Origin of the sequence: Pseudomaricurvus hydrocarbonicus, from assembly GCF_011602365.1 — a bacterium.
GTDB lineage: Bacteria > Pseudomonadota > Gammaproteobacteria > Pseudomonadales > Cellvibrionaceae > Pseudomaricurvus > Pseudomaricurvus hydrocarbonicus.
The window spans coordinates 57,672-140,617 of sequence record NZ_JAAONZ010000018.1; the positions used below are offsets into that span (position 1 = coordinate 57,672).

An 82,946-nucleotide genomic window follows, 5' to 3' on the forward strand; every position below is an offset into this window, starting at 1 on the left:
AGCCCCCTCCCCCTCACTTCTGCTACGCTTTGCACCCGGCAAGGTTCTCGACGCCAATCAGCCCCATACGCCTAAATCCATCAAAGTTCAATATTTAGACCCGCGCGCAACTGCGCTATAATGGACCCAACCCTGAAGTGTTGGCCAGTGGACGAGTCCTCGAGCCGATAATGTATACCCCGGGGGTAACTCGCCAGTGCCAGTGTGCATGTCCGCTTGACGGAAAGCCTGAGGCATTGCAGGGACCCCCACCTTGAACCTTACGGTTCAAGGCCAAGTCGACAGCCGCACATTCGGGGCTTCATTTTTTCGCCAGCGGAACGTTATGGAAAACCGCCAAACTCTGCGCAAAACCCTCAGAGCCCGCCGCCGGGCCTTATCCCCACGACAACAACAGCAAGCCGCCCAGCAACTGCTCCGAAAACTTAAGCAACAACCGCTATTTTTACGCAGTCAGCGCGTAGCCTTTTACTTGCCCAATGACGGAGAGATTGACCCGCGCCCATTGATCCGGGAAGCCTGGCGTCGCGGCAAGCACTGTTATCTGCCGGTACTCGCCCCGGGCTCAGACAACCACCTCTGGTTTGTGCGCCACACCCCCACCACGCCCTTGCAGAAAAACCGTTTTGGCATTCCCGAGCCCAAGGCTCTCCACCAACACCGTTTTCTGGCGCAACAATTGGATGTGGTGTTTTTGCCGCTGGTGGGGTTTGATCGCCAGGGCGGGCGCATGGGCATGGGGGGCGGATTTTACGATCGCAGCTTTGCTTTCAAACTAGCCTCCCCGAGCCACAAACCGTACCTCGTTGGGCTGGCACACCACTGTCAGCAGGTGGACCAGTTGCAGCTGGCACACTGGGACATTCCTCTCAGCGCCATTGCCACAGATCGGGAAATTATTGTCCCTGCTGCCCGCGCAATCCAACGCGACTTTTTCACCTGACCAGCAGGAACCTTAAACACCGCCGTTCACCCTACCACTGACGGAGCGCAGGCACTGATGACCTTTGAACAAGCCAGAGCTTACCTATTGAACAAGCCGCAAGCGCTGGAAGACTTTCCCTTCTACCCGGACATTCCGGTGTTTAAAGTCAAAGGCAAAATGTTCGCATCACTCAGCCGAGACCAGAGCACGGCTCGCATGAATGTAAAATGTGACCCCGAGCAGGCACTGGCACTGCGTTTCTTTTTTGACGGGGTCAAGCCCGGCTACCACATGAACAAAAAACATTGGAACACCGTGACGCTGAACAGCGACGTGCCGGATGAGGAGATCAAGCGGATGATTGACCATTCCTATGGGCTGGTGGTGAAAGGCTTAAAGAAGTGCGAGCGCACTGCGCTGGAGTTGAGCTACGGCACCGCCGTCATCTACACCGATGTCATCGGCAAGGCACCGTAACGGCTCACTGCTGCAAGCTGAACACACCTATCACCGGCAAGTGGTCCGACACATCCAGCGTATCGTGTTGACGGATGTATGCCTGGTGTAACCGCCACTGGTGACTGTAAAACAAATAATCGATGGTCCGATCAGGCGCTGAGACTCTGGGATCATTAGGGAAATGGGTGTACCAACGAGCAGCACCTTCAGCCAACAAATGTTCACTTGAGGGTATGGCCCGATAGCGCTGGTACAAGGCCGTGACAGCAGAGTCTTCGTCGTAAATATGACCGAAGTCCCGGCTGATCCTCTGCCACTGTGCCTTACCGTCGTCAGGCAATAAATTGAAATCCCCGCCAAACACCCAGGGGATATTTTTCTCGTCCAGCGACGTCAGCAGCGCCAGGCTGGTGCCCACCTGTCGGGACATCAACTCGGACCCTTCCCCCCAGGCATCAAAGTGGGTATTCAGCAAAGCCACCGGCTGGCCGGAATCTGTCGCGATCCAGGACTCCAGGATGGCACGCTGGAAATAAAAGCGCCGGGTTAACGGATCATTGTCCATCAACGGTAATTGATGCCGGCGCGCCTGCGTCATCGGATAGCGCGACAAGGTGGTCAGTTTCATGCTGACAGCCCCCATCACTTTAGGGTGTAACACCAGACCTGCCTGCCAATAATGGGCATTCGCCTGGCAAGGGTAAGCGTGATCCCCCAAGCGCTGCTGTAATGCCGCCAACTGATCCTCAAAGCCGGTTCGACGATCGTGCTCGTCGTTGATTTCCTGCAGCATGACCACATCTGGATTTTCATCACGCAGGATTTGCGCGACCCGATCCAGGGTCCACTCGGTATCCTCGCGACGGGGTCTGGTGTCCGGACCGCCTTCGACATCGTAGAAAAAAACGTAGTTTTTGCCCGCCATGTACTGCACGTTAAAGCTCAACACTTTTAACGGTTGCGAAGCGTCTGGCCAGGGGTTGACCTGGCGATCACAGGACGGCGTGACCTCGACGACCGGCGGATACCAAACCACCGACTGCCAGGCCCAGCCAATGACCAGCAGCACCGCCAACCCTATCACGGCCAGACCGTAAAACACTTTTTTCATACTGCCAGAAATCCTGCGCTTACAGACTGAACGATTGGCGATGTCATGGTTGTCGATTCAATGCCGCGATCTGAGGGCTGGAGCCCCGAAGGTGTTACAGTGCCGCCAGAATGGTTTCTGCACTGCTCTTGTCGATCTCACCGGAATCCACATTCAGCAGTTCGACCACACCGTCATTGACGATCATGGCGTAGCGCTGGCTGCGCACCGACCCCAATCCAAAACCGCTGGCATCCATGGTCAGACCCAGTGCCGTCGCCAGCTCACCGTTACCATCGGCCAGCATGGTGATGTGCTCGGCATTCTGATCTTTGCCCCAGGCTGCCATGACAAACGCATCGTTCACCGCGGTACAAATCACTTCATCAACGCCCTTGGCTTTGATCTCATCAACCTTTACCACATAACCTGGCAGGTGAGTCATGGAGCAGCCGGGTGTAAACGCGCCCGGTACCGCCATCATCACCACTTTCTTGCCGGCAAACAACTCGTCGGTGGTTACTGTTTCCGGACCTTTTTCGCCCATCACCTTCAATTCAACCGAAGGAATTTTGTCACCTACTTGAATAGTCATTATCACTCTCCTAAAAAACTGTGAATGCCGCTGCTTCAGGCATGATCGGTAAACGGCTCTTCTGATGGCGTTAAAAGCCTTGGCGTTGACACCGCCAAGACCCTTTTGGTCAGCAGGCAACGACGTTAATCCAAACCCTGCTATAGCGCAAGCTCACAGCTGCTTTGCGTTTAAAAGCACAATTTTCACGGATTGTGCAAATAACCGCTGCATAAGCCAAACGGGATAACTATACTCGCGCCATTGTCCCCGCGGGTTAATAAGGATACACCATGCGCACTTCACTGCTTCTTATCTTCATCACAACGGCACTCCCTGCCTTTGCAGATGCACCGCAGGATTGCCGTACCCTCGGCGAAGACACCGCCCGCCTGGCCTGCTATGACGAGCTGTTCGGCACTCCCGAGAGCCTGATCACAGAAACCGGAGTGGCGCCCACTGCAGAGCCAGAAACCGCCACTGCGGCGCCGGACACCCAACAGGTTTCCGAAATGAAGATTCGCCTGAACAGCGAAGAGCAGCTGGCCGACAACCGCTTCGTCATCACTCCCCATCGCCAAACCTACATTTTGCCGTACACCTATCTGCAGGACCCAAACACCAAGCCTTATCAAAACATTGCCGCCGCGCTGGAAGATCAGGGGTTGGATAACGAAGAAATCAAATTTCAAATCAGCTTCAAAATTCCGTTGTACGATGACTTTCTGGTGAAGGGCTCCACCCTGTGGGCGGGCTATACCCAGGTCTCTTTGTGGCAGGCCTACAATGACGATGCCTCCGCTCCGTTTCGGGAGACCAATTACGAACCGGAAATTTTCTGGTCCCTTCCCGTAGAAGCCAACGTCTTTGGCGCCACACTGGAAGAGGTCTCTCTCGGGGTTGGCCACCAGTCCAATGGCCGCTCCAGCGACTTGTCCCGCAGCTGGAACCGCGCGTTCGCCAGCTTTGTGCTGGCCAGACACCGCTGGGCTTTCGGCCTTAAAACCTGGTATCGAATTCCTGAAGACGAAACGCAGGACGACAATCCGGACATCGAGAAGTATCTGGGTTACGCGGACTTTATCGGCACCTACAAATGGGGTGACAATGTGTTCTCTGCGCAAATCCGCAACAACTTTCGCAGCAAGGACAATCACACCTCCACCACGCTCAGCCTGAGCATCCCCTTTCCCGGCCGGATTAACGGTTACATCGAATACGTGGATGGGTATGGCGAAACGCTGATTGATTACAACCATCGCAACCAGCGCATCGGCATTGGGTTTATTTTGAACGATTGGTTTTAAGGGCGAGTAGCGAGTAGCCACCCCAGGGTGCCCTCTCTTGCTGCGCAATTCACCTTGGAGTAGCGAGTATATGACCAAGACCGAGGCGTTGATTCAACAACTGCAGCTTGAAGCCCACGTGGAGGGCGGCTTTTTTCGCCGCACCTATGAGTCCGGCGAGCGGCCGTTACTGGACACCGCCTACGGGCCGCGCTTGCGCCTGACATCGATTCTCTACCTGCTCACCCGCACTGCGCCTATCGGTCGCTGGCACCTCAACCGCTCCGACATCCTGCACTTTTACCATTTGGGCGAGCCCATCCGTTATTACCTGATTGATGACTGTGGCCAGCTCAGCACTCACACCCTGGGGCCTGACCCGTCACAGGGGCATCAGCTGCAACTGGTCGTCCCCGGCGGGGTCTGGAAGGCGTCGCACCTGCCGCACGGTGATTACGGCCTGATCAGCGAAGCCGTTTGCCCGGGGTTTGAATTTGACGACATGAGCCTCGGAGCGCGCGCGCAATTACTGCACCGGTTTCCTCAGCACGCCGCCCTGATTGAGCAGTTCACGCCCTAATCTCTGCTCATGCCATAGCCCCCGCTGCTGCCCTAAGCTCTGTTCACTCACGTCTGATTACCTCTGCATTTAAGCGCTTGGCAAAACTTCCCCTGTCGCTATATACTGTTTTTTTATACAGTAACCGTATTTTGAACGATCGGTTTTCACTGCCGTTTAAACCCGTCACTACTTCAGAGGCTTGCGCCATGAACATTGCTGAACTTGCCCCCGCGGTCATTCATTCACAAATCACCCTGCCCCTGTATTTGCACAGCAGCAGTGCCGGTTTTGAAAGCCCGGTTGAAGATGACGATCCCGGCATTGACCTCAATCAACACCTGATTCGCCGTCCGGCCAGTACGTTTTATGCCCGGGCCCGGGGTGAGTCGATGCGCGATAAAGGCATTTTCGACGGAGACCTGTTGATTGTGGACCGCAGCCTGCACCCCGCCCACGGCGACCTGGTGGTCGCGGCCCTGGATGGTGAGCTGCTGTGCCGGGTACTGGATCTGCGCAACAGCCAGTTGCTGTCCGCGGACGAAGAATCACCGGCGCTGTCGCTCTCCGACAGTGCCGACCTGCGCATCGAAGGGGTGGTCGTGAGTGCGATTAAGGAGTTTCGGTAAGTATGCTATGTTATGTTATTGACATGACACACTCAGCTCAACGTGAGCAGGCTACCGCAGGGATTCGGCCATGCAGGAAGACAAACAAAAGATCGCTCTCTTTATCGACGCTGACAATGCCCCGGCCAGCAAATTTGAAGACGTGCTCAGTGAGCTGGCCACCTACGGTGTCGTTACCATCCGCAAGGCCTATGGCAACTGGACCTCGTCCCACCTGAAATCCTGGATGGAGCTGCTGCACGAATACGCCATCCAGCCGATTCAACAATTTGACCTCACCAAAGGCAAGAACGCCTCCGACATTGCCCTGGTCATCGATGCCATGGACGTGATGTACACCAAAAACATTGATGTCATGTGCTTTGTCTCTTCCGATTGCGATTTTACGCCCATGGTGACCCGGGCTCTGGCGGAAGGCAAAGTGGTGATTGGGTTTGGCGAGCGCAAAACGCCCTCACCGTTCGTCAACGCCTGCTCCAAGTTTTTGTATCTGGACAAAGAGACCAAAAGCAGCGGCGACACAGACCTCAAACCGAAGAACATCAAATCCGACACCAAATTGATCAACTTGTTACGGCAGGCCATTGAAGCCACCGAGGACGACGATGGCTGGGCCTCGCTGGGGCCGGTGGGTTCCTACATTTCCAACAAAACCTCGTTCGACAGCCGCAACTACGGCTACCGGAATTTAAGCAGCCTGTTCAAAGCGATTGATTTATTTGACGTCAAAAAAGGCTCGGACAAGTCTTACCTGGTCAAAAACAAACGCCGAAAATAAATAAGGCATTGTCGCGCCCAAATCTAAACTGCAATGCCCAAACCTAAAGTACAGCGCCCAAACCTAAAGTACAGCGCCTGAGTGGCAGAGCCGTTTATCCACGGGCTCCACGGGTGCTATCTTTGCGGTGCCTCTGCCCGTAGTCTCTGGGCGAAAGGCCGTATTGCTGATGAAAACGCCGGGTAAAGTGGCTGGGGTTTACATAGCCCACCTCATAACACACCGAGGTAATGCTTTGACCGCTGGCGATCAGCTCGCGGGCGCGCTCGAGCCGGCGCTGATGAATATATTCCTTTGGCCCGACGTCCATGACCTGGCGGAACTGCTGATATAACTTGCTGCGGGACATACAGGCAATCCGGCACAACTGATCAATATCAATGCCTTCGGACAGGTGGGTATCGATGTAATGCACCGCATGCGTCAGCCCGGTCAGGGTGGGGTCCTGGCGGGCGCAACGTTGCAAAAACTCCCGCCCCTGCTGTCGCAGCATGCGGGTCAGCAACTCCGTCACGCCCAGATCCAGCACCAGATCGCGGTCGTCGTCATTGCCCAGGAAGCTGCCCACAATCCGTACCAGCAATTGCTGGGTGGCTTCCGTGTGCAGTAAATGCAGCGCCTGCTGCGCCTGAGGCCGCCACTCGCCCAACTCCCTGGGACGGGGTCGCTGGTCGTTGAGGCGGTCACAGACTTCCCGCAGCCGACTGCGGCTGATCCCCAACGCCAGGCAGCTGGTGGGGGCCTCAAAACTTGCCTCCGGAAAGTCGATCTCAATGGTTTCGCCCGGGGCCATGACAAAAGACTCATGCGGCAGAAACGGCGCGTTAAAGTGATTGCGGCCATGCAGCACTTTCTTGCCGCTGATCATGCCGCAATACAGCAGCTCCTCGGCATCCAGCCGCACCCGCTCAGCCACCGCAAAGGTGTCATAAATGGACAATTCCGCACTGTGGCTTTCGTACACGGTGCGGTTCTCCACCAATTGCCGGGGACCGGAGGCACTGGCGTGGCGGCGGCGATTAAACGCGGCCTGGTGATGCAATCCTTCAGACACCATAAGCACTCCGTAACCTCTTGTTTTAATTATATTTCGACGGTTTTCATTATTTTTCGGCCGTTTTCACTTTCCAGATTACCGAACCTCAGGCTCTCAGTGCAGGCGGGTTGACGTCCCTCGAGGCGCCTCGCCCTCACGGGCTAATCTTACCGACTAAACTTAACTACGCAACGGACAAACAGCACAGTGTTGCGGACGCTCGAGCAAGGGCCCCACCCCAATACTGTATATGCTGACACTGAATCACCTCGTCACGACTGACGAACCGGTTGTAAACGCTGTATTCAGAACATCGCTTTGGCCCAGAGTAAACCAATAATAGGAGACGCCAAATGATCTACGCAAACCCCGGACAGGCAGGCTCAGTCCTCACCTTTAAACAACAGTATCAAAACTACATCGGCGGCGACTGGGTCGCCCCGGCCAATGGCCGCTACCTGGACAACATCAGCCCGATTAATGGCAGTGTTTTCTGCCAGGTGCCCCGCTCCGACAGTGCCGATATCGAGCTGGCGCTGGATGCGGCTCATGCCGCCAAAGACGCCTGGGGGAAAACCCCGGTCGCCGAGCGCTCCAATGTATTACTGCGCATCGCCGATCGCATCGAACAAAACCTGGAAATGCTGGCCGTCGCCGAAACCTGGGACAACGGCAAGGCGGTGCGTGAAACCCTGGCGGCCGACATTCCGCTGGCGGTAGACCACTTCCGTTACTTTGCCGGCTGTCTGCGGGCGCAGGAAGGCACCATGGCCGAAATTGATGAAACCACCGTGGCCTATCACATTCACGAACCGCTGGGCGTGGTCGGGCAGATCATTCCCTGGAACTTCCCCATTCTGATGGCCGCCTGGAAACTGGGGCCGGCTTTGGCCGCCGGTAACTGCGTCATCCTCAAACCCGCCGAACAGACACCCGCCTCCATTTTGGTGCTGATGGAACTGATCCACGACCTGCTGCCGCCGGGTGTCATCAATATTGTCAACGGCCTCGGCGAAGAAGCCGGCCAGGCGCTGGCCAGCAGCAAACGGATTGCCAAAATTGCCTTTACCGGTTCCACCCCGGTGGGCCAGCACATCCTCAAGTGTGCCGCGGATTCGCTGATCCCCAGCACCGTCGAACTGGGCGGCAAGTCCCCGAACATCTATTTCTCCGATGTGATGCAGCACGAGGACGATTATCTGAGTAAATGCGTGGAAGGCATGACGCTGGCGTTTTTCAACCAGGGTGAAGTCTGTACCTGTCCCTCCCGCGCTCTGGTGCAGGAAGACATCTTCGACGACCTGATGGCGATGGTACTTGAGCGCTCGCAAGCCATTGTGCGCGGCAATCCGCTCGATACCGACACTCAGGTGGGCGCCCAGGCGTCGGCCGAACAATTTGAGCGCATTATGGATTACATCGCCATCGGTAAACAGGAAGGCGCGAAGGTGCTGCTCGGCGGCGAAGCGGAACATCTCGCAAATGACCTGGCCAATGGCTATTACGTCCAGCCCACGGTGTTGCAAGGCACCAACGACATGCGGGTGTTTCAGGAGGAGATTTTTGGCCCGGTCATCGGTGTGACCACCTTCAAAGACGAAGCCCAAGCCCTGGCCATTGCCAACGATACCGAATTTGGTCTCGGCGCCGGCTTGTGGACCCGCGACATGAACCGCGCCTACCGCATGGGCCGCAGCATTCAGGCGGGCCGGGTGTGGACCAACTGCTATCACGCCTACCCCGCCCACGCGGCCTTCGGCGGCTACAAGAAATCCGGAATCGGCCGCGAAACGCACCATAAGGCGCTGGAGCACTATCAACAGACCAAGAATTTACTGGTCAGTTACAGCACCAGTCCTCTGGGGTTCTTTTAAAACCGCAACACAGCAGCTCGCCACAGCGCGAGCCCTTGCCAACACACGGCCATTGGGCGGGGCAGTTCGAAGCGATCTGCCCCGCCCAATGGCCTTCTGCCTTCAAACCCGTCTCCGCCAATGGCACACAAATCATTGACAAATATCAATCTATATCAAAATATTTTGATATAGATTGGATCCCCTGCTAGACTGCTGCGCATGTCTCAGCTGTTATCCACGGTACACGATGCCGAAGCCCCCATCACCAGCGATCTGGCCGCCACTTTCAAGGCCGCCGGCGATCCGTTGCGACTGGAGATATTGCGTTTATTGGCACGAGATTCTTTTGGAGTCATGGAGCTGAGCCGCATTTTTGGCATCAAGCAATCTGGCATGAGCCACCACCTGAAGGTGCTGGCCAATGCGGGTCTGGTAGCCACGCGCCGCGAGGGCAACTCCATTTTCTACCGGCGCGCCCTACCCGGCGCAGAATCGCCCTACCGCCAGTTGCTGGCCAGCCTGTTTCAGACCCTGGACCAGACCCCGCTGGCGACGGAATATCACCACCAACTGCGGGACATCCAGCGCGAGCGGGCCGCTGCGTCGCAGGCATTTTTCAGTGACAACGCCAGCAAATTTCGGGCTCAACAAGACCTGATAGCGGCCCACCCGGTCTACGCCGAAGCCGTCACCGAGATGCTCAGCAACACCCACTTATCCCGCCATCAGGTCGCCCTGGAAGTGGGCCCGGGGGAAGGCGAATTTCTGTCGGTACTGGCGCCGCGCTTCGAACAGGTCATTGCGCTGGACAATTCGGCGTCCATGCTCGAGAAAGCCCGCGCTTTCGCCGACCAGCAACAGCTGAGCAATGTGACGTTTATCCACGGCGATACGGAAGCGGCCGTGCAGCAACGGCTAAAGGCGGATTGTGTGGTCATCAATATGGTACTGCACCACGTACCCTCGCCGGCGCACCTGTTTGACGACATCAGTCAGCTGCTCAATGAAAACGGCTGCCTGTTGGTCGCCGACCTGTGCCATCACGATCAGCAGTGGGCGCGTGAAGCCTGTGGGGATGTCTGGCTGGGATTTGAGCCAGACGATTTTTCCAGCTGGGCCCATCACGCCGGCCTGACGGAAGGACAAAGCCAATACATCGCCTTGCGCAATGGATTTCAAATTCAAGTACGACAATTTTTCAGACCGCAGGCGCGGTCACTTAATAAGTAGGAGCACGACAACTTATGTCTGAGTATTCCGTTTTTACCTCCGAATCCGTTTCGGAAGGTCACCCCGATAAAATGGCGGATCAGATTTCTGATGCCGTTCTGGATGCCATCATTGCCCGCGACAAGTACGCTCGTGTCGCGGTCGAAACCCTGGTAAAAACCGGTATGGCCATTGTCGCCGGCGAGTTAACCACCTCCTGCTATGTGGATCTGGAAGACATCATCCGCGATGTCATCACCGGCATTGGCTACAACAGCTCGGAGGTCGGTTACGACGGCGCTACCTGTGCCGTGCTGAACGCCATCGGCAAACAGTCGGTGGACATCAACCAGGGCGTCGACCGCGCACGCCCGGAAGATCAGGGCGCCGGTGACCAGGGACTGATGTTTGGCTACGCCACCAACGAAACCGAATCCTTGATGCCAGCGCCTGTGTTTTACGCTCACCGTCTGGTGGAGCGGCAGGCGGAACTGCGTAAAGACGGTATCTTGCCGTGGTTGCGCCCGGACGCGAAAAGCCAGGTCACCATGCGCTACGAAGATGGCAAGCCCGTGGCGATCGATGCCGTGGTTCTGTCCACGCAGCACAACCCCGACGTGTCCCAGGAAGACATCCGCATCGCGGTGCTGGAAAACATCATCAAGCATGTTCTGCCGGCCGAGTTACTGCACGAAGAAACCCAATACCACATCAACCCCACCGGCAAGTTTGTCATCGGTGGTCCGGTGGGTGATGCGGGCCTGACCGGTCGCAAAATCATCGTCGACACCTACGGCGGCATGGCCCGTCACGGTGGCGGCGCTTTCTCCGGCAAGGATCCCTCCAAGGTTGACCGCTCGGCCGCCTACGCCGGTCGCTATGTGGCGAAAAACGTGGTGGCCGCCGGTTTGGCCGATCGCTGTGAAGTGCAGGTGTCCTACGCCATTGGCGTGGCCGAGCCCACGTCGATCTCCATCAACACCTTTGGAACCGGTAAAGTCAGTGACGCAAAGTTGATCGAAGCCATCCGCAACACCTTCGACCTGCGCCCCTACGCCATTACCACCATGCTCGACCTGCTGCACCCGATGTACCAGCTGACGGCCGCCTATGGCCACTTCGGTCGCGAGCCGTTTGAGCACACCTACACCTGGACCGAGAACGGCGAGCAGAAATCTGAAACCTTCACCGCCTTTACCTGGGAAAAAACCGACAAAATAGAAGCCCTGCAGGCCGCGCTGGCTTAGTGCGCTGCTTTTTAGCCCACGGGCGTCACGTCCAGTGAACACCGGGGATTGCTAAGCACACACAGTGACGCGGTGCCGGGCACAGCGCTTTTTGGCCACGCCACGTGACTGACTGCATGAATTTTGAAGTACACCGTTTGACTTGCTCCGTTGCAACGACATGGTTTCAACGACATGTTTGCAACGACGCAATTTGAACGACACAGCTACTGACTAACACAGTACTGACTAACACTGTCAGCCGGTCTCGTACATCACAACAGTAACGGACCGGCACCAAGAGGATTGAATATGACCAGCTTTACCGATTCCAGTTTTTCCGACTACAAAGTTGCCGACATTACCCTGGCCGATTGGGGCCGCAAAGAAATTGACATTGCCGAAGGCGAAATGCCGGCACTGATGGCCCTGCGCCGCAAATACAAAGAAGCCCAACCACTGGCCGGTGCCAAAATCATGGGCTGTATTCACATGACCATTCAAACCGCTGTGTTGATCGAAACGCTGGTGGATTTGGGGGCTGATGTTCGCTGGTCATCCTGTAATATCTTCTCCACCCAGGATCACGCCGCTGCGGCCATCGCTGCGGCTGGCATTCCCGTGTTCGCCTGGAAAGGTGAAACCGAAGAAGAATTCCTGTGGTGTATTGAGCAAACCATTTTGTCGAGCAAAGACGGCAGCGCAGTCTGGGATGCCAACATGATCCTGGACGACGGTGGCGACCTGACCGAAATGGTTCACTCCAAATACCCGGGATTGCTGAAAGACATCCACGGCATTTCTGAAGAAACCACCACCGGCGTGCACCGTCTGCAGGAAATGCTCGACAAGAATGAATTGAAAGTGCCGGCCATCAACGTCAACGATGCCGTCACCAAATCCAAAAACGACAACAAGTATGGCTGCCGCCACTCCCTCAACGATGCCATTAAACGCGGCACCGATCACCTGATGGCCGGTAAGAAAGCCCTGGTTATTGGCTACGGCGATGTCGGCAAGGGCTCAGCCGCCTCTCTGCGTCAGGAAGGCATGATCGTTAAAGTCACCGAGATTGATCCGATCTGTGCCATGCAGGCGTGTATGGACGGCTTTGAAGTGGTCTCTCCCTACAACAACGGCATCAACACCGGCGAAGTGGCGGACATCAATACCGCCGTACTCGGCACCACCGATTTGGTGGTCACCACCACCGGCAACATCAATGTGTGTGACGCGGCGATGCTGCAAACGCTGAAGAATGGTGCCGTGGTGTGTAACATCGGTCACTTCGATAATGAAATTGATACAGCGTTCATGCGCGCCAACTACGAGTGGGATGAAGTCAAACCCCAGGTGCACAAAATCTACCGCGATAAAGCCAGCAACGATCACCTGATCCTGTTGTCCGAAGGTCGCCTGGTCAATCTGGGTAACGCCACCGGCCACCCATCGCGCATCATGGACGGCTCTTTTGCCAATCAGGTACTGGCGCAAATCTATCTGTACGAGCGTAAATTTGCCAATCTGATGGAAGAAGAAAAATCCGCTGAGGTGTACGTAAAAGTGCTGCCGAAAAAGCTGGATGAAGAAGTGGCCAAAGACATGGTGGAAGGTTTTGGCGGTGTGATTACCCGCATGACCGAAGACCAAGCCAATTACATCCACGTCGATGTCAATGGCCCCTACAAGCCCGAGAGCTACAAGTACTGATTCAAGGGTGACAAACTCACTAGCGGTTAGCCATGATCCACAATAGCGACTAACCGCTATCACCCCTGACGATTGACCCTAGGTTAGACGTGCCAAACGCTATGCGCGTGGTACAGACACAGAGCAAAAATCATGAGCAATAATGACAACCTGCGTCTCAGCTTTGAGTTCTTCCCGCCGAAAAGCGACGAAGGCCGCAGCAAACTGCTGAAGGTACGCGACCAGTTGAACACACTGAATCCGGAATTTTTTTCGGTGACCTACGGTGCTGGCGGATCAACCCGCGACAACACCAAGGGGATTATTAAAACCTTTAAGCAAGATGGTGTTTCGGTTGCCCCCCATTTGTCTTTTGGTGGCGATGACGAAACCACGATGAAAGCCCTGCTGCAGGAATACAAGGACGCCGGGGTTGATCGTATTGTGGCCCTGCGGGGCGACATGCCTTCCGGTATGGGCGGTGCCTTTCAAATGGTATACGCCAACCAGCTGGTGGCCTTTATCCGCAAACACTTTGGCGATGACTTCCACCTGGAAGTGGCGGCTTACCCGGAGATTCACCCGGAAGCCACCAGCTACGACGACGACATCCGCTATCTGAAAGGTAAGTTTGATGCCGGAGCTGACAGCGCCTTAACGCAATATTTCTACAGCCCCGACGCCTACTTTTACTTTCTGGATCAGTGCGAAAAAGCCGGCATCAGTAATCCGATTTACCCCGGCATTATGCCGATCCTAAACTACAAAAACCTGATTCGTTTCAGCGACGGCTGTGGCGCAGACATTCCCCGCTGGTTGCGCAAACGTCTGGAGAGTTTCGGTGACGATACCGCCAGCGTACAGGCTTTCGGCCTGGATCTGGTGACAGAATTGTGTGAAACCCTGCTGGAAAACGGCGCACCGGGCTTGCATTTTTATACCATGAACCAGGTGGAACCCACCGCGGCGATTGTGAAAAATCTGGGTCTCAACGACTAGACACTCGGCCGACAAGAACCACACCGACCAGAATACGAAAGCCAGGCACTATGCGCATACCCCGGATCTACACTGAGCAACCGCTGCAGGCGAATACCGACATTGAGCTGGAGGAAAGCGCTTCCCGCCATGTGGGTAAAGTCCTGCGCATGCAAGCGGGCCGCGAGCTGGTGCTGTTCAACGGACAAGGCGGCGAGTATGCCGCCACCATCAGTGACGTCGGGAAAAAAGCGGTGCGCGTTACCATCACCCGCTTTGACCCGGTCGAACGTGAATCACCGCTCAACATCCACCTGGCCATCGGCGTGTCCCGCGGTGAGCGCATGGACTGGGTACTGCAAAAAGCCACCGAGCTCGGGGTCACGACAATCACCCCGCTGTTTACCGAACGCACGGAAGTCAAATTGACCGGTCCGCGGCTGGAGAAAAAACAGCAGCACTGGCAGCAGATTCTGATCTCGGCCTGCGAGCAATGTCAGCGCAATACGCTGCCGGCACTGAACAGCGCCCAGCGCTTTGACGATTGGTTACCGAGCGTCCAGGAAAGCCGGCGTTTTGTCCTCCACCATCGCACCGACGTGTCGCTGGCAGACAGCGCAGCACCGTCCTCCGTGGCCCTGGTGATCGGGCCGGAAGGCGGACTGTCCAGCGCTGAAATCAACCGCGCCCTGCAGCATGAGTTTCACCCCCTGACGCTTGGTCCCCGCGTCTTTCGCACCGAAACCGCACCGCTCGCGGCCATCAGTGTGCTGCAATACCTGTGGGGCGATTTAAGTTAACGTTGTTCTGGATTGACCTATTCGGTCAGTCTTCTGGCACATTTCATCAATGTGCTTCCCCCCTCAACTTGTTACATTGACGGGCACGTTGAAAGCCATCGTCCAGCGATCATTCACACCCCGTGACCACAGCCGATAGCCAATCGATCCGGAACACCAAATCAGAAGGGACACGTCATGTCGGTCATGCAAACGTATCAGCATAAAGATTTAACCGGCCTGCGAGTGGGGCGCTTCAATCTCGGCATCAACACGTCGTTTATTGTTTACCGTTTACAAGACACTGTCATCGATACCGGGCCAACCAATCAATGGCAATACGTAAAACCGTTCATCGAAGCAGAGCCCTTCGAGCAATTGCTGCTAACCCATCACCACGAAGATCACAGCGGTAATGCCGGAGCTATCCACCGCTTGACCGATGTGCAACCCATGGCACCGACACTCACCATTGAGATTCTCAAGCGCGGCTACAAGATCCCCCCGATGCAAAAAGTCATCTGGGGTAACTGCGGTCTGGCCGACGCTCAACCGCTGCCTGACGACATCCGCATAGGGGGTGAAGCCACCAGTGCGCTGTTTACGCCCGGGCACGCCAAGGACATGACCTGCTATCTGATGCGCGATCGTGGCTGGCTGTTCAGCGCCGACCTGTACATCGCCAGCCGCCTGAAACTGTTGCGCAGCGATGAAGACGTCGGCACGCTGCTCGACAGCATTCGCTTTACCCTCGGCCACGATTTTGACACCATCGTCTGTCCACACCGGGGGGTGGTGGAAAACGGTCAGTCCAAATTACGGGAGAAATACGACAACCTGATGCTCCTGTCCACCGAGGCACAGAGCCTGCGAGACCAGGGCCTGCCGCTGACCGAAATCAGCCGCCGACTGCTCGGCAAAGAAGGCGCGATCGGTATTCTCACCCGCTACAATTTCAGCAAACGCAATTTGATTGCCTCGTGCTTGCAGGTCGATCTGTCCAGCCACCGCCAGTAACCCACCTCGGCGCTCGTTGCGCTGGGGAAGTTTCCTGTTCGTCTTCAGAAATACGTTATTAAAAAGACTCTTTATAGTACTGTTTTTAATAATGCAGTATTCGCCAGCACGATATTCCCCCCCCCCCTCACTCGAGCAACACCCGGCTCGCATTGCGTTCGGCGCTTTAATGCCAGTGGTATGTTTTCGGAAACCCGTCACCGCTTTTTTACTGCCCGACCCCGTCTCTTGAAATAACTGCTATGGTTTCTAGAACCCTGTCATCATCCTGTGACCCACCAGCGCCACAGTGTTCAAGCGTGTCACTTCAATGGGATGACTTCATTCACGCCAACCCAGGGACTGAAATGCAAAACACTGTATCGCGAGCACTTGACGTTTGTGACCTGCCTGCAGAGTATCGCCGTACTCGTCAACACACTGAGGCTATTGTGCAGCCACTGGAAGTTGAGGATACGGTGGTGCAGCCCGCAGCCTTCGTCAGCCCGCCTAAATGGCATTTAGCTCACACCACCTGGTTTTTTGTCAATTTCTTGCTTCAGCCACACAACGTCCACTGTCCCTGGCCCAGCGCTGACTACCCGCTGTTGTTCAACTCCTACTACAAGTCCCAGGGCAACCATTGGCAGCAGGCACAGCGCGGTGCGTTATCCCGCCCCACTCTGCGAGAAATTCTGCAGTTCCGCCATCAGGTCGACGCCATCATGATCGACTGGCTCAACCGCTTTGACGGAGATATCCCGCCACAGATAACCGAAGTTTTGCGCCTCGGGCTGGCCCATGAGCAACAGCATCAGGAATTGCTGTTAATGGACATCAAATACATTCTCTGGAGCAATCCCGGACTGCCCACTTACGCCACGTCCGATTATTTATCGTCGGCACTGCGCCTCCCGGCCGTTACCACTGCGCTCCGTTCAGAGCCTTCATCAAGCTGGCAATCGACCTGTGGCATTTACGACTTTGGCGTTAACCGCGACGAGCTGGCTTTTTGTTTTGACAACGAAACGCCCCGACACAAACAGTGGCTGTCGGCTTTTCGCATAACCACCGACCTGGTCACTAATGGCGACTACCTGGATTTTATCAGCGATGGTGGCTATGTTCGCCCCGAGTACTGGTTAAGCGAAGGTTGGGACTGGGTTCAGGCTGAAGCCATGCGCAGCGAAGCACACACTCGTGATACGCACACCCCACTGTATTGGCTACAGCGCGACGCGCAGTGGTTCGAATTTGGCTTGGACGGGCTGCAACCGTTGTCACTCAATGCACCGGTGATGCACATCAACTTTCATGAAGCCTACGCTTATGCACGTTGGTCAGGCAAACGCTTACCCACAGAATATGAATGGGAGCTGTTTGCGCAACACACCCATTTACTGACATCGAGAGCCTGCCAGCCAGTGTGGCAATGGACTGCGTCGCCCTACAGTGCCTACCCCGGCTACCGGGCAGCGCAGGATGCGTTTGGTGAATACAACGGTAAATTCATGATCAACCAGATGGTGTTGCGTGGTGGCTGCAGTGTCACACCAGCAGGACATGCCCGCATCAGCTACCGCAACTTTTATTACCCCCACCAACGCTGGCCCTTCACGGGGCTGAGGCTGGCCGAGGACGCTGACTAAATAAAACAACAGGCGCACGCCGCCCGCTTAAACATAAGGCCAGGGTTAATGACCAACAGTTTAACGACTGATGTTAACTGCTCACTTTAGCTATCCGTTTCAGACATGAGGACACGCTCAGTATGACAACCTCCATTCGAACTGCCACGACCAGACAGCCCAACCCGCCTCCCGCCGATCAGTTTTCCCTGGATGTGATTGAGGGCTTAAGTCGGCCGCAAAAAAAATTGTCGAGTATGTATTTGTACGACGACGCAGGCAGTCAATTATTTGACCAAATAACCGAGCAACCTGAATATTATTTAACCCGCACCGAACTGGAAATTATTCGTTCATACGGTGCCCGCTTCTTTGCACATCTGGGTAACGAAGCATTCAATCTGTTTGAACTTGGCTGTGGCAATGGCGACAAAACGATTGCCCTGTTCAAACAGCTACAAAAAGCCCAGCAGCACTGCCTGTTTTACCCCATCGATATTTCACAATACGCCATTGACGGATTAATGCGGAGGATTCATCAGGCGTTTCCCTTACAGCGTATTGACGGGCAGCAGGGTGATTATCAACAGCTGCTCCCGCGACTGAAATCAGTGGGCCTGCACAGCAAAAATGTGGTGCTGTTTCTCGGTTCAAATATCGGTAATTACAGCAGCCAGGACGCGGACAGTTTGCTGCAGGACATCTATCAGGGACTGAACCCCGGCGACCTGTTATTGATGGGTCTGGATTTAACAAAGGATTATCAAACCATGCTCGCCGCTTACAACGATGAACAAGGCATGACCCGACAATTCAATTTGAATTTACTGCAACGCATGAACCAAGAACTGGGCGCTGACTTTGACTTAGGCAAGTTTCAACATTACGAGATTTACAACCCGCTTGAACAGGCCATGCAGAGTTTTCTGGTGGCCACCGAACACCAAACAGTGACCTTCAAGCAATTAAACTTCCAGGTTAACTTTGATGCCCATGAAGCTCTGTGGGTGGAAAGCTCACACAAATATGGACTTAAAGAGATTGATTCCATGGCCCGGCGAAATGGCTTTGAAGTCGTCCGACATTACACCGATTCCCGGCAACAGTTTGTCGACTCACTTTGGCAAAGGCTTTAATCGGTCAAGGTGGTGGACAGCCGCCAACCAGGTTGAGGGCCTGGAGCCCAGATATTATTGATTCTTTTGCCAGTCGATGAAGACCTGTTCCAAAGCGCTGACATCGGGAATCAAAAGCTTCTCACCGCTGAGCATCACATACATGCGCTCCAACGCGCGACAGCTTAAGCCCTCGGCCTCTGAAATATCTTCTTCCGTGACACGCACCAGCTTCGGGATCCCCTGGGTTGGCAAGGCGATAAAAGGCAGATCGTCACTGACCCCGGTATTGTTGAAAACCGCCATGCGGCTTTTAGGCTGAATTTCCGGCACCCCTTCACCACTTAACACCTCAAAGGACAACAGAGGCACCTTCAGGTCCCGCCACTCGACAAAACCCAACAACCAGTCCGGCGCTCCGGGCACCGGTTCAGGTTCACTATAGGCAACCATTTCTGCCACCGTCACCGTAGGCGCCAACAAGGTGCGCCCGGCGAGGGGAATCATCAAACTTGGCACTGCTTCCAACGCCTGTTGCTCAATGGTTTTGATTGCACTTTCCATGACCCTACCTATTTCGCTGTTAACTCAATGAAGTCGTTTATTCGCTTAAGACTGAAGATGTTGGGGCTGCATATACTCACCCAGTCGCTCTGCCAGCTCTGCCGGTGTCGCCACCACGGAAACCACTTCCGAGGCAATGACCATGTCCGGCATGGACGCCACGGTACAGCTGGAAGGGTCCTGAGCCCAAACCTGGCCGCCTTGCTGATAAATCAGTCTGGCCCCGTTCGCACCGTCATTCCCCATACCGCTGAAGACGATGACATTACAGCGCGCGCCAAAGCAACGAGCCATATTGGCAAAAACCTGATCAATCGACGGACTGTAACAACCCGGCCAGGATTCGGAGCGAGCCGTCACGGTACCGTTGCTGAAAAAGTCCATCCACTGATCGTTTGCAATGATTGCGGTGGCTCCGGCTTTTAATACGTCGCCGTCGGCGAGTGGGTAAGCGGGATAGGCACTATTGCGATTCAACATGTCCACCAACGACTGCTCAAAGCCCACATTCATGTGCTGGACATAGACAAAACCGATGTCCAGCTTGTCGGGCAGAGCCTTAAAAAAATCTCTGACGGCTTCTGGCCCACCCGTGGAGGCGGCCAACACCCAGATATTCTCTGCCACCGCAGCAGGGTGCTGAGCCAAATTAATGGCACCCTGTAATTGTTGCAGCTTTTTCAGTACTCGCCGGCGCCAGGCATCATAGCCCTCGTCACCAGGGTGAGAATGCTTGCCATCGTCAATCATCACCGGCTGTGTCAGCTGCTCCAGCCAGCCGTCAACCGCAGCTCCGCAATCGCCTTCCTGCGGCAGAATAATCAGCCAGGCGTCCACCAATAAACCCGCCAAACGTTCCCTTTGCTGCCCGAAATCATCCAGCAACAAAGTCACGGCAACTTTATGCCCACTCTCATGCACCAAGTGCCGGAGCACATTGAGCTGAGCGGCAGACTCCACCAGCAAACCGACTTGCAGCACCCGGGTCGTCATGAAGCGGCCCTCGCGGGGGCCGTCTTAACTCTATCCTTCAAGCGGCAGGCCGGCGCTCACAGGACTGGAGTCTTGATTAGCAACACCCTCAGCGTCGCCACGCTCACTGGCAAAATCATCATTACCGCTGTCATCAATCTCACCGGTGACCGCCAGAATATTCTGCAGCAGGGTGTCTTCCTGATACGGTTTACCCAAATAGCGATTAACACCCAATGACAACGCTCGCTCGCGGTGTTTTTGACCGGTACGAGAGGTAATCATAATGATTGGAATGTCTTTCAGGCGGCTGCTGGAGCGCATGTTTTTCGCCACCTCAAAACCGTCCATCCGCGGCATTTCAATATCCAGCAACATCACGTCGGGCAGTTGATCCTGCAACATCACCAGGGCATCAGCCCCATCTTTAGCGGTGATGACTTCGTAGCCTTCGCGCTCCAGGAACCGGGTGGTCACCTTCCTTACGGTAACGGAATCATCCACCACCATCACCAGTTTGACCTGTTCTTTCACTTCCGCGACCTGCGGTTTCTGCAACACGTTGGCACCGGAACTGAGCAGTGCAGCGTCCTTGCGAACCATTGCATGCGGATCCAGAATCACCACCACACTACCATCACCCATCACCGTTGCACCGGAGACACCCTGGACCAAACCAAATTGTGGTCCTAAACTTTTCACCACCACTTCGCGACTGCCCATCAGCATGTCGACCTGCATCGCGACAGCGTGTGGACCGGTACGCACCAGAACCACCGGCAGAGGCATCGCCTGACCTTCGAGCTTGGGCCTGGCATCACTGTGCAGTAAATTACCCATGTAATTTACTTTGTATTTTTCACCCGCGTACTCAAAGCGCGCCTGCTCGTCCTGATAATAATGTTCCAGCTCAAACGGACTGACGCGGACAATACCCTCGATGGCATTCAGTGGAACGGCGTAACGATCGTCACCGATACGAACCATCAGAGCGCGGTTGACCGATACCGTAAATGGTAAGCGGACGGTAAATTCCGTGCCCTCACCCCACCGGGAATTAATGCTGACCGCACCGCCAAGCTGCTTGATTTCGGAGTGCACGACGTCCATACCCACACCACGTCCCGAAATCTGGGTAACCGATTCTGCGGTACTGAAACCGGCGTGGAGGATAAACTGCATGATTTCACGGTCAGTCAGCTTCGCCTCTGCGCTCATCAAACCGCGCTCAATGGCCTTGGCGCGTACTCGCTCCAGGTTAATCCCGCGACCATCATCAATCAGCCGCAGAATAACATCGCCACCTTCACGACCGAGAGTCAGGACGATACGACCGGACTCCGGCTTGCCGGCAGCCATGCGCTGCTGAGGGGATTCGATACCGTGATCGACCGCGTTTCGCAACATGTGCTCCAGAGGCGCCACCATGCGCTCCAACACCGTGCGGTCCATTTCACCTTCGACGTTGTCCAGCTCAAAATTAACCCGTTTATCCAGTTCACTGGAGATCTGACGAACAATTCGGCGCAGACGTGGCACCATCCGGGAAAACGGCACCATGCGCGAGCGCATCAGGCCTTCCTGCAGATCGGTGTTAATGCGTGACTGCTGTAACAACAAAGTTTCCGTGTCACGGGTTTTGTCCTGCAGCGTCACTTTTAAGTCCATCAAATCCGATGCGGATTCGATCAGCGAGCGTGACAACTGCTGCAATTGGGAATAGCGGTCCATCTCCAGCGGATCAAAGTCATCCTGTTCCGCCATCTGTTCCTGACGGAACAGGATCTGGGCTTCCGTTTCAATGTCCAGGCGACGCAGCTGCTCTTGCAAACGCGCAATGGTCGCGTCCATTTCATCAATGGCATAGCCCAGCTCACTGACCTGCTCTTCCATTCGGCCACGGCTGATCGAGGTTTCACCCGCGAGGTTGACCAGCTCTTCGAGCAATTCGGCAGATACCTTGACCACTTCCTGGGGTGCGTTGCGCTTAACCTGGAAAGGTGTCGCCAGCGCGCCACCTGCCGCAGCCACCTCTTTGGAGGTACCTGGTGGTAGCTGGAAGGTGTTGTCAGCCGGCGCCGTCGACACCTTGTTCATGGCGGCAACAACCTGCTCTGCGGCGCTGGAGACCAGGTGATTTGAGTCCAACCCCGAGTCCACAGTCTTGGACGGAGTTTCTGCGATAGTCCACTCAGTATTAGCGACCTGGGCTTCAGCAGGCGCTGCCGGTACGGACGGCTGCGCCACAGTCTCAGGCTGGAAGGTCAAAGCTTCTGACAAATCCCCCTGCCCTGCCATACCGGCTTTAACCGCTTCAATGCTTTTCAGCAGTTGATCCTGATAGGCGTTCACCCGGACAAAAAAGTCTTGCGTAATGACAGCGTTTTCGGACAGATGGATCACGTCCGTTTCAAAATCGTGAGCGATGTTGCCCACCGCCGTCATTCCCGACAATCGCGCGCCGCCTTTCAGCGTATGCAAAGCGCGCTGCAGTTCTTCCGAGCAATCCATGCGGGACCAGTCTTCAGACCAATCGTGTACCGCCTGCTCAATGTCCTCCATCAGCTCATCGGCTTCTTCAAGGAAGATTTCAATAATTTCGGGATCAATGTCATCTTCGTCCGCGACATCATCCGCAGCCACGGTTCCTGTGGTTGGAAAAACGATTTCCGGTGCAACGGCTTCCGGCACGGCGTCGATAGCCCCGTCGCCATTGTCAGCAGGCATTGACGCCCCGGCTAACTCACCGGCAGTGCCGCCCGCATCGTTTACCTCAACGTTTGCCACATCAAGGGGCTCGCCCCAATCCAGGTCTGGCTCGGGGTATTCTTCAGACTGAGAGTCGTCAGCGACAACAGCCTCATTGCCCTCAAACGTCTCCCCAACTGCATAAGGTTCTGCAACCACCAGCGGCGCTGCTGCCAGATCTTCACTGACCAGCTCGTCAAGACCGCTCGCCAATTCACCATCCAGGGCGGCATCGTCAACATCAGCACGGTACAAGCCGCTTGTCTCTGCACCCACAGGCAATGCTGATTCAGCTTCCAGGTGCTGTTGCAGCTGCTGCAATTGCAGGCCCAGAAGGTCATCCATCGGCTGCAGGTTTTGACCCGCAGCCACAGCATCCACCATATCCAGCAGTTTTTCGTGGGCGGTCAACAACGTCTGAAATTCTTCCGCGCTGACGGCACTGAGGTCGTCACCTGCCACTTGATAGACGGCGGCCAGCTGACGACTGATGAAGGACATCGGCAGCAGGTTGGCGTGCTCTGCACCTTTCGCCAAGGTATTCAGTTCACGGGAAATCAGATCGATTTTATCGGGTTGAGACGGTAACAGTTGCCACTGCGCAATGATGACATCGGCATCCAGCAGCAAATTCATCTCTTCTGCCATGAAGATGGACAGCAGCTTGGGATCAACGACTTTCTCTTCCCGTTGCTCATGCTGGCGAATCAGCGGCACCACAAACAGGTCGCGCAATTCCGCCACCCGCGCCAAAAACTGCGGCAGCTTGACGATGGTGGCCATCCCCTCTGAGCGAATCTGCGCCAGGGCTTGATGCGTATAAGTCACGCCATCTTTGATCAGCTGTAAGATGTCGTCATTGATATTAACCTGATAGGTGCGCAGCTCTTTGGCAAAACGCTCCAGCGGCGTCGCCAGTTCAGCAATGTCATAGACATCTGCCATGTGCGAACTGCCTTTAAGGGTATGCAGGGCACGCTGCATCGCCTCGCTGGGCGGCGTATAAAGAGGTGCCGCCGCTTCCATCTCGGCAATGAAATCTTCTACAACACTTAAATGGCCAATGGCTTCTGAACCAAAAATTTCCCACAGGATCGCATTGGATTCGCCACTGTCATCATCTTCGTCGCTGCCGGCACCAAAACCGGCGCCATCATCCAGGCCAACGCTGTCGGAGTCAGCTACAGTGGCTGCGTTAAACGCAGACGGGCTCGGCTGCGCATAAAATGCAGCCTGATCGCGGTCCGCGTCGGCAAGGTCATTCGAGCTCGTGTCCGACGGAGCCAGTAAAGATTCTGTCGCCAGCTCTTCCAGTACGGGAATATCGTCAACCGTCAGCGCGATACTCTCTGACGCCCTTTCAGGCTCAGTCACGGCGAGGTTAACACCCTCAACCTGAGCATTAAGCGGCTCAAACTGCTCTTCTGGCAAGTCGGCAACGGTATCCGAACGATCGACGCTTTCCTCTTCAAGGATTGGCGCTGTATTGACAGGGGCGTCGAAGACCGGCGTGTCATCAGCCGTTGTCGGCGCCGCCGAGCTTGCCGAGTACCCCTGAAGGTCGGCCAGCAAGGCCTCGGGGTCATGGCCCAGGCCAATGCTCTCCGCCCAGGCCGACAGTTGTTCTGAGTACTGTGGATTGGGGTTTGGCTGTTTGTGTTCAAAGGCGTGAATAAACTCAGGCAACACCGCCCGCACACAGGTGATCAAGGTCACCTGCACGGCGTGAGGGGCAATCACCCCATCGCGAATCCGGTTCAGCATGTTCTCAACCGACCAGGCCAGCTCACCAATGTCATTGGCTCCAACCATGCGGCCGCTGCCTTTGAGGGTATGGAAAGCTCGGCGAAACTCGTTCAGAGAGTCTTTATCATCGAAGTTTTCCGACCAAAGCGGGAAGAACTCATCGATGGCTTCCAACACTTCGCCCGCTTCTTCAACGAAGATTTCCAGAATTTCATCATCGATATCATCTTCTGCTTCTTCGCGGCGGTCGGCCGCAGCAGCGCCACCCACCGAAGCCTGCGCTTCGGCAGAGTTCGAAATCACAGCCTCATCGAGTTTAACCGCGCCTTGAAGCGACTCACTATCCGTCGTCGCAGTCAGTGTATCGATTGCTCCATCAGCCGCATTGGCTGGCTCTTCAACGGTACCAGGGGACTCTTCAGCGGCATTGGGGGAGTCTTCAACGACATTGCGAGAGTCTTCAACGACATTGCGAGAGTCTTCAACGACATTGCGAGAGTCTTCAACGACATTGCGAGAGTCTTCAACGACATTGCGAGAGTCTTCCACAACATCGAGAGAGCCTTCAGCGGCATCGAGAGCATCATCAACATTACTGGAGGAAGCATCAGCTGCCCGGAAAGAGTCATCAGCATCACTGACCGAAGCCTCAACCGGCTCGTCATCAACTGCATCGGCCGGCTCATCTCCGACCGTCTGATGTTCAACCGGCAACGCATCAATCGCGACATTTTCCACCGCGGCCATTTTTTCCAGAACACTGGCGGCATTAGCGGTACTGGCACTATTGCTGGCGACAGGCGCCGCACTGCGTGCAGCATCTGTCACACCGTAACCGAGCGAGGCAATACTCTCTTCGGCCAGGCTTAACAGGACATCGTCGTCATCTTCCCGGTCCCCACTGAGGCGCTCCAGAAAGTATTCCACACTGGCAATGGCATCGGCCAGGGTATCCAGCGCGCTCCATTCCGGAGAGATTTCCTTGGTCAGTAATTCTTCCTGAATATAACGACTACAGCCCTGTAAAACAGCGGCAGGACGCGCCAAAGGAATGATCGCCAAGCCACCGCGAATCTCCTCCAGTTGCTGGGGAACGTTGGTCAGATGTGTTTTATTCCACTGGGAAGCGATGTATTCAATAATCGCATCTTTGGCCAGTTCCAGACCGTTTCTGGCTTCACTCAGGACGGTTTCCTGTGCCCGATTCAACTGTACCTGCTGGGAGTTCTGGGCCGTGGATGCCGATCTGTGGTTACCGTTGCTGGCCAGCGCTTCCAGGTGTTGCTCAATCGCCAAAATTTCATCGGCAACCGTCATCAACAGCTCATTGCTGACGCCCCCCTGACTGCTGGCGGCCTCCAGGTTTTCGATTTGCAATAAGATTTGCTTGCGCAAGTCGCCAACACTCAACACCGCCAGCGTATCCGCAACCCGTTTCATCACCGGAAGAGCTTCGCTGATCAGGGTGTCATCATTACCTGACAGCCCATCATCAAGCGCTTCTTTAATGATGGCTAATTCGTCATTCAGGGCGTTCACGACCGTGCGCATGGTTTCGGGGTCTGGGCCCGACAACATGGTGCCAGATGCATCGGTCGGAAGCTGTTCCGGCAACGCCTCATCCAGCGCATAATCGCGGCGCAAACGTTCAATACGCGAACTGTTAACCTGGCTGCGAGCCACGTAATACAACAGGTTTTTAATTAACTCTTCACGGGTATAGCTGTTGAGAGCTTTCACCCCATGCTCGGCCAACAAACGAATTTCTTTGTCCAGCTGACGCAACAGCGTTTTAACCGAAACACTGATTTCTATCTGTTCGTCGGTCAGCCCCTCAACAACCGCCTGGGCAATGTCCCAAAGCGGTTGGCGACCCGTGCCCGCAGTCAAGGTGTGGAGACGGGTAAATACTTTTTGCAGATACTGAAGATTTTCGTCAACTTTTACGCCACGAATCACACCGGCTGCGGCGTATTGATACATCTGACGAAGCTTTTCCAACACCGCTTTAAACTGAGCCGGGTTGGCCTGGGCAGGACTTTTCTCACCCATAATTTTTTTGGCGGCACTCAGATCCGGGCTAAAAAACTGACTTTCTGACAGCAGGCTGGAGCCACGCGCCGCACGCAAATCGTTAAGAATGGGCAACAGCGTACCCGGGTCATCGTTGCGTTTGGCCTTAATCTGATCAAGGTAAAGTGGCAGCTGCAAGATGGCTCGCATCAGCACTTCATGGGCTTCACCCTGGTTGCTCACATCTCCGTTCATCAAGGCCTGGGCAACGGCTTCCATTTCTTCGGCCAGCAAAGCGGCGCCAAAAAACTCCACCATTTGCAAGCTGCCATGCACCTGGTGGATATGCGTCAAACAAAAGCGAATACGGGTGGAATCCTGTGGGTTCTCCACATAAGCTTCCAGCGATTGACGTGCCTGTTTCAGCGTTTCGTCAATTTCACCGATAACCCAGTCTAAGGCTGCAAAATTACGGTTATCTGCCATCGTCAGGCATCCCCTTGATTATTCTTTTTTGTCTGACAGAGCATTCTATTGTGATCATATATGAACATAAGCCTGCACGCGCTCATCCGCGACTCGTTGTAATTTGGGGTGTGTCCAATCAACCACTTCGCCCAAACCAATCATTAAAATACCACCAGGCTTAAGCCGAGCCGCCAGTTCATTGAGGATTTCACGCCGTCGCCAGCGCCGAAAATAAATCAGAACATTCTGACAGAAAATAATATCCATTTTTACGAGAGGCATTTCACTCACTTTCATGACATTGCCGTGGGAGAAACACACTCGATCCCTGAGCTTATCAATAACCCGATAGGTTTCCCGCTCTTCATCAACGATTTTGAAGTAGCGCGCCCGCTCATCGGGGGCCACCGGCTCCAGTTTGCGTTTTACATACACACCTTCACGGGCATGCTGCAACGCCGGCTGGCTGATATCGGTAGCGGTTATGCCGTGATAAGGCTCCAGTCCGGCCAATTCAAAACAGTCATTGATAACCATCGACAGGGAGTAGGGCTCTTCACCGGTCGCACAACCCAGACTCCAGACCTCAAAGCTGTCATCCAGGCTCTGGTTATTGATGCGATTTTGTAAAAACCGACGAACGAATTCGATGGATTCACGGTGGCGAAAAAAGCTGGTCTCTTTCACCACCAGGCGATCTACCAGAATCGACCACTCCACCATGCCCTGCATACCAGCTGACACCTGGCCGTAGTACTGGGTGTAATGCTTAATACCCAGTTCACGCATACGGCGCGACAACTGAATCTGAAGAAAGCCCCGCTGGTGCGCTGACACCTGAACTCCAGTGCGAGCTTCCAGCAACTTGTTCCATTGCTCGAACTGTAAGTCAGACAATTCCGGAGCTGTTTGCAGTGACCACGCCATGCCTCAACCGTTCTCGCTCACATCAAACCGTTGATTTTTTTTCGTCGTATTCTTCGCTATCAAGAAAATCTTCTGGCAAGTCAAAATTCTCGGTGTCATCAGCGCCTTCAGACAAATCCATGCTCATGGAATCAGACAAAGCGAGCTCTTCCGCGTCAAACTCTCCAGACTCCGCGTTAGAGCCAAAGCTGTTATCCGCAGCAAACCCGCCGGCCTCGTCCATTAACGGTGCCTTAGGCATCACAGAGCTGTCATTGCTGGCTTCTTCTGGCAGCGTAAAACCGGCTACCGACTGGCGCAGATCCTGTGCCATGTCCGCCAGGTTACCAATCGATTCTGCCGTCGCCGCAGTACCCGAGGAGGTCTGTGAGGTAATTTCCTGAATAACGTTCATCGTGTTGGAAATGTGCCCCGCAGAGGAAGCCTGCTGACGTGCAGCGTTGGAGATGTTCTGAATCAAGTCTGCCAGACTGGCGGATACGCCCTCAATTTCTTCCAGTGCCACACCCGCATCCTGTGCCAGGCGAGCCCCGCGAACAACTTCCGAGGTGGTTTGCTCCATTGAGATAACCGCTTCGTTGGTATCGTTCTGAATGGTTTTAACCAGCGCCTCAATCTGCTTGGTTGCCGCCGCTGAACGCTCTGCAAGACGCTGTACCTCATCCGCAACCACCGCAAAGCCTCGACCGGCGTCACCCGCCATCGATGCCTGAATAGCCGCGTTAAGTGCAAGAATGTTGGTTTGGTCTGCAATGTCGTTAATCAGAGATACAATGTCTCCAATCTCCTGGGACGACTCACCCAGACGCTTAATCCGCTTGGAGGTATCCTGAATCTGTTCACGAATGGTATCCATCCCGTGAATCGTATTCTGTACCACTTTAGAACCGTTGTTAGCGATCGATACTGACCGCTCCGCAACCGCGGCCGATTCCGCGGCGTTGGCGGATACCTGGTCAATGGTGACAGCCATTTCGTTCACCGCCGCCGATGCTCCGGCAATTTCCTGCGCCTGGTGCTCAGAAGCCTCTGCCAGGTGCAACGCCGTTTGCTGGGTGTCCTGTGCCGCAGACGATACATTCACTGCCGTTTCGTTGATTCGGGAAACCAGAACCCGCAGTTGGTCAATGGTGTAGTTAACCGAGTCAGCAATCGCCCCGGTGAAATCCTCAGTTACCGTGGCCGTGGTGGTCAAGTCACCGTCTGCCAGGTCAGCAAGCTCATCCAGCAGTCGCAAAATTGCACTCTGGTTTCGCTCATTGGTTTGTGCCGTTTCATCCAGACGACGGCTGGTGCCGCTATAGATCTGATACGCCAGCAACAACAGACAGAGAACAACCACCCCGCCCAGGATCAGGGAGGTCATGTTGTTAGGTTGACGCTCTTCAGACAACTGATCAATACCGTCAGACAGCGCACTCAGGGCTTCCAGCAATACAGGTCCGTCATCAAGCAGCTCGTCCGCAGCTTTACGGGCTTTAAACAGCGCAGGAGACGCTTCAAAGATTTCCCGAACAGAGGAGCTTACAAATTCAAACAAATCCCCAATTTCAGTCAGGGACTCCACCGCGTCTGCATCAGTTACGCGAGAAATACTCATGGCGGCATCACCACCTTTCATCCCCTGCAGAACTTTACCGAACAAGTTAGCATCGAGGTTGAACTGGTCAGCGGCTTTATCAGCATCGCCACCACCACGCAGCATTTTATCGATATTTCGACCGATACGCTCAGCACGCCAGGACTGCATCTGGGCTACCGCCACCTGATCCGCCGGTGCGTTGTTTTCCAGCAGAATCTCAACAATATAGTTGTGCTCTGCCTGCAGCTCAGGAAGTGATTCGTTCAGGGTTGTCGCCACGTCATTCAGGAAGATGATCGTGTCCTTGTTGGTAATAATGGTATTGGCAGCAGTGCTCACTCGTTGCCAGACACCGGTATACCCCCCGATTTCTTCAGCCAATGCTGTGCGCATCGACGAGTCGCTGGAGCGCAGTTTCTTCCAGGCCGCGTCCATACTGCTGAGCACACTTTGCAGTTCTACAAAGGCCTCTTCGTTACCGGACGTGGATTCCCGAGACAGCGCTGTAACACGATAGGACAGAGCTCGCAGTTCTGCAGTGGTCTGCAGGTATTGCTGATCTCGACTCTCATCTCGCTGAACCATGATGACACTGGCTACCGTTGCCACCAATGCCAAAAACAAGGCGACAACCAGAACCGTCATGGTTCTGTTCACCCCAATGGCAGCGAAAAGATTTCTGGACTGAATTTTCATGCTACGCGCTCCTGACCGACGTTGCGTTTTTTAACCCGAAGTTTCAAGACATGTGATAAAGACATGAGAGCTTAATGACACAGTACTCTCCTGAAAGTACTGCCCCAAGCTCCAACCTTTCTACCGCGGGCTTAATTTCTAATGACTGCCATTGCTGAAAGTCAGTATTGTTGGTTGTAATTATTTCAACTCAATTTTGAGCTGCATTAAGAAACTGTGCGTCTGCACTGAGTTTGGCCGGACTGAATACCGTCCACTCTACCCCGTCATTCAGGTAGCAACCCTCACTGAAGGTCGCGGCCTGTGGATGCTCGTTGCTCACTTCGGAAGTGTAAGTATCGACCGGGAAGTGCTGCATCCCGAACACCTGATCCACCAGTACTCCGGTGTACAGGTCCTCGTTCTCCAGCACTAAAATACGTTGTTGTTTACGCGAAGAGTTGATGCGATCGCCAAAAAAAACGGCTAGATCACAGACAGGAAGAAGGCGACCACGTACATTAGCCACACCTCTGACCCACGGCTGAACACCGGGCAAACGGGTATAGTGAGGCACTTCCAGCATCTCACTCACTTCGCCCATAGGGGCCACAAAACGACGCCCCAGCAACTCAAAGCCGACACCGCTCCAATGCGGCTTGATGTCTACCTGAGACGGCAAGCCTTTGGCTGAGCGGCGGCTCTGCAGGGCAAGATTCACCAGTGTCTGAAAAGCCTGCTGTGTTTTGGCAGCCGACGGGGTGTCTGACTCCGGACTACCCGATCCGTTCTGATCATCTGACATAAATGGCGCTTTCCGGCTTAAGCCAGAACCTCGCTCATAACATCCATCAGTACTTTTTCTTCAATCGGCTTGGTCAAATAGGCCTTGGCACCCTGACGCAGGCCCCACACGCGATCCGTTTCCTGATCCTTGGTGGTGACGATGATCACTGGAATATGCGATGTCTCAGAAGCCTTACTCAACTGTCGAGTGGCCTGAAAGCCATTAAGGCCAGGCATCACAATATCCATAAGAACCACATCCGGCGTTTCCTGTTTGGCAATGGACACACCGGCCTCACCCGCTTCTGCGGTAATGACAGAATGACCATTCTTTTCAAGAATGCTGGTGAGCTTATAAATTTCGGTGGGAGAATCATCAACGATGAGTACTTTAGCCATAAAAACAACCCCCTATGTTGTCATCTATGTCGGCCTAACGGCCTGTTATTATGGGTTTTCCCCAACCTGGCTGCGCCCCACAGGGAGTGCAGTTGCGGGTCAGGCAAAACTTTAAGATGCTTTTCTGGTTTTTACGTGAGCTTCAATAGCCCCCAAAAGCTCACTTTTACTGAATGGCTTGGTGAGATACTCATCCGAACCAACGATACGTCCTTTGGCCTTATCGAACAGCCCGTCTTTACTCGACAGCATAATCACCGGAGTCGATTTGAACTCACTGTTGTTTTTGATCAATGCACAAGTCTGATAACCATCGAGACGAGGCATCATGATATCGACAAAAATGATATCGGGACGGGTATCTGCGATTTTGGCCAAGGCATCAAATCCGTCGGTTGCGGTAACCACAGAGCAGCCGGCCTTATTCAAGAGAGTTTCAGCTGTTCGGCGAATGGTTTTACTGTCATCAATAACCATCACTTTTAAGCTTTCGAGATTCACATCCATACACACTGGCCTTACGTCTTTGTTATTGCCCAGGCACCCAGGCGCCTCTGCTTTACGTCACTTTTCTGTATAACGAAGTCGGTAGCCAGGTTTACAACCTGGTGAACAACGGCTCATGCAACCAGGCATTTAACGGCCGACTACTGTTGCAACTATTGTTTCAACTACATGTTGTTTCAACTACGCTTCAAATACCTCAAGCAGTCAGGAACTTTAACCGCCCCACTGACTGAATTTTAACCACACATTTTCAACTACCCATGCTTCAATTTCACATGCTTCAATTTCACATGCTGTAATTGCGCGGGCTGGTAGCTATGCAATTGGCAATGGCCAAGTGGATAACAGCGCTACATATAACTTCTTACCCGGATAACCGCAAATAACCGTGCAAAGACTTCTATAAATCGCACTTTTTGGGCTTATACACTGGAGTAAGTACGCCAAACCCTGTTGACGTTATATAGAGCTAACTTTTTAACACACTCTTCACCTATAATCTATAAGCCTCTGAGGAAGAACAAATTTCTTAAACCTTAGTGCGCAACGTCGACCACCGCCGCCGGTTATTTTATGATCGCCTACAGTCAATCCCGGTCTTGTTTTGTTGGCGAGATTTCACTGGCCCGCGCATGGACGGATCACCCAAACTAATTCAGCAAGGTTACGGTTGCTTTACCGGCCTGAAGGTCTTACCTTACGGGCTGGATTTGCCCCTCCCGCGAGAATCTCTATGACTATCAAGCTCGGGGTCGTTATGGACCCCATCGAACACATCACCTACAAAAAAGACACCACGCTGGGTCTGCTTCTGTCTGCCCAGGCGCGCGGCTGTTCACTCTTTTATATGGAGCAGCACGACCTGTGCCTTGATAACGGCGTGCCTCGTGCAACGGTCAGCCCATTGCGCGTGTTTGCAGACCCGGAGCACTGGTTTGAACGGGATGAGTCCAGCATGGTTGACCTCGGTGATCTTGATGTCATCCTGATGCGCAAGGATCCGCCGTTCGACAACGAGTACATTTACACCACATACATACTGGAAGCCGCAGAGCGCCTGGGTACGCTCATCGTCAACCGGCCACAAAGTCTGCGCGACTGTAACGAGAAAATATTTGCCACCCAATTCCCCCAGTGCTGCCCTCCGGTTCTGGTCAGTCGCAACAGCAAACAGTTGCGTCAGTTCCACAGCCAGCACCAGGATGTCATCTTCAAACCCCTCGACGGGATGGGCGGCGAAGGTATTTTCCGCTGCAAAGCTGACGACCCCAACCTCGGCGTGATTCTCGAAATGCTGACCCAACATGGCGAGCAGGCCATCATGGCCCAGCGCTTCATCCCCGAGATTAAAGCCGGTGACAAACGCATTCTGGTGATTGACGGTGAGGCCGTGCCTTATGCCTTGGCAAGAGTGCCTGCCGTTGGTGAAACCCGGGGCAATCTCGCCGCCGGTGGCTCCGGGCTGCCACAGCCTTTAACCGAGCGGGATCAGTGGATTGTCGATCAGGTCGCACCCACTCTGAAGCAAAAAGGATTAATATTCGTAGGCTTGGACGTCATTGGCGATTACCTGACGGAAATCAATGTCACCAGTCCGACCTGCGCCCGCGAACTGGATAATGCCTACAACACGGATATCGGCGGCCGACTGATGAACGCGATTGAGCGCCATCTGAAAAACTAACGGCCAGCCAGGGGATACTCTTGCGGTGCCAATTCCGTTGGCCGCTGTCTCCAGGGGGCTCTTGTGCTGCGCAACTCACGTCGTTAGTGACGCCGTTGGTGAGTGGCCAAGAACGTATCAGCAGCCGGCATCGGCCTGCTGCAAATGTAATGACAAGCAATTTTTGCGCATAAAGACTGTAGAGACTCCACCTTGGCTGAAGTAACCGCCCCAGAGAACACCCCCCCACTCAACAACCCTGCGGTCAGTACCGGCGACCGCTTGAGTTTTACCGTGTTCCTGGCCATCGCCCTGCACGCGCTGCTGATCTTAGGCATCACCTTTAACGCCCAGTTTGGCGGCAAGCCCTCACCCACCCTGGAAATCACCCTGGCAACCCACAGCAGCCTGAAAGCCCCCGAAAAAGCCGACTTTCTGGCCCAATCCAACCAGGAAGCCAGCGGCACCGGTGACCGCGCCCAGCAGATGACCACCGACAAACTGGCGCCCATCAGCGATACCCGCATTCAGGACATCAACCCCACGCCCCAGGTTCGGGCCGCCAACCCCACCAAACAGGAAGTTCTGCAGCCGGTGGTCACCCAGAACAGCAGTCGCTTTAAGATCGAACAACAGGAGACCACCCCGGAGATCGAAGAACAGCAGAAGAAAGTCGGCAAAGATCTCCAGGACACCCCCCTGAGTGCCGAAATTGCCAGTCTGCAGGCCAAGCTGGACCGCCAACGCCAAGCCATCGCCAAGCGCCCCAGAATCCGCCGCATAACCTCAGTCGCCACCCGGGCGTCGATGGATGCCGCCTACCTGAACAAGTGGACCCACAAGGTGGAAGCCGTGGGCAACAGCAATTTCCCCGTCGAGGCCATCCATCAGAAGATCTATGGCCAACTGCGCCTGGCGACGATCCTCCGCCCCAACGGTACCATTCACTCCGTCGAAATTTTGCAATCTTCCGGGCATTCGGTGCTCGACAATGCCGCCTTGCAAATTGTCCATATGGCAGCACCTTTTCCGCCTTTTCCCAACGAAATGCGCAAAGATGTCGACCAACTTGAAATCATTCGCACCTGGCACTTTGAGCTGAGCGGCCTCTCCACCACCTCCAACTACAATTAAGCCAAATAAAAAAACCATTTCGGCGCCCAATGTTTGGCGTCACAGTCCCCAAACCGGCACGGACACCTGAAGTGTCGGTTCTAAAAACCTCAATCCGCAGCACATAAAAATTCAAACAAGACCACAAATAAACGGTCAAAGAGCTTGTGTTCCCCCAGACAGGCCCCAATACTAGGAATATGAAATACGACAAACCTCTCGACAAGAAGCAGCACATCGGCAACCTTCGCGACCACTTTCTGATTGCGATGCCCAGCCTCAATGAGTCTATTTTTTCACACACCATCACCTACATCTGTGATCACAGTGAAGATGGCGCCATGGGACTGGTCATTAATCAGCCGCTGGGAATTGACCTGAAGGATATCTACCTGCAGCTGGAATGCGGTGACGAACATGCCCATGACGCACAGACCCCCATTCTGGCCGGAGGCCCAGTGCAGCCCGAGCGCGGCTTCATCCTGCACAGTTCCGATCAGTGCTGGGAATCCAGTCTGGTGATTTCCGACGACATTGTGTTGACCGCTTCCCGGGATATTATTGAATCCATTGCCCAAAACCGCGGCCCTCAGAAATACCTGGTTACTCTGGGCTACGCGGGTTGGGGCGCCGGCCAACTGGAAGAGGAAATCGCCGATAACGCCTGGCTCACCATCCCGGCCGACAGCAGCATCATCTTTGACACCCCCATCGAACAGCGCTGGGCCGCTGCCTCGAAAAGTCTGGGGATTGATCTGGATTTGATTTCAGGTACGGCGGGACACGCTTAAACGTTTCTGAGTGGCCAGCCCGGCGAGTAGCGAGTAGCGAGTAGCCAAGTGTAGATTTCAGGTACGCTGTTCACCACCGCCTATCCTCTTAGCTACTCGGGCAAGCCCTTCTGAAAGATCTCCCCCACCAACCACCCGACAGCTAACATTAAGACGTCCTATGCCCCAATCCTTGCTCGCTTTTGACTATGGTACCCAGAATATTGGCGTGGCCAGCGGTCAGTCTTTGACCCAATCCTGCTCTGAACTGCCCGCTCTTAAGGCCCGCGACGGCATCCCCAACTGGGATGACGTGGGCAAGCTGCTGCAGGAGTGGCAACCCGATCTGGTGCTGGTGGGACTGCCACTGAATATGGACGACAGCGAAAGCGAGCTGAGCACCCGGGCGCGCAAGTTCGGCAATCGCCTCCACGGGCGCTTTGGGGTTCAGGTGCAGATGGTGGATGAACGCCTGAGTACCTTTGCCGCCAAGGAAGAAGCCGCAGAGCGGGGACACAAGGGCAATTACGGGCAGGCGCCGATTGACTCCATTGCCGCGCGCCTGATCCTGGAGAGCTGGTTTAACCAGCATGGCTAAAAAAACAGTGGCGAGTAGCTAGTAGCTAGGAAAAGACTACAACACAGTCGCGAGTGGCGAGCGGCGAGGAAAAGACTAGAAACTAGAAACTAACAGATTTTAGTCGGCTTGGCGGTGAGCCAACAGAAACAAGCCGCTGCCCAGCAGTCCCGCCAGCAGGGAGCCAGCCAGAATGCCGAGCTTGGCCTCCACCAGTACTTGCGGGTGCTCGAGAAACGCCAGGTTGCCGATGAACAGTGACATGGTAAACCCCATACCCGCCAGCAGCCCCAACGCCACCACCTGCAGGAATCGCATGTCCTTGGGCAGAGCCCCCCAGCCGAATTTCAGTGCCACCCAGGTAAACGAGGCAATTCCCAGGGTTTTGCCCACCACCAGACTGAGCATCGTCACCCACGTGACCGGCGACAGGGTCTCGGCAGAGAGGGTGTTCGGCAGGCTGACGCCGGCGTTTAAAAACGCAAACAAGGGCACAATGGCATAGCTCACCGGCCTATCCAGCACACTGCCCCAGTGCTGCAACGGGGTCGTGGTCTGCTCCGCGACCTGATGCACTTCTTCCAGCAGGTCGTGTTGGCGATGTTCCTCGAGAATGGATTTATCCGGATGGTCCAGCTGCTGAAAGCGCCGCAACAGCATCGTCATACGACGGGTGAACCAGCCGGTTTCGGCGTAGGGTCGTGCGGGCACGGTAATGGCCGCCAGTATACCGGCGGTGGTGGCGTGCACCCCGGATTGATGCACACACCACCACAGCACCAGTCCGCCCACGGCGTAAAAAATGGGCCTGCGCATGCCCAACAGATTGAACAGGCACAGCAAACCCACGACCCCGGCGGCGCGGGCCAGGTAGAGCCAGCTGATGTCCTCCGTGTAAAACACGCTGATCACCAACACCGCCCCGATATCATCCACAATCGCCAGGGCCGACAGCATGACCGCAGCAGAGCGCGGAGCGCGTGCGCCCAATAATGCCAGAGCCCCCAGGGCAAAGGCGGTATCGGTCGCCATGGGAATGCCCCAGCCCATCAACGCCACGGCGTCCTGCCGTAAACACAGCGCATAAATCAGGGCGGGGAGGACCATACCGCCAGCGGCCATAAACAACACCAACAGCGATTGCCGCACCTGCCGCAGATACCCTGCCAGCAACTCACGCTTAATTTCCAGCCCGAGGATAAAGAAAAAAATCACCATCAGGCCATCGTTGACCCAGTGGTGCAGCGAGTACTTCACCTGCCAGTCACCCAACCCAACGCTTAACGGCAAATGGCCAATGCTCTCGTAGAACCGCTGATAATCCGAGTTCGCCATCACCATGGCCAGCAACGCGGCCAACAGCAGCAGTACACCGGTACTGGCCTGGCTGCGAAAAAACACCCCAAACGGGCTCAACAGCTTGTCCAACCCCTTTTCCAATGGGGCATGCTCTCTCTTGCTGGAAGGAATCTTATCGGTGTTCATGCTCTCCCGTTTAAGTAATGTCCACCTCAGCGGCGGTGGTGATGATCGAATGCCCCGTGTGTTCCAGGTCGCGCCCTTCTTCAAGCTTAGCCCGCCCGCGGCAAACTGCATTCGTTCGCCCCGCTACCGCGGCCAGAGACACCCTTCAGACAGGTAGCGGCCATGTCATCCAGACCTGCAGCCGGTTACTGGAACGGCGCTGACTGTGATGGTACAGAGGTTTGTACCACAGGCCCAGAAAGCAGATTACCTGCCCTCTGCGATGAGGTAAGATCAACACACAATAACAACGTTTGGCGACAATATTGCGCGACTATGAAGCAGAATAAACCTTCAACGCTGGACACCGCTGGCAAAGTGGACACTCCGTTCAAACCGGACGACGCTGGCCCGATGGCCAAAGCCACCTCGCCGGACGCTAACGCCCAGTCAAACGAGCCCGCCCTGCCAATCGAGCCCACTTTGCCAAACGAGCCCACTTTGCCCGAGAAACCGGCCAGGCCTGACCGGCCCACCTCTTTCGATATTGCCTATCGTGCCGGGGTTTCTCAGTCCACGGTTTCGCGGGCTTTACGCGACAGCCCTCTGGTCAATAAAGCTACCCGCGACCGGGTGCAGGCCATTGCCAAAGAGCTGAACTACAAGGTCGATAAGGTCGCCAGCAACCTGCGCAGTCAGTCGACTCGCACCATCGCCCTGTTGTTGTGTGAAGACCCCACCAGCGATGACTCCATGATCAACCCGTTTTTTATGTCGATGCTGAGCAGCATCACCCGGGCAACGGCACGTCAGGGCTACGACCTGCTGGTTTCCTTTCAACAGCTGAGCGAGGATTGGCACGCCGATTACGAGGACACACACCGCGCCGACGGCATTATTTTGCTGGGTTATGGCGATTACGTCAGTGCGCGGCCAAAACTGGAAAAACTGAAACAGGCTCAGGCCCGCTTTATGCTGTGGGGCCCGCTGATCAAGGATCTGCCGGGGCACTCCATCGGCTGCGACAACCACCTTGGGGGGTATGTGGCCGGTACCCATTTACTGGATTCAGGCCGACAACAACTGGCCTTTTTAGGGGATGCGTCACAGCACTGTCCGGAATTTCGCCAACGCTACCTGGGCTACACCGACGCCATCACCCAGCGCCAGCTCACCTTCAACCCGCGCCTGCAGTATGACGCCGAGAATACGGAAATGTCGGGGTTTGATGCCTGCCTGCAACTGATTGACAGCGGCGAGCCGTTTGACGCCCTGATGGCCGCCAGCGACCTGATCGCCATTGGCGCCATCAAGGCCATGCAGCAGCGCGGTTTGCGGGTTCCCGAGGACGTGGCGGTGGTGGGCTTTGATGGCATTCCTTCCAGTGCCTACGTCAATCCACCGCTGACCACGGTGATGCAGGACACACAGGCCGCCGGAGATTTGCTGGTCGACAACCTCTTCAAGCAGTTCCACGGCGAACCCCTGACCACCACCTTGCTGGAACCAAAACTGGTGGTGCGGGAATCCTCGGGCGGCACGCCAGACAGTTCACCCCAGTAGCGCCGGCCAGCCCCGGAACACCCCGGAGCCTGATGGCGCTAACGGCGAACGCTAAGCCCCGGAATCCTGCTCGGGTCGCCACTGTGACCACTTCGGGTTTGAAACCGGCTGGCTGGAAATCAATACCATGACACTGTGCGGGGCCAGCGTCGTCGTGATGCGCCCCGCTGTCACATCAGGCTGGCAGTGATCGGCCGCACAGGCGGGCGTGACCCGTTGCCACGGCCCCGAGACCGGCGGCTCGACACTGATTGGCGCCGGGCTGTCGCCTTTGTTCAGCAGCACCAGGGCCGTTTCTGACACACCACCTTGCTGGTACACCCGCAAAAAGCTGGCCGTGTGCTGTTGAAAATCCAGGTTGACCTGCACGCCACGTTGCAGCGCCACATGCTGCTGACGCAACCGGGCAATTTGCTTTAACTGCTGATACACCGGGTGCCCGGGCGCGGCATCAATGCGCTGCTGACCAAAATAATTGCGGTTGCCTTCATGCTCCCGCGTGCCGGCCATGAACGTCACTTCCGAACCGTAATACACCACAGGAATACCCCGCGAGGTAAACAGCCAGTTGTTGGCATCAATAAACCCCTGCTCAGTCGCGTTCATGCGACTCATGTCGTGGTTGTCGTAAAAGGTCATCAATTCATAGGGGTTGCGGTACAAGCCGTCATCCAGATGCAAATAGTCCAGCAGCGAGGCGAAGTGACTGTCACTGTTTTCAAACACCGACACCATCGCTTGGCGACCGGCAAAATCCAGCACACTCATGCCGCCGTTTTCCGGCCAGGTATGCTCGGCCAGTTTTTCCGCCTCCCAGTTGTAACTCTCGCCAAACATAAAAAAGCCCGGATGTTGCTGGCGAATGCGATCGCCAAACAGCTTCCAGAAATGGTGCGGCATGTGCTTCACAGTATCGATGCGAAAGGCCGCCGCCCCCTGATCAATCCAGTACAGATAGGCATTGATCAAATAATCCTGCAGCGCTTCATTATCCTCATTGAAGTTGGAGAGTTGCGCCGTGTGGGGGTCACCCTCGGCGTGAAAAAAAGCGTGCAGCGGCTCCTGCTCCGGTGTCAGTTGCGGCGGCAGCAAATTCTGATGGTCGGCCCGCAATTGCCCCTCGGCATCGTACACTTCGCCGAACATCGGCTGGTCCTGGGGCATGTCAAAAGAGGGCGAGCCGTGATTGGCCACCACATCCAGAACGGTTTTCAAACCATGCTGCTGTTGCAATTGCCGGGTCAACTCGCGAAACCCCAACCGGGCAGAGACCAGGTGCTCGTCCTCCCGATAAAAGTTCACCCCCCAGTAACCGTGATAACCGGTTTTACCGCGGTCACCCCAGCCGCCAAACTCCACCTGGTCGCCACCGCTGAAGGCTTCATTGGGGTTGTCGACAATCGGCGTCAGCCACACCGCGGTAAACCCCATGTCCCGAATGTAATCGGCGTTGTCGAGCAGACCGCGAAAGTCACCGCCCAGGTATCCGACGTTAGCCTGGCGCCCATCCGGACCGATCAGGCGCTGGTCAAAGGTGGGCTGCTGTCCCCCCTGCGCGGGGTAATTGTTGGCCGGATCGCCATCCACAAAACGATCGGTAAGCACAAAATACACCGCGTCACTGGCAAAAGGTTCGTCCGTTCCAACAATGGTTGCCTGCGCGGCCTCCGCGGCGGTTAACGGTGCTGTGGTCAACGGTACCGTGGTTAACGGCCCGGCGGTTAACGACACTGCGCCGGTGTCAGCCCACAACCGGGGTGACAGGGAGAAGGTGAGTATCGACGTCGTCAGCGCCAGTTGCCGGATAGACCGTATTCTCTTATTCATCAAAGACTCTCACAGTATGACAGAAGCTTTCGCGCAAATTCGATCCGCGGATGAAAAACCCAGACTCAGTGTCCCACCGATCCCGCAGCCGGCTGAGCCGTTGGCAGCAGCTCCGCGGTGCTGTGGTCCTGGACACGCAGCACCAACAGGCCCGCCACAATCATACTGCCGCCGCCCAGCACCAGCGCATAGATCGCCTGACCGGATAAAAAGGTGTTGAGCACAAATCCCAAAATACTGGCCGCCAAAATCTGGGGGATCACAATAAAGAAATTGAAAATACCCATGTAGACTCCCATTTTCTGCGCCGGCAATACCGACGACAAAATGGCATAGGGCAACGACAGAATGGAGGCCCAGGCGATCCCTACACCAACCATCGACAACAGCAGCCAGGCGGGATCTTCGATCCACACAAAGGAAATCAATCCCAACCCACCCAGACACAGGTTCACCAGATGAGACAATTTTCGGCTGGTGCGATTGGCAAACCAGGCGATGAAAAACGCAGCCAGCGCGGCAAAGCCATTGTAAGCCGCAAACAGCACCCCCACCCAATTGGCACCCTCGTTAAACATTTCCGAGGCTGAGTCCGTAGTGCCATAGTGAAAGGCGGTCACCGCACTGGTGGTATAAATCCACATGGCAAACAGGGCAAACCAGGAAAAAAACTGCACCCAGGCCAGTTGCTTCATGGCCACCGGCATGGCAAACAAATCGTCCATGATGTGGCTGAGCGCATTGTCACCATGGCGGCGGTATTTTTTCAGGGCCACCAGAGCTTGCAGGCCGCCAAACAGCAGCAGCCCGACACCCAGAATGTACAATTCTTTTTCCAGCTGCAGGAAAAAAACCAACGCGGTCATCAGCCCGCCCGCCAAAAACCAGGCCACCGCCGAGTTGCGATAGGTCTCGGCTCCGCGCTCAAGGGTGGGAGCAGGCGCGGTTGTGCCGCGTTCCTGTCGCTCAAAATTTTGCAGTTCTTCAGGGCTGTATTCACGAGTGGACACCACCGTCCACAGCACCGCCAACAGCAGTACCACGCCACCGGCGTAAAACGAATAGATCACCGAGTTCGGCAAACCGCCGTCCTCGGCCACATTACTGATGCCCCCCCAGTTGGCCAGCATCCACGGCAGCGCAGACGCCACCACCGCCCCCACGCCAATAAAGAAACTCTGCATGACAAAACCGGTGCTGCGTTGACGGTCGGGCAGCATGTCCCCGACAAACGCCCGGAACGGTTCCATGGAAATATTGATCGAGGCGTCCATAATCCACAGCATGCCCGCGGCGATCCACAAACTTGGCGAATGCGGCATGAAGAACAGGGCCAGGGTGGTCAGTAAAGCGCCGTAGAGAAAATAAGGGCGGCGGCGGCCCAGGCGCGTCCAGGTGCGATCACTCATATACCCGACGATGGGCTGGACCAGCAGACCGGTGACGGGGGCCGCGACCCAGAGAATGGGAATATCATCAATGGACGCCCCCAAAGTCTGGAATATGCGACTGACGTTGGCGTTTTGCAGGGCGAAGCCAAACTGGATGCCAAGAAAGCCAAAACACATGTTCCAGATTTGCAGGACACTCAAGGCCGGTCGGGATGTCTTCACAAAAATCTCTCCTGAATGTTTATCGCGGACGGTCTGACACGGATAAACACCACATTATTGTTATCAGTACACACTCATTAAGGCTGAGCCTGTCGAATTAAATCTTGCTACAGTGGGGGCCAAGTCACAAGCGACTACATACGTATTCAGCGCGGCGTGGTGCGCTGTAAAATCACGTAGGCAAACGGCGCCAGCGTCATGGTTTGACTTTCAACGCCGGCAGTCCCCAACAGTGTTTGCGCTTGATCCCAGCCCGCCGGGATCGACAGGCGCACCGCCTCTGCGGAAAAATTCAGCCCCACCAGCACATCCCCCTGGGGATGCTGTCGCTCAAACACATAACTTTTTGCGTCGGCATTGGGGTCCGGCAACGGCACAAATTCACCGCCGTTCGCGCCACTCCACAGCGCCGGTGTCGCGGCTTTCAAACGCAGCAACTGTTGATAAAAAGGCTGCAGGGGGTAGTCCTGCCAGTCGATGGGGTCTTTTTCAAAAAACTGCAGGCGTTTATTCAATCCCGCCTCCTGCCCGGAGTAAATCAAGGGCATGCCATCGAGCGTAAACGCCAGCACCGCAAACGCCCGGTGCGCCTGGCCGTAGCGTTCAAACACGGTCCCCGTCCAGGAGTTTTCATCGTGATTGGTGGTAAACATCATCAATCGGTGATCAGCGGGAAATTGTTGCTGGCGCCACTGCATGTAATCGTTTACCTCCCAGGCGCTGTGCTCACCCGAGGCAATCCCGTTCATCAGCTCATTGAACGACCAGCCATAGGACATATCAAACGCCGTGTGCAATTCGGGCTTTTCCGCCTCCGCCAGCATAAACACCGGTTTGACACGGTCCAGTTGCGGACGGGCAAACTCCCAGAACTCGGTGGGCACCTCTCCGGCCACGTCACAGCGAAACCCGTCCACATCCACGGCGTCTAGCCAGAACTGCATGGCCGCCACCATCGCCGGCCACAGCTCGCGGTTGTCGTAATTGAGGTCCGCCACATCGGTCCAGCCCCAGGGCTCACCGGTTTCCGAATGGATGGGGTCGATAATCTCGCCGGCGGCATTGCGGCTGTACCAGTCGGGGTGCTGCTCAATCCAGACATGATCCCAACCCGTATGATTGGCCACCCAGTCCAAAATCACCACCTGCCCCAAGCCGTGGGCCGTGTCCACCAGTGCGCGCAGATCCGCCAGCGTGCCATAGTCCGGATTCACCGCCGTATAGTCCTCAATGGCGTAATAACTGCCCAGCGAGCCCTTGCGTTTCACCTCACTGATGGGCTGGATCGGCATCAGCCAGAGGATATCCACGCCCAGCGCTTGCAGACGCGGTAACTGCTCGGTCACCGCCTGCAGGGTTCCCGCCTCGGAAAACTGTCGAACATTGATTTCATAGATAGCCGATTTCTTCAGAAACGCTTCGCTGGTGCGCGTCGAAGCGGTGACCGCATCCACCGACCGATTCACATCAATTTCTTTAGCGGGGGTACAGCCCGTCAACCACACACTGACCAACAGCACCCAACAGACTTTATTCATCGTAACCTCACCCTTTATGTTAAAACCGCAACCCTCTTCAGCCACTCACCTGATTGGGTCAATTGGGGCAATCGCCCAGTGATCAGTCGACGGCAATGAGCAATGATTCATCACCCCGCCAGGGCAACGTCAGCGTCAGTCGTTGCTGTTGCTGATCGTAGGAAAACTGTTGCGGCTTAATCTTTTGACCATTGACGCTGAGCCGTTGCGGTGACTGCAGCCAGTGGTGAATGACCAGCGTCAGTTGTCGCTGATCCGGTCGCCCCGCATAAGCAAAGCCTTCACGGCTGAGCTGCAATTGCAAGGCGTCACCCTGCTGCCGGGCGGAGAACTGCAGCAACTCATACTGTTGTTGTGCGAAGGCCCGGTGGGTGCTGCCGTCGTCGTCGTACATCTGCGCCTGTGCTTGTGGCACGGACGCATCCGCGTAGTAATGCAAGGTCAAGGCGGCGCTGGAATAGTCCCGGGTGGTGGCAATATCCTCACTGAGCATGGGCACGAACGACCCGGCCCGGACCCACAGAGGCAGGGTCTCTGGCGAGAGCGCGGCGGTCACCGTCGCGCCCCCCTGCTGACGCTGGTCATTCCAGAAGTCAAACCAGGTGCCCTCGGGCAGATACACCGTTTTCTCGGTGACACCGGCGCGCACCACCGGTGCCACCAGAAACGCATCCCCCCACAAATACGCCTGGGTGTCGGCAAACAAGCGCGCTTCTGAGTCCCCTTGCGCGTTCATAAACAGGGGCCGCGCCAGCGGCATACCGGTGACCGAGTTCTGCCATGCCATGGTGTACAGGTAGGGCAACAGGCGATAGCGCAATTTGATAAAGCGCCGCACGATCGCTTGCGTTTCACGATCGTGAAAGACCGGCTCCGAGGGGATGTGCTCCTGCCCATGGGGGCGAAAGATTGGTTGAAAAGTCGCAAACTGCAACCAGCGGCGATACAGCTCCGGGTCAAACGTTTCGCCGCCGGCAAAACCACCGGCGTCGGAGTGAATGTAGCCCAGCCCCTGCATGCCCATTTGCAACATCAATTCGACCTGCGCCTGCAACCCGCCCCAGGAGCGACTCACATCGCCGGTCCAGGGGATCATGCCGTAGCGCTGGGAGCCGGCAAACCCCGAGCGCATCATCAGCATCGGCCGCCGCTGCGGGTAGGCTTTTTCATGGCGTTCGAACAGCATTCTGGCCCACTGATGACCATAGGCGTTGTGCAATTCACCCCCGCGCCCCAGAGCGTGACGGGTGTCGTCCGGGTGGACCTCCGGCTCGCCCAGGTCCCCCCACAGACCGGCCACGCCCTGCTCGATCAGCCCCGCATAAATGTTCCAGAACCAATCCTGCGCACGAGCGTCGAACACATCGATGAGGCCGGTATTGCCGAAATAAAAATCAAAGCGCTGTGGCTGGCCCTCGGCATTTTTGCTCAACACCTCTTGGGCTACCGCCTCCGGCCAACGCCGCGACGACGACAACACAAATGGCTCGGTAATCAACACGGTCTGCACACCCTGCTGCTGCAAATCGGCCATCATTTTTTCAGGTGTCGGGAAAGCCTGTCGATCCCAATCCAGATTGCCCATGTGTCCTTTGATGTCCGGGCCGAACCAGAACAAATCGAGTACCACGGCATCGAGGGGAAAATCCTGCTGTCGGTAACGCCGCACCACATCCCTGACTTCGGCCTCGGAGTGGTAACCAAAACGGGAGGCAAAACTGCCAAACACCCAGCGCGGCGGCAGGGGTTGCCGACCGGTTAACGACACATATTGCCGCAGCAGTTGTGCATAACTGTCGCCGGCAAACACCACATAACTGCTGCGCCCACCCACGGCTTCAAAGGTTAACCGGTCGGCGTCGGTTTTACCGATATCCACCACACCGCGGGCCGGATTATCAAACAAAATGCCGTACTTTTTATCCGACCATAGCAGCGGCAAACTGAAATACATTTGCTCGGAATAAGTTTCATAGCCGTAGTGAGCACGATTATACAGCGGCAGGCGATGACCGCGGCGATTCATGCCCAGCACTCGCTCACCTGCGCCCAGCAACTTTTCCCCCGGCGACAGCTCAAAGCGGAAACCCCGGCTCTGCGGATTTCGCCAAAAACCGTCTTGCGCCTGTTGCAGCAACAGGTTTTGTTGCCGGTAAAAACGCAACCGCAGTGGCTGCTTGTCAATCACCACCGTCAGCTCATCCGTTGCCACCGACAGGAAATCATCGTGCTCAATGACCGAGGGCGTTAGCCGTGTATCCGCCGCGACCGCCGGATCAATGGCAAAGGACGGCAGCACAGTTTCCTGCTCCGCCAGGTAGTGCACTTCGACCACTGCCGTACCGTAAAAGCGCAGGTCGATTTGCTGCTGCGCCGTTTGCAGCCGCAGCCCCTCGTCAGTGACGCGGTAGTCAAGCAGATGGTCGTACTGTTGATCGCTGAACGTTGTATCGGCGTAGCGCTTGGCAGCGGGAGGGTTCGTGTCAAGGCTCTGTTCATCAAGCGCTACCTCACCCCGGCACAGGCCGGTGAACAGCGACAGAATAATCAGTCCGAACGACAATCGACGCAGACTTGTTAGAGCACCGGTTTTTTTACGATTTCTGGAACGTTGTAGCGTCGCGGGACTGTTTACATCAGCGAAGATGTTTACATCACCCAGATTGTTTACCTCAGCGCGACGCTCGATAAAACCCAAGCCTTCAGTCTTCATAACGCCATCCACAGGCCATAAGCAAGATTCAGAGTAAGAAAAAAAAGGCCACTTCAATCAAGTGGCCTTCAAGAGGGATTTCACGATGCCGTTAACACGGATCAGAAGTGCGCAATGAAGCGAACACCACCCATCCGTGGCGGATTGAGGAAACGAATATTCACATCACTGTTGATAAAGCCCTTACCGGAGTAGGTTTCTTCCGTCAGGTTGCTGACCCAACCTTCCAACCGGTATTTGCCTTCGTCGCCAAAGTTCATGCCCGCATTCAGGTTCCAGATGGTGGTGGCCGGCACATCGTCTGACAAGAATTCACCGTTGGCTTCTTCATAACCGGCACCGGTGATCAACCAGTTGGTGTTGGCCGCCATGTCACGCAGGGGAATTTCATTGCCATTGGCATCGTAACCGGTGTCGTTAAACGGCGTCAGGTAAAACTTGCTGCGGTAGGTCATACTCACCGACCAGTCCACCCCGCTGATGATGCCCCAATCCACATCCAGGGCCTGTGCCAGAGTCAACGTCAGGTTGTACTTCGAGGTGTTGGGCAGCTGATTGCCCTCCACATTCACCAGCGCGCTGCCCTGGCGATAATCCACAATCTCGCTGTCCTTGAACTCGCTGTCGAGGTAGGCAAAATTCCAGCGGAAGCGGAAATCCATCGGCAATAAAATATCACCTTCCAACTCCAGTCCCATCAAGCTGGCCTTCGCCGCATTCTGGTTCTGCACATAGTTGTCGGTACAGATACCGGTAATGCTTGAAGAACAGGAAGTTGAGACCGCGACCAGTCCCTGCACGACCTTGTCCTGATAGTCGTAATAAAACAGCGCAGAGTTAAACCGTACCGGCATCTCCAGCCATTCGAATTCGTTCTTCGAACCCACTTCCCAGACGGTCAGCTTTTCCGGATCCCAGGTGATGGTTTCGCCCAGCGCGCCGGGCAGCGGCGAGTTCACGCCACCGGAACGGGTGCCGGTCGACACCGTACCGTACAGCAGGCTCGCTTCGGCCAGGTCGTATTCAAACCCCAAACGCCAGTCGGCATACTCTTCTTCATAATCTTTGGTGATGTTACCCGTGCCGGTGCCATCATCATAAATGGAAGAGGTAATCACCTGGAACTGGCTCGGATCATAGGCAATCAGGTCATCCAGATTGTCTTTACCGCCCCAGGAGGAAATGCCATCGAGGAAGTACTGACGAGTCGCATCGTCATTGCCAATGGGGATCACATCACTGGGACGGTCACCCGCTTCGGTCAACCCCAGGCCGTTCGACCCCATGACAATATCTTCCGGTCCGGACAGTCCCAGTGCCGCCAGGGCCTCATCACTGACCACCAGCTGATAGGCAACATTCGACTCGTGCGCGACTTTTTTGTCTTTGGTCCAGCGCACACCCGCCTTCACCCGCAGGCTCTCGTTAAAAGCATAGGAGCCATCAAAGAAGACCGCACGCGATTCAACGGTTGAGTCGTTGTTGCGGGTCTCCGCCGACAAGCCATTCAACCAACCGCAATTGGTGCCGTCCTGATACCAGTCACAATCACCCCACCAGCCGTGATTAAAATCCTGGGAAGAGTTGCTGAACTCTTCATCCATCATGAACAGGCCAGTGGTCCACTGCAGGGGGCCATCGCCGGTCGAGTAAAGACGAATTTCGTTAACCAGGGTTTCGGAAATTTCATTTTGGGTAAAGTTACCCATGGCTGTCTGCTCGTTGCCCAACACCACGTCATTGGCTTCATCACGCGATCCCGGGTACACCATGCCGATTTGCCACTCGCGGGCGGCATTGCGGTTTTGAAAACTGTATTCTCTCCAGGAGCCGTTGTATTCAACGGCAAAACCGTCAAAGTCGTAGGTCAGCTTGGTGCTGAAACCTTCGATGTCGTTATTCAGCTCACCCTCGTTGAGGAAGTACTGCTCGTAGGGATCGTTGAGGTCTTCAATATCATACCCTGCCGACAGCGCGCGGCCGGTAAAAGCGCCCGGAGTCCCCGAGCCCTGCTGTTTGACTTTGTCAGCGAGAAAATAGGCGGAGAATTTATCCGTCGGGTTCCACTGTGCGGACAGGCGAATGGCCTGCTCGTCAATCGCACCTGGGGCATCAATACCACCGGCAAACGCCTCTTCGATGCGATCGGCACTGCCGGCCAATCCCGACAGTTCATCGGCCGAACCGGTGAACGCATTGTCCATGTAAGAATCGCGCTCTTCACTGTAAACGGCAGCCCGCAAGGCCAGCGTGTCACTCACCGGCAAGTTCAGTACACCTTCCAGCTGGCGCTGCTCGTAACTGCCCAGGCCAACTTTGACATGGCCATAGGTGTCATCAAATTCAGGCTTGTTGGAAATCACATTGATGGTACCGCCGGTGGCATTACGGCCACGCAAGGTGCCCTGCGGTCCCTTGTTGACTTCGACCCGCTGGACATCAAAAAACATCGGTCCGATGGAGCGAGGGCGAGGCAGGTACACATCATTGTAGTGAATGGCGACGGAAGGATCCGAGGCAAAGTCGCTGTCGGAGTTGCCGACACCGCGCAAATACACTTCGAGCTTGCCCTCCTGGTTGGAGATGTGCAAACCCGTGACGGCATTCTGCAGGTTGCGGAAATCATTATTCACACCGAACATATCAAGCTCTTCGGCATTGAACGACTGCACGGTCGCGGCAACATCCTGCAGGGATTGTTCACGGCGCTCAACGGTGACAATAACTTCTTCGATGGCCTGGGCAGCCAACGTCAGGGGCGCAGTGACCGCCGCCGACACGCCCATTGCCAGCGAAACAGCTGCCGCCATTTTGTTAGGGTAAAAGTTGCGATAAAACAGATTAGCGTTATTCATGGCTCAGCCCGTTTGTAATTATTGTGGTTTCAAATCTCTCTTGCCCGGGCAAACCCACAACATCATCAGGAACTGGCTTCAATGCTGGCGAGAAGCCCTGCCTCGGGATAGGGCCAGACTACCCCTTTTCAATTTGGCAAAACAACAAACTACATACGTATTCATAAGCATTTGTCTGCCGGCCCCAGGCCTGCGCCCCGCAATCCGCGCTGGCGACAGGCGCCACGGCGACTCGGCTTGCAGCCCACCCGCGACACCCACTGAATACGTATGTAGACGGTTGCTAGGAAGCCTGCTGATCACGTAATTTAGCCTTCCCGATTTTGATTTTCAGACCGTCAAAACCATAATAACTGTTGTCCAGGGAGAACCCATATGTCCAAGCCTCTATGGTGGCAAGGCGCCGTGATTTACCAGATATACCCCCGCAGCCTGAATGACACCAATGGCGATGGTATCGGTGATATTCCCGGCATCATCGAAAAAATGGATTACATCGCCAGTCTCGGCGTGGACGCCATTTGGGTCTCGCCGTTTTTTAAATCGCCCATGAAAGACTTCGGTTACGACATCAGCGATTACCGCGATATTGACCCTCAATTTGGCACCCTGGATGACTTCGATACCCTCATCGAAACCGCACACCGCGCTAACATTAAAGTCATTATTGACCAGGTCATTAGCCACACCTCCGATCAGCACGACTGGTTTCTGCAGAGTCGCCAGAGTCGCGACAACGACAAGGCCGACTGGTATGTCTGGGCTGATCCGCAAGCCGATGGCACCCCCCCCAACAACTGGATGTCGCTCTTTGGCGGTGTCGCCTGGGAGTGGGAGCCGCGCCGTGAACAGTACTACCTGCACAACTTTCTCAGCAGCCAGCCGGACCTGAATTTTCACAACCCGGCGGTGCGCCAGCAGATTCTGGATGAAGTCGAGTTCTGGTTGCAACGCGGTGTCGATGGGCTGCGGCTGGACGCCATCAACTTCTGTTTTCACGATCAGCAGCTGCGCAACAACCCGGCCAAACCCCCCGAGAAACGTCAGGGACGGGGCTTCAGTGAAGACAACCCCTATGCCTTTCAGTACCACTACTACAACAACACCCGTCCGGAAAATCTCGGCTTTCTCGAAGATCTGCGGGCACTGCTGAATCGCTACCCCGGCACCGTGAGCCTGGGTGAAATCTCTGCCGAGGATTCACTGGCCACCATGGCCGAGTACACCCAGGGCGACAAGCGACTGCACACCGCCTACAGCTTTGAGTTGCTGGTGGATGACTTTTCAGCGGATTACATCCGCTCCACGGTGTCCACACTGGAACAGCGCATTCAGGGTGGCTGGCCCTGCTGGGCGGTCGGCAACCACGATGTGGCGCGCGTCATGAGCCGCTGGGGCGGTCCAAACCCCAGCGCCGACCTGGCCAAAATGGTCAACGCCATGCTCGGCTCCCTGAAAGGCAGTCTGTGCAGCTATCAGGGCGAAGAGCTCGGACTGCCCGAAGCCGACATTCCCTTTGAACAGCTGCAGGACCCCTACGGCATTACCTTCTGGCCGAACTTTAAAGGTCGGGACGGCTGCCGCACCCCCATACCCTGGAACCCGTCAGGAGCTGAAGCCGGCTTCAGTACCGGCACGCCCTGGCTGCCCATCACCGACGCGCACCGCAACCTCAGTGTCGAACAGCAGGACCGGGATCCCGGCTCGGTGCTGAATCACTATCGACAGTTTATGCACTGGCGCCGCGAGCAACCGGCCCTGCGCTGGGGCGACATCGAGTTCCTCGACGCGCCGGACAACGTGCTGTTGTTTATCCGTCGTCATCAACAGCAAACCCTGCTGGTGGCCTTTAACCTCAATGACCATGCCTGCCAACTGGCGTTGCCGGAGGGTATAGATGCGCTGTGCGGCCATGGCATCGAAGGCGCCGAACTGGCTCAAACGACCCTGCGTCTCCCCGCTCACGGGGCGTTTTATGGGCAGGGTGCCAACCTCTAAACTCTGCCACCTTGCCGGCAGGAGGCCGCACAGGCCACCAAAAAGGCCGCGTCCATACGGAGGCGGCCTTTTTTATACTAACGATATGCCGTCACAGCCGCAGCGGCTTGCACAATCAACAGGCGTAAAAAAGGCCGCATGGAGCGGCCTTTTTTACGTCTTAACGGCAGATCACATCAGCATTACGCTTTGGGACCCGCAGCTTCAACGTCATCGCTGACGTTGAATTTCTTGATGTTGTCAGCGAACAAACCTGCCAGCTTGGCAGCAGCTTCGTCGTACGCCGCCTGATCAGCCCAGGCATTGCGTGGGTTCAGGTAACTGGCATCAACACCGGGAACTTCAACTGGCACCTGCAGGTTCATCACCTCCAGAGTCTCGGTAGCAACACCTTCCAGCGAACCGTTCTGACAGGCAGCAACCACGGCGCGAGTGACTGGGATCGGGAAACGCGAACCCGCGCCGCCAGGACCACCGGATCCGCCGGTCCAGCCGGTGTTCACCAGGTAGACGTTGGAACCGAAGTCGGCGATACGCTTCATCAGCAACTCGGCGTATTCACGAGCGGGACGCGGCATGAACGGAGCACCAAAACAGGTGGAGAAGGTAGGCTGAATACCGGCAGCAGCACCCACCTCAGTAGAACCCACGCGAGCTGTGTATCCTGACAGGAAGTGGTAAGCAGCCGCTTCTTTAGACAGGATGGACACCGGAGGCAAAACACCGGAAACGTCGCAAGTCAGGAAGATAACGTTCTTGGGCTCACCGGCACGGTTGGCTTCCACACGCATTTCAACGTGCTCCAGCGGGTAAGAACAGCGACCGTTCTCGCTCAGGCTGGTGTCGGAGTAATCCGGCTCACGCTTGGCGTTGTGAACTACGTTCTCAACAATCGCGCCAAATTTGATCGCATCCCAGATCACTGGCTCATTCTTCTGAGACAGGTCGATGGTTTTGGCGTAGCAGCCGCCTTCCATATTGAACACAGCACCTTTCGCCCAACCGTGCTCATCATCCCCGATCAGGTAACGCTCAGGGTCAGCGGACAGGGTGGTCTTACCGGTACCGGACAGACCGAAGAACAGGCAGGTATCGCCTTCTTTACCCACGTTGGCTGAACAGTGCATGGGCATCACGTCTTTTTCGGGCAGCAGGAAGTTCTGCACCGCAAACATGGACTTCTTCATTTCGCCCGCGTAACGAGCGCCAGCCAGCAACACTTTACGCTGAGCAAAGTTCACGATCACGGCGACTTCAGAGTTGGTGCCATCGCGCTCAGGGTCACACTGGAAGTTGGCCGCGTGCAGAATGCTCCACTCTTCCTTGCCTTTCGGGTTGTAGTTCTCGGTGCGGATGAACATGTTGCGACCGAACAGGTTGTTCCAGGCCGTTTGGGTGGTCACTTTCACCGGCAGGTAGTGATCCGGGTCTTCTGCAACGTGCAGAGAAGACACAAACGTATCCACGGTTGAAAGGTATTCTTCAACACGGCTCCACAGGGCGTCAAATTTATCAGCAGCAAACGGGCGGTTAACGGAGCCCCAATCGATGCTTTCAGAAGTAGACGGCTCGTCTACCGTAAAGCGGTCCGCCGGTGAACGGCCGGTACGCTCGCCGGTTTCGCAGACCAGGGCACCGGTGTGGGAAAGGTAACCTTCACCGCGCAATAGAGCCTGTTCGACCAACTCAGCAGTAGTGAGGTCGGTGTAAACGGTCGGAGCCGCATCGTCAATCTGTGTCATTCGTTTGTAGTCCTGTCAGCTTGTGGCCTGTTAGCCCTTAAACCACGGGCTTTGAGCACTAGCCAAAGCCTTTGTGAGGGCACTGTCATTGTCGTGAAATCCTCTTCAGGTACGTTGCCCGAAGAAGTAGTTAGAATTTTGGGGGCGCCATTATGTCAGAAAACCAAATATGAATCGATCCCAAGCTGCCGCTTTTTTAAACAGCCGGGATAATCAGTGTAATTGACGACTTTCATCGCCAAAAATTTTGGCCAGGTCCTGGGCCCCAAACGCGTAAGTCTGATTGCAAAACTGGCAGTCAATGCTGATCAAATCCTGCTCGGCGAGCAGCGCCTCAACGTCCTCCCGCCCCAGTGATATCAAGGCATTGGCGGAGCGCTGCCAGGAACAACTGCACTCAAAACGCACCGCAGCCGGCTCAAACAGCCGCACCTGCTCTTCATGGAACAAGCGATACAAAACTTCGCTGTGCTCCAGCTCCAGCAGCTCTTCCTTTTTCACCGTGCTCGCCAACTGAGTGGCGGTCTCCCAGAGGTCGCGATTGTCGTCGGCGCTGGCCGTCTGTTGTGGCAAGGCCTGCAGCATCAACCCGGTGGCCGCTTTATCATCACTGGTCAGCCAGAATCGCGTCGGTAACTGCTCGGACTGCTCAAAATAGTGTTGCAGGCAGCCGCTGAGGTCAGGGCTGTCCAGAGGCACGATGCCTTGATAACGCTGCCCCTTGTCGGGGTCGATAATGATTGCCAACATGCCCTGGCCCATCAACGCCTGCAGGTCCTGCCCTGCCAGGGCACTGAAATCGACCTCAGGATCGACTTGAGCAATGGCGCGAACGGCTTGGTGATGGCTGCACTCCGCCATGATCAGCGACAGCGGACCATCGCCGCGCGCCTGCAAGGTCAGGATTCCGTCAAACTTCAGGGTGCTGGACAACAAGGCCGCCGCCGCCACAAACTCTCCCAACAGGGTTTGAACTTGCGGGGGCAGGCCCTGATTGTTTTCAAGGATCTGCTCATAGCTGTCACTGAGGGTGACCATTTCACCGCGAAGGTCGGCTTGGTCGAACAGGAAACGGTGCATTAAATCGCTGCTGGGCATGGCGTCACGGGTCACTATTAAAACGGGGGGCGATTTTACCACGCCTTCCCGCTTTCAAGGTAGCCTATCTCTCTGGCCAGCGGTCCGGTCTCGGGGGTTGCCTCTGTGGTTTCGGGGGTTGCCTCTGCGATTTCAGGGACGCCTCTGCGGTTGCAGCCAGGCTCTCTCGGGTTCGAGCAAATGTTCAGGGCCGGTATCACGCTTCGCTCAGGACGGACCGGGGTACGCGCCTCCACGGCCTCAGCTCGCGGTAAACCCTGGCATCAGTTAGCGGCAATCTCTGGCATCAAAAAGGGACGATAACAGAATCAATTCCCGCCTCAATCGCAGTTTTGATTGATTATAGACTCCATTTTCACCACTTGCTGCGCTCGCTCTGCTTCGCTGATGTCATATCTGCTGCCGTCTTCACGGACGAAATACACCCGCCCCTGCAGCACGGCCAAATACTCCCGGGCGCTGTCGCACTGCTGCTGGCGCTCAAGGCCCTGCCGCGCCTGCCGCTCCTGCGCCTGCAAGCGATGGGTTTTCTCGGCCGCAGTCTCGGGCTTGAACAGGCGCCCCAGCTTTTCCCGCTCACGTCCGCTGTCATCCACATTGGTCGCGTTCACCCGATGAGTCATGGCCTGAACCCCTGCGACGCTGGGCTTTTTATCACTGAAATGCAACTGGCCGTTGGCGTCGCGCCATTGATAAACCTCAGCGGAGGCCAGCGCGGGCAGGCACGGCAAAACAGCCACCCACAGCAAATGAGACGAGACAGATGCGCGCAAGGCCAACAGCGCCGCACATGGGCCCGGGCCGGTCATGGCAGAACCACCTCCGGGGTCTCCGCACAGGCGTTGGCGCGAGGCACCCGATAGCGATTGAGGATGACCAGTTCACTGCTCAACGCCTCGGCGCGGTTCAGCACCATCTGGTAACCCTCTTCGTCCCGGAACACGGTGTTGTCCTCGGTGCCATTGGTAACCAGCTGGCAAAATTGCTGGAAATTGCGAATCGGCACCCCGTTGACCGACTCCAAAATCCAGTTTTTCCAGTCGTGGTAACCGAGGTTCACGTCGGCGGCCAGCACTTTCAGCCCCACCACCAGCTCCTCTTTGTCCGGGCTGGAACGGGTGTCGCGAGCATGGAGGAAAGACACCGGCGCCTTGCTGTGCCAGTCGCGTCCCCAGCGCTTGATCAGATTCATATTGAGCGGCACAAACACCACTCCGCCATAAATCAGATACTGCGGGGTTTGCTCAAACTCCTGCTGCCGCACCAGGCTGAAATTGCGCTTGGGCTCAGTGATGGACAGGGTGATGGTCTGCGCTTGGCCAGCGCGCACCACGTGAATCTCCACGTCGTCGCCGCGGTGGTACTGATCGATGGCGTATTTGAAATTGGTGCGCAGGTTTTTGCGAAATTCGATACTGCTGTCATCGGCGATGTCGAAGCCATCAATGGCCATGATCACGTCATTGGGTTGTATCTTGCCGGCCGCCGGTGAGCCCTCGAACACGTGCGCCACCAGCATCCCGCCAGGGTGGTCTTCCACCCCGTAGGCCTGCCGCATCGCCGGGCTTTCCAGGTCCTGGGTGCGAAAACCCAGATCGGGAAAGCCATCGAGTTCACCGTCTTTGGCATCTTCCAGCACATGCTCAATGACGCTGGGAGGTACAAAGTACCCCAGGTTTTCCGCCCGGCCGCTGGTGTTGGCCTGCATCACCACCCCCACAATGCGGTTATCCACAATCACCGGCCCCCCACTGTTGCCGGGATTGATGGCCGCATCGATCTGCCCCGCCAGCAAATACCCCCCGGCGTGGGCGTAGTACTGATGCTCTATGCGGGACAACACTCCACGGGTAATGCTCAGGGTGGTGCCGCCAAACGGATAGCCGAACACCGACACTTCCTGCAGCGGCTCCGGCAGCGCACCAATTTCCAGAGGGCGCAGGCCGTCGAAGAAAGTGTTCTGTTCCACTTCCAGAATGGCCAGATCGGCCTCGTGGGAAATGAACACGACCCGGGCCAGGTACTTGCGGGGGTCACCGTGTTTCTGCGCCTGGATATAAGACGCGTCGGCCACCACATGGGCGTTGGTCAGGATGCGGTTGCCGCGGATCACCGAGCCCGAGCCACTGCTCTGCTTGGCATTCAGCAATCGCCAGGGCGTGAAATAATCCGGCGGGGTGGAGGTGGTATGGATTTTTACCACCGCGTCTTTTAAACGCTCAATGCTGGTGTTACCCGCCGCCTGCGCCGCCGCGACACTGACACCGCAAATGACAAACACACCGACCCACGCCCTCAGGCGGCGACTGCGATTCACATTCCATGCTTTCAAACGTAACTCCCTCTTACTGTGTGATCAAAGTGGTGTGAGCAAACCAATGTGAGTAAACCAGTGTGGGCTAACCTGTGTGAGCTAACCCCGCGCACACCCCGTCTAGTCGGAGGAATCCTGATCCAAAAAGCGATGAATTTGTCGCCGCTGTTTCTTGGTCGGACGCCGCTCCGGACCTACCCCGGCACCGCGCACCAACTTGCGCTGCTGCGCTTCAGTCTCCCGCTTAGCCACACTGTCCTGCGTCTCTTTATAGAGTAGCGCGGCTTCCGGTGCCCCGCGACGCTGATCCGACAGCGCGATGACCTCAACGGTTTTGCTGTCCCAGCCCTGGCGGATGGTCAACTCAGCCCCGAGAACGATCTCTTTGCTGGGCTTCACCCGCTGGCCATCGCAATGCACCTTGCCGCCCTCAATGGCCTGCTTGGCCAGGTTGCGGGTTTTAAAAAAACGCGCCGCCCACAACCACTTGTCCAGCCGCACCTTATCCATGGTGATCTTCTCCATGGTGGTCTTCGCCATGAACAGACCCTCTCTGGCAAACTCGCAACAACGACGTCATCGGGGCATGATCTCGTCAAAATGGTGAATGGCCGGATATTCCAAGATCTGGCGGTGTTCGCGCTGACTGTCTGGCTGGTGCAGACACAGCAAATGCTTGATGCCAAAATCCCGAGCCGAATCCAGTACCCGCAGGGTGTCATCAATGAACAGGGTGCGCCCAGGGTCAAACGGCTCGCGTTTTTGCAGCTCATCCCAGAACGCCTGCGCCTCTTTCGGCTGCTGAAATTCATGGGACGAAATCACCATGTGCAGCCACTGGTCAATGGCGGTCACTTCGAGCTTGAGGTCCAGACTCTGAGGGTGGGCGTTGGTGATCAGCACCAGGCGCTTGTCTTGCGCCTGCAAGGCCTTTAGAAACTCCACCACGAACGGCCGAATCTGGATTTTATGCTGCACCTCTTCCTTAAGCCGGCGAATGTCCAGCCCCAGCGACTCTGACCAGAACTCCAGACAATACCATTTGAGGGTGCCCTCATGGGCTTTGATGTGCGCTTCCAGCCTGGCCATGGCTTCGGCTTCGTCCACCCCAAAGGTCTCGGCGTAGCGCTTGGGCAGGTGGGTCAGCCAGAAATAGTTATCAAAATGTAAATCCAGCAGGGTGCCGTCCATGTCCAGCAAGACGGTATCAATGTCATTCCAGTTAATCATGCAATCATTACTTGGTTATGACTGAGCGATTACTCCAATAAGGTATTACTCAGCGATGAATACGGTGTTTGTGGGCGGTAGGGGTCACATTAACGCGTCGGCAATGGCAACACGTCGCACGTTAAACCCTGCAATTACCCCCTTAAAGCCTCCACAGTATGCCTGAATTTACCCCCAAAGGCCTAAAAACGGCTGCGATGAACCGCCGGTTTGAGGTCCATGGCGCTTTTAAGGTCGAAGCTGATCAAGCCGTCCTGTCCCGCTGGCGCGACGCTGCCACGCCTTGTCGCTATACTGCCCATCACCGTGAACCGGATAAACGCCCAGGGTAGGCAAATGTTACCCGCGGCCCAGGAGTTCTGCTGATGGATACCCCGCTGTTAAATGAAGTCATTGAACTGTGCCGCCAGGCCGGCGATGCCATTCTGGAGGTCTACCAGCGCACAGACAGCCTGGACATCCACACCAAAGCTGACCACTCTCCGCTCACCGCCGCCGACCTCGCGGCCCACCGCGTGCTGGCGTCCGCTCTGCCGCCGCTGCTGGACGGTGTTCCAGTGCTGTCCGAAGAAGGGGAGCTGCCGGACTTCAGCGCTCGCCGGCACTGGAACCGCTACTGGCTGGTCGACCCGCTGGACGGCACCAAAGAGTTCATCAACCGCAATGGCGAATTTACCGTCAACGTGGCGCTGATCGAGCGGGGCGAGCCGGTGCTGGGTGTGGTCCATGTCCCGGTGCTGGGTGTCACTTACGCCGGCGAGAAAGGCAAAGGGGCGGTGAAAATCGCCAACGGCACCCGTTCCGCCATCGCTACCCGCCGCATTCATCAGGTGCAGCAAGCCGGCCAGCCCTTGGCCGTGGTCGCCAGCCGGCGCCACGGTACTGATGCAGTGGACGACCTGCTGGCGCGCATTCGCAGCCAACTGGGGCCGATTGAAAGCAAGAGCATGGGCAGTTCCCTCAAGCTTTGTCTGATTGCCGAAGGGGCCGCCGACTTCTACCCGCGGCTGGCGCCCACCTGCGAGTGGGATACCGCCGCCGCCCAGGCGGTCGTGGAGGCCGCCGGAGGGGTGGTCCTCGACGCCCAGCTGAAGGGACTGCGCTACAACCAAAAAGACAGCCTGCTGAACCCGTTCTTTTACGTCATCGGCGACCGCAGTTTCGGTTGGGAAGCCCTGCTCAGCTGAACGGGAAGGGGACAGGGGACAGGGGACAGGGGACAGGGGACAGGGGACAGGGGACAGGGGACAGGGGACAGGGGACAGGGGACAGGGGACAGGGCGATGATGAGGTAAATGTTCACATACCCGCCACCACCTTAAATACATGGCGCCCATCACATTATTTGGGGGCACGCCCCGATTTAACAGCTATTCTTAAATGAGGCTTGGCATAGATTGTCCAGCTCTTTTTGGAATAAGGCGGTAAGTCATGACAGGTCACTCCCCAGCCACAAAACTTGTGAATGTCGATAGCCACAACAGCATTCTGATGCGAGAACAACTGATCCGGGAAATTACCGGTCTGGAACGGCAACTCGAACAACTCAAGATCAATGACGAGGATCGCGACTTTTCCCAGCAGCAAACCTATCGCGAAATGATCCATTCACGCAAAGGCATGCTGACGTCGCTGCCATTTGCTCCCAATCGGTAGTTTTTGAACTGCCGGTTTCACAACTGCGGTTTCTGAACAGCCATGACGGCAGCAGTGGCGCCGGAACCGGCAACTCAGGTTCTGTGGTCCCTGCTGCCGCCTTTCTCTTGCACAACACCCCCTTGCACAACACCCATAGTCACGCAGAGCAACCCCGCCAGTCACAGTCACGCAGAACAACCCCGCCCCTGCGTCACGCACACTTGCGGGACGTTCATCCATTTTAGCGGGGGTATGTTCGCTTTTATCCGCCAATCGCCTTGTCTCCGGCTTGAGGGTTACCAGACTGGACTACACTCTTAGGCGGGCTTTTCCAGTGGGCAGGCGGATTTTCAAGCGCCGACCCAGACACCTCCGATCACGACCCACACGATTGCAAGGGGATGACACCATGTTCCGACTACCTTCTGTGTTTGTGCTGTTACTGCTGACCTTCACACTCAGTGGCTGCGGCTATAACGCCCTGACCGCCGGGGATGAACAGGTAAAAGCCGCCTGGTCCGAAGTCCTCAACCAGTACAAGCGCCGTGCCGATCTGATCCCCAACCTGGTGAAAACCGTCGAGGGGTTTGCCAGGCAAGAGCGTGACGTGCTGGTCGGTGTGACGGAGGCCCGCTCAAAAGTCAGCTCCATCAATGCCACCCCCGAGCTCATCAACGACCCCGAGGCCTTTAAACAGTTTCAAGCGGCGCAGAGTCAGCTCTCGGGTGCCCTGTCGCGCTTACTGGTCACCGTCGAACGCTACCCGGAGCTCAAGTCAGACGCCAATTTCCGCGAGCTGCAAGCGCAGCTGGAAGGCACCGAAAATCGCATCACCGTGGCCCGCAACCGCTACATTGATGCGGTGCGGGAATACAACACCAAGGCGCGCTCGTTCCCCACCAACCTCACCGCGATGATGTTTGGTTTCGATGTGAAACCCAACTTTACGGTGGAAAATGAAGCCGAGATCTCTACCCCTCCCGAGGTCAACTTCGGCAGCGATTCCTGAACATCCCGTGACTGAGCCCGCCATGGCCGAGCCCTCAAGCGCAAGTCCCACAAGCGCAGAGCCCTTAGGCCCAGAAGCCGCCAGTAAAACACCCGGCAACGCAGCCTTAACCCAAGAGCGCTGCAAGGGGCTGTTTTACTGCCGACCTTCTCGCCGCTGCGCCGTGTTGTTGCTGGGGCTGTTGGGGCTGCTGTTGACCGCCGGACTGGCCTTCGCCGCGCTGCAAGCGGTGCCCAAACTGCAAGCCCAGGTCACCGACCTGGCCGGACTGCTGACCCCTGAAGAAAAAGCCTCGTTGACCGCAAAGCTGGCGCAGCTGGAACAAGACACCGGCAGTCAGGTGGCGGTATTGCTGGTCGACTCCACGGAACCGGAAGACATTGCCGCCTATGCCATCCGCGTGGTGGATAACTGGAAACTGGGGCGGGAAGACGTTGACGACGGAGTGCTGTTTATCGTTGCCCTCAAAGACAAGCGTATGCGTTTCGAAATCGGCTACGGGCTCGAAGGGGCTATACCCGATGCCCGTGCCAAGCGCATTATCGATACCATCGTGGCACCGCACTTCCGCCAGGGCGACTTCGCCGCAGGCATTGACGCCGGTATCAGCGCCATCGATGCGCTGGTGCGGGGCGAAAATCTGCCCGAACCCCAACGCCGCTCAGGCGATGACGAGCTCAACATTGCCGGCATGCTGCCTGTCATTCTCATCGTTTCGCTGGTGCTGGGCGGTCTTCTTAGAAGCATCATGGGTACCCTGCCCGGCGCCCTGACCACCGGAGCCATCACCGGCGTGATTGCCTGGCTCCTGGTGGGCATACTGGGCTCGGCCATCGTGGTCGGGCTGATCGCCTTTGCCATCAGCTTGCTCAACAGTGGTCGCTCAGGGATCTGGACCAGTGGTGGCGGTTTTGGCGGCGGTGGTGGCTTTGGTGGCGGCGGTTTTGGCGGCGGTGGCTTTGGCGGCGGCGGCGGTGGCTTTGGGGGCGGCGGCGCCTCGGGGGGATGGTAGGCATGGCGAATCGCTACCTTTGCAATCTGTTTACCACCCGCTGGTCCCTGACCCGGCATTTCGGCACCAAGGTGCTGCGCGCCATCGAACTGGCGGTGCGTGATTCCGAACAACAGCACAGCGGTGAACTGCGTTTCGCCATCGAAGCCTCCCTCGACTTCCCCGCTCTGCTGCGCGGTACCACCGCCAGAGACCGCGCCATAGAAGCGTTTTCCCAATTGCGAACCTGGGATACTGAGGCCAATAATGGCGTACTGATCTATTTACTGCTGTCGGAACATGACATCGAAATCGTCGCCGACCGCGGCTATACCGGCAAGGTCACTCACGCCGAGTGGCAGGACGTCTGTCGGCATATGAAAGACCAGTATTCCGCCGGACATTTTGAGGCCGGCTCACTGGAGGGCATCGAACTGGTGACCCAACTGATCCGTCGCCATTTCCCTCGCTCGTCAGATGATGTCAACGAGCTGCCCGACAAGCCGGTCATTCTCTAGTTTATCCCGCGGTTTTAGGGGCTTGTTCAGGCTCCGCCGCTTTCCACACCCGCCCGCGCCTTAGTGACGACTTGCAATCTTGACCCCACAGCCCTATATTTCCACCTCAATTACCTGCCTAGGCAGTTATTGTGCTGGCAGTATTAGCTCGACACACATGGTGTCGCTGTGGTCTGCCGACCGATTTCAACCAATCGATCTTAACAATTCGATCTTAACAACCCGACCCCAACAGACAGGCCAAGGTGATGGTACCCCCCAAGAGCGCAGACAACGAAACCGCGGCCAGCGCGGCCCTGATCGAGGACATCCTCAACCTCAAAGTCGAAAACCCCAACGGCCCCTACCAGTTGGAGGGTTACCGGCTGAGCCAAAGTGTCGGCTACCTGTTGAAGCGCAGTTTCAACATGCTGTCGGGGGCCATTGACAAGCAGTTACTGCCCTATGACCTGACTCACCCGCAGTTCGCCATCCTGATGTTGCTGAGTGAACAGAGTTGCTCCACGGCGGCGAACCTCGCCCGTGAATCCAGCGGTGATACCGGCGCCATCACCCGCATGATTGATCGACTGGAGGCCAAGGCTCTCATCCGCCGGGAGCGCAGCACCGAGGATCGGCGCGTCATCAACATTGTGCTCACGGACTTCGGCAAGCTGGTGGTGGAGAAGATGCCCGTCATCGCCATCAATGTGCTCAATGACCATTTGCAGCACTTTGACGCCGACGAAATCACCACGCTGAAACGGCTGTTGAACAAACTGCTGGATCAGCCTCAGGCCTCAGCAGGCTGTAATACGGCAGACCATGATTCGGCAGACATCGACTCGGCTGGCCACAAGGAATCAACATGACCCGGTTACCAGTCCCTCCCGGGCTCCGTGGCTCTTCAGCCAACCCGATCCTGGCCTTTCCAGCAAGGTGGGGGCTCATCGCCGCCCTGTTACTGGTTGGCGTCGGCCTGAGCGGTTGCGCCAACTACCGCGGTCTTGGCAGCGACCACAGCCCGCTGGCGGTGGACGCCCTCAGCAGTGGCCACAGTCTGTCCTCAGAAGCCGGCCAATGGCCGTCCCGGGCCTGGTGGAAACACTTTAACGATCCTCAGCTCGACGGCCTGATGGACGAGGCCCTGAGCAACAGCCCAACCCTGGCCCAAGCCGCCGCCAACGTGGCCCGCGCCAGTGCCTCGCTGGAACATTCACAGGCCGCGACTCTGCCGTCACTGGGGCTGTCCATCGACGCCACACGTCAGCACTACACCGAAAATGGCATGTACCCGGCACCGCTCGGAGGGTCCACCGAAAACAGCGGCAATCTCACGCTGCAGGGGAGCTATGAACTGGACTTCTGGGGCCGCAACCGAGCCGCGGTGGAGGCCAGCCGGTCCCGCCAGGCCGCCGCCGCCGCGCAAACGGCCAGTGCTCGCCTGATGCTGGCCAGTGCGGTGGCCAAAACCTATTTCCAACTGGCGCAATTGCAGAGCTTTCTGCGCATTGGCGAGAGCGCCCTGGCCCAGCGCCAGCAGATCTACACCCTCACCCAACAGCGGGTGAGCGCCGGCCTGGACACCCAGGTCGAACTGAAGCAGGCGGAAACCCAGTTGCCCCTGACCCGCACCAACATCGCTCAGCTGCAAGAGAGCATCGTCAACACCCAGCACGCCCTGGCAGCGCTGTTGGGAGCCGGCCCGGATCGCGCCCTGAACCTGCAGGCCCCTCTGCCCGCAGCCCCGGTCAGCGCCGGCACGTCCAAGCCGTTCAAAGCGCCGGATAACCTCCCGGTTGACCTGCTCGGCCACCGACCGGATCTGGTGGCGGCGCGCTGGCAGGTGGAGGCCACCCAGCACGACACCGATGCCGCTAAAGCGGCCTTCTACCCCAACATCAACCTGGTGGCCTTTGCCGGTTATTCCAGTATCGGACTGGAGCGACTGGTGCGCTCTGGCAGTGAAAACTACGGTGGCGGCCCGGCCCTGTCACTGCCCATATTTGACGGCGGCCGCTTGCGCTCCGGCCTGAAAGCCCGCTACGCCGACTACGACGCGGCCGTGGCCAACTACAACCTGACCCTGATTGAGGCCCTGCGCGATGTGGCCGACCAGCTCAACAGCTACCGCGCCCTGCAACCCCAGATTGAGCAGCAACAGCTGGCTCTGGAGGCCGCCAGTACCGCCTACAACCTGGCCCTGCAGCGCTATCACGCCGGGCTCGGCAATTACCTCACCGTGCTCAATGCCCAGAGTATGGTGCTGCAACAGCAACTGTTTCGCTCGCAGCTGTTGATGCGGACCCTCACCGTGCAGGTGGAACTGTCCCGCGCGCTGGGGGGCGGCTACCCCGCCACCGGAGAGGTCGCAGCGTCACCCTCTGCACCGTCCGCCAGCGCCATTGCCGCGGTAAACCCACCCCAAACAACCACCGGCACACCGGCAACCACCGCCCTGGCCAGTCAGGTTCACCCTCAGGAATCCCACCATGAATGATTCAACGACCCCGGCCGCTGCTGCCACCAAGACGCCTGTCAGCAACCATGAGACACCTGTCAGCAACCACGAGACGCCGGTCAGCAATCATACGACCGCAGCCAACAGTGGCGACAAGCGCCGCCGCCAGCTGCTGATCGCCAGCGGTATTTTTGCGCTGATTGGGACTCTGTGGTTTGCCCACTGGACCCTCGTCAGCCGTTTTCAGGAAGAGACCGAAGACGCCTATGTGCAGGGCAACATCATTCAGGTCACCCCACAGACCGCCGGCACGGTGGTGGCCATCTACGCCGATGACACCGATCGAGTCCGGGCTGGCCAGCCACTGGTGAAACTCGATGACACCGATGCCCAGGTTGCGCTGGCACAGGCTGAGGCCGAACTGGCCCAGAGCGTGCGCCGCGTGCGCTCGCTGTTCACCAGCAATGATGCCCTACTGGCGCAGATCGACCTGCAGGAAACCGCCCTGACCCGCGCCAGGGCCGACCTCAAACGGCGCAGCGGCCTGAGTGAAAGCGGCGCGGTGTCCTCTGAAGAACTGCACCACAGTGAAGTCGCGGTGAAATCCGCACAGGCGGATTTGCTTGCCGCCCGCGAAGCCCTGGCGGGCAATGTCGCCCTCACCGAAAACACCGCCATTGATACCCACCCGGAAGTGCTGGCCGCATCGGCACAATTGCGAGCGGCTTACCTGAACCTGCAGCGCACCACCATTCCCTCGCCCATCGATGGCTTTATTGCCAAGCGCGGCGTGCAGCTGGGTCAGCGCATCGCCCCGGGCAAGCCGCTGATGGCCGTGATTCCCCTGGAGCAGGTGTGGGTCGATGCCAACTTTAAAGAGAGCCAGCTGCACCATATCCGCATCGGACAGCCGGTCACGCTGAGCGCCGACATGTACGGCAAAGACATGGAGTATCACGGCAAGGTGGTCGGTCTGGATGCCGGCACCGGCAGCGCATTCAGCCTGCTGCCGCCGCAAAACGCCACCGGCAACTGGATCAAGGTGGTCCAGCGCCTGCCCGTGCGCATTGCCCTGGACCCCGAACAGCTGAAAACCCACCCGCTGCGCCTTGGTTTGTCCATGAAGGCCGAAGTCGACATCCGCGATGACAGCGGCTCTCAACTGACCCAGGCCTCCTCACACCCGCAGGCGACCTACGTCACCCGCGTGTATGACTTGGCCGGCCAACACGCCGACGCCCTGGTGGACCAGGTCATCAAAGCCAATGCCGGCCCGCTGCTCCGCGCCGGTTCGGCAATCACGCAGGCGCAAGCTGACTAAAACCGGCCCACCCCGGGCCACTCCCAAGGAACTCTGCCATGGCCAACCCGGCTGACAGCGCCACCAATTCTAGCGGCGGCACCCCTCCCAGTGACCACAGTCCAGGCGCCCGGGCTTCTGTTGCCCTGGCTCCAGGGCGCGGTGCGGAGATCACACTGCCGCCCCTGCAGGGTGCGGCGCTGGCGATCGGCAGTGTGGCAGTGTCACTCGCCACCTTTATGAACGTGCTGGATGCGTCCATTGCCAACGTCGCCATTCCCACCATTGCCGGCGATCTTGGCGTCTCGCCCACCCAGGGCACCTGGGTCATCACCTCCTTTGCCGTCTCCAATGCGATCTCCATCCCATTAACGGGCTGGCTGTCCCAGCGCTTTGGCCAGGTGCGCCTGTTCCTCGCCTCGACGCTGCTGTTCGTGCTGGCCTCCTTCCTCTGTGGAATGGCACAAAGCATTGAAATGCTGATCGCGTTCCGGGTGCTGCAAGGCGCGGTCGCCGGCCCCATGATTCCCATGTCGCAGTCGCTGCTGCTGGCCAGTTTCCCCAAGGCCAAAGCCGGTACGGCCATGGCGGTGTGGGGCGTCACCACGCTGGTGGCACCGGTGGCAGGCCCCATTTTAGGGGGCTGGATTTCGGACAACTATTCCTGGCCCTGGATTTTTTACATCAACGTGCCACTGGGTTTACTGGCCGCCTACGCCACCTGGAACATCTACGGCCAGCGTGAGACCGCGACCCAAAAGCTGCCCGTCGACACCGTCGGCCTGTCACTGCTGGTGCTGTGGATTGCCGCCCTGCAGCTGATGCTCGACAAGGGGCGCGAGCTGGACTGGTTTCACTCCGGGCAAATCATCACGCTGGCCGCAGTGGCGGTGATCGGTTTTGTCGGCTTTCTGATCTGGGAGCTGAATGAAAAACACCCCATTGTGGATTTAACCCTGTTTCGCAACCGCAATTTTCTCGGTGGCGTGACCGCCCTGTCCCTCGGCTACGGAGCCTTTTTCGGCAACGTGGTGGTACTGCCGCTGTGGCTGCAAACCCAAATTGGTTACACCGCCACCGTGGCAGGATTGGCGATGGCCCCGGTCGGGGTGTTTGCCATCGTGCTGTCGCCCGTCATCGGCCGCAACCTGCACCGGGTGGATGCGCGCTTACTCGCCACCGCCGGCTTCCTGATGTTCGCGGTGGTGTTGTACATGCGCTCACTGTTCAACGCCGGGGTCGATTTGAGTACGGTGATGTTACCCGCCTACCTGCAGGGGATCGCCATGGCGCTGTTCTTCACCCCCTTGTCGATGCTGATGCTGTCCGGTCTGAAACCGGAACAAATCCCCGCCGCCAGTGGCTTGAGCAATTTTGTGCGGGTGCTGTTCGGGGGCTTTGGCTCATCCATTGCCACCACCGCCTGGGATAACCGCAGCGCCATGCACCACTCCCACCTGATGGAGCAAGCCAACGCCTACAACCCGACCTTCACCGACGGGCTGGACAACATGCAACAACTGGGTCTGAGCAATGAACAGGCGCACGCCGTGTTTGAGCGCGCACTCTCGGTTCAGGCCAGCACCCTGGGCGTCAACGACATCTTTTTGTTTTCGTCGCTGATGTTTTTGGTGTTGGTGCTCGCCATCTGGTGGACCCGGCCGGTTCACGGCAAGCACGCACACGTCGATGGGGGCGGTGGACACTAGGCTGTGAGGGATGGACACCAGGATATGAGGGATGGGCACCAGGATATGAGGGATGGGCATTAAAACCAGCGTGTCGCTGTCGTGAGTTCACAGCGGCGGCACACCAGACCTCAATCCTGAATGCGGTTTTATGCGCCCTTTTGCACTGGCTCATGCCGTGGGGATTGAGTAGACTGGCGACCGGGAAAATGGCACATAATTCTTCATAAAAACTGCGAAAGGATGTTTTACTATGACCTTTACCAATTATCTTCGCATACTTGCCAAGAATGACGGGTCAGACCTCTATTTGAGTACCGGCGCCCCCCCTTGCGCCAAGTTTCAGGGCACGCTGAAGCCATTGTCAAAAGAGCCTCTGGCTTCGGGGCAGGTGGAAGCCATTGCCATGGAGATCATGGACGACGAGCAAAAAGAGGATTTCAAGGCCGACCTGGAAATGAACCTGGCCATGAGCATCCCCAATGTCGGCCGCTTTCGCATCAACATCTTCCGCCAGCGCAACGAAGTCTCCATTGTTGCGCGGAACATCGTCACCGATATCCCTAAATTTGATGACCTCAAACTGCCGCCGATCCTGAAAGACATCGTCATGAAGAAAAACGGTCTGGTGCTGTTTGTCGGCGGAACCGGTTCCGGCAAATCCACCTCACTGGCGGCGTTGATTGATCACCGCAACAGCAACAGCGGCGGCCACATCATCACCATTGAAGATCCGGTGGAGTATGTTCACAAACACAAGAAAAGTGTCATCAACCAGCGCGAAGTGGGGGTCGATACCCGCAGCTATCAGGCGGCACTGAAGAACACCCTGCGTCAGGCCCCGGACGTGATTTTGATTGGTGAGATCCGTGACCGCGAGACCATGGACCACGCCCTGGCGTTCGCCGAAACCGGCCACCTGGCCATCTCCACCCTGCACGCCAACAACGCCAACCAGGCCCTGGACCGCATCGTCAACTTCTTCCCGGAAGAGCGCCGCCCGCAATTGCTGATGAGCCTGTCGCAAAACATCCGTGCGTTTGTCTCCCAGCGGCTGGTGCCCACCGTTGACGGCAAGCGCTGCGCGGCGGTAGAAATTCTGCTCGGCAACCAGACCATCAATGAACTGATCCTCAAAGGGGAGTTCCACTCCATCAAGGAAATGATGGAGAAGTCAGAAAACCTGGGCATGCAGACCTTTGACGCCGCCCTGTTCAAACTCTACGCCGAGGGGCGCATCAGTTACGACGAGGCCATCCGCAACGCCGACTCCGCCAACAACCTGCGCCTGCGCATCAAGCTCTATGAAGAAGGCAAGAAGCCACCGGCCGCGGAAACCGAGGGTGAGGACGACAGCGAGTCGAAAACCAGCACCGGTCTCGAACTGAGTCTGGAGTCCATCGAGGACGAGGAAGAAGAAGCCAGTATGCAGTTCTGATCCCGGCGGCCTCGAGCAGAGCCCACCGGAGGTGGTTGAGCAGCGGTTATGGCGCCGCTGCCCGGCCCCCCGAGGGACTCGACAGCGACACGGGGGAACAGTTTTTGATGACAACCTTGCCCTGCAGCAGATTGCCTTTCGAATATTCATTGAAGTAACAGGTGTTGCTTTCCGGATCGTAGTTTTCAATCCACAAATGTTCATCTTTCCAGGTGGCCGTAATGTGTCGGTGCCCTTTTGGCACCGACACCGACATCACCCCGCCATAGCGTTTCACAAACACCTGTTCAAAGTGAAAATAGTAGGCCAGCATGCCGGCGATAAACACCAGCCCACAACTGATGATGGCCAGCTTCCATTTGTTTCTGGTGCCAAACAGGACCAGCAAGGCAATCCCAACAATGATGACCAAAAACCAGTATGCATACGTAATCATGGGTGACTCCTTTTAACATTCACGCTCACGGCTCGACCTTCAGACATGCCTCGGCCACAGGTTTCAGAGCCCCCCGTAGTACTGGAAGACCCTTGTAGCTCTGGAAGACCCTTGTGGTTCTGGAAGATCCCTGTAGTACTGGAAGACCCTTGTAGTACCAGAAAGCCCTCTAGTACCAGAACATCACTGTAGTACCAGCAAGCCCGGCAGCTCCGGAACATCACTGCAGTACCAGAACCCCACTGTAGCCCCTTATCGGCTACAGCGCCTGTGAAACTTGAGCGGCGCCAGGCCAAAGGTTCAACGGCGGGGCTCGCTAGTCTTTTTTCCAACACCGGTGCCGGCAATCTGTGCCAGAACCGGTACCACGCTCCTACTTCAGCGCCCCTACTTCAGCGCCCTTAGCCCAGCGCCCTTAGCCCAGCGCCCTTAGCCCAGCGCCCGGGCCAGTCTGACGCAGGCTTCGTCGAGTTCATCCTCGTCATACCAGGCGAAACACAGACGCATGCTGGCGGTGAAACGGTCATTGACGGAAAACCTTTGACCGGCCAAAAAACTCACTCCCTCGCGTCTCGCAGCGCTCAGGGACTCGCTCGCATCACCGCCATCCCTGAGCGTCGCCCACAAAAAATACCCGCCGTCGGGGCAATTTATATCCAACTGGGCGCCAAGCCGGGCTTGCAGGCTGTGATGCAACCGGTCCCGACGTGCACGCAAGGTGCGACGCAAGTCCGTCAAAAAACGCTGAAACTCACCCCGCGCCATCAATGATGCCACCAGCGCCGACGTCACCGGGGCAAGCCCGCCGCCACTTTTCAGCAGGGCGGATTGCAGCAACCGGGGCAGCACCTCAGAGGAGGCCTGTATCCAGCCCAGGCGCAGACCCGGGGCCAGAATTTTTGAAAAACTGCCAATCGACAGCACCGGCGCCTCGGGATCGAAGCACGCCAGCGGTGGCGGCGGCGCCGCGTCAAAATACAAACACTGATACACCTCATCGGCGACCAACAGGCATTGATAGCGTTTCGCCAGCGCCACCAACGCCTGGCGCCGACTTTCGGGCTGAGTGATGCCGGTCGGGTTGTGGTAGCTCGGAACGGTGTAAATAAACGCCGGCCGGTGCTGCTGCAGGGCAAGCTCCAGCGCCGCCACACAGAGTCCGTGTTCATCCATCGGCACAGCCACCACCTTGAGGCCATGCTCGGCAAACTGGTTGAGTGCGATAAAGTAAGTGGGGTCTTCCACCAACACCGTATCCCCAGGCCGCGCATAGCGACTGCAGATCAGGTCGAGCGCGTTGGAGGATCCGGTGGTAATCAGCAACTGCTCGGCTTCGATGCCCTGCTGCAGGGCTGCGTGTGTGGACAGGCTCTGGGTCAACCCCGTGTCCTGTGACAGAAACTCCGCCAGCAGCGTCCTGAAACGGCGATCACCGGCTTCTTCGCCGTAGGCCAGATCCTGACGCTGAACGCCGGAGGATTGAAACAGGGCAGCGGGCAGCAATTGCGGGTCGGGTTGCCCCACCCCCAGATCGATGATGCCCCGAGGCTTGGTAATTTGGTAAGTCATGTTCCAAGACTGCCGAAAACGTCCCCGTTTTACAACGACCGGGTTAACGGATTCAACCGGCATAAAAAAAGCCAGCCTCCACCGGAAGCTGGCTTTTTGCCCACATCGTTAGATGTGCGGCAGACATCAAGCAAGCCGATCACCTGAGACAAGTGACGACCCGCAGTAGATGATTAACCGATAAACTTGTTCAGGCGATCGGTAATGATCTGCCTGGCATCGGTGACGATTTCGCTCACCAATTCCTGGCAGGTTGGGATGCTCTTCACCAGACCACCACACATGCCAAAGGTCACCATACCCGCGTTCACATCACCGGTGGTCCAGGCTTTGTCCTGGTTCTTGCCCGAGACGTACTCGTGTACTTCACCAAATTCGCCGCCGGCCTTTTCCACTTCCAGCACTTTCTTGGCAACGTCGTTGTCATAGACCCTAGCGGTGTTGCGGTAGCTGCGGAAGATCAGCGAGGTGTCGGTTTCTTTCATGTCAACGATGGCTTGTTTGACGTTCTCATGCACTGGCGCTTCCTGAGTCGCCACGAAACGCGTACCCATGTTGATGCCCTCGGCCCCCAGGGCCATGGCCGCCACCAGACCGCGTCCATCGGCAATACCGCCAGAAGCGACAACCGGGATGGTCAGCTGGTCAGCCGCCGCCGGAATCAGCACCAGACCGGGTACATCTTCTTCACCGGGGTGACCGGCACACTCAAAGCCATCGATACTGACCGCCGCCACACCAATTTTTTGTGCTTTCAGCGCGTGGCGCACAGCCACACACTTGTGAATCACTTTGATCCCGTGAGCGTTGAATTTTTCCATGAACGGCTCGGGGCTGCGACCCGCCGTTTCGACAATTTTAACGCCACTGTTGCAGATCACGTCCACGTAGTCGTCGTAGTTGATTGAGGTGGAAACCACACCCACGGTCAGGTTCACACCAAAAGGCTTGTCGGTCAGGGACTGACACTTTTCGATTTCCTGCTTCAGCAATTCGGGCGTTGGCTGTGTCAGCGCGGTCATAATGCCCAGGGCGCCGGTATTGGACACGGCGGCTGCCAGTTCGGCCGTGCCAACGCGCATCATGCCACCACAAATGATCGGGTATTCGATACCCAGTAGTTCGGTCAAACGTGTTTTCATTACTCGTTCCTGTCTCTGGTCGGCCAGCGCCGATATTTACATCCGTCCAGCGAGTACCCGCAGGCCTCATCCGGTTGTTATTCGTGCCATGTCTGTCGAGGCTTAAATGGCAGCCGCTGATATAACGCCACCGGCATACAACCAACGGCCCTCGTCAGCTGGGGCCTGAACTCTAATCCATAACCGGGGGAATCTCGACGACTCCCCCGCGAAAGCGCTCTTGGTAACGGTTTTGGCCAATTAGGTGGCAAAAATGACACGGTGCTCAGGGCGTCGACAGGGCCTGGGCCAGGGCCGCCTGAAAACGCTCAAAATCCTCAATGTGGGGCAGGTGCCCCAGCCCGTCCAACTCATAGAGCTGGATCGCCGGGTTGCGCTGGCGCACCTTGTCACCCAGTTGATCGTAGCGCCCCAGCTCATAAGCCACCCCCGGCTTCTGCCACTGGCGACCGGGTCCGGTGCGATCCCGGGTACCGAGAATCAGCGCGGTGGGCACTTGCAGCCGGGCAAACTCCTCCACCACCGGCTGGGTGAAGATCATGTCGTAGGTCAGCGCACTGACCTTGGCCAGTTGCGGCCAGTCCGGCCCCTGCACCCAGCCCATCAGGGGCTCGGTCAATGCCGCGTAGCGCTCACTCCAGTTGCCGTCGTAGTAGTTCTTGCGCTGGTAGGCAACGATGCCCGCCGGTGAGTTTTGCAGCTCCATCTTGTTGAAAAATGCGACATCCTGGTACGCCACGTAATGCAGGTAATTTTCCAGGCCGATGGGATTCACCAGCACCAGCCGCTCGGTCGCCTCCGGATAACTCAGGGCGAAGCGTGTGGCCAGCATCCCCCCCATGGAATGCCCGACCATCACCGCCCGCTCGATCTGCAGCGCCGCCATCAGCTGGCGGGTATGGTGAGCCAGCGCCGCAAAAGAGTACTGATAGGCGGTGGGCTTGGAGGACTTCCCAAAACCGATCTGGTCGGGCATCAGCACACCATACCCCTGCGCGGCCAGCATACTGGCGGTTTGCTGCCAATAGGCGCCATTGAAGTTCTTGCCGTGCAGTAACACGACCACGGGTTTGCCCGCATCACCGGGCAACCACATGTAGCTCATCTCCAGCGATTGCTGCTGCGACGACAGCGCAAACGTCGCGGTGGGAAACGGGTAGGCATAACCGCTGAGCCGGGCGTCAAAGCCTGAGCCCGACTCTGCAGGCACGGCGGGGGAGTTTTGCGCCTGACTGTGCCCGACACACAGGCCAAACAGTACCATCAGCATAACAACACGGTGTTTCATACGACCTCTTTCCTTGATCCTGGGTTATTCAGCCCCGTCTGACGAGACCAACGGCGGCTGAAAGTATAATGGCATTAGCCGACTTTATCCCCCGGCGGACATCCTCACCCGGTTGCGCTGACCTGCCCCGCCCAAAAACCCACACTCACGGAGTGCGCTTTTTCCGCATCAATTTGTTCATGCCGGCAATGAAGTCGGCCTTTCCTCCGTAGGAGGGGTGACGGATGGCCATTACCGCCTCTTGCGGAAACGCCGTTTCAGCGGAGCACACGCCCTTGGCACCAATACCGGCAATAAAGTCCGGCTGATAGAAGTCGTGCAGACGTTGCAAATGGCTGATGCCCGCTGCGATCTCGGCGGCCGTCGGTGCCCGATTGCTGCGTGGATTGCCCGGCAGATGCGGGTGAAAAGGAAAGGCGTTCCAAAATAACGGCGTGGTGCGTTTGCGGGACAGGTATTCCCACACCATGGTGGCGGTGTTTTCCGACTCCACCGTATCCAGGCTAATCTGCGCCGCCAACTGTTTTAACAGCGGATGGTTGAACTGTTGGAATATTTTGCCACTGGAAAACGGAATCCCGGTCAACTTGCAGCCCTTGTAGCCCGGGGCCTCGCCCACCAGCAAAATCCGCTTGCCGGTCATGTTGTTCATCGCCTGAAGATACCGTTGCAGATTGCCGGCCAGCCTCGGATCCCGATAGGGATTGGCCACGGTGGCGGTATTGTGTTGCCGGGTTAATGCCGCAATAAAATCTTCAATCGGCCCGCGCACGTCTCTGACCCCTCCTGTTTTCCGTCCCCTGTCACCTCTAAACTGTCACCTCTAAACTGTCACCTCTAAACTGTCCCGGTCCCTCAAGGGGATTACCGTTTTTCAGCATTGTCCGGCATTTGCCGAAACTGCGTCGGCGATTCCCCAAACCAGCGTTTGAAGGCGCGGGTAAAATTGGCCTGCTCGGAATAGCCCAGCAAATAGGCAATTTCACTGATGGCTAACGCGCCATTGCGCAGATAGGTTTCCGCCAACCGTCTGCGCTTTGTTTCCAGCAGCTGGGCAAAAGACGTCCCCTCGTCGGCCAAATGTCGCTGCATGCTGCGGCGGCTGAGGTTTAACGCCCTGGCAATATTGTCTTCTTTCAACTGACCCGACGGCATTTGCTTGGTGATTTCCAATTCGACCTGGGTGGTCAGGTCACTTTGCGCCAGATCAGAAAGGTGTTGAACCACAATTTGTTCGTTGGCCAGACTGAGTTCGGTATTACCCGTGAGCAACACTTTTTCGATGTCCGGCCGGTGAAACAGAACCTCCACCGCATCACCGCCAAAGGTTATCGGACAGCGCACCTGCTGCTCCAGCAACAGACTTGCCGCGTTAGGCGGGTGTGGGCATTGCACCTCAATGGGACTGTAGTTTTCTCCAAGCAACATACGGATCATCTTCAGCAGGGCCACAATGCTGGCGTCCACCGACGGCGGGGATCGTTCGCCCAACGTGTCAACGGCACGAATGCTAAAGCGATATTGCAGGCCTTCCGAGCTCAGCTCATAGCAGACACCGTCATTCACAAACTTGCCATAGCGCGTCATCCGGTACAGCGCCTCTCCCAAAGAGGCACTGGCCAGCCAGGCAAGCCCCAGGGCATGGAACGTCATTGGACTCCAGCGCTTGCCGGCACAGACACCGAAATCGTCGCCGGTGTTCGCGTGGGCCCACTGCCACAACGTTTGCATCTGCTGGATGCTATAGCGGGCGACGGTATTTCTCAGCGATGAGGGGTCTAACCCCGCCTCTCGAAATATTCTGTCAGCATCCAGTCCCCTGGCGCTCAACTCATCCCACACCAACAGTGCCCAGGAACTTAACGTTGACTCTGCCATGGATTCCTCTCCCGGTGCACGCTTGCCAGATTGGCATCGGCCTTAACAGGCCCTCTCTCTAGGATAAAACCTTGGCGTGAAAAGACAAATGAGCGATTAACATTCGGTCTGGATCGATCAGCGCTGACAGGCACCGCTTCCTATGATGAACCTCGGCAAATTGCGGAGGATATTCAAATGCAAGCAGTGACACATTCCGATTACCTGCAACATACTCTGAACAATTCCATCCATTTTATTGGGCGTGGCCTACACACGGGTAAAGCCGTCAGCATGACCCTCAAACCGGCCGCGGCCAATACCGGCTATGAGTTTTGCCGCCTGGACCTGCAGCCTCCTTACAACCTCGTTCCCGCTCGCTGGCTGAACGTCAGCGATACGCGTCTGTCGACCACGATCTCGAACAATCAGGGAACCAGCGTTACCACGGTGGAGCACCTGTTGGCGGCATTGTCTGCCTGCGGTGTTGATAACTGCCAAATTGATGTTGACGGGCCCGAAGTCCCGATTATGGACGGCAGCGCCAAACCCTTTGTGGATCAGATTCTGGCAGTGGGACTGACCCCCCAGGCCGCTGAACGCATGGCCATCGTCATTCAACAACCCGTGTTTGTTCAAGACGGCAACGCCCAGGCGGGGTTCATTCCCTTCCCGGAACCCTGGATGGACATGACGATTGACTTCAATTCTCCGCTCATCGGCAAACAAAAAATGGTCATGCCGATGAACCCGCGCAATTTTGCCCACAACATCAGTGCTGCCCGCACCTTCGGTTTTTCGGAGCACGTTGGCACGCTAAAAACCCTGGGACTGGCTGAGGGTGGGGCTCTTAGCAACGCCATCCTGATTGATAACGATGAGATCGCCAACCCCGAAGGCCTGCGCTTTGAGGACGAGTTTGTCCGTCACAAAATACTCGATGCCGTGGGTGATCTGGCCTTACTCGGTGTTCAGATTGTCGGCTGCTTTGTCGGAGAGCGCAGCGGCCATCGCCTCAACAATCAATTGTTGCGCAGCCTGATGTACCGGGACCGCAACTGGACAATGACCACTCTCGAAGATGCAATTGTCAACTGGGAACAGCTGACCGAGGAATCGATTAACCATGAGGCAGCCACTTAATCGCACAGGCGCCGGCAACCTGACAGACCCGGGATATGGAGGTCCAGAGCGCAGCGCCCCGCATGACGACAAAGCCCCTGTTGGAAGATAATTTCTGTTCCTGAGGACGTCACCTGTTAGTCATTTTTCATTTAACAATGCCCTTGAAATTCCACTCACGGCCCCTAAATAATCAGTGTCGGGAGTGCGTCCTCAGCGAGTGTTTCCGGCAACCTTTGATTTTATTGTTATTGCTTCTGATGGAGGATAAATGATGAACTCAATTGACCTGACTCCACTCTATCGCAGCAGCATTGGCTTTGATCGTATGGCATCACTGTTGGATTCAGCACTGAACACTGAATCAGTGACACCGGGTTATCCCCCCTACAACATTGAAATACACGATCAGAATCAATACGCCATCACCCTGGCGGTGGCGGGGTTTGAAAAAGGCGAACTCGATATTAAAGTGGAAAAAGACGTTCTTACCGTCAGCGGTAAAAAAGACCGAGAAGATGCGCGCAAATACCTGCATCAGGGCATTGCCCACCGCACCTTCGAGCGCAAATTTAACCTGGCGGATTACGTCAAAGTCACCGAAGCCAGCCTCAACAACGGCCTGCTGACCATCAGCCTGATTCGGGAAATTCCCGAGGCGATGAAGCCCAAAGCCATCGCCATTACCGATGGTAATTCCGATCAGACTGATCTCAATCAGGAGAGCCGGGTGTTGGAACATGATGCCGACCGGGCCTCTCCCGTCAGGGATGAACAAAGGCATTAAGGACTGAGCTTGCACAATCGCCGGTGCGCCCCGTCTGACGTCGTTCAGCGGCGGGGGCGCCCGGCATTCTGAGTATCATTTAAACGGTGAGGCACCCCATCTGAGTGTTCCTCGGCGATTGTGATCGGGTTTTCATGGCACAACTTATATTACATTATGATTTTAGAATGTCTGGATTTAACACCAATTCCTTTATCTGGTCGTCTCCCGGCAGCGCTATACTTAAAGTATGAGCAGCAGTACTTAAAGTATGAGCAGCAGTCACCCATCGCAGGAGGTGATCATGTTACACCCTGACTTTAACAACGGTAAAAAACTGGATCTGCAGTTGGCGATGGCCCTGTTCGTGATGATGATGGGTTTTCTGTTTTACATTGATGCCGAGCCCGGTACCCACACCCTAATCTCATTGCTGACCATACTCGCCGGCGTCGCCTGGTTTGTCGGCCACTCTGCGCTAAAACGCTGGCACCATAAACACTGATTTAAGCTGGTCCATCAACACGGACTTAACCAGTCGCAGCCCGGCATTGTGGCGCTTGTGGACGGCTCCAGAACCGCTGGCTCGCGACTGTCCCCAGGTCCAATTGGTCCCAGGTCCATTGTTCAACCGCTAGTGTCATTCTGTATCCGGGCAATCACAGCACCGCCTCACCTCATCGACGTCAACGATTTATTCTGTGTGATCCTGATGACCGCAACGGCCCGAATGGCCACCTTCATCATTCTGAAACCTGCGCTGTGTTCCACTCTGTGATTTGAACTTATCGGCGGTTTGAGCACGACTGACGTTTGAACGCGTCTGGCTTTTGAGTGTTTCCTTCTGTTGAACATGCCGATCACACAGGCTGGCCCTTCCTCATGCCCGAACTCTGCAGCAATGTTAAAATGTCCGACTGGCGGTTCTGGTGGAGGTTTAAACGACCCGCTATCCTCAACGAACCGGTAACCCTGACCGGACCAGGCGACGTACCGGTGGCCGAAACGGAACAACGCTACCTCTCCTTTTCGGTGGACATCTCCCTGCTGGCCGGTGGCTACTGGTGGGAGGGGGCCCTCAACTCTCAGCGCGGACTGGGCACCCTGCGGGTGACACCGCTGAAACTCCAATCCAAAAAACTGGATCGCCTGATCAAACTGCTGGGACCGGCCTACCTGCGGGTTGGCGGCTCGGAAGCGGACAAGATTCACTACTTCAGCCAACCGGAAAACGAGCCGAATGCCCTGACTCTCACCCGTCAACAGTGGGATGCATTGCATGGCTTGCTGCAGCGCAACAACCTCAAACTGATCTTTACCTGCAAATACGGCTTGTTCAAACGCAAGCAGCACGGGCGCTGGCAGGGCTCCGAATTACTGGAATTGTTAAACTACAGCCAACAACAACAATACCGGATTGAGGTGTTTGAACTGGGCAACGAACTCAATGCCTATTGGGCCTTTCACGGCTTACTCTCCCAACCCCGCGCCAAACACCTGGCCCGGGATTACGACAGCTTTTGTGAACTGATCATCAACCACTTTCCCCAGGCCAGGATCTCCGGCCCCGGCAGCGCTTTCTGGCCCAAACTGGGTGAAACCCTTCGTCCGGTCAGCAACATTACACCGAAATTTTTATCGGCCCTGCGCTACCCCCTGGACATCGTCGACTGGCATTACTACCCGTTTCAAAGCGACCGCAGCCCGATACACACCCGCAAGGCCCGTCTGCATCAATTACTCGACCCCAAATCGTTTGAAGACTACCGGCTTTACGCAGAACAACTCAAGGGGTTGCGCGATCGCTATCAACCCCAGGCTGAGCTGTGGACCGGCGAAACAGGCTCCGCTCAATGTGGCGGCCAACCAGAGCTCTCGGATCGCTGGGCCTCCAGTTTCTGGTGGGCGGATCAATTGGGATTGGGAGCCCAACTGGGCCAAAAAGTGATGGTGCGGCAATCCCTGATTGGCGGAGATTACGGCATGATCGCCCGCCTCACCCTGAAACCCCGCCCCGATTATTGGGTCAGCTGGTTGTGGGGACAAATGATGGGTACGCAAGTTTACGCCATAAACAGCAGCGACAAGGCGGTGCGCTGTTATCTGCACTCAGCCAAACAAGGCCGAGGAAAAACCCTGTTGGTGATCAACCTGAAAGACCGTGTGGTGAACCTGCAGCTGCCGCCCTCATGGCTGGCCACCATCACCAGCGGCTATGAAATGACCGCCAAAGCCTTAACCAGCCGGCGAGTAAGGATCAATGGCAAGAAAGTCCGATTTAACCGGGGTAAAGTGCGACTGGATGAGTTTCCCGCAAAAACATTCGAAGGCAATCTGGCGCCTTACAGCATCAGCTTTTGGCGCTGTTCGAAGTCAGAGACTCCAGACTGACGGTGATTTTTAGACTTTCTGTTTGAAATCTGTGAAAACATTACTGCAGACAAAACGAACAACCAACGAGCAGGCAAGTCATTGACTCAGCAGATAACCGGAAGACCGGTTATCTGCCGTCATCAGGATTGCATGTTCATTGTGCGCGGCGATTAAAACCACGATTTGATTTTAGCGATTTGCTCAGCATCAAGCACCGACTTCACCTGATCGCGCAACTGTGCATCAATGCCATCAAGCGTATTGCCCAGATCACTCAACGCACCGCGGATCAGGGAAGATTGCTCATCGGTCACCTCCAGATCACTGGCCAATTCGGCAATGGACTGGGTACGCACCGTATCGTCCCCTTGCAGGCGACGTTGAATTTCCTCATCCGCCATGTCCTGAAGTTTCTGACGCTGATCGTCGGTCAAGGTTTCTCGAACGGTCGCTCTGGTCGCAAAAATAGCCCTCTCATAGGCCGCGTCGGCGGCCCCGAAGGCCTCAGCGATACTGCTTTTTTGCATATCGGTTAAGTCCAGGCTGTCAATTTTTTGCTGTAAGGTGTCGGCCCAGGTGGCGTCATCAGCGACACTCCATTGGCCAACCAGCAATAACCAGCAAGACAAAAACAGTGTCAACAGGCGGATCATTTTCATGACAAGATACCTCGAGTTTGTGTGAATAATGTTTTTATCGACCTTGAGACGGCCCCCATCAGCCGGGTTATGACGCCACATGTCACACACAGACAGTGACCGACAGGAAGACCTACATAAAAATATACAACCACTATTGAAAGCGTGCGCTCAAGCAGGTTAAGAGTGTAGACAGCCCCCCCTGAATCCGCCAATGCAGCAAGTGCGTCCATTCGCCCCACCGCGACCACCCTACAAATATCAACCGGGCATCAAGGGAGCCTGGGGATTATTGCGTTGTATACGACACGGGTATTGCTCAGTCCCCTCCGATGAACTCAAGGCGGTGTATTTTTCAACACACGACGGCAGGACTTTCTTAACCATAAAATGGCTTTTCTTTGATAAACTGGCGGCCTGGCGTTGAAAGACTCACCGCTGCGCATTGGCTTGAGTGCTTGATAAAACAGTATTTGATAAAACAGTAGTCGACAAAAAATTGTATAAAGACTTGATCAAACCGTATACACAGGACTTCAGCCTTTATGTCTCAACATACCGTTGATATTCGCGACGAACCCACGGCCTGCCAGTGGTCTTCACAGGGGCTCAGACTCAATTATCTGGATTGGGGCAATGCACAAGCGCCGTTGTTGTTGCTTCTGCACGGTAACGGTGACCACGCTCGCAGCTGGGACGCTACCGCACAGCGTTTGCGTAACCACTGGCATGTCATCACACCGGATTGGCGCGGACACGGTGACAGTCAATGGTCCCCCGATGGCGCCTACTTCACGTCCTATTTTGTCATGGAGCTGGCCGACCTGATGGAACACCTCAACGCCCAAGCAGCCTCCATTGTGGCTCACTCTTTTGGTGGCGTGGTGGCCCTGCGCTATGCCGCCATGTTTCCCGAGCGCGTCCAGCAACTGGTGATCGTCGATGGCCACGGCCCGTCAGCCGATGCCCGCCAGCGCTGGGCCGAAGAAGGCGACGTGGCCCGCACCCGCAACTGGATCGAGAAGCGGCGGCTGATCGCCGCACGACCGACCCGCGTTCTGCCCAGTCTTGAACATGCCGCCAAACGCTTCATGCAGGACAACAAGCGTCTGTCCCACGCCAACGCCGAGCGCCTGGCCCAACATGCAGTGAAAGCTGTAAACGGCGGTTTTGCCTGGAAACGCGACCCTCTGACCCGGGTCTTTGCCCCCGAAGATTTTACTCAGGAAACCGGCGAAGTCTGGAGACACGTCACCGCCCCCACGCTGTTTTTGTACGCCGAAGACAGCTGGAAATTCACGCCGGCGGTGCGTCAGCTGGAAGCGCATTTTGCCAAAGCACAAGGTTTTGTCTTTGAGAGTGCAGGCCATTGGCTGCACCATGATCAGTTTGACCAATTCATTGGGGTGGTGACAGATTTTCTCTCACCGCCCACAGACTCCTGATGGCTCAAATACACCTGATTCTGGAAATAAACCTGACATCAAAACTAACAAGCCGGGCCGCCTCACACGCCCGACGCAATTTTCAAAAGGCCATGGGCATCAGCTGGGAAGACTACCGTCTGCGCATGTACGCCGCCGCCGAACAGCTGGATAAAACCCGCAAAGCCATCGGTGGAATTGCCGCGTACGTGGGCTACGCCAGCCAACCGGGATTTTCACGCGCGTTTGATGCGACTGTGGGCATGGGGCCATCGGCCTATCGACGAGGAAAGCAGGAAAGATGAGCACACACAAGCCGACCCCGGGTCTGAAATATTTGACGGGGTACCCGGCCGAAACCCTGCAACAGGTGGCAGCGGTGACCCAGCAAGGCAGACTCGGTAATCTGCTGCGTCAAAAATACCCAAAAATTCACGACATACGCACCGACAAGCAACTCTACAATTACACCATTGACTTTAAAAATCAGTATTTGAGCAAGGCACAGCCGTTAAATCGGGTCGTCTACGATGCAAAGATTAAAGTGATTCAGCACGCCCTGGGTCAGCACCATTTCATCACCCGGGTTCACGGCAAAAAAACAAAAGCGGTGAATGAAATCAAGATCGCCAGTTTGTTTCGCACCGTGCCCGACGAATTTTTAAAGATGATTACCGTGCATGAACTGGCACATTTTCGGGAAAAAGAACACAACAAGAAGTTCTATCAGCTGTGCCGACACATGGAGCCGAACTACCACCAGTATGAATTTGATTTGCGTTTGTACTTAACCCACCTGGATTTATTCGGCGAGGTGTATGGCAACATGGGGATTGGCTGATCAATGATGCCCAATAAAGCACTGCCACTTATTCCCGGGCAGCAGAGTGCTCGGGTCTGTGCAACGTTAGCCCGGATGTTTCACCAATACCCAGCTTCGTCGCAATCAAGGCCGCGCCAGCGGCCAGTTTGAGCTTCAAGCCCTGATTCAGTTTACTATTTGAACGATTTCCTTTTTCAGGGCACAACTCC

At 56.3% G+C, this 82,946-nt stretch carries 69 protein-coding genes and 1 other RNA gene (1 of these 70 only partly in view); 40 read left to right on the plus strand and 30 right to left on the minus strand.

Annotation, left to right across the window (positions count from 1 at the left end; genetic code table 11):
• From G8770_RS18845 to G8770_RS18860, 4 genes are all read left to right on the plus strand, one after another.
• Window position 1 carries a 1-nt sliver of a cell division protein ZapA gene (locus tag G8770_RS18845; protein WP_167190601.1) on the plus strand. 290 nt of this gene lie to the left of the window's left edge, so a 1-nt sliver of its 291-nt coding sequence is all that appears in the window; its start codon lies off the left edge, out of view; only part of the stop codon is in view: it crosses the left edge, with 1 base visible at window position 1.
• A gap of 125 nt (window positions 2-126) precedes the next feature.
• A non-coding RNA gene (ssrS, locus tag G8770_RS18850) (6S RNA) lies at window positions 127-304 on the plus strand.
• 21 nt (window positions 305-325) lie between these two features.
• Window positions 326-943, plus strand: coding sequence for a 5-formyltetrahydrofolate cyclo-ligase (locus G8770_RS18855; RefSeq protein WP_167190604.1), 618 nt, complete (start codon window positions 326-328; stop codon window positions 941-943).
• A gap of 57 nt (window positions 944-1,000) precedes the next feature.
• Window positions 1,001-1,402 (plus strand): MmcQ/YjbR family DNA-binding protein, encoded by a 402-nt coding sequence (locus G8770_RS18860; RefSeq protein WP_167190607.1) that lies wholly within the window; start codon window positions 1,001-1,003, stop codon window positions 1,400-1,402.
• 4 nt (window positions 1,403-1,406) lie between these two features.
• Here the strand turns inward: G8770_RS18860 and G8770_RS18865 are convergent, their stop codons facing one another.
• On the minus strand, window positions 1,407-2,495 hold the full coding sequence (locus G8770_RS18865) for an endonuclease/exonuclease/phosphatase family protein (RefSeq protein ID WP_167190610.1): 1,089 nt from the start codon (window positions 2,493-2,495) through the stop codon (window positions 1,407-1,409).
• A 94-nt stretch (window positions 2,496-2,589) separates the two neighbouring features.
• Window positions 2,590-3,069: a peroxiredoxin gene (locus G8770_RS18870; RefSeq protein ID WP_167190613.1), complete on the minus strand. Its 480-nt coding sequence runs from the start codon at window positions 3,067-3,069 to the stop codon at window positions 2,590-2,592.
• A 272-nt stretch (window positions 3,070-3,341) separates the two neighbouring features.
• Between G8770_RS18870 and G8770_RS18875 the strand changes: the two genes are divergently transcribed.
• From G8770_RS18875 to G8770_RS18890, 4 genes are all read left to right on the plus strand, one after another.
• Window positions 3,342-4,355: a phospholipase A gene (locus tag G8770_RS18875; protein WP_167190616.1), complete on the plus strand. Its 1,014-nt coding sequence runs from the start codon at window positions 3,342-3,344 to the stop codon at window positions 4,353-4,355.
• Window positions 4,356-4,425: 70 nt separating this feature from the next.
• Window positions 4,426-4,914, plus strand: coding sequence for a cupin domain-containing protein (locus tag G8770_RS18880; RefSeq protein ID WP_167190619.1), 489 nt, complete (start codon window positions 4,426-4,428; stop codon window positions 4,912-4,914).
• Window positions 4,915-5,102: 188 nt separating this feature from the next.
• A complete protein-coding gene (locus G8770_RS18885) occupies window positions 5,103-5,522 on the plus strand; it encodes a LexA family protein (protein WP_167190622.1) in 420 nt (139 codons plus the stop codon).
• A gap of 70 nt (window positions 5,523-5,592) precedes the next feature.
• A complete protein-coding gene (locus G8770_RS18890) occupies window positions 5,593-6,300 on the plus strand; it encodes an NYN domain-containing protein (RefSeq protein WP_167190624.1) in 708 nt (235 codons plus the stop codon).
• A 94-nt stretch (window positions 6,301-6,394) separates the two neighbouring features.
• Here the strand turns inward: G8770_RS18890 and G8770_RS18895 are convergent, their stop codons facing one another.
• The gene (locus G8770_RS18895) at window positions 6,395-7,357 is read right to left on the minus strand and encodes an AraC family transcriptional regulator (RefSeq protein ID WP_167190627.1); all 963 of its coding nucleotides are present in this window, start codon (window positions 7,355-7,357) and stop codon (window positions 6,395-6,397) included.
• A gap of 332 nt (window positions 7,358-7,689) precedes the next feature.
• Here G8770_RS18895 and exaC point away from each other — a divergent pair, with 332 nt between their 5' ends.
• The 9 genes from exaC (at window position 7,690) to egtD (ending at window position 18,833) form a co-directional block, all read left to right on the plus strand.
• Entirely contained in the window at window positions 7,690-9,210 is a 1,521-nt protein-coding gene (exaC, locus tag G8770_RS18900; RefSeq protein WP_167190630.1) for an acetaldehyde dehydrogenase ExaC, read from the plus strand.
• A gap of 201 nt (window positions 9,211-9,411) precedes the next feature.
• Window positions 9,412-10,422, plus strand: a complete 1,011-nt coding sequence (locus tag G8770_RS18905; RefSeq protein WP_167190633.1) for a metalloregulator ArsR/SmtB family transcription factor — start codon at window positions 9,412-9,414, stop codon at window positions 10,420-10,422.
• A 14-nt stretch (window positions 10,423-10,436) separates the two neighbouring features.
• A complete protein-coding gene (gene metK, locus G8770_RS18910) occupies window positions 10,437-11,648 on the plus strand; it encodes a methionine adenosyltransferase (protein ID WP_167190638.1) in 1,212 nt (403 codons plus the stop codon).
• A gap of 291 nt (window positions 11,649-11,939) precedes the next feature.
• On the plus strand, window positions 11,940-13,337 hold the full coding sequence (ahcY, locus tag G8770_RS18915; RefSeq protein ID WP_167190640.1) for an adenosylhomocysteinase: 1,398 nt from the start codon (window positions 11,940-11,942) through the stop codon (window positions 13,335-13,337).
• A 132-nt stretch (window positions 13,338-13,469) separates the two neighbouring features.
• Window positions 13,470-14,315 (plus strand): methylenetetrahydrofolate reductase [NAD(P)H], encoded by an 846-nt coding sequence (gene metF / locus G8770_RS18920; RefSeq protein ID WP_167190643.1) that lies wholly within the window; start codon window positions 13,470-13,472, stop codon window positions 14,313-14,315.
• A 50-nt stretch (window positions 14,316-14,365) separates the two neighbouring features.
• Window positions 14,366-15,094 (plus strand): 16S rRNA (uracil(1498)-N(3))-methyltransferase, encoded by a 729-nt coding sequence (locus G8770_RS18925; protein WP_167190645.1) that lies wholly within the window; start codon window positions 14,366-14,368, stop codon window positions 15,092-15,094.
• Window positions 15,095-15,271: 177 nt separating this feature from the next.
• Entirely contained in the window at window positions 15,272-16,090 is an 819-nt protein-coding gene (locus G8770_RS18930; protein ID WP_167190648.1) for an MBL fold metallo-hydrolase, read from the plus strand.
• 347 nt (window positions 16,091-16,437) lie between these two features.
• Window positions 16,438-17,718 (plus strand): ergothioneine biosynthesis protein EgtB, encoded by a 1,281-nt coding sequence (egtB, locus tag G8770_RS18935; protein ID WP_167190651.1) that lies wholly within the window; start codon window positions 16,438-16,440, stop codon window positions 17,716-17,718.
• A 122-nt stretch (window positions 17,719-17,840) separates the two neighbouring features.
• The gene (egtD, locus tag G8770_RS18940) at window positions 17,841-18,833 is read left to right on the plus strand and encodes an L-histidine N(alpha)-methyltransferase (RefSeq protein WP_167190654.1); all 993 of its coding nucleotides are present in this window, start codon (window positions 17,841-17,843) and stop codon (window positions 18,831-18,833) included.
• A gap of 54 nt (window positions 18,834-18,887) precedes the next feature.
• Here the strand turns inward: egtD and G8770_RS18945 are convergent, their stop codons facing one another.
• The 8 genes from G8770_RS18945 to pilG all read right to left on the minus strand — a co-directional run bounded on the left by G8770_RS18945 (window position 18,888) and on the right by pilG (window position 32,199).
• The gene (locus tag G8770_RS18945; protein WP_167190657.1) at window positions 18,888-19,376 is read right to left on the minus strand and encodes a chemotaxis protein CheW; all 489 of its coding nucleotides are present in this window, start codon (window positions 19,374-19,376) and stop codon (window positions 18,888-18,890) included.
• A 45-nt stretch (window positions 19,377-19,421) separates the two neighbouring features.
• Window positions 19,422-20,369, minus strand: a complete 948-nt coding sequence (locus tag G8770_RS18950; RefSeq protein ID WP_167190660.1) for a chemotaxis protein CheB — start codon at window positions 20,367-20,369, stop codon at window positions 19,422-19,424.
• Window positions 20,370-20,399: 30 nt separating this feature from the next.
• Window positions 20,400-27,341: an Hpt domain-containing protein gene (locus tag G8770_RS18955; RefSeq protein WP_167190663.1), complete on the minus strand. Its 6,942-nt coding sequence runs from the start codon at window positions 27,339-27,341 to the stop codon at window positions 20,400-20,402.
• 54 nt (window positions 27,342-27,395) lie between these two features.
• Complete coding sequence (locus tag G8770_RS18960) at window positions 27,396-28,250, minus strand: CheR family methyltransferase (protein ID WP_167190666.1); 855 nt, start codon at window positions 28,248-28,250, stop codon at window positions 27,396-27,398.
• A gap of 22 nt (window positions 28,251-28,272) precedes the next feature.
• Entirely contained in the window at window positions 28,273-30,528 is a 2,256-nt protein-coding gene (locus G8770_RS18965) for a methyl-accepting chemotaxis protein (RefSeq protein WP_167190668.1), read from the minus strand.
• 190 nt (window positions 30,529-30,718) lie between these two features.
• Window positions 30,719-31,312 carry a chemotaxis protein CheW gene (locus G8770_RS18970; RefSeq protein WP_167190671.1) on the minus strand — a complete coding sequence of 198 codons (594 nt, stop codon included), beginning with the start codon at window positions 31,310-31,312 and terminating at the stop codon, window positions 30,719-30,721.
• A gap of 17 nt (window positions 31,313-31,329) precedes the next feature.
• Window positions 31,330-31,692: a twitching motility response regulator PilH gene (gene pilH, locus G8770_RS18975; protein ID WP_167190674.1), complete on the minus strand. Its 363-nt coding sequence runs from the start codon at window positions 31,690-31,692 to the stop codon at window positions 31,330-31,332.
• 111 nt (window positions 31,693-31,803) lie between these two features.
• The gene (gene pilG / locus G8770_RS18980; RefSeq protein WP_167190676.1) at window positions 31,804-32,199 is read right to left on the minus strand and encodes a twitching motility response regulator PilG; all 396 of its coding nucleotides are present in this window, start codon (window positions 32,197-32,199) and stop codon (window positions 31,804-31,806) included.
• Window positions 32,200-32,932: 733 nt separating this feature from the next.
• Between pilG and gshB the strand changes: the two genes are divergently transcribed.
• From gshB to ruvX, 4 genes are all read left to right on the plus strand, one after another.
• Entirely contained in the window at window positions 32,933-33,883 is a 951-nt protein-coding gene (gene gshB / locus G8770_RS18985; RefSeq protein WP_208022376.1) for a glutathione synthase, read from the plus strand.
• Window positions 33,884-34,075: 192 nt separating this feature from the next.
• On the plus strand, window positions 34,076-34,996 hold the full coding sequence (locus G8770_RS18990; protein ID WP_167190678.1) for an energy transducer TonB: 921 nt from the start codon (window positions 34,076-34,078) through the stop codon (window positions 34,994-34,996).
• Window positions 34,997-35,175: 179 nt separating this feature from the next.
• Window positions 35,176-35,766, plus strand: coding sequence for a YqgE/AlgH family protein (locus tag G8770_RS18995; protein ID WP_167190681.1), 591 nt, complete (start codon window positions 35,176-35,178; stop codon window positions 35,764-35,766).
• 160 nt (window positions 35,767-35,926) lie between these two features.
• Window positions 35,927-36,343 carry a Holliday junction resolvase RuvX gene (gene ruvX / locus G8770_RS19000; protein WP_167190684.1) on the plus strand — a complete coding sequence of 139 codons (417 nt, stop codon included), beginning with the start codon at window positions 35,927-35,929 and terminating at the stop codon, window positions 36,341-36,343.
• Between the two features lie 99 nt (window positions 36,344-36,442).
• On the opposite strand, the gene nhaA is transcribed toward ruvX, so the two are convergent.
• Window positions 36,443-37,807: a Na+/H+ antiporter NhaA gene (nhaA, locus tag G8770_RS19005; RefSeq protein ID WP_167190687.1), complete on the minus strand. Its 1,365-nt coding sequence runs from the start codon at window positions 37,805-37,807 to the stop codon at window positions 36,443-36,445.
• 315 nt (window positions 37,808-38,122) lie between these two features.
• Between nhaA and G8770_RS19010 the strand changes: the two genes are divergently transcribed.
• A complete protein-coding gene (locus G8770_RS19010; protein ID WP_243760573.1) occupies window positions 38,123-39,349 on the plus strand; it encodes a LacI family DNA-binding transcriptional regulator in 1,227 nt (408 codons plus the stop codon).
• Between the two features lie 51 nt (window positions 39,350-39,400).
• Here the strand turns inward: G8770_RS19010 and G8770_RS19015 are convergent, their stop codons facing one another.
• The 5 genes from G8770_RS19015 to G8770_RS19035 form a co-directional block, all read right to left on the minus strand.
• On the minus strand, window positions 39,401-41,176 hold the full coding sequence (locus G8770_RS19015; RefSeq protein WP_167190712.1) for an alpha-amylase family glycosyl hydrolase: 1,776 nt from the start codon (window positions 41,174-41,176) through the stop codon (window positions 39,401-39,403).
• Between the two features lie 65 nt (window positions 41,177-41,241).
• Entirely contained in the window at window positions 41,242-42,789 is a 1,548-nt protein-coding gene (locus G8770_RS19020) for an MFS transporter (protein ID WP_341771173.1), read from the minus strand.
• Between the two features lie 146 nt (window positions 42,790-42,935).
• Window positions 42,936-44,327 (minus strand): alpha-amylase family glycosyl hydrolase, encoded by a 1,392-nt coding sequence (locus tag G8770_RS19025; protein WP_167190715.1) that lies wholly within the window; start codon window positions 44,325-44,327, stop codon window positions 42,936-42,938.
• An 82-nt stretch (window positions 44,328-44,409) separates the two neighbouring features.
• Window positions 44,410-47,040, minus strand: coding sequence for a glycoside hydrolase family 31 protein (locus G8770_RS19030; protein WP_167190718.1), 2,631 nt, complete (start codon window positions 47,038-47,040; stop codon window positions 44,410-44,412).
• Window positions 47,041-47,141: 101 nt separating this feature from the next.
• Complete coding sequence (locus tag G8770_RS19035) at window positions 47,142-49,895, minus strand: TonB-dependent receptor (protein ID WP_167190721.1); 2,754 nt, start codon at window positions 49,893-49,895, stop codon at window positions 47,142-47,144.
• Between the two features lie 375 nt (window positions 49,896-50,270).
• Here G8770_RS19035 and G8770_RS19040 point away from each other — a divergent pair, with 375 nt between their 5' ends.
• Entirely contained in the window at window positions 50,271-51,893 is a 1,623-nt protein-coding gene (locus G8770_RS19040; protein ID WP_167190724.1) for an alpha-glucosidase family protein, read from the plus strand.
• A 182-nt stretch (window positions 51,894-52,075) separates the two neighbouring features.
• On the opposite strand, the gene G8770_RS19045 is transcribed toward G8770_RS19040, so the two are convergent.
• The 6 genes from G8770_RS19045 to yrfG form a co-directional block, all read right to left on the minus strand.
• Complete coding sequence (locus G8770_RS19045) at window positions 52,076-53,635, minus strand: phosphoenolpyruvate carboxykinase (RefSeq protein ID WP_167190727.1); 1,560 nt, start codon at window positions 53,633-53,635, stop codon at window positions 52,076-52,078.
• A 213-nt stretch (window positions 53,636-53,848) separates the two neighbouring features.
• On the minus strand, window positions 53,849-54,733 hold the full coding sequence (gene hslO, locus G8770_RS19050) for an Hsp33 family molecular chaperone HslO (RefSeq protein ID WP_167190730.1): 885 nt from the start codon (window positions 54,731-54,733) through the stop codon (window positions 53,849-53,851).
• Between the two features lie 320 nt (window positions 54,734-55,053).
• Window positions 55,054-55,542: a DUF4124 domain-containing protein gene (locus G8770_RS19055; RefSeq protein ID WP_167190733.1), complete on the minus strand. Its 489-nt coding sequence runs from the start codon at window positions 55,540-55,542 to the stop codon at window positions 55,054-55,056.
• Window positions 55,539-57,065, minus strand: a complete 1,527-nt coding sequence (locus G8770_RS19060; protein ID WP_208022377.1) for a S1C family serine protease — start codon at window positions 57,063-57,065, stop codon at window positions 55,539-55,541. The genes G8770_RS19055 and G8770_RS19060 overlap by 4 nt, the downstream gene beginning before the upstream one ends.
• Before the next feature lie 102 nt (window positions 57,066-57,167).
• The gene (gene hslR, locus G8770_RS19065; protein WP_167190843.1) at window positions 57,168-57,557 is read right to left on the minus strand and encodes a ribosome-associated heat shock protein Hsp15; all 390 of its coding nucleotides are present in this window, start codon (window positions 57,555-57,557) and stop codon (window positions 57,168-57,170) included.
• 66 nt (window positions 57,558-57,623) lie between these two features.
• A complete protein-coding gene (gene yrfG / locus G8770_RS19070; RefSeq protein ID WP_167190736.1) occupies window positions 57,624-58,277 on the minus strand; it encodes a GMP/IMP nucleotidase in 654 nt (217 codons plus the stop codon).
• 365 nt (window positions 58,278-58,642) lie between these two features.
• Here yrfG and cysQ point away from each other — a divergent pair, with 365 nt between their 5' ends.
• From cysQ to G8770_RS19120, 10 genes are all read left to right on the plus strand, one after another.
• A complete protein-coding gene (cysQ, locus tag G8770_RS19075; RefSeq protein ID WP_167190738.1) occupies window positions 58,643-59,464 on the plus strand; it encodes a 3'(2'),5'-bisphosphate nucleotidase CysQ in 822 nt (273 codons plus the stop codon).
• Window positions 59,465-59,708: 244 nt separating this feature from the next.
• Entirely contained in the window at window positions 59,709-59,933 is a 225-nt protein-coding gene (locus tag G8770_RS19080; RefSeq protein WP_167190741.1) for a hypothetical protein, read from the plus strand.
• A gap of 391 nt (window positions 59,934-60,324) precedes the next feature.
• Window positions 60,325-60,924, plus strand: coding sequence for a LemA family protein (locus G8770_RS19085; RefSeq protein WP_167190744.1), 600 nt, complete (start codon window positions 60,325-60,327; stop codon window positions 60,922-60,924).
• A 22-nt stretch (window positions 60,925-60,946) separates the two neighbouring features.
• On the plus strand, window positions 60,947-61,936 hold the full coding sequence (locus tag G8770_RS19090; RefSeq protein WP_167190747.1) for a TPM domain-containing protein: 990 nt from the start codon (window positions 60,947-60,949) through the stop codon (window positions 61,934-61,936).
• Window positions 61,937-61,938: 2 nt separating this feature from the next.
• Window positions 61,939-62,433: a TPM domain-containing protein gene (locus tag G8770_RS19095; RefSeq protein WP_167190750.1), complete on the plus strand. Its 495-nt coding sequence runs from the start codon at window positions 61,939-61,941 to the stop codon at window positions 62,431-62,433.
• 248 nt (window positions 62,434-62,681) lie between these two features.
• Complete coding sequence (locus G8770_RS19100; protein WP_167190753.1) at window positions 62,682-63,284, plus strand: MarR family winged helix-turn-helix transcriptional regulator; 603 nt, start codon at window positions 62,682-62,684, stop codon at window positions 63,282-63,284.
• The gene (locus tag G8770_RS19105) at window positions 63,281-64,912 is read left to right on the plus strand and encodes an efflux transporter outer membrane subunit (protein WP_167190756.1); all 1,632 of its coding nucleotides are present in this window, start codon (window positions 63,281-63,283) and stop codon (window positions 64,910-64,912) included. The genes G8770_RS19100 and G8770_RS19105 overlap by 4 nt, the downstream gene beginning before the upstream one ends.
• On the plus strand, window positions 64,905-66,194 hold the full coding sequence (locus G8770_RS19110) for an HlyD/EmrA/EmrK family protein (RefSeq protein WP_167190759.1): 1,290 nt from the start codon (window positions 64,905-64,907) through the stop codon (window positions 66,192-66,194). Before G8770_RS19105 ends, G8770_RS19110 begins: the two co-directional genes overlap by 8 nt.
• A 38-nt stretch (window positions 66,195-66,232) precedes the next feature.
• Window positions 66,233-67,882: a DHA2 family efflux MFS transporter permease subunit gene (locus G8770_RS19115; RefSeq protein ID WP_167190762.1), complete on the plus strand. Its 1,650-nt coding sequence runs from the start codon at window positions 66,233-66,235 to the stop codon at window positions 67,880-67,882.
• A 232-nt stretch (window positions 67,883-68,114) separates the two neighbouring features.
• Window positions 68,115-69,299, plus strand: coding sequence for a PilT/PilU family type 4a pilus ATPase (locus G8770_RS19120; RefSeq protein WP_167190765.1), 1,185 nt, complete (start codon window positions 68,115-68,117; stop codon window positions 69,297-69,299).
• Window positions 69,300-69,345: 46 nt separating this feature from the next.
• Here the strand turns inward: G8770_RS19120 and G8770_RS19125 are convergent, their stop codons facing one another.
• The 6 genes from G8770_RS19125 to G8770_RS19150 all read right to left on the minus strand — a co-directional run bounded on the left by G8770_RS19125 (window position 69,346) and on the right by G8770_RS19150 (window position 75,612).
• Entirely contained in the window at window positions 69,346-69,735 is a 390-nt protein-coding gene (locus tag G8770_RS19125) for a hypothetical protein (protein WP_167190768.1), read from the minus strand.
• A 429-nt stretch (window positions 69,736-70,164) separates the two neighbouring features.
• Entirely contained in the window at window positions 70,165-71,304 is a 1,140-nt protein-coding gene (locus tag G8770_RS19130) for an aminotransferase-like domain-containing protein (RefSeq protein WP_167190771.1), read from the minus strand.
• A 173-nt stretch (window positions 71,305-71,477) separates the two neighbouring features.
• Window positions 71,478-72,446, minus strand: coding sequence for an NAD(P)H-dependent flavin oxidoreductase (locus G8770_RS19135; RefSeq protein ID WP_167190774.1), 969 nt, complete (start codon window positions 72,444-72,446; stop codon window positions 71,478-71,480).
• 265 nt (window positions 72,447-72,711) lie between these two features.
• The gene (locus G8770_RS19140; RefSeq protein ID WP_167190777.1) at window positions 72,712-73,734 is read right to left on the minus strand and encodes an alpha/beta fold hydrolase; all 1,023 of its coding nucleotides are present in this window, start codon (window positions 73,732-73,734) and stop codon (window positions 72,712-72,714) included.
• Window positions 73,735-73,879: 145 nt separating this feature from the next.
• On the minus strand, window positions 73,880-74,506 hold the full coding sequence (locus G8770_RS19145; RefSeq protein ID WP_167190780.1) for a uracil-DNA glycosylase family protein: 627 nt from the start codon (window positions 74,504-74,506) through the stop codon (window positions 73,880-73,882).
• A 92-nt stretch (window positions 74,507-74,598) separates the two neighbouring features.
• Window positions 74,599-75,612: an AraC family transcriptional regulator gene (locus G8770_RS19150; RefSeq protein WP_167190783.1), complete on the minus strand. Its 1,014-nt coding sequence runs from the start codon at window positions 75,610-75,612 to the stop codon at window positions 74,599-74,601.
• A 177-nt stretch (window positions 75,613-75,789) separates the two neighbouring features.
• Between G8770_RS19150 and lpxC the strand changes: the two genes are divergently transcribed.
• The 4 genes from lpxC to G8770_RS19170 all read left to right on the plus strand — a co-directional run bounded on the left by lpxC (window position 75,790) and on the right by G8770_RS19170 (window position 79,870).
• Window positions 75,790-76,734 (plus strand): UDP-3-O-acyl-N-acetylglucosamine deacetylase, encoded by a 945-nt coding sequence (gene lpxC, locus G8770_RS19155; RefSeq protein ID WP_167190786.1) that lies wholly within the window; start codon window positions 75,790-75,792, stop codon window positions 76,732-76,734.
• 253 nt (window positions 76,735-76,987) lie between these two features.
• Window positions 76,988-77,500, plus strand: coding sequence for an Hsp20 family protein (locus tag G8770_RS19160; RefSeq protein ID WP_167190846.1), 513 nt, complete (start codon window positions 76,988-76,990; stop codon window positions 77,498-77,500).
• A 283-nt stretch (window positions 77,501-77,783) separates the two neighbouring features.
• Window positions 77,784-77,984 carry a hypothetical protein gene (locus G8770_RS19165; RefSeq protein ID WP_167190789.1) on the plus strand — a complete coding sequence of 67 codons (201 nt, stop codon included), beginning with the start codon at window positions 77,784-77,786 and terminating at the stop codon, window positions 77,982-77,984.
• A 377-nt stretch (window positions 77,985-78,361) separates the two neighbouring features.
• Window positions 78,362-79,870 (plus strand): glycosyl hydrolase family 79 N-terminal domain-containing protein, encoded by a 1,509-nt coding sequence (locus G8770_RS19170; protein ID WP_167190792.1) that lies wholly within the window; start codon window positions 78,362-78,364, stop codon window positions 79,868-79,870.
• Between the two features lie 152 nt (window positions 79,871-80,022).
• Here G8770_RS19170 and G8770_RS19175 read toward each other — a convergent pair whose 3' ends face one another.
• Entirely contained in the window at window positions 80,023-80,511 is a 489-nt protein-coding gene (locus G8770_RS19175; RefSeq protein WP_167190795.1) for a hypothetical protein, read from the minus strand.
• A gap of 524 nt (window positions 80,512-81,035) precedes the next feature.
• Between G8770_RS19175 and G8770_RS19180 the strand changes: the two genes are divergently transcribed.
• The 3 genes from G8770_RS19180 to G8770_RS19190 are packed head-to-tail and all read left to right on the plus strand — an operon-like array spanning window position 81,036 to window position 82,755.
• Window positions 81,036-81,935, plus strand: coding sequence for an alpha/beta fold hydrolase (locus tag G8770_RS19180; protein ID WP_167190798.1), 900 nt, complete (start codon window positions 81,036-81,038; stop codon window positions 81,933-81,935).
• On the plus strand, window positions 81,935-82,219 hold the full coding sequence (locus tag G8770_RS19185; protein WP_167190801.1) for a helix-turn-helix domain-containing protein: 285 nt from the start codon (window positions 81,935-81,937) through the stop codon (window positions 82,217-82,219). The genes G8770_RS19180 and G8770_RS19185 overlap by 1 nt, the downstream gene beginning before the upstream one ends.
• A complete protein-coding gene (locus G8770_RS19190; protein WP_167190804.1) occupies window positions 82,216-82,755 on the plus strand; it encodes a YgjP-like metallopeptidase domain-containing protein in 540 nt (179 codons plus the stop codon). Before G8770_RS19185 ends, G8770_RS19190 begins: the two co-directional genes overlap by 4 nt.
• Window positions 82,756-82,946: the final 191 nt, after the last annotated feature.

What these genes read in the sequence shown, in the direction of transcription:
- G8770_RS18905 (WP_167190633.1), top strand. Translation starts at nt 9,412, where the DNA reads ATGTCTCAGCTGTTATCCACGGTACACGATGCCGAAGCCCCCATCACC.
- G8770_RS19010 (WP_243760573.1), top strand. Translation starts at nt 38,123, where the DNA reads ATGAAGCAGAATAAACCTTCAACGCTGGACACCGCTGGCAAAGTGGAC.
- G8770_RS18960 (WP_167190666.1), bottom strand. Translation starts at nt 28,250, where the DNA reads ATGGCGTGGTCACTGCAAACAGCTCCGGAATTGTCTGACTTACAGTTC.
- G8770_RS19130 (WP_167190771.1), bottom strand. Translation starts at nt 71,304, where the DNA reads ATGACTTACCAAATTACCAAGCCTCGGGGCATCATCGATCTGGGGGTG.
- cysQ (WP_167190738.1), top strand. Translation starts at nt 58,643, where the DNA reads ATGGATACCCCGCTGTTAAATGAAGTCATTGAACTGTGCCGCCAGGCC.
- G8770_RS19105 (WP_167190756.1), top strand. Translation starts at nt 63,281, where the DNA reads ATGACCCGGTTACCAGTCCCTCCCGGGCTCCGTGGCTCTTCAGCCAAC.
- G8770_RS19180 (WP_167190798.1), top strand. Translation starts at nt 81,036, where the DNA reads ATGTCTCAACATACCGTTGATATTCGCGACGAACCCACGGCCTGCCAG.
- G8770_RS19140 (WP_167190777.1), bottom strand. Translation starts at nt 73,734, where the DNA reads ATGAAACACCGTGTTGTTATGCTGATGGTACTGTTTGGCCTGTGTGTC.
- G8770_RS19150 (WP_167190783.1), bottom strand. Translation starts at nt 75,612, where the DNA reads ATGGCAGAGTCAACGTTAAGTTCCTGGGCACTGTTGGTGTGGGATGAG.
- G8770_RS19125 (WP_167190768.1), bottom strand. Translation starts at nt 69,735, where the DNA reads ATGATTACGTATGCATACTGGTTTTTGGTCATCATTGTTGGGATTGCC.
- egtD (WP_167190654.1), top strand. Translation starts at nt 17,841, where the DNA reads ATGACAACCTCCATTCGAACTGCCACGACCAGACAGCCCAACCCGCCT.
- G8770_RS19015 (WP_167190712.1), bottom strand. Translation starts at nt 41,176, where the DNA reads ATGAATAAGAGAATACGGTCTATCCGGCAACTGGCGCTGACGACGTCG.
- pilH (WP_167190674.1), bottom strand. Translation starts at nt 31,692, where the DNA reads ATGGCTAAAGTACTCATCGTTGATGATTCTCCCACCGAAATTTATAAG.
- gshB (WP_208022376.1), top strand. Translation starts at nt 32,933, where the DNA reads ATGACTATCAAGCTCGGGGTCGTTATGGACCCCATCGAACACATCACC.
- G8770_RS18875 (WP_167190616.1), top strand. Translation starts at nt 3,342, where the DNA reads ATGCGCACTTCACTGCTTCTTATCTTCATCACAACGGCACTCCCTGCC.
- G8770_RS19090 (WP_167190747.1), top strand. Translation starts at nt 60,947, where the DNA reads ATGGCCGAGCCCTCAAGCGCAAGTCCCACAAGCGCAGAGCCCTTAGGC.
- G8770_RS18870 (WP_167190613.1), bottom strand. Translation starts at nt 3,069, where the DNA reads ATGACTATTCAAGTAGGTGACAAAATTCCTTCGGTTGAATTGAAGGTG.
- exaC (WP_167190630.1), top strand. Translation starts at nt 7,690, where the DNA reads ATGATCTACGCAAACCCCGGACAGGCAGGCTCAGTCCTCACCTTTAAA.
- G8770_RS18965 (WP_167190668.1), bottom strand. Translation starts at nt 30,528, where the DNA reads ATGAAAATTCAGTCCAGAAATCTTTTCGCTGCCATTGGGGTGAACAGA.
- G8770_RS18945 (WP_167190657.1), bottom strand. Translation starts at nt 19,376, where the DNA reads ATGGAAAGTGCAATCAAAACCATTGAGCAACAGGCGTTGGAAGCAGTG.
- hslO (WP_167190730.1), bottom strand. Translation starts at nt 54,733, where the DNA reads ATGCCCAGCAGCGATTTAATGCACCGTTTCCTGTTCGACCAAGCCGAC.
- G8770_RS19100 (WP_167190753.1), top strand. Translation starts at nt 62,682, where the DNA reads ATGGTACCCCCCAAGAGCGCAGACAACGAAACCGCGGCCAGCGCGGCC.
- G8770_RS19085 (WP_167190744.1), top strand. Translation starts at nt 60,325, where the DNA reads ATGTTCCGACTACCTTCTGTGTTTGTGCTGTTACTGCTGACCTTCACA.
- G8770_RS18995 (WP_167190681.1), top strand. Translation starts at nt 35,176, where the DNA reads ATGAAATACGACAAACCTCTCGACAAGAAGCAGCACATCGGCAACCTT.
- G8770_RS19025 (WP_167190715.1), bottom strand. Translation starts at nt 44,327, where the DNA reads ATGAATAAAGTCTGTTGGGTGCTGTTGGTCAGTGTGTGGTTGACGGGC.
- G8770_RS19135 (WP_167190774.1), bottom strand. Translation starts at nt 72,446, where the DNA reads ATGAAAACACGTTTGACCGAACTACTGGGTATCGAATACCCGATCATT.
- G8770_RS19115 (WP_167190762.1), top strand. Translation starts at nt 66,233, where the DNA reads ATGGCCAACCCGGCTGACAGCGCCACCAATTCTAGCGGCGGCACCCCT.
- G8770_RS19175 (WP_167190795.1), bottom strand. Translation starts at nt 80,511, where the DNA reads ATGAAAATGATCCGCCTGTTGACACTGTTTTTGTCTTGCTGGTTATTG.
- G8770_RS19045 (WP_167190727.1), bottom strand. Translation starts at nt 53,635, where the DNA reads ATGACACAGATTGACGATGCGGCTCCGACCGTTTACACCGACCTCACT.
- pilG (WP_167190676.1), bottom strand. Translation starts at nt 32,199, where the DNA reads ATGGATGTGAATCTCGAAAGCTTAAAAGTGATGGTTATTGATGACAGT.
- G8770_RS19110 (WP_167190759.1), top strand. Translation starts at nt 64,905, where the DNA reads ATGAATGATTCAACGACCCCGGCCGCTGCTGCCACCAAGACGCCTGTC.
- G8770_RS18970 (WP_167190671.1), bottom strand. Translation starts at nt 31,312, where the DNA reads ATGTCAGATGATCAGAACGGATCGGGTAGTCCGGAGTCAGACACCCCG.
- G8770_RS19190 (WP_167190804.1), top strand. Translation starts at nt 82,216, where the DNA reads ATGAGCACACACAAGCCGACCCCGGGTCTGAAATATTTGACGGGGTAC.
- G8770_RS19095 (WP_167190750.1), top strand. Translation starts at nt 61,939, where the DNA reads ATGGCGAATCGCTACCTTTGCAATCTGTTTACCACCCGCTGGTCCCTG.
- G8770_RS19160 (WP_167190846.1), top strand. Translation starts at nt 76,988, where the DNA reads ATGAACTCAATTGACCTGACTCCACTCTATCGCAGCAGCATTGGCTTT.
- G8770_RS18950 (WP_167190660.1), bottom strand. Translation starts at nt 20,369, where the DNA reads ATGACGACCCGGGTGCTGCAAGTCGGTTTGCTGGTGGAGTCTGCCGCT.
- G8770_RS18855 (WP_167190604.1), top strand. Translation starts at nt 326, where the DNA reads ATGGAAAACCGCCAAACTCTGCGCAAAACCCTCAGAGCCCGCCGCCGG.
- G8770_RS19035 (WP_167190721.1), bottom strand. Translation starts at nt 49,895, where the DNA reads ATGAATAACGCTAATCTGTTTTATCGCAACTTTTACCCTAACAAAATG.
- ruvX (WP_167190684.1), top strand. Translation starts at nt 35,927, where the DNA reads ATGCCCCAATCCTTGCTCGCTTTTGACTATGGTACCCAGAATATTGGC.
- G8770_RS19120 (WP_167190765.1), top strand. Translation starts at nt 68,115, where the DNA reads ATGACCTTTACCAATTATCTTCGCATACTTGCCAAGAATGACGGGTCA.
- G8770_RS19185 (WP_167190801.1), top strand. Translation starts at nt 81,935, where the DNA reads ATGGCTCAAATACACCTGATTCTGGAAATAAACCTGACATCAAAACTA.
- G8770_RS18885 (WP_167190622.1), top strand. Translation starts at nt 5,103, where the DNA reads ATGAACATTGCTGAACTTGCCCCCGCGGTCATTCATTCACAAATCACC.
- G8770_RS19030 (WP_167190718.1), bottom strand. Translation starts at nt 47,040, where the DNA reads ATGAAGACTGAAGGCTTGGGTTTTATCGAGCGTCGCGCTGAGGTAAAC.
- egtB (WP_167190651.1), top strand. Translation starts at nt 16,438, where the DNA reads ATGCAAAACACTGTATCGCGAGCACTTGACGTTTGTGACCTGCCTGCA.
- G8770_RS18890 (WP_167190624.1), top strand. Translation starts at nt 5,593, where the DNA reads ATGCAGGAAGACAAACAAAAGATCGCTCTCTTTATCGACGCTGACAAT.
- G8770_RS18860 (WP_167190607.1), top strand. Translation starts at nt 1,001, where the DNA reads ATGACCTTTGAACAAGCCAGAGCTTACCTATTGAACAAGCCGCAAGCG.
- G8770_RS19080 (WP_167190741.1), top strand. Translation starts at nt 59,709, where the DNA reads ATGACAGGTCACTCCCCAGCCACAAAACTTGTGAATGTCGATAGCCAC.
- metF (WP_167190643.1), top strand. Translation starts at nt 13,470, where the DNA reads ATGAGCAATAATGACAACCTGCGTCTCAGCTTTGAGTTCTTCCCGCCG.
- G8770_RS18895 (WP_167190627.1), bottom strand. Translation starts at nt 7,357, where the DNA reads ATGGTGTCTGAAGGATTGCATCACCAGGCCGCGTTTAATCGCCGCCGC.
- yrfG (WP_167190736.1), bottom strand. Translation starts at nt 58,277, where the DNA reads ATGATTAACTGGAATGACATTGATACCGTCTTGCTGGACATGGACGGC.
- G8770_RS18930 (WP_167190648.1), top strand. Translation starts at nt 15,272, where the DNA reads ATGTCGGTCATGCAAACGTATCAGCATAAAGATTTAACCGGCCTGCGA.
- G8770_RS18865 (WP_167190610.1), bottom strand. Translation starts at nt 2,495, where the DNA reads ATGAAAAAAGTGTTTTACGGTCTGGCCGTGATAGGGTTGGCGGTGCTG.
- G8770_RS18925 (WP_167190645.1), top strand. Translation starts at nt 14,366, where the DNA reads ATGCGCATACCCCGGATCTACACTGAGCAACCGCTGCAGGCGAATACC.
- G8770_RS18955 (WP_167190663.1), bottom strand. Translation starts at nt 27,341, where the DNA reads ATGGCAGATAACCGTAATTTTGCAGCCTTAGACTGGGTTATCGGTGAA.
- G8770_RS18880 (WP_167190619.1), top strand. Translation starts at nt 4,426, where the DNA reads ATGACCAAGACCGAGGCGTTGATTCAACAACTGCAGCTTGAAGCCCAC.
- G8770_RS19055 (WP_167190733.1), bottom strand. Translation starts at nt 55,542, where the DNA reads ATGACCGGCCCGGGCCCATGTGCGGCGCTGTTGGCCTTGCGCGCATCT.
- lpxC (WP_167190786.1), top strand. Translation starts at nt 75,790, where the DNA reads ATGCAAGCAGTGACACATTCCGATTACCTGCAACATACTCTGAACAAT.
- metK (WP_167190638.1), top strand. Translation starts at nt 10,437, where the DNA reads ATGTCTGAGTATTCCGTTTTTACCTCCGAATCCGTTTCGGAAGGTCAC.
- G8770_RS19040 (WP_167190724.1), top strand. Translation starts at nt 50,271, where the DNA reads ATGTCCAAGCCTCTATGGTGGCAAGGCGCCGTGATTTACCAGATATAC.
- G8770_RS19165 (WP_167190789.1), top strand. Translation starts at nt 77,784, where the DNA reads ATGTTACACCCTGACTTTAACAACGGTAAAAAACTGGATCTGCAGTTG.
- nhaA (WP_167190687.1), bottom strand. Translation starts at nt 37,807, where the DNA reads ATGAACACCGATAAGATTCCTTCCAGCAAGAGAGAGCATGCCCCATTG.
- G8770_RS19170 (WP_167190792.1), top strand. Translation starts at nt 78,362, where the DNA reads ATGCCCGAACTCTGCAGCAATGTTAAAATGTCCGACTGGCGGTTCTGG.
- ahcY (WP_167190640.1), top strand. Translation starts at nt 11,940, where the DNA reads ATGACCAGCTTTACCGATTCCAGTTTTTCCGACTACAAAGTTGCCGAC.
- hslR (WP_167190843.1), bottom strand. Translation starts at nt 57,557, where the DNA reads ATGGATAAGGTGCGGCTGGACAAGTGGTTGTGGGCGGCGCGTTTTTTT.